Genomic DNA, 115,343 nt, shown 5'->3' on the forward strand with positions numbered 1-115,343 from the left:
TCGACTTTGGGCTTTGGGCTTTGGGCTTTGGGCTTTGGGCTTTGGGCTTTGGGCTTTGGGCTTTGGGCTTTGGGCTTTGGGCAGAATATCGAACGCTTGTCGCCCCCATCACAACGGCGGCGCGCGATGAGTGCGGTCGCCGTTGTGTCTCGACGTGAGCACTTACCGCTCGATCAGGGCGATATCGGTGCCGAGAAAGTAGGAGCGCTGCACCCGCATATTTTCATCAAATTCATAAACCAAAGGGATGCCGGTGGGGATCTGTGCACGAATGATCTCCTCGTCTGAGAGGTGGTTCAACTGCTTGACCAGCGCCCGAATCGAATTGCGATGGGCGATCACCAGCAGGCGTTCGCCCGCCCGGACTCGGGGAACCAGCGATGTCTGCCAGTAGTGCATCACCCGATCACCAGTCATGCGCAGGCTCTCCCCTAGCGGAAACGCTCCCGGCTCCAGATGCGCGTAGCGGCGGTCGTAGCCGGAGAAACGATCGTGGATCGACGTGAGCGGCGGCGGCGGAACGTCATAACTTTTTCGCCACTGATGCACCAGCGCTTTGCCGAGCCGTTCGGCCGTTTCCGCCTTGTTCAAGCCTTGCAGCGCGCCGTAATGGCGCTCGTTCAGACGCCAGTTTTTTTCAACCGGCAGCCACTGCAAACCCAGCTCATCAAGCGCAATTTGCAGCGAATGTACGGTGCGCTTCAGCACCGAAGTACAGGCGGCGTCAAACGTAAACCCTGCCTGTCTGAGCAATTGCGCCGCCAGCCGCGCTTCTTCTCGTCCCTTGTCGGTCAGCGGCACATCAACCCACCCGGTGAATCGATTTTGATCATTCCATTCGCTTTCACCATGCCGCAATAGCACCAACTTAAACACAGCCATATTTTTTCCTTAACACGCTTTAACTTTCACATTCATCCACAGCCGATGCCATCGCTTATTTTGATTGTCGTGACGGATTTGGCATCGCCCGCAAGTTCCATCCACAGGGGGGGCTTTTTGAGACGTTACGCCGTCGTTGCAGACCTCATTGCCCGCGGCTTACCGGCCTGATTTCACGCTGTTTGCGATCAGATTATCTGGCGTCCATACATCATGCAATTATTAATTCCCCAAATGATAGGTATCGAATTAAATATTTATGCTCAAGTGATGCTCCGATAAAAATAAGCCAATCCCTCTAATTAATTCTCTTCACTTAATTAAAATCTGTGCTATTTGCCATTATTTAACATATCAAAAACACACCTTACAAATGCATTCATTTATTAACCCCTTCCCCGCTCAATTTTCACATTGTTTATTCTTTCATCAAACTAATATATTGATATAAGTACATCATATGATATTTAACTTTTCTTTAATGCCGAAAGATCCCCTCTCAGACAGTTGTTTATCCTGTTTTTTGTCTTTAGGATGCATCCCCCCCCGCAAAAGCCATTCTTGAAAATAGTGAAGAGGAGCAGAAGGAAGTTCTGCCTCAGCAATTCTTTCTCCGGCACTCTGACCTGATTTAGGCAATAAAGCCGTTACGGTTTTATTGCCAATCCGGAGAAAACTGGCAGACGAGAAATATTTTTCGCGGCAATACCGCTTTCATTAATGGCCAATTAGCGTGGCCTATAAGTAATAAGGAATTGTAACTTATGCGTAAAACATGACTCGGCGCCCTGATTGGGGCCTCTCTGCTGTCTACTGGTTTCTCGGTATTCTCAGCAACATCAGCGGCGGCGGCGCCAAAGCCGATATCACCCACTCGATCAATTCGCCCTACCTTACCTGCAACGCGAACACGGATACCCACGGCCGCATCACGGACTGCAGCAATAGCCCGCTCAAACCCAACGATCTGTCCACCGTTCTGCCCTTTACGCTTGATGATGCGGCCAGCGCCAACGTTACGATCACCGCTTATCCCGTGAGTGTTACCGGCAACAAACCGACGGAAGGCGTAGCGACCGCTTAGGCCTATCTGCAAATAGATTTTGCCTGAGAAGGAGGCACCATGATATTTCCTCATGCACAAAGTCACCCTGCTCAGCCCAGTGTAACCGCCATGCGTCGGCATGGCCGGCATCGGGCTGCTGATGGCCGAGCTGTGTAGTCTGAACGGGACGGCGCAGGCCGCGCTGGGCCTCACCAATGTCACGCCCACCACCACGATCGTCGCCAACGGCTGTAGTGTCAGTCAGGCATCGCAGGAGCAAACGGTAGACCTCGGTAACTGGGCGTCCAAGCAATTCGCGACGACCAGAGAGATCTCGACCGCGAAGCGTTTCGTGATCAATCTGGAAAACTGCGGTTCGGCCGCGACGTGCGTGCAGGTGATGTTTAGCGGGACGGCGAACCATAACGACAGTACGCTTCTGGCGCTCAACAGCGCCAGAAGCGCAACAAATAAGAGTATCGCCATGCTGGATAAAGACCGCATTCGCATCCCCTTGGGGCAAAACAGCGAACGGTATTCACTCACCAGCAGTGTCAGTAGCGCATCACGGGTGTTTTACAGTCAGTATGTGGCGATAGGATGCAGCGTGACGCCAGGGTCGGCCAACGGCACGCCACATTTACGCTCAACGACCAGTAGCGCTGTCTCTGACAACCGCTGCGCTGTGAGCGGCACAACGCAACGGTTCCTCCAAGGTAAAGGAGGTCAGCCTGCCGTGCGACATGGTGAGAGACCCCGCCTCCTGCAGCTTTTTAATCACGCGCAGGATAGTGCTCTTAGACAGGGAGGTGCGCTGACTAATGAAAGAAAGCACGGTAAAACGTTTTCTCACATCCGGAGGCAAACGTTCCAACGAGACCAACATCTTCGTGACGATAGAAACGGAATCACCGCCGTTATCGACGCAATAATTAAGCAGCGAATTAAAATGGTAATTAACAATATTGAGCACATCATCGAATCGTTGATAGGCGGTCACTACCCTTAACGCGGTATCAAACGGCAAGCAGTAAATCTTGCCATAGTCGATCCTTTCAATATAGATCTCGTTGGCGCCATAAATTGCCGTAGACCAACCGACAATACACGGCGCTAAAAGCACACAAATAACGCGGTTATCTTTGGCGCTTTTCATTAGAAACTCACCTTCTTCAATAAAATAAATCAGCCGAGTTTCTGCAACATGGAAATGATATCTGCGCTTCCCCTTAACCACCTCAGTGGGTTGGGCCAGTTGCCTATGGGGAGAAAGAATTTTTGTCAGACGAGATATGGACTGCTGCAGACTAATCATTCGAAATAACCTTTTAAATAAAAAACCAAAACACCATGACCGTCCGTCTGTCATTTTCGACGGCATGATGTTTAACTTTTGACAGGTGTAGAAAAAACAACCAGAGAAATAAGCATGTGAATTAATGTGCCAAAGCCTCAGCACTTTCCTCTCAGCGACCGCCGTTACTCTATTATCTTTATGGTCAATCACACTCAACGCGTGAATTATGCTATGCGTCGAGTCGTCGTTTCGGTACACCTAACCTAAAGGAATTCAAAAACCAACAATCTTCAGGCCACCTCCTTTACATTCTCATCCCTGACGTAAAGCGGGATATTTAGAAACTGATAATGAAGTCTTGAAAATACTTATAAATAACGTCAACAACCAGTTAGTCTAGATATAAAATAACGGGTCAAAATAACCTTTAATCGGAAAACTCATCATCATGACATGCAAATGAAACCCAGTGTTAAATTATTGTTCATTCTCTTTGTGGTCGCACGCGCACTATGTTAATTGTTTGATTTGTAATCAATTTGGTAGAATTTTCTGCGGAAAAAGGCATTTATTGATAGTGGCGCATAGAGAAATAGTGCATTTAGCTAAATATTTAGGATAATCTATCATCCATTAACATTTTTATACGCTCGCCTCTCAACCCCATTGTCTGTAAATAGTTTCAATTGATACCTTTTGTTTCTACAGGGGACAAAGAGTTGCGTGATAACAGTCATCTTCAACAATATTTCGGCCAACTTTGATCCATATGTATTTATTAGGCGGCGATGTATTATGCCATCCCGTTTAAACAACGTTAAAAATGAAGTGAAGACATACTACAGGGTAAAAATACCCTTACAGAGAATAAGTAATTATTGAAACCAAAAACTGCTATGCGGGAATATAATTTGATGGGGGTTCTATTGATAATCATTCCGTTCTTCATTTTTATTTGGCGATATTTAACCACAATAAAGCCGCAGAACCCCCTCCTAAAGCAATATAAAAACAAGCCCTATTACTCTGTGATAATAATTACAGAATCATTGAATCACAGACATTCGCTTTGCGTTTACTCAATTTATTAAAACCAACAGATCATGTTATTTTTATTGTTGCCTGTCAGGCATAAAATCGCATCACCCCACTCAGTAAAACATAAAAAATATTATTTTCATTCATCAATAAAATGATTAACAGCCCACGCAATCATTCTCTCATTATGACGTCAACAGATTCACCCAATATTAACCCAGCTGGAGGCATAAAGCCTGTTTTTTCCTTAATAGTGCAACGAAAAAAATTCACACGAAATATATCGTTCCTCTTCCCCCGAAATATTTTCTCAGTATCGACACTATTTCGGGTTTTCAACTTTCTCCAGCAAGGAATTTTATGGTCAATGTGGCGCTCCGCGGGGGAATACAAAAGCTCGCACGACCCTAAATGCAGAGATCTGAAGGTCGTGTTTGAAAGGAGCTTGAGAAAATAGGGGCGTAAGAAATCGAGACGTTCAAAGATAATCACGTTGAAAATAAGTGTGCTGAGCATGGAATTCAGCGCCCAGCATGTGGGAGATGGGGGGAAGNGTTGAGCAAGTGACAGGACAGCATCAGGCACAATCATAATAAGGTCAGCGCCACTCTTGTGTTGGCGGTGACATGTGGCCCTCACAGCTCGCCTTGGCTATTCACCGCCCGACAACTGGGCGCGGCAGTAAGCGTTCCTCATCCGGTGTCACGCTGAAGCCCCGCTGCGGTAAAGGGCAAAGGCGCGTCATTCTTGCAGGGAGTGTCCGATACGTCCTTTTGCGCGCGTATCAGGCAAAAAAAACGCGCGCAGCCGGGCAGCCACACGCGTTCAAAGAATAAAAAAACGCCGACAAAAAAAACGCTGCCGGCGGCCGACAACCGACGACTCGCGTGATGCTTCACGACATGGCACCGCCGCAGACGGCATCACCGATGAGTTTATCCATTCCGACACAGGCGGGGATTAATCCTCACGAGCCTAACTATATTTTTGAATAACCATTGCTTAGAACAATCATTCTCAAACAAGGTATTATTACCACCACTCGAAAAAACAGCGAATAAGAGACAATAAACCCTCCGGATTTCGGGGGCCTGGTTTATTCACGACTCATCTCGCGTTTTTATTATTGCTCACGGAGTTAATTAATACTTGATGACAGAACCAATACCAGCGCGGTTCAGTACGTCGGAGACATCATAAAATAAATAAAAACAAAAGTGATAGGTAAATTTTCAATTCCTGCATAAATCTTTACCCAATCGAATTTCAATATTGCCAAAGCCCCAGGAGGAGCGCCCCGAAAATCAATAATTTTCATATGGTTAAAAACAACAGGTATTCACCCACAGATTGATATATTTATAAATGTAGTTCGCTAATATATAAAATATAAGTTTTAACCGAAATTTGTTAATTACCAATAATGTATTTTTTCGAACATAGTCATTATTACTTATTCGCAGGATTTGACGAATAATACACCGGATAAATACGAAATAAGCATTTCGTTTAGCATTTGTTTAAATGCCATTAAATAACCAGCAAGCGGGGAGAAGATGCGGTGACCATCGCAAAACACATTAAAACAAGAGTGACTTCATTAAGCATTCATCATTCGCGTGGAGCCAGTTTCAAATAGTTCCGTCATGTCATATCCCTCCTCCACGCACACCATTTTCGGCTTCCCTCAGCGAAGAGCGAGTACGCGTTCAGACGGCCTTCCCACGTTCAACATCAACGCCTGCTGTTTGCTGCTGGTTATCATTCGAATACGAAGCGCTGAAAGCAGCAATCTCAATGGCACCCTGCTAAATCGTGTCTAAACTTTAAGTAAAAAAGACACCGGTTATAGTAGAAGAGAGGGGTTTTTGACTCAGATATTGAAGTTGTTGAATGCGCTGGTGCCGCAGGTCGCGGATCTCTCGCGAGAGATGCCGTGTGAAGTGCGCTATCAACGCTTGCTCGATTCGCTGAATCGGCTGATTCCGGCAGACGCGAGCGCGCTGCTGCAGTTGGAAGGCGAAGAGTTAACCCCGGTGGCGATCCAAGGCCTGCATGAGGACGCATTGAAACGCCGCTTCATTTTAGACGAAAACCCGCGCTTCGCCGCCATGCTCGCCACCGCCAACGTGATGCGCTTTCCGCCGGATACCGGGGTGCCCGATCCTTTCGTCGGCCTGTTCGAAACCGAAGAGTGTTCCGCGGGCAAGACCGACGTTCTCGGCTGCGCTTTGCGTCTGGATCAGCACATCTGGGGATTGCTGACGCTGCATGCGTTTGATGGACATGAATTCTCCGCCGATGCGCTTAAAACCCTGGAGATATTCGGCGAGATTGCCTCTGCGACCTTGTCGGCCAGCACCCAGGTCGATCGGCTCAAATCTACGCTGCAAAGCGAAAACCTGCGCGCCGAAGCCTTTCGCCTGACGGCGGTAAATGGACACGACGAACTCATCGGCAGCAGCGAACCCTTTGAGCTGCTGATGGATGATATTGAATTGGTCGCCTCCAGCGATATGACGGTGCTTATCACCGGCGAAACCGGGGTGGGTAAAGATTTGGTCGCTCGTCGGCTGCATGCGCGATCTCGTCGCGCCAATGCGCCGTTCATCGTCATCAACTGCGCCGCCCTGCCCCCCCCTCTGCTGGAGAGCGTCCTTTTCGGCCACGTGCGCGGCGCGTTTTCGGGAGACTCGTCAGACCGCCGCGGCAAGTTTCAACTCGCCAGCGGCGGCACACTGTTTCTCGACGAAATCGGCGAGCTTTCGCAGGAAACGCAGGCCAAACTGCTCAGCGTATTGCAGGACGGAAAATCGCAGCGCATCGGCTCTTCCAACCCACATAACGTGAATATCCGACTCATCGCCGCCACGAATCGCAACCTGTTCGCGGAAGTGCAGTCCGGCGAATTTCGCGCCGATCTGTATCATCGACTGTGCGCGTTCCCCATTCATGTTCCGGCGCTGCGAGAACGTCAACAGGACATTCAGCTGCTGGCGAACACCTTTGTCGCACAAAACCGCAACCGGATGGGACTGAAAGGGCTACGCTTGTCACCCTCGGCGCAAACGGCGCTGTCACGCTACGCGTGGCCGGGCAACGTGCGCGAGTTAGAACAAACCATCAGCCGCGCCACGCTGCGGGCGACCGGACGACTCACGTCGTCTCCGGCTAAACGCACGATGTCAGTCACTATCAGCGACCAAGATTTAGGGCTGGATATGCATGAGAAGCTGCAGCATGACGTTGCCGCCAATGAGCCGCAACAGTTCGCCCCGAAAGAAGCGCCTCAGCAGGATCTGCGCTCGGCGGTCAACGCATTCCAAAAGCAGCTCATCGAGCGTACGCTCCATAACCATCATGGCAATATTTCGGCGGCGGCCCAGGAACTGGGTATCGACCCAGACAATCTGGCGCATCTGGCCTATCGGTTAGGCGTCGTCACCCAGCCCGAAAAAGCCGTTCGAACCAGCAATTCCGACCGCTAATCTTCGGTTTTTCCGCCCCGGTTATCCGGGGCGGCAGCGTCATCCGTAACGCCTGATTAATTTGCCCCCGGTAACGCATACGCAATGATGTAATCACCCAGTTTGGTTCCGAACGACCCATGTCCCCCGGCGGCAATCACCACATACTGCTTGCCGTCGACGGCATAGGTCATTGGCGTCGCTTGTCCGCCGGCAGGCAGACGCGCTTCCCAGAGCGCCTCCCCGTTAGTGATGTTAAACGCCCGCAGATAGTTGTCCGCCGTCGCGGCGATAAACAGCACATTCCCCGCGGTGGAGATCGGCGCGCCCAACATCGGCATGCCGACTTTGAACGGCAGCGGCAACGGCGAGCTGTCGCGCACGGTCCCAATACGTTTTTTCCAAACGATGACATTGGTTTTCAGATCAACGGCGGAGACGAAGCCCCACGACGGCTGCTTGCACGGAATACCCAGCGGCGATAAAAACGCGTTGAGCGTCACGCCGTAAGGAACCCCGTACTGCGGCTGTACGCCGGATTCCGTTCCAGTTCCCTCTTTAGCCGCCGGGTTCGGCTCTATCGGATTGTGAGGACCGCGTGGGATCAGCCTTGAGACGAACGGCAGCGCCATCGGATTGGCAATCGCAATTTGACGATCCGTATCGACGGAAATGCCCCCCCACTCAAACATGCCGAGATTACCGGGAAAGACCAGCGTGCCCTGCTCTGACGGGGGCGTAAACGGCCCTTCATAGCGGAGCTGATGAAACATAACGCGGCAGACCAGTTGGTCGTACATCGTCGCGCCCCACATATCCTTGCCGGCCAGATTCTCACGCGGGCGGAAGCTCAGCTGCGAGAACGGCTGCGTCAACGAAACGCGATCGCCCTTCGCCGCGCCTTGCGGCACCGGCGTTTCCGGCGCAGGCACGACGGTTTTGCCGTCGCGACGATCCAGCACGAAGATATTGCCGGTTTTCGCCGGCACATAAACCACCGGCACCGTTTTGCCATCCTGATTGGTGATATCCGCCAGCGTCGGCTGGGCAGGCACATCCATATCCCACAGGNCGTGATGCACCGTCTGATAGAACCAGACCCGCTTGCCGGTGGTCGCGTTCAGCGCCAGCAAGCCGCTGGCGAACCGTTCCATCTCCGGCGTGCGATGCCCGCCCCAGATATCCGGCGTGGCGACGCCGGTAGGCAGATAAACGATGTCCAGCTTCGCATCGTAGGCGGCTGGCGCCCAGGAGTTGGGAGAGTTCGGGGTATAGAACTCCTTGCCCTCGGGGATCTTGTTCGGGTCTTTGCTGCCGGTATCGAATGCCCACAGCAGTTTGCCGGTGTTGACGTCGAAACCACGGATCACCCCAGACGGCTCCCGCGTCGAGGCGTTATCAGTCACCGCGCCGGCCATCACGATGGTCTTGTCGGTGACGACAGGCGGCGACGTCGGCTCATACGCCCCCGACAGCGGATACGGCATATTGCTTTGCAGATTCAGCTTGCCGCGATCGGCGAAATCCGGACACCGCTGGCCGTTCTCTGCATCCAACGCATACAGCGAACCGTCGTTCACCGGCAGCAGAATGCGACGCGCGCACAGGGCTGGCGGTGAGCTCTGGGCTGTAGAAGGTGTCACCGTCGACGTTTCGTGGTAGGACACTCCCCGGCAGGTCACGTGCTGAAACGTGGGATTGGTCTTGAGATGCGGATCGAACCGCCACTTCTCCTTGCCTGTCGCCGCATCCAGTGCGAACAGCTGCTGGTGCGGCGTACAGAGGTAGAGCGTATCGCGGATTTTGATCGGCGTGACTTCGTTGGTGATTTCCACCGGATCGTTCGGCCCTTTCACATCGCCGGTACGAAAGCGCCAGACTTCCTTAAGGCTGCCGACGTTTTTATCGGTAATCTGGTTCAGGGGGGAGTAACGCGTACCTTCCTGAGTTCGGCCATAAGCGGGCCAGTCGGCGTCCGGGATCGCGCTTTCAGGCCGCGGCGGAGCGGAGGTTCCCGCAGCGCGCAGCGTCCCGTTGATTTCTTGAGGATCGTTGAAAACAGCGTAACCTAGCACCCCCACGGCAACCCCCAACGACAGGATCTGCGCCACCCACGGCAGCTTGGTGCGAAACGTCAGCTGGTTATAGATAAACGGCAACACCAGCCAGAGCCCGAAGAAAAAGACAACGTCCAGACGCGGCGCCAGCGCCCAGAAATCTGTTCCGACTTCCCATAGCGCCCATAGCGTCGTCCCCAGCAAAAAGAGCCCATGCAGCAGGACCGCCGCCGCCCGACGACGGTACAGCAGCCACGCCGTCGCCAGCATGATCGCCCCCGCGATGAGGTAGTACCAGGAACCGTTAAGACGAACCAGCCAGATACCGCCGATCAACAGATAAAGACCGCTCAGTACGGCGAATAGGACCGTCAGGAGAAGTAGGACACGAGCGGTCCCCGCGCTGTTTTGCATTGTGTTGCCCCTGTAAAAATATTGCCCCAGTGAAATAGGCGAGTTTCCCGAGCTGAACGAAGGCCGCACAGCACATGGACGTCCGGCACTCCATCCAGGGTTTGGCAAGGCCATCCCCTCGCGGTTAGGGTTGTCATCGACTGGCTGGCGGACCGCATGTTGCGCTGGCGATGGGGAGAGATATCTCATCCAGCATCCCCATTCCCTCCTTCACTAAAGATAGGTCATCCCTCACGATATTGACGGTTCCGCTGAGGTTTTAAGCACGTTCTGTGGCTGCTTGCGTCATACGCGGCAGCACGAATCCCGGCGTGCACGACAGCGCAACGACAAGGATCTTGGCGTTCTCGACAACCTTTCGCTTAACGACGTCAATCGCTCGACACATTGACCGCTCCGCGTTCCATGCAGGGCATCATTGCCGGGGAAAAAAGGATGTGGCAGCCGATTGCCGGACAGAAATAGTCAGCGGGATATTGCGCGGGAACCGAGCGAAGAAAATGGACCGGCTACTGAAGGCGTGGAAACACCGTGCGGCTCTGGGGACGACGGCCGGCAGGATACCGGCCGTCTGGGGGAGATTACTCTTTCACCGTATCTTCGAGGAAGAAGCGGCCCAGCGGGTTCTGATAGAAGCCCTTGATGTTTTTACGGCTGACGTTACGGTACGGGCTGTAGTACAGATCGATCCAGTTCACGTCGGCTTTTGCGATTTTCTGCAGATCGATGTACATCTGCTCACGTTTTTTAGGATCGACTTCCAGGCGTGCCGCCGCGACCAGCGCTTTCACTTTCTCATTGTGGTAGCGGGTCATGTAGTTCATGTTCGCGTCGTGACCCAGCACGAAGGTGGTTTTCTGATCCGGGTCGAGCACATCGTTGGTCCAGTACATCACGGAAATATCATAGTCGCCGGAGACCAGCATGCCCCAGCTCTGACTCGGGTCCACTTTCTGCAACGTGACGGTCACACCGGCTTTAGCCAACTGTTGCTGCAGCAGGATAGCGATTTGTTCGTCCACTTCATCACCCGCGTTCACCACGTAGTTGAGCTTCAGATTAGACGCGCCCGCCTCTGCCAGCATTTTCTTGGCTTTTTCCACGTCATAAGGACGCTTCAGGTTGTTGGCATAGTGGTAAACCGCGCCGGCCGGGATGTAGGAGTTCGCCACCTGGCCATAGCCGAAGGTCACGGTTTTCACGATGGCATCTTTGTCGATTGCGTAGTCCAGCGCCTGACGCACTTCCACTTTCGACAGCAGGCCGTGTTCGTGGTTGATCAGCAGATGATCTTCACGCGTTGACGGGTCCAGATGGATGGCCAGATTCGGATCTTTTTGCAGGGAGACGATACGCGAGAACGGAACGTTGATCGCCGCATCCAGTTCGCCCGCCTGCACTTTCAGCATACGCGTGTTGTCGTCCGGAATGGTCTGCCACTCGACGCCATCCAGAGAAACCTTGTCCGCACGCCAGTAATGCGGGTTTTTGACCAGCACCACACGGTCGCCGCGCAGCCACTCTTTCACGCTGAATGCGCCGGAGCCGACCGGTTTTTCCGCAAACGCTTCTTCGCCCATCGCTTTCATCGCTTTTTCAGAGATGATGGACGCATTCGGTAAAGCCAGCTGAGACAGGAAAGGAACGGACGGCGCTTTCAGGGTGATCACCAGCGTACGCGGATCCGGTGCTTCCACTTTATCCATCACCATGAACGGGTCGCGCCACAGCGAGTTTTCATTGTCGCGCAGGCGCAGCAGGCTAAATGCGGCGTCGCTGGCCGTCACCGGCGTACCATCGGAGAATACCGTGTCGCGGATTTTCAGCGTGTAGACTTTACCGTCCGGAGAGATCGTCCAGCTTTCAGCCAGCGCGGGCTCCAGTTTGGTGCCGGTCTTGTCCACCCAGATCAGGCGGTCAAGCACGTTGGAAAACACCCAGTTGTCTTCATTCTGCGTGGTTCTAATCGGGTCGAAACTGGTGCTGTCCTCACGTCGTCCAATCGTCAGCACGCCTGCCGCTTGCGCCATCTCACTTGCCACACAAGCCGCCAGCAAAAGCCCGGCGGCCGCAACCTTTAAGTATTTACGCTTCATCAAACATTCCCTCATTTAACGGATTAATGGCTTGTTCGCCTTTGTCGTCCAGCACGCAGGCGAAGGTATGACCGACAATGTGTCGGGTCTCTGGCGGCGCGCCATGTTGGCAGCGCGACAACGCATAAGGACACCGCGGGTGAAACGCGCAGCCTTCCGGCAAAGCCAGCGGGCTGGGCGGTTCGCCCGAAAGCGGATGGGCGGGCAGCGGCCGGTCGGGATCGATTTCCGGAATGGCGGTAATCAGCGCCGCGGTGTAAGGATGGCGCGGATGAGTAAACACCGCCTCGACCGGACCCGACTCCACAATGCGCCCCAAATACATGACGGCGACGCGGTCGCACAGGCGCCGCACTATCGCCAAATCGTGGGCGATGAACAGGATAGCGAGGCCCATTTTGTCCCGCAGGTCCATCAGCAGGTTGATGATCTGCCCTTGAATCGAGACATCCAGCGCCGCCACGCACTCATCGGCAACGATCAGCCGCGGCTCCAATGCCAGCGCACGGGCAATGCCGGCGCGCTGACACTGTCCCCCGCTTAGGGCGTCGGGCCGACGCAGGCCGTGCTCTGGGTTCAGTCCCACCAGAATCAATAGTTCTCTCACGCGTTCCTTGATCGCGGATTTCGGCACCTTGTGATGCACGCGCAGCACCTCGGCGATGCTGTCGCCGATGGTCTGACGCGGATTCAGGGAGGAGAAAGGGTCTTGGAAGATCATCGCCGTCTGCTGCCGCAACCGAGCGATTTCCTGTTTGCTGCCCGGCGTGATCGGCTCTCCGTCAAAGTACACGCGGCCGCCGACGGTGGGCTCCAGCTGGAGCAGCGCTCGTCCCAAGGTGCTTTTGCCGCTGCCGGACTCGCCGACCAAACCGAGCACTTCCCCAGCCTGAATGTGTAAGCTGACGCCGTTAACCGCGTGCAGACTCCGTTTATTAAAGAGAAAGCCGCCGACCGGGAAACTGACCTGCAGATTGTCCGCTGCCAGCAGCGGCGCCGTGGATTCAACCGGACTCACTATAGACTCTCCTCGTGGTTCAGCGTGGCGAACGGGTGGTGGCAGGCGGCGCCGTGCGCGTGATTCTGCATTTCACTGTACATATCGGGTCGTACCGCTTTGCAAATCTCGGTGGCGTAACGACAGCGAGGATGGAATCGACAACCGCCGGGAAAATGTTCTGCCACCGGCGGTTGACCCTTGATAGTCGCCATCTGTCCACTTCCGCCGGCGCTGGCCGGCTGGCAGTCGATCAGCCCCTGCGTATAAGGATGCAAAGCATCGCCCAGCACCTCGCGTTTGCCGCCCAGTTCACACAGCCGCCCGGCATACATCACCGCGATACGATCGCAGGTCTGCGCCACGACGCCGAGGTCGTGCGTAATCAGAATAATCGCCACGCCGAGCCGGTCGCGCAAATCGCTGAGCAGCCGCAGGATTTGCATCTGCACCGTAACGTCCAACGCCGTCGTCGGCTCGTCGGCAATCAGAATTTTGGGCTCGGACGCGAGCGCCACGGCGATCATCGCCCGCTGACGCATCCCACCGGAGAATTCATGGGGATAGTTGTGTATCCGCCGTTCAGGGTCGGGGATCCCCACCTGCCGCAACAGCGCCACCGCGTGCGCTTTCGCCTCGCGGCGGCTGGCGCCGAAGTGCAGACGCCGGCTTTCGGCAATCTGCGCGCCGACGGTCATGACCGGATTTAGGTGACTGGTCGGATTCTGGAAAATCATGCCAACCTGCCGACCACGTACGCCGGAGAGTTCCCGTTCCGACAACGAGAGAATATCGCGTCCGTTAAGGTTAATTTCGCCAGAGACAACGCGCAGCGCTTCGCCGGGAAGCAGCCGCATCATCGCGCGGCAGGTCACGGTCTTGCCGGAGCCGCTCTCGCCCACTAGCCCGAGGATCTCGCCCTCGCGCAGTTCGAGTGAAACATCATCCACCAGCGCAATGCCCTGGCGGTTGACGACCGTCAGATGTGATAACGCCAGTAACGTCATGGCCGTTCTCCCAAGAGGTCGCCCAGACCGTCCGCCAACAGGCTGAAGCCCATCGCCAACAGCACAATCGCCAGCCCGGGAAACGTGGTAATCCACCAAGCGGTGGTAATAAAACTTTGTCCTTCGGCCACCATCACGCCCCATTCGGCCGTGGGCGGCTGTACGCCCAGCCCCAAGTAACTGATCGCGGCACCATTAAGCAGCACCAGCACGCAGTCGGACATGGCGAAGACGACAGAGCCGGTCAGCGCGTTGGGCAACAAATGGACGAAGAGAATACGCGGGTGGCTAAAACCCAGACTGCGCACCGCCAGCATGAAATCGCGGTGTTTTAACGACAGCACCTGAGCTCGCACCAGTCGGGCGTAGGTCACCCAGCCCACCATCGCCATCGCAATATAGAAGCTGGCCAATCCCGGCCCCAAGACCGCGATAATCGACAGCATCAGCACCAAAAACGGAAACGCCAGAATGATGTCGATACACCGCATCAGCAGCGTATCAACGACGCCGCCGACGTAGCCGGAGAGCGCGCCAATCGAGGTGCCGATCATAAACGGAAAGATCACGCCCAGCAGACAGATCTGCAGGTCCACGCGCGCGCCCCAGATGACGCGGGAGAAAATATCTCGGCCGAAGTTATCGGTGCCGAACAGATGGCTGAGGCCCGGCGGCATCAAGCTGGCAGTGGGGTCCTGCGCAATCGGATCGAACGGCGCGNCCCACGGCGCGAACACGGCTAACAACGTCCAAAGCCCGACGATGGTCAGGCCGCCGCGCAATGCCAGATGGCGGGGAAACGCCAGCCACGGCAGCCGCCGCATCACAGGTGTCTGACTCATAGTTTGATCCTCGGGTCCAACGCGACCGTGAGCAGGTCGGCGACCAGGTTAACCGTGACGGTTCCCAGCGCAAAAACCAGCACGACGCCCTGCACCACCATATAATCACGGCTGAAAATCGCCTTGATTAACAGCTGCCCCATGCCGGGGATAGCGAATACGCTTTCAATCACCACGGTGCTGCCAATCAACCAGCCGATATTGACCGCCAGCAGATTGATGGTCGGCACCAGCGAATTTGGCAAAATATGCCGCCAGAAAATACGCGACTCGGGTTGCCCGCGCGCGCGCGCGGCCGTCACATAGTCGCTTTTCATTTCCATCAGCAGGCTGGCGCGCAAGTTGCGGGTTAACACCGCAGACAGCGCCAACGCAACCGTCAGGCAGGGCAGCACCATGTGATGCAGGCGATCCAGCAGATCGCGGCCATAACCGGATACAGGGAACCAGCCCAGTTCAATGCTGAACAATAAGATCATCATGATGCCGAGCCAAAAAGCGGGAAAACCCAAACCGGCGGTGGAGAAAAGTCGAATCACCTGATCGGCCAATTTGCCGCGCCGCCGGGCCGCCCAGGACGCCAGCGGAATGGTGAGCAGCAGCGCTAAAACCACGCTACCCGCAATCAACCAAATCGTCGGCTCAATACGCGAACCGATGACTTTCAGGGTATCGACTTTATAAACGATGGATTTGCCCAGCTCGCCGTGAAACAGATTACGAAGAAAGTAGAAGTACTGTAACCACACCGGCTGGTCTAGCCCGTACTGTTCGCGCACTCGGGCCAGCGCGCCCGGGGTGGNCCGTACGCCGAGAAGGATTCGGGCCGGGTCGCCGGGGATTGCGCGCACCATAGCGAAGGTAATGACACTGATGCCGAAAAGCACCGGCAGCAGTTGCAGTGGTCGAAATAATATAAACCGATAACGATGCATACTAATTCCCTGTGGTTATGCTGGCGTATCTATTAATGACACCGCTAATAACGGTTTGGCACAAACGGGTTGAGCCAGAAATCAAGCATCGCGCAGCGTGACCGGAAATGAAAAAACCGGCCGCAATAACGCGATTGCTAGGGAGCCTACCAGGTCGTTTTTATTGAATAACGACTTACCAGAATGAAGGTCTGGACGGTGAAAAGCATCATTTTTCAAATAGACGTGTATCCGTACCCAAAAATGACCATTCACTTCAATAGTATGCCTTTTTTGTCTTTGCATTTCATTCAACATAAGGGTTACTAATGAAAGAAAAACACAAAACATCACAAAAACCCCTGACAGGCGGGAATCTACACAATCATACCGGCAGTGAATAGTTAGCAAAAATGCTAGTTTTGCCTTAGTAAAAATGCTAGGTTACGCTTGGTTATTGACCGGATTGAGGCCGAACATGCGCTCTGGCACCTGTACCGACCATCGTCCCCTTTTTAACGGGCTACATTTTGCGGAGGGTAATCATGGATAAGACTACTCAGCTTACCTCGTTGAAATGTTCAGCGACTTCGCTGGACGACGCTTTTGATCACATGTTCGCGCAAACGTTACACCTCGGATTCGACCGGGTGATTTATGACTACGCTCCGGTTCCCCGGACCATGGAAGGGAAATTGATCAACCCTTCTCTGCTGCGTGTCAATAACGTGCCGGAAGACATGCCGTTGCAATGGTTCGAGAATGGTTTCTTTCAGATGGATGTCGTACAGCATCACGCTCTGGAAACCTGTGCGCCATTTGTGTGGTCATATCAACGTCCTGAACGGACGCCGCTTCGCTCACGTATTGGCGAAGAACATGAGTGCGTCACGCATTACATGCGTGAAAACGGCATGCCATGCGGCGCGACCGTACCGTTACACCTGCCTCGCGGAGGCTTCGCCACCGTGACCGCGATTTTGAACAGCTCTCATGAAGAGCAGGATATCAGCAGTACCCTATCCGATCTGACCTTTATTGCTCACCGTTTCCAGGAATCGGCGTTTCCCCTGTTCAGCGAAGATCTGATGACCTGTCAGTATGTCCACCTGACCAAGCGCGAACGCGAATGTTTGGCGTGGTCGGCGGAAGGTCTGACGGCGAAAGAGATCGCCCGCAAACTGAACCGTTCGGTCGCGACCGTCACGCTGCATCTGAACAACGCCACCAAGAAGCTAGGGGCGAATAATCGGGTGCAGGCCGTCGTTCGCGCCATGTACTACCACCTCCTCGATAGCTAAAACTATCTATTTTACTAGCTTTCCGCTTTCGCTGACGCGCCTTACTCTTAAGCCAGACTTAACAGACATAAGGGTGACCGTCATTTATGAACACTGTCAGCGAAGGCTTTGCCCCTTTTCTCCAGTATCAAACCTGGTACCGAATCACCGGTGATTTACATAATGGTATGACACCGTTGGTCGTTGTCCACGGCGGTCCCGGCTGCACCCACGATTACGTTGATTCATTTAAAGATATCGCCAACACAGGGCGTCCTGTCGTTCATTACGATCAGTTAGGTAATGGCCGTTCGACGCACTTACGGGAAAAACCAGCCGATTTTTGGCAGATCGCTTTGTTCCTTGATGAGCTGGATAACCTGTTAAAACATCTTAACATTCAGGACGACTATGCGCTGCTGGGTCAGTCTTGGGGCGGCATCTTGATTTCAGAACACGCCGTAAGATGTCCAACCGGTTTGAAAGCTATCGTTATCGCCAACTCGCCGGCGTCTATCCCGTTATGGCTACAGGCCGCCGCGAACCTGCGCGCCGAATTGCCAGAAGCGGTCCAGGCCACGCTGCTGGAACATGAAACGGCGGGCACGGTGAATAGCGACCCTTATCGCGAAGCATCACAGGTGTTTTATCAACGTCATGTCTGCCGCTTAAATCCGTGGCCGGCTGAAGTAACACGCACCTTTGAGGCTATCGATGAAGATCCTACGGTTTATCACGCCATGAATGGACCGACTGAGTTCCATGTCATCGGCAGCTTGAAAGACTGGAGCATCATCGATCGCGTTAAAGCCATCAACGTCCCCACCCTTTTGATTTCGGGGCGTTACGACGAAGCATCGCCGGAAACCATCCAACCTTTTGCAGACGGCATCGCTGATGTTGAGTGGGTCATTTTTGAACACTCAAGCCATATGCCGCATGTGGAAGAGCGCGAAGAATGCATGAAAACCGTCGGTAGTTTTCTGCAAAAAAAGATGAGTTAACATAAGAAGAAAGGCCAATACCAGGGAAGGCGACATTTTGTCGCCATTGTAAAACGCGCCGGCGAAACGGCCGGCGCGTTTCTTTTTTAGAGCGCTATAAAGCGCCGGGCTGACCCTATGGCCCCGAGGTTAACCGCCTGCTGCTTAGGCCGCGAGTTTAGGCCAGAGAGCGGTTCCTCATTAACTCCTAACAAGATCGCCAAGGAATGGCGCGATCTTATTCACAGTCACATTCCTGTTTTCTCACACACGCCCGGTTGATTTTACCCTGCGCCTGTCGCTACGACGGTGGGGTATCCGCGCCTCTCGCAAATGCCCAGCAGCGCCATTACTCCTCTTTTCCCATCATCGTGAGGGGAATAGTCAGGACCGCTCCCCCATTCGACAACGGTAAAAAGCGACACACGGCATCAGCGTCGCATCACGTTCAGGTCGATGATCCTGAAACGACTTGGCGACTAGAATGGCGATACCGGAAAGCCACGCCAAACACGACCCCCAGCACCAGCGTATAGCCGGCGAAGGTCAGCCAGATAGCCTGCCAGTCCTTGACCCCGGCCGTCGTGAACATATCCACCACCATCCCGCTGACCAACGCACCGAGATAGGCGCCGAGTCCATTCACCATGCTCATGAACATGCCCTGCGCGCTGGCTCTGAAACGGGAGTCCACCTCCGTATCCACAAAAATCGCGCCGGAGATATTGAAAAAGTCGAACGCGCAGCCATAAATGATCATCGACAGCACCAGCAGCAGGAATCCCGTGCCCAGCGGATCGCCGTAGGCGAAAAACAGGAAGCGCAGCGTCCAGGCGAACATGCTGATCAACATCACGCGTTTGATGCCATAGCGGCGCAGAAAGAACGGAATAGTGAGAATGAAAAACACCTCCGATATCTGCGAGAGCGATAACAGCACCGACGGATAGGTGACAGCCAGACTCGACTGATAAAGCGGATTACGCGCGAAGTCGTGCAGAAATGGATTGCTGAAGGTATTAGATACCTGCAACGCTGCGCCCAACAGCATGGCGAAAATGAAGAAAACCGCCATACGCGGCGTTTTAAACAGGGATAACGCGCCCAGCCCCAGCGCGTTGAACAACGTGGTGCGCCCCCCTTCTCGATACAGCGAGCAGCGCGGCAACGTCAGGGAGTACAACGCCAACAGCAGCGAAGCGAAGGAAGCCAGATACAGCTGCTTATTACTCAGCTCGATCTGTCCAAANCTCACCGTCCACATCGCCAGAATAAATCCGACCGTGCCGTACACCCGCGCGGAAGGGAAATCCTTCACCCTGTCCAGCCCGAAGCGCTCCAGCGCAAAATAAGCGATGCTGTTGGACAGTGACATACTGGGCATATAGGCGACCGCATTCAGCAACATGGCCCAGAACATCATCATGGGGTCCGTCGCCTGCGCCGTGAGATAAAGGGCCGCTGCCCCCAGCAAATGACACCAACCGTAAAGGCGATTTGCTCGAATCCAGCGGTCGGCAATGATCCCCGCCAGACCGGGAACGACCAGTGAGGCCAGCCCTTTGGCGCTATAAGCCATCCCGACCTGCACCCCGGTAAAATGCAGCGTGTTGATCATGTAAGAGCCGAGCGTGACCAGCCAGCAGCCCCAGATAAAGTACTGTAAAAAGAACATCGTTTTGAGACGCAGCGTAATCGAAAATACGTTCGACATGATGACTCTTCCTTTTTTTCCTTGTGGCGTTGGTATGAAAACCCCGCCCCGACAGCGGGCTACCCCGCCCTATCGCCCGCCACCCCAACGCCGCGTGACGTTAGGCGACGCGCGCTTTGAAAAATGCGCGGATCAACCGGATGAAGTCCCCAGAGGCCAGCGCCGCGCATCGCAACGTTTGCTCGTGCGACAGCACTGTGTCGGACATCCCTTCGGCATAATTCGTCATCGCAGATACCGCGAGCACCTTCAAACCGCAGTGGCGCGCGGCCAAAACCTCGGGCACCACCGACATCCCCACCACATCGCATCCCACCATTTTCATCATGCGAATTTCAGCTGGCGTTTCAAAGTTAGGACCGGTGTACCCGGCGAACACGCCCTCGGCGAGATCGATCCCCAAGTGGGTGGCGACCTGATGCAGATCGCCGCGCAGCTCGCTGTCATAAGCATTGGCCAGACTGAAGAAACGCGGCCCGAAGCGTTCGTCATTCTCACCCACCAGCGGCGATTCCGGCATGAAGTTGATATGGTCGGTCAACGCGACTAACCGGCCGGGAGCCACCGACTGACGCAGCGATCCCGCCGCGCTCGTCACCAGTAGGAACTCACAGCCCAACAGCCGGAACGTCCGCACGGCGGTCGTCATCACCGTCATGCCCCGGCCTTCGTAGTAATGACCACGGCCTTTCATGCACAAGACCGGAACGCCTTCCAGATAACCCGCCACCAGCTTGCCTGCGTGGCCTTCCACGCTACTGACCGGGAAACCGGGCAGTTCGGCGTAGTCGAATTCAGTGGTGTCGGTCATGGCGTCAGCCAGCTCGCCGAGGCCGGAGCCGAGAATCAACGCCGCCTCCGGCTTAAAGTCAGGCCGTTTTCGACGAATTAGTGTTGCGCAGGTGATGGCATCTTCGGAGTTGAACATAGCAGTTCCTTGTCTAGAGAGAGGCCGTGGGAACGGCCTGACGTTGAAGATCCGTTCGCGCCCGTCAACACCTGCGGGCCATCCGGCTAAACGTCAAAAAGAGGTTTTCATATTAAGAACTTTTTCTGCGGACACTAATAGCAAAAGCTTATTAATATACGCGGGGGTGATCCCCCGAAATTCACGCCAGACTGGCGAGCGCCGGCACGGCATCTTATGATGGCCCGCAGTTTGCCCAAGACGTGTTCCCGCCTCGCTAACCCGGGGGAGGTCGTGTTGGACGCTCAAGGTGATACCTGTCGCCATCTGAATCAATCCGCATAACGCATTTATCGTGATAAGGAAGACACAACATGCACTCCCCCAGCACCCCATTGGACGCCGCCGCCGGCGCGCACCCCGGTTTCGATCTCACCTCGCGGATTAACCGACTGCGCTCTTCCGCAGGGCTTTGGCGCTTTATCGCCCTGCTTTCGCTCGGGGGATTTTTCGAGCTGTATGACCTCTTTCAAACCGCGTACATCAGCAGCGGACTGGTGGCCGAGCACATTTTTCACATGGGCAAAGAGGGTCTGTTCCACATTACCGATCAGGCCAGCTTTGCATCGGCCACGTTTCTGGGCCTGTTTGTCGGCGCCAGCCTGCTGGCGCCGTGGGCCGACAGGTTGGGCCGCAAGATGACCTTCATGTATGCGCTGGCCTGGTACGGTGCGCTATCTTTCCTGATGGCGATGCAAAGCAGCGCAGAAGGCGTCATCTTGTGCCGCTTTCTGGTCGGCATTGGGCTTGGGATTGAACTGGTCACCATCGACGCCTATCTCAGCGAATGGATGCCGACCTCTTTGCGCAGCAAGGCGTTCGCCTTTGCGTTCTTTATTCAATTTCTTTCGGTGCCGACGGTGGCGCTGATGTCCTGGTGGCTGGTGCCTCACACCTTTTTCGAGATCAGCGGCTGGCGCTGGGTCGTTATCGCGGGCGCCGCCAGCTCGGTCTTAATCTGGGTGCTGCGCAAAAACCTGCCCGAGTCCGCCCGCTGGCTGGCGCAGCAAGGACGACATGACGAGGCCCATCAGGTGCTATGCGATATGGAGCAACGTTGCGGCATGACGCCACAGAGCCATTATGTCCAGGCTGAGAATACGTCGCAGGAACCGGCTCCGCGCGGCAGATTCCGCGATATCTGGGCACCGGAATATCGCCAGCGCACGCTGATGCTGGTCGCCATGAACTTCTTCCAATCCATCGGGTTCTTTGGCTTCGGCAACTGGCTACCGTCGCTGCTGTCCGGACAGGGCGCGGGGATTACCCAGAGCCTGTTTTACGCCTTTTTCATCACGCTGGCCTATCCCATCGGCTGCCTGTTGTGCAGCCTGTATGTAGGACGCTTCGAGCACAAATGGCAGATTGTCGGTTCGTGTCTGATGACCGTGGTGTTCGGCTTGCTGTTCACCCAGCAGGCGCATCCGCTGCTGCTGATCGCCTGCGGCTTCCTCATCACCTACTCCAACGCCTGGCTGACAATTAGCTACCACGCCTATCAGGCCGAGATATTCCCCACGCGGATTCGCGCGCGGGCCGTCGGCTTTTGTTACTCGTTTAGCCGGCTGTCAACGGCGTTCACCAGCATCCTGATTGGGCTGTTATTACAGCATGTGGGTAGCGTCAGCGTCGTGATCTTCATCGTATTCAGTATGTTGATGGTGATGCTGTCGGTGGGCGTGTGGGGGCCGAAAACGCGCGGCATTAATCTGGATAATGTCTGACAAACATTGGCGGGCGTCCCGGGTGGGCGCCCGCCCTTCTGTCAGTGTTTAATCATGATGTGTCGTACGACCGTATAATCCTCCAACCCATACATCGACATATCTTTGCCGTAACCGGACTGTTTCTGGCCCCCGTGCGGCATTTCGCTGACCAGCATGAAGTGCGTATTCACCCAGGTGCAGCCGTATTGCAGTCGTGCGCTCAGACGATGCGCCCGGCCTAAATCCCGCGTCCAGACGGAAGAAGCCAACCCGTACGTCGAGTTATTGGCCCACGCCAACACCTCGGCTTCGTCCTCGAATACCGTCACGCTGACCACCGGCCCGAACACCTCCTTCTGGACGATCTCATCCTCCTGCAACGCCCCGGCCAGCAGCGTTGGCTGGAAGTAATACCCCGGGCCCGCGACTTTCTCCCCGCCGGTCACCACCGAAATATGCGGCAACGCCTTCGCCCGTTCGACGAATCCAGCGACGCGGTCGCGATGCGCGGCGGTGATCAACGGCCCCAGCTCCGTGGTTTCATCCTCCGGAGACCCCACCTTGAGTGATGCAATCGCCTCGCCTAACGCCGCCACCAGCCGATCGTAAATCCCCTTCTGGGCATAGACGCGACAGGCGGCGGTACAGTCCTGTCCGGCGTTGTAGAAGCCGAAGTTGCGGATCGCCTCTACCGCCGCCGGGATATCCGCGTCGTCAAAGACGATAACCGGCGCTTTGCCGCCCAGTTCCATATGCGTACGTTTTACGGTGGACGACGTATGGCGAATGATGTGCTGCCCGGTCGGAATAGAGCCGGTTAACGACACCATCCGCACTTTGTCATGCTGGGTCAGGACATCGCCGACGGTAGGCCCGTCGCCGAATACCACGTTCAGCACCCCATCGGGCAGAATGCTCATCGCCAGTTCGGCCAGCTTCAGCGTCGTCAGCGGCGTCTGCTCTGAGGGTTTAATGACGGCGCAGTTGCCAGCCGCCAGCGCCGGGCCCAGCTTCCAGGCCGCCATCATCAGCGGATAGTTCCAAGGCGCGATAGAAGCGACGACGCCGAGCGGATCGCGGCGGATCATCGACGTGTGTTCCTCCAGATATTCTCCGCTGGCCATCCCGTTCATACAGCGACAGGCGCCCGCGAAGTAGCGGAAGACATCCGCTATCGCCGGGATCTCATCGTTCAGTACGGCGTGATACGGCTTGCCGCAGTTGAGCGACTCCAGGCGAGAGAACGTCTCCGCATTCTGCTCAATGCAGTCCGCAATCTGCAGCAGGCACTCCGCACGCGTTTTCGGGGTGGTCTGACCCCACGATGCGAAAGCCCGATCGGCGCTTTCCACCGCCAGCGCGATCTGCTCCGGGGACGCCTGAGCAATGTGCGCGATTTCCTCTCCAGTGGCCGGGTTATAGACAGGCAGGGCACTGCCTTCGCCGGCGACTAAATGTCCGTTGATCACCATGTTTGTCTGCATCATTTTGTCCTCAGTCATTGTTTCGCATCACAGCACGCACGCTATGACGTTCCTTTTCAGCGGCCCGCGGGCTATTTGCCATCGCCGGACACCTCTGTGGTTTCTTTTGTGAGATACCAGGCCCCAAGGATCGGGATCATGGTCAAGACCATCAGGCATAGCGCCACCACGTTGGTCACCGGCACGTCGCGCGGCCGCCCCAGCTGATTCAACAGCCAAATAGGCAAGGTGCGCTCATGGCCTGCGGTAAACGTCGTGACGATAATTTCATCAAAGGACAGCGCGAAGGCCAGCATCCCGCCTGCCAGCAGCGCCGTCGCCAGATTGGGAAGCATGATGTATCGGAAGGTCTGCCAGCCGTCGGCGCCCAGATCCATCGATGCCTCGATCAGAGAGTGAGAAATGCGCCGGAACCGGGCGATGGCATTGTTGAACACAATCACAATGCAAAACGTGGCGTGTCCGATGACGATCGTCATCATGCCGGGCTCGATGTCCGCCGCGTGGAAAGCGGCCAGCAGCGCCAGACCGGTGATAATGCCCGGCAGCGCCAGCGGCAGCATCAACATCAGCGTGATGCTGTTCCTACCGAAAAAGTCCCGACGATACAGCGCGGCGGCGGCCAGCGTGCCAAGCACCAGCGCAATCAGCGTGGAAAGACAGGCGATCTGCAACGACAGGCTGACGGACTCGAAAATATCTTGCCGCTCCGCCGCGAGTTGGAACCAACGGAGTGTGAAGCCTTTGGGCGGGAAACTGAACGCCGCCTCTTCGGTATTGAACGCGTAAACGGCGATGACCAGCAGCGGAACATGCAGAAACAGCAGTCCGCCCCAGGCCGCCAGCCGGAGCGGTAACGGCGCGCGTTTAGAGTGCATCGAAAGCCCCCAGTCGTTTTACCAGCGAGAGATAGATTGCAATCAGGACAATCGGCACCAGCGTGAACGCGGCCGCCATCGGCAGGTTGCCGATGGCCCCCTGCTGGGAATAAACCATGTTGCCGATGAAATAGCCCGGCGGCCCGACCAGCTGCGGAACGATGAAGTCGCCTAGCGTGAGTGAGAAGGTAAAGATGGAGCCCGCGGCGATGCCCGGCACCGCCAGCGGCAGGATGACATAGCGAAAGGTCTGTTGCGGCTGCGCGCCCAAATCCTCCGACGCCTGAATCAGCGATACCGGCAGACGTTCCAGCGCCGCCTGGATCGGCAGGATCATAAACGGCAGCCAGATATAGACGAACACCAGAAAGCGCCCCAGCCCGGAAGTCGACAGCGTATTCCCGCCAATACCCGGCAGCAGCAGCAGGCTGTTCAAGCCCCCTTCCAGCCCGAGGTGACGCAGAAACCACAGAATGACGCCATCCCGTGATAACAAGAGCGTCCAGGCGTAGGCCTTGACGATATAGCTGGCCCACATGGGCATCATCACCGCGACATAGAAAAAGGCTTTCTGCTTACCCCGCGTATAGCGCGCCATGTAATAGGCGATGGGAAACGCTATCACGGCGCTGAACAGCGTGACGCACACCGCCATCACCACCGTGCGCGCAATAATGTCGTAATTTGTCGGGCTGAACAGCGCCGCGATGTTCGCCAACGTCAGCGTCGGCGACACCGTCATCGTGAAATCGTCAAAGGTATAAAACCCCTGCCACAGCAGCGTCAGAAGCGAGCCCAGATAGACGGCGCCGAACCACAGCAGCGGCGGCGCCAGCAGCAGCGCCAGATAAAAGCCTGGACGCCGATAGAAGAAGTCGAGCAGTCGATGCAACGCACCTCGACGGACGGCGGGAAGCAAGATGTCTGCGGTCGTCATCTCAGCTCACCTCCTGCAACGCGACCATAGCGCTACGCGCCCAACAGGCGATAAGCGGTTGGCCGATCGTCCAGGCGGGCTGAGCGGCGACGCGCTGATGGTTGGTTTCGCTCGCCAGTAGGCGCTCGCCGGTCTCCAGCACCAGCTCGTAGCGGGTCGCGGCGCCCTGATAATGAATATCTTTAATCTGCGCCGAGACGCAAATATCCTCCGTGTCCCCGCCCGGCGCGGGTTCCAGCAGGCGAATGTGTTCCGGGCGAACGGCGAACCGCTCCGCCGCGCCGGTCAGCCGCAACGCCTGCGCTGCCGACAACACGTTGGATGTGCCGACAAACTCCGCCACAAACGGCGTCCTGGGGTTCATGTACAGCTCGCGCGGCGTATCCACCTGCTCGATGCGGCCGTTATTGAATACCGCAACCCGGTCGGACATCGACAAGGCTTCGCCCTGATCGTGCGTCACGAAGATAAAGGTGATGCCGAGCTGGCGCTGGAGCGTTTTAAGTTCGCCCTGCATCTGCTCGCGCAGTTTGAGGTCCAGCGCGCCGAGCGGCTCATCGAGCAACAGCACGCTGGGCTGATTGACCAACGCGCGCGCCAGCGCCACGCGCTGACGTTGCCCACCGGACAGCTGAGCCGGTTTTCGCGCCGCAACAAACCCGAGCGCCACACGTTCCAGCGCCTCCTGCGCTCGGGCGCGACGTTCGCGTTTACCCACGCCTTTTACACGCAGCCCGTAGGCCACGTTGTCCAGCACGGTCATATGTGGAAACAGCGCGTAATCCTGAAAGACGGTGTTCACATCACGCTGATAAGGCGCCAGCCCGGCGGCTTCGCGTCCGTGAATACGGATGGAACCCGAGGAAATGTGTTCGAAGCCGGCGATCAGTCTCAGACAGGTCGTTTTTCCTGAGCCGGACGGGCCGAGCATGGAAAAGAATTCACCCTCTTTGATGTCGATGGAAACATGATCCACAGCGCGGACGTCCCCAAAAAATCGGCATACGTCAATAAATTCCACAGCGTTGGGCATAATGAACTCCTGGCAGACCGGATTATTCTTTCCGAGAATGAAAACCCAATCGAAAATAAAACAAAAAGGGAAAAAATAACGAATGCGATTTGAATTAAAAAAAGCTTAACGATTACCCCCTCAGCCGAGAAATAATAGATTTGATTTCGTCGGCTGAAAGTTACCTGTTATTTTCTCTCCATTCTTTGAATTTAACGGCCGCCCATAATGGCAATATAATCCTGAGTCCAGCGGCTGTAAGGGACGTATTTCCCGCCTTCTGACTGCGGCGTTTTCCAGAATGCGATTTTATCGAACTGCGCTGCGCCGTTATTTTTACACCCTTCGGCTCCCAGCAGCGCATTGTCTTTACAGGCGGCCGGCACAGCCGGTACGGAGCCGAACCAGGCGGCGACATCGCCCTGCACTTTGGGCTGTAGCGACCAGTTCATCCATTTGTAAGCGCACACCGGATGTTTGGCGTCCGATGCCAGCATGGTGGTGTCCGCCCACCCAGTCACGCCCTCTTTCGGCAATACGGTTCCGATCGGCTGCCCTTCGTTCTTGAGCGCATTCGCCTGATACGGCCAAGCNCTCGATGCCGCCACGCCCTCATTTTTGAAGTCGCTCATCTGAACGGAGGTGTCATGCCAATAGCGATGTATCAGCGCGTGCTGGCTGCGTAACAGCGTCAGAGCCGCCTGATACTGAGGCTCCGTTAGTTGATAAGGGTCGGAAATACCCAGCTCAGGCTGGGTGTTTTTCAGGTACAACGCCGCATCGGCAATGTAAATCGGACCATCGTAAGCCTGCACCCGACCCTGATTCGTCTTACCGTCGGGCAACGTCTGCGCAGCAAACACCACCGACCAGCTTTCCGGCGGAGACGGGAAAACCTTCGTGTTATACATCAGCAGGTTAGGCCCCCACTGATATGGAGTGCCATAGATTTTGCCGCCGACCGTGTACCACGGCGCATTCATCAGCCGGGGGTCGATGCTTTTCCAGTTAGGGATGGCGGCGGGCTCAATCGGCTGAACACGCTTGCCATAGATCAGTCTCAGCGATGCATCGCCGGAGGCCGTCACCAGATCGTATCCGCCTTTCGCCATCAGGCTGACCATTTCATCCGAGGTCGCCGCGGTTTTGACATTGACCTGGCAACGGGTTTCCTGTTCGAACTGCGTGACCCAGTCGTAGTTTTTATCGCTTTGACCCCGTTCGATATATCCGGGCCAGGCAACGATATCGAGACGCCCTTCCCCTTGAGCGGATAATTCCGGCGCGGTCGCGTGGGCCATATTCAATGCACACAAGACGCCCATACCAATAGCGGACAATGACTTCCTGGCATAATATTTTTCCATACTGTTCCCCCGTCAAGCATTGGCTTATTTGTGGCACAATAACGCCACTCATTTTTTATTATCTGTGTGTGCGTTTTATAATAAGAAAATACTATCGCCGGAATTCGGCATTAAAATTGTCGTTTGAATTTGGCCATAATATGCCGAACCACGCTGTAACTTTGTAATGAATAACTTGAAAGATCATTGCCATATCCAGAACGTTTTAATCCCCCATGCGGCATTTCGCTAATAAGCGAGAAATGGCTATTGATCCACGTCGTCCCGTATTGCAAACTGGCTGCCATCTGCATGGCGGTATCAATATTCTGCGTCCAGACCGAAGACGCCAGCCCATACTCCGATTCGTTCGACCACAACAGCGCTTGTTCGAGCGATGTAAAACGGGTGACGCTGACCACCGGGCCGAAGACCTCGCGCTGCACAATTTCGTCGCTTTGCAGGCAACCGGCTAACAGTGTCGGCGGGTAGTAAAAGCCGGGGCCGTCCACTGCGCCCGCGCTCGCAACTCGTTCTATGTGTGGTTGACTCAGCGCGCGTTCGACGAAACTGGAAACCCGGTCGCGCTGGCGGGCGCTGATCAACGGTCCCAGATGGTTGTCTTCATCTCGCGGCTGCGCCAGACGCAGACGGGACACCGCGGCCCCGAGCGCGTCAACCAGCTGCGCGTAGATGCCCGCCTGCGCGTACACCCGACAGGCGGAGGTACAGTCCTGTCCCGCGTTGTAATAGCCCCAGGTGGCGATCGCATTGACGGCATCATCGATATCCGCGTCGTCACAGACGATAACCGGGGCTTTGCCGCCCAGTTCCAGATGGGTGCGCTTCACGTTGCTGACGGCAGCGTTCAAAATTCGCTGACCGGTCACAATATCGCCGGTCACGGACACCATCCGAACCTTCTGATGATTGACCAGCGCGCTGCCGGCGCTCTCGCCGCTGCCGGTGATGATATTCAGCACCCCCGGCGGCAACAGCGCCTGGAAGGTTGGCGCCAGCGCCAATACGGTCAGCGGCGTGTGTTCGGAAGGCTTGAATACGACGGTGTTGCCCGCCGCCAGCGCCGGAGCGATTTTCCAGGCCGCCATCATCAGCGGGTAATTCCACGGCGCAATGGAGGCCACGACGCCGACGGGGTCCCGGCGAATCATAGACGTATGCCCGTCCAGATACTCTCCCGCCAACTGCCCCTGCTGGCAACGCACCGCGCCGGCGAAAAAGCGAAAGACATCAACGGCGGCGGGAAGATCGTCTTTGATCGCCTGATATAAGGGCTTGCCGCAGTTAATGGCTTCCAGCCGCGCCAGCGACGCGGCCTGTTGCTCAATCGCCTCCGCAATACGCAACAGTGCAATGGCGCGCTGCGCCGGTGTGGTCCTGGCCCACGCGGGGAACGCTCGCTGAGCCGCCTCCACCGCCTCGTCAACCTGCCCGGCGGTTGTTTCTCCCAGCCTGGCGACGATCTCCCCATTGGCGGGGTTAACGATGTCCTGCAACGTTCCTTCGCCGTCAATCAACTGACCATCAATAAGCTGCTTGCTGGAAAAGTGGCCAATAAATTCCTTATCCGACATCGCGTTTCCCTGTTTCTACTTTCGCGCCCCGGAAGGAGATATCTGCATAAAACCAACGCCAACGTGGTGTCAGATAGCGCGTTTAAAAACACAATAAGGAAACTCAGCGGTCATCAACCACTATTAATTATTGAATGCAGCATTCGAATAAATCGAATGCTGTTCGATTTCCATGCAGGCGGGATTAGGAACTCTTGCGCAGCCCGCTATTTTCGCGGGCAACGGTGAGAAAGGGGGAAACCAATTTGGGCCGAGTACTCCCTTTGCGCCAAGCCATACCGATTTCTAATGGTTCGATAGGATCGGTCAATTTGCTCGCTTCTATCATATTTCCTTCCAGCGACCAGGCGCGATACGCCATGTCCGGGAGGACGGAAAGCCCCATCCCAGCCGCGACGAGGCTTCGCACGGCTTCGGTCGAAGTGGTCTTCATGGCGATCTCCGGTTTCAGACTGGCTTTACGCCATATCCGCCGGGCGTGGATATCCATTTCATCCACATTGAGCTGAATCAGCGGCTCCGTCACCACATCGGCCAAGCTGATACTCTCGCGCTCTAACAGGGGATGCAGCGGCGGCAGCCACAGGCGGTACGGCGAATGGCACAGCACTTCGGTCTGCAAGGCATCGCGATCTTCGAGATTGGAGAGGATGAGCACGCCGATGTCGATCTCGCCGCTCACCAGCAGATGTTCGATGTAGCGGCGCTCATCCTCCACCACCTGCACCACCACATTGGGATAGGCGTCTTTAAAATGTTTGAGCAGGTCGACGAGGAAATAGCCCGCCACCAGGCTCGTCACGCCCACGGTCAAGGAGCCCGTGGTGCTTTCACTCCCGCTCTTCAGGCTACGGGTGGCATTTTCCACCGTCGCCAGAATCAGGTAGGACTGACGTAAAAACTGATGCCCCTGATGCGTGAGCGTCATGCCTTTGGCGTGACGTTCGAACAAACGCACCCCGGTTTCGGTTTCCAACTGTTGAATTGCCAGCGTGAGGGACGACTGTGAAACAAAGGCCGTTTGTGCGGCGGCCGAGATGGAGCCGGTTTCAGCAACCGCAATAAAATGCCGAATTTGACGTAGCGTTAACATCCTCGTCAGGCGCCTCTTCAAAATGAGTCGATACCCCATAGATATCACGCCATTAGTTTTATCGAAAGCGCTATGATTTTATGAATGCCCAGCGATAGCATTAATTTTATCTATATTAATCAAATAATTAACCAGAACCAGGCGTCACTGGCGTACGGAAAACCGCCGTCAAAGACGCTATCCATCGTGCGTGAGGGCCTCAGGTAAAACCCAACCCGGCAGCTCTAAGGCGGTAAGCGGCTAGGCATCGGCGAAAAACCCTGCGCCGTTTCCCTCCGACGTCACGACGTTCCGAGCAGTGGATCCGCCACCGGTGAGTTATCTCTTTTTGAAGTAATGCATTGCCAGATTCGTGCTTTTGATTCGCGAGCCGGCGTTGCTATAAGTGGGCTATTTCTATCACCGCCAGCGAGACTCTGCATATGATGGCTATCCAGGCACCGCAAACCTACCTCAACCGCGACGGGTTAATCAGCGAAGTGGGCGACTTTATCGAGCCGCTGGCCTCACGCATTTTGATTATCACGGGCCCGCAAGCCTGGCAGGCGACGTCTCAGGCTATTGAGTCCAGCCTGCGCCAACACAACATCCTGTACGAAGTGGCCTTCCAGCAAGGTCCGTGTACTCATCAGGCCATCGACCAACTGGCGACGGCGGCCAGAACGTGGAACGCCGAGCTGATTCTGGGCGTCGGCGGCGGCCGCGCGCTGGACTGTGCGAAGGCCGTCGGCGACCTCCTCGGACAGCTGCCGGTGGTCGCCGTCCCGACCATTGCCGCCACCTGTGCCGCCTGGTCGCCAATCAGCGTGATCTATGACGGCAGAGGCGCGCATGTTGCCCCCTTGCCGTTGAAACGACTGCCGGTGTGGGTCCTGGTCGACAGTGCGGTAATCGCACGCAGTCCCGCACGCTATCTCAAAGCCGGCATCGTGGATGCGCTCGCGAAGTGGTACGAATTCCAACCCTATTTGCAGGCGGATACCACATCGCTGGCGCTGATGTTGAAGGCGCAGGCCGCAGGTCTGGCGCTGGAAACGTTTAACCGTCACGGCGACCAGGCGCTGAAGGATATTGAAGCGCAACGCGTCACGAGCGCACTGCGGCAGGTCATCGACGCCAATATTGCGCTGGCGGGATTAGCGAATAGCATGAAGGACGATGTGGCCCGCGTCGGCGTCGCACACGCCATTCATAACAGCATGACTCGCCTGCCCGAGCTGCATCACTGGCTGCATGGCGAGAAGGTCGGTTTCGGGTTGGTGGTGCAGGCGCTGCTCAACACCGAGCGGGAAGAGGAGCGGCAGCCGCTGCTGGCACTGCTGTCCCGCTTCGGCAGTCCGTTGACGTTGACCCAGCTGGGGCTGGCGGAGAAACCGGAGCAAGTCGAAAGCATAGCGCGCCATGTGCGCATTCGTTCCGCCGCGCTCCTGCCTTTCGCCGTGGATAGCGATGCGATACTGAAAGCGCTGTGGAAGACCGAGCACCTGACGACCGTCGCCGCCTGACGGAAGATCGCCCCCTTTTTCTGGACCTCGGCGGTGGCGGCAGAGCGCCACTCGGCCGCGGACTCTGACGCCCCCCGAAACAAACCGAAGATGTGCGCGTCAAAATTCCGTAAACAACGTCAAACCGGCTAAGCGCGAGCCCTTACCCACGACTCTACTGCCCGCATTTTTCAGACCGCGTGATCCCCGCCAACGCCCTCTCGCCCTTCTCAACGGGGACGGTCTGCGCGCAGGCCGCGTCATTGACCGTTTCTAAGTCGCCCTGCGTCGGGCATTTCGTCAGGCGCACACGCTGGAAGCGATGTGTATTAACGCGCGATCGTAACAATTTATCCTAGCGCAGATACCGGATACCTCATGTTTTCGCTCTGTAACTCCGCTATATTATCTGTGGTTCCGGACCCGACAACGTGTAAAACTTCGATGCAGAATCAAGTTCTATCCACTATGTAACCGTTATCACCCGTGGCGGCGAGAAGGGGATACAACCTGGTTTTTATCTGGAACCCATCATTCAATTATGCAGGAGGCGTAATACATGCAGAGGAAAAAGAAGATAGGGTACACGATAGCGGCCGTCATCGTGTTGCTGGTGCTGATCGGGGTCCTCCTGTTCAGAGACAGCAGCGATGCGCTGTGGAACACGGTCGCTGAGCAGTGCGTTCCCAATCAGCAGCAGGGCTCTCCCGCGCCTTGTCTTGCGGTCAATAGCCGAACTCAATCCGCGCTACTTAAAGACAGAAATGGTCCCCATCACGACCTGTTAATCCCAACGGAAAAAATCTCCGGGATCGAAAGCCCCGCGTTGCAAGCGCACAACGTTCCGCCTTTTTTCGCCGCCGCCTGGGAATCCCGTCAGCACCTGTCCAACGAAGCGGGCAAAACGCTGCCGGATGACATCCTTGTGCTGGCCGTCAACTCACGCTATGCGCGCTCGCAGGAACAGCTGCACATCCATATCTCCTGCCTGAGGCCCGAGGCCTACCAGACGCTGCGCGAACAGGGAAATGCCCTATCGACCGACTGGCAGCCGCTGGGCGAAGAGCTGCGTGGACATCGCTATCTGGCGAAGAAGCTGACCACGCAAGATCTGACGCGAGACGATCCGTTTAAAGAGCTCTACGCCTATGTACAGCGTCAGGGGGATAGCATAGACAACTACGGACTGGCGCTAACCGTCACGCCCGATGGTGAGAAACTGCTGCTGGCTAACCGGGGCGTCCGCTTCGGCTTTAACCGCGGCTCGACCTCTGAGCTGATCGACACCCAGTGCTCACTGGCGCGTTAATCGATGACGGGACCCGTTATCGGGTCCCGTATTTTTGTTCAGGCCATCGCCTGCGACATGAGCGCGAACGCCCGAGGCCCCTTGGCATCGTTCTTCCACGGTTCGCCCCGCACCATCACCACCGGCGCATCCACCTGCGTCAATCCGAAACGAGATAACCCTCCGCCCAGCCCTTGAGCCGCATCCGTATCGATACGCACAAAATCGCCCACGCTGTCCTGCATGAGCTGTGCGACGATCCGCTGCGCATCCGGCAAGCGCCAGGCGATGACCGGACCGAGTGCCCAGCCGCGTCCGAAACGACGGCTGGCGCCCCAGCCGACGATGCGATCGCCCTCTTCTAACACCCAAAGTTCGGCATGATGGAAAAGATAGGATACGAGCGTCGACCGCATCAGACCGTTGGCCTGCCTATCCTGTTCAATCAATACGGGGAGATCCCCCTCACGGGCGAGGCGAAGCCGCTGTCCGGCCGAAACCTCCACGCGCGGGGCCGCCTGCAGACAAGGGGTCTGAAACTGCTGGGTTTCACCGATCGCCTTAAAGCCCAACGACTGATACAGGGGAAGTCCCGCGACAGTGGCATGCAGCCTGAGCTGTCGGTCGCCCAGCGCCGCTATTTGTTGTTCCAGCAGAAGTCGGCCAATGCCCTGCCCCTGAAATTTATCCTCGACCACAATCAAACCGAGGGTGGCCCACTCCGCGCCCCAACGCCAGCTCAGCGCCGTGCCTACTACCTGCCCCTCACACTCGGCGACCCTTCCCTCGCCGAGCCGCAACGCTTCTTGCCAGTCCTCCACCCGATGCGGCCAGTGCAGCTGCTGAGTCAGCCGATGCCCGGCCGAAGAGTCGGCCTGCGTCATCGGCCGCAACATGATGTCCATTATCCTCATCCTTTCATTGGGCTGACGTCGCGGCGGTGTCGTTTCCCCCACAACGAGCCGAGTCAAAACCGATTCGACGGCGCCGCCCCAGGCATCCGCCCGTCGATGAAACACGTTGCGAACCTATCCCAAGCCTGGTCCTGACGCAATGACGCGATGTCCGCGGCCAGCGCGTCTATAGATGCCGCTCGCCCCTTGCCAAGCATATCCGAACTGGCATAACGTGATTTTGCCATCGTCCCCATCGGGGGTGCGATGTCTGCGACCGCGCTTATAGCAAACCAATGGGGAATATCATGGCCGAAAAACAGCATACTTACCGGATAAACGTTCGTTGGACGGGCAATCAGGGCAGCGGAACCGACAGCTACCGCGGTTATAGCCGCAGCCATGTAATCAGCGCGCCGGGTAAAGCCGCCGCCATTTTGGGATCGTCGGACCCCAGCTTTCGTGGCGATGCGGCGCTTTGGAATCCGGAAGAACTGCTGCTGGCCTCTCTCTCCGCCTGCCATAAGCTGTGGTATCTGGGCCTTTGCGCCGGAGCAGGCGTGAATGTGATGGAGTACGAGGACGCCGCAGAAGGCGTTATGCTCGAGGAAAAGAGCGGCGCGGGACAATTTCTGTCGGTCACGCTGCGGCCGCGGCTGGTGGTGACGGCGGCGTCGAATCTGCAAACGGCTCATGCATTGCATGCATCAGGCTCACGAGATGTGTTTCATCGCCCGCTCGGTGAATTTTGAGGTGCGCTGCGAACCCGTCATCAGTTCCTCCGTCGCATAACCCCTTATCGTGTTTAGCGTCACGGCAATCCTCTCCTTGTCCGCCAGATCCACTTGCCGGAGACGACTTGCGCCCTGCATTGCCTGAGTCCTAGGCGTTCAGGTGACGTATCGGCCTCATCGCCTGATCTTGGGGCCGATATCACGTCCTTAAGCTCCCTTAAGGAAGGTCGCAACATCGTGGCCATCCGGTCGAATGTTCCCTCTCGGGGCCGAATGAACGATCTCGATGAAGACGTCCGCTCCGCCTGTCATTAGATCAACAAAAATTAAGCAATAACTGGCTAATTTTCATCACTTGCTACTGATTTTTTCTTAATAGCCTTATTTTACCTCACCGGCCATAACTTTCCCTTTTTAATAAAAAAGGATATTATTGTGGGAATTGAATCGCCGTGTGATTAAGTATTTAATGACATAAGCATCAATCAAAATCGAATTATATCCAAGCCTAATGCTACAAGGAGTGTAATATCGTGGCTGACCAAACGGTAGTGGATTACCCTTATTTCAAGATGATATACAAGATCTTGAAAATAGTCCCCGCTGGTGATCTTTTTCTCGCACAGGGAACCCGAAAACAGCAGAGAAAACCCGATAGAGGCCGAAAATACCAGAAAAGCCTCACGTGGCTACCAAGCAAAAAAACGGTTTTCCGTCAGATACTTCCCATCAAATGCTCTTACCCCAGCGCCAATACCCCCGCACACAGTCCCCCTGTAAACGATTCCACCACTGACTTCCTGTTTATTTTATTACCAATAATAGTTATGTGTTTTTTTTACTATCTTTTGCTATTTAGGCGTTATTTTAGGGAAAAAGTCACCATCGGACACCTCCCTTTATTTTCACTTTAACGATGTGACTCTTATGAAAAAGAATTATTTTTTACACAATATGGTTAAGCATCATTATACACTATCGCCTTACCCTATTTGGCTGGCGATAATTAAACCGTTCAAAATAGTCGAGGCGAAAATGAAATGGGCTTGTGACGATGACACGCTATATCGGGATAAAAAGACAGGGCACAGTGGGCCGCTAATTATGCGGTCGCGGCGCTGGAAATATTTCGCCAACGGGGAATTCTATTTGTTGTACAGCCGACGTCACGAACAGGGTGTCAACGGGTTGACGCCGGAGGGTGAAGCGGGAATGACCGATGCACGCAAAAAATGGGCTCGGGGCCACCTGCTGCCGAGCAAACTGGCGCCCAGACAAGCCGAGGGATACCATGACTGACGTTAACTGGCCTCTGTTTCTCATCGCCTCATTCATCTTCTGCGCCATCCCCGGAAAGGATGTGGAGTGCGTTACCGGTAACTTTGATCGGTTTGGCAAGAAAGCCGCGCTGAGCGGAATCGTCGGACTGGCGCTGGGTTACTATTGCTATGTCATTTTATCCTGGCTGATCGTCAGCTTCACGCTGGCGGCTTCCCCCGTCGTGCTGACCGTCCTCAAGCTGTTGGGCGCGCTGTTTTTGATCTGGGAGGGCTGCCGCATTTACCGCATGCCCCCGGCGTCGCGCTATTTATCTAAACGTACGACGATGACCACGGTACATCCGTCCTCCTTCTTTCTACAGGGGACAACCCGCAGCCTGCAGAACCTCCGGACGGGCCTCTTTTATCTCTCCTTCTTTTCCCAGTTCATATCGCCGAACAGCTCCGGCGATATGTTTATTCTGATGGGATCGCTGTTTTGCCTGGGGACCATGGCTTTCAATCTGGCGTATTGCTACTTATCTCCCTGGCTCAAGAAGCTGTCCGTCAACGACATCGACTTCTTCCTTTCCCAAGTGCCGGCAATGCTGCTGTTGGCTATCGGCAGCTGGATGACGTGTGAAATTGCCTGGGAGGTCATGCCGGAGTAGCGAGAAGAGGACAAACGCCTCGCGATGCGCCAGCCGCTGAACTGTAGGGCGCATCGCGCGGCGCTCGTTAAATAGAAGATCGACCGTTCCATCAGGGAGAACGCGCCCGGCATCAGGCGCGTTCTTTCGGTGGTTTTAGGCCTCAGGCTCGCCGGAAGACGCTACCGTCTGACGCTGGCGCCATGAGCTTAAGACAAAGGCAAGCAGCGTGATCACGACGGCATACCGCATGTTGTCGCCGATAACACAGGCGACGCCAAGACAAAACAGGCTCGCCAACAGCGCCACGACTCGTTGATGTCCGCGCAGCAGGCGACACGCCGACAGAGAAGCGGCCAGATAGATCATCACAAACACACCATTGGCACAGGCAATCAGGCTATCCAGACCAATAGAGCAACCGTACTTGAGGGCGACGGTGATGGCGACGGGCAGTACAGCGAACAGCGTCGCCACGACCGGCGTATGGAAACGGTTACGGTATGCCAAAAAACGGCTTAGCGCGCCTTCTCCCTTCATTGAAACAATCAATCGGGTGAAACTGATGATATAGAGATTGACCGCGGCAAGACAGGTCAAAAACCCCATTAGCCCCGTCACTATCGCCCCCGTTCGCCCAAACGCCTGCCCTATCAGCCGGGGCAATGATGAGATATTGTCGACTTCGTTGCCAAAGGCAGAAAACCGCAGCACGGTGTAGCTCAGCAAACAATACAGGCTGAGCGCGATTGTCAAAGAGATAACCATCGTGCGGGGAAAATCTCTTTCGGGAGAAGCGAACTCCGGCGCAAGATGAGCGACGGCCTCAATTCCCACAAAGCACCAGAAAATAATGCCCATCGCCTTGAAGAACGGTAATAGACTATCGCCGCCAGTCGGTATGACCTTGGGTGCGGCATTTGGCGCTTCCGTTAATCCCACCACGATAGCGCTGATGAGCACCAGCGCCGTCAGCACGGTAATCCCAAATTGCACATTGCCCGACAGCGTCACGTTGAAAGTATTGACGATCAGAATCAGCGACAGCATAAGCAGCGCGAAATAACCGCAGTAGACCGGTGGAAGACCCAGACAGTACACCAGATAGTTAGCGCCGGTGATCACCGCCACCGGCGGCCCGATGGGGATGACAGACAGGTACAGCCAAGAGATGCTCTGCCGCAGGCGATGTCCATAGGCCAGCTCAACAAAATGCGCGGTACCGGCGCTGTGAGGGAATTGACGCCCTAGCAGCGCGAAGGTGAAAACCACGGGCAGCACCAGCAACGTCATACTCAACCATGCTAGCCATGCCCACGGCCCGACCAGTCCGGCCACCATCGCCGGAACAATGAATACGCCTGAACCTAACAGCGTAGAAACCAGAAATCCCNCTCCCTGATGTAGACTTAACTTACCGCACTGCTCAGACACGACATCTCTCCCTTTATCGAATCCCTGACATCCAAATAACGACAATGGCACAAGTCGTAAACACGTAACGCTTTATCATCGGGACGGTCCGCATTCTATATTTCGATCAGCGAACGCTCACGAATAGTGCCGTATGAAGGTTGGCTCATAGTGAAACAAGCGTAAATATCACCAATGGAATTCAGATTCGTGCCGATGCGATGGCCATCTCCAGCCAATTCACCGCGATAATCCCGCGATCATTCTCACGCTTGATGATGTTAATCGGCCATTCGAAGCCTATATACTCATCATACTGCCGAATACGTCCAATCCCTTCAACCAAACGCGTATATTGGGGATCAGAAAATCGTCATAACGATGTTGTTTAGCACTAGCTTCATACAGCACGGTATCTATCAGCGGAAAAATAATATGACTAAGGTATTAATTCCAAATATCGTAAATTCTATCGATATTCTCAGGCAACACGGATGCTTCAATCGCCAGTCGCCTATTCCCTTTTTTCCAGACGATTGAAACCAGCGCCCATAAAATTACTCAGCCCACGGCACATTTAGAATGTGGCATTAGGAATATCACCGACAACTTTATTCTGCACATCGTCTTTGAAACTATTCATTTTTTCTATAATAAAGACATCACATGCATAAACTTTGTGTACGGCTTCACTTTTTATCGCCGTCCTATACGAAAAAAGATACCGTGTAAACTTTTATCAGCCATATCCTCAGCAGCGCTACAGAAATGACGCGCCGACAGCGGCTCGCTTCTACAATCACCCGCATATCTTTGGTATCTAACCTCAATATTTCATTCTGTTTATCTCTTCGGGAAAGCATTCTTTGTAGAATTTTCTTGATAGATGTCATAAACAATACACTCAAAATAAAATCATTCTCCGCATAGCACTCAACGTAAATATCAACATTAATCAATGAGGGCGCTTAGAACATAGCTAAACATGCCTGATAAGCAGGTACTTCCCGGCGTGAGGAAATTGAATGCATTGGATTTGTTTAGAAAATAAAAAAATCAAATACACCGCAATCATTTATATTTCAGCAAATAAAAAACTCAAAAATCATTGATGACAAACATTATTTTTACCGCAAGAGTATGCAATAGGAAACGCAATTAACGCATCAGAATAAAAAAGAAAATTCTATTTTCAGTCTTTTTATTTATGGTATAGAGGTTATGCTATTCCTTACACCAAAATGGTGTATACGTATTGGCGAAAAGGCGATCATGGTTCATGATCAGGCAAATGCCTGGAAAACTAAAAACGAATTCGGGCAACCGCTACGACATCAGCATCCCGAATAAACAGCAGTCTTTTTATCTACCGCTTATTCATCTCAACGCGGTATGACATTAAGTCAAAGTCAGCGTGATTTTACATTCCATAGCCGATAATAAGCGATGAAACAGTTGTTCCATCGTGGTGCCTGAATAGCGTGACGTGCTGAAAAAGAGTGCAATGACTTCACCATGAAATGGGGCTATTCATTCCGGTTCTCACGCGGCAAGAACGTCTTTTCCCTCGCGGCATAGGCGATAACAGCGGGAACGTGTATTATCCCGGCCGGATTATTCCGTTTAACACACTGGCGATGGCACATTATTTGCTGCCGTTAGCGCATAGCAATCATAAATTCTTGGATGAAACGGGATACTGTTATGGCGAAAGAGAGCGCAGAGAACCAAAGAAAACTGGGGTTATGGCAGGTGGTGATTATTGGTGTCGCGTACATGACGCCCATGACCGTTTTCGACACCTTCGGGATTGTCTCCGGCCTCACCGAGGGCCGTGTGCCGCTCGCCTATTTGCTGGCGCTGGTGGCCGTTCTGCTTACGGCGCACAGCTACGGCCGCATGGTGAAAGCCTTTCCCGAAGCGGGTTCGGCGTATACCTACACGCGCAAAACCTGCGGCAACCAGGCCGGATTCCTCGTCGGCTGGGCCTCGCTGCTGGACTATATGCTGCTGCCGATGATCAACGCGCTGCTCGCGGGTATCTACCTGAGATCGCTGTTTCCTCAGCTGCCGCCATGGATTTGGATTGTCGCCTTCACGTTGCTGGTCACGTGGATTAACAGTCGCAATATCAAATTATTGGCCAACCTGAACTTTCTCTTTGTCGGTGCGCCCGTCGTGCTGATGGGCGTGTTCATCTATCTGGTGATTCAGGGCGTCAGCCATCAGGGCGGTCCCGATGCCGTCTGGACGCTGCGGCCCCTGTTGAACGGCGACACCAGCATGATCCCGCTCATCGGTGGGGCGGCGGTGCTGTGCTTCTCTTTTCTGGGATTCGATGCCGTGACGACCTTGTCCAATGAGACTCGCTCGCCGAAGCACACCATCCCTCGCGCCGTCTTCCTGACCGCCTTGATCGGGGGCGCCATCTTCTTCACGGCCTCTTGGTTTATTCAGCTGTATTATCCGACCAACGCGCAGTTCAAGAATCCCTCCGAAGCGATGCCGGAAATCGTTCTGTATGTGGGCGGCGCCCTGTTTCAGTCGCTGTTTCTGGTCGCGATCCTGATTAATACCTTCGCCTCCGCGCTGGCCTCCCACGCCAGCGCGGCGCGCCTGCTGCACATCATGGGGCGCGACGGGATTTTCCCAGGTTCGTTGTTCAGCTACGTCCACCCGCGCCTTGGCAGCCCGCTGTTCTGCGTGCTGTTTATCGGCGGACTGTCGATGAGCGCCATGTTCTTCGGGCTGGATACCGCCGTGTCATTGATCAGCTTCGGCGCGCTGGTGGCGTTCACCGCGGTCAACGCGTCGGTCATCGCCCTTCATGTCATTCGAGACAAACGACTGTCCTCAGCCAAAGAGTGGCTATTCAACCTGATTCTTCCGCTGCTCGGCATCGGCACCATTGGCGTCATGTGGGCACATCTGGAAAAGGATTCCATGATTCTGGGTCTGGTCTGGTCGGCCATCGGGCTCGGCTGGATCATTTGGTTCCGGGTCACCAAACGCGAACTGGTGTTCTCCTCCTGACCTGTCGCGGTTCCCGAACCGCGCAGGGCCGCCCGACTCTTTTTTAGCCGCGACGCCGCATCAGATCGTCCCGACGTTCGGCGTCGGCGCGCGACTTCTCACTCACCGGCAGAAGCCAGTGAGCCGCGCGCTCCGCGCTCAAAATAAACACGCCGTCATCATCTGCCAGAGCCATATCGCCGGGACGAACCGTCACCCCGCTGACGACGATGGGATGGTTGACCTCGCCGCCGGTTCCCTGTGCCCGCGTGGTGATAGCGCTGATACCACGGCAGAATACCGGCCATCCCAACGCCCGCAACGCCCGCGCATCCGTTATCGCCCCTGACACGATCACGCCCGCCACGCCTTTGACCTGCGCCGCCAACGTTCGCAGTTCGCCCCAGCAGGCACGCTCGGCGTCTTCCATCGCGTCGATGACCAGCACATCGCCCGGCTGACTCAGCAACAGCGCCTCGCGCAGCGCGCCGCCGTCCGGCATCCGTAGTCTGACGGTCACCACGTTGCCCGCCAGACTAACGCCCGGAAACAACGGGCGCACGCCAGGCAGATAGCCCTCATCCGTCAGATGGCCCAGCGTGGAGGTCTCTATTTGCCGCCACTGGGCCAGTAGATCGTCGCTCACATTCTGCTGACGCGGCAATAGGTCGTAAGTCATCGGTTCGCCTTCTCTGACACTGGCCGCTCGCGGCCGAAAGGAATACACAGCGGGGTCTGGAAAAAGGGATCGGGGATAATACGGCAGTCCAGATTGAACACCGTTTTCACCATCGTTTCCGTCAGAATGTCGGCGGGCCGTCCCTGCGCAAACGCCGTGCGGTTATGCACCGCCACCATGTGATCGGCGTAGCGGCAGGCCAGATTCAGGTCGTGCAGCACCATAACAATCGTCTTACCGGCCTGACGGTTCAGATCGCGCAACAGATCCAGCACCTCAATCTGATGCGCCAGATCGAGATAGGTCGTCGGCTCATCCAGCAACAGCACCTCCGTATCCTGCGCCAGCGTCATCGCAATCCACACCCGCTGGCGCTGGCCGCCGGACAACGCATCCACCGGCCGCTCGGCCAGATCCGTGGTCCCGGTCTGCTGCAACGCCTGAATGACGCGCGCCTCATCCTCTTGCGACCACTGCTGAAACCAGTTCTGGTAGGGATAGCGCCCCAAACTCACCAGTTGCCGGACGGTGATCCCCTCCGGCGCATCCGGCCGCTGCGGCAGGATCGCCAGTTGCCGAGCCACCGCCAGCGNGGACTGGCGATGGATGTCCTCGCCGTTAAGCAGCACGGCACCGGCCTGTGGCGCCAGCAGCCGGGCGAACGACTTCAATAGCGTACTTTTCCCGCAGCCGTTGCTGCCGATGAGCACCGATATTTTGCCGCGCGGCAGCCGGATATTGAGCTGGTCAATGATGATCTGCGGCGGATAGCCGAGCGTCAGATCGCGGCTGGTGATAGCGGTCATGCTTCATTACCTCAATGGCGTTGTTTCAACAACAGATACAGGAAAAACGGCGTGCCTAACGCCGAAACGAAAATGCCCGCCGGTAAGTCCAGCGGCAGGAACAGCGTACGCCCACACAGGTCAGCCAACAGCACCAGACCCGCGCCGCAAATGGCCGTCATGGCGGCCTGTCCGGCGAAGGCGGGACCGACCAGCCGCTTGGCGATGTGAGGCGCGATAAGTCCAACAAACGCCATCGCCCCGCCCCAGGCGATGGCCGTTCCAGCCAACGCTACACTGACGGCCAGCAGCCCGAGCCGTATCCACTGCACGCGGACGCCGATCCCCTGCGCCAAATCATCGTTGAGCTGCTGCGCCGTCACATGCCGCGCAACGCCCATCCACAGCGGAACGATCGCCAACAGCCAACCGGCGAGCGTGCGGGTCTCCTGCCAGCTGGCGGCGTAGACGCTGCCGGTCAACCAGACATAAGCCGATAGCGTGGTCGTCAACGGACTGAAAACCAACAGGAAGGTCGTGACGGCCGTCAGCAGCGCCGAAACGCCCACGCCGGTGAGCACCAGTCGCTGCGGCGAGACGCCCGCCCGCCAGGCCAGCAGATACACCGCCAGCGCCGCGACGGCGGCGCCCGACATGGCGGCAAGCGGCAAATAGCCCGCACCCAGCGCCATCGTCGGGAAAGAGAGAGCGCAGACCGTGGCGGCGCTCGCCCCGCTAGTGATACCCAGAATATCGGGCGAGGCCAGCGGATTGCGGATCATCGCCTGCAACAACAGGCCGGAAAGCGCCAGCGCGCCCCCCACCAGCATCGCCAGCAGGCTGCGCGGCAGTCTCAGTTCCGTCACGATAAAGGCGATACCGTCCTGTCGCCCGTCAGCCAACGACTGTAACGCCGCCCAGGGCGACAGCGGGATCTTGCCTAGACAGAGCGACAGCAGCAGCAGGCCCAGCAACGCCACGCAGGCGATCAGCAGACGAACCGCCGTTGAGACATTGATCTGCCGGGAAAAGCCGCGGCTACGCAGAAGCAGGACCTTATCCATGCTGACCTCCCCGACGCAGTAGAGACAGGAAGCATGGCGCGCCGAGCAGCGCGGTCATCACCCCGACCGGCACTTCTTGCGGCATGATGACGACACGCGCCAGAATGTCCGCCAGCAGCAACAGCGCCGCACCCAAGAGCGCGCATCCCGGCAGCCGCCAGCGCTGGTCGACGGGAAAGAGCCGTCTAGCAATATGGGGGACGACCAGACCGATAAAACCGATATTGCCCGCCATCGCCACGGCGCTGCCCGCCAGCACCACCACCAATACGCACATCATCAGCCGTATCAAGCCGGTGCGCTGCCCCAGCCCACGGGCGATCGCCTCGCCCGCGCCCAGGACGTTTACCTGCCCCGCCAGCAGCAGCGAGGCCGCCAGCGCGATAAGACACCCCGCCAGCAGCGGGCGAACCATCGTCAGATCGCGATCTGCCACCGACCCGGCCAGCCAGAACAGGACGGTATCCAGCCCCTCTTGGCTCACCACCAGAATCGCCTGACTGAATGCCGCGAACATCGCCGAGATCGCCGCACCGGCCAGCACCATGCGCAGCGGGTTGAGCCGCCCCTGCCCCAGCGTGCCGGTCAACCACACCAGCCCGCCGGCCAGCGCAGCGCCCGCAAAGGCCGACCACTGCCCGAGCTGTAACGACGCCGAGGGCAGCAGCGCCGCGCAGACAATCAGAAAAAACATCGCCCCGGCATTCACGCCGAACAATCCCGGCGACGCCAGCGGATTTCGGGTCAAGGCCTGCATCAGCGCCCCTGCGACGGCCAGACTGCCGCCGACGACGATGGCGATCATCGTCCGCGTCAGCCGTGTCGAGGTCACGATGCTGTGACTCACGTTCATGACGTCCGGGTCCAGAAACGCCGCCGCCACCTGTGCCGGCGGGACATACACCGGCCCCACCGTCAGGCTGAACAGTGCCAGCAGGAAGACGAGCAGAACGCAGCTCGCCAGTGCGATGACACGATAACGCTCCTGTGCGTTGCCCCGCCTCATGATGCGCCGCCTTGCGTGACCCGTTCGACATCCTCCAGTATGCGCTGCGCGCCGAGAATACCGCCGGACAAACTCCAGGTGACGCCGTCTACCCGCCACACCTGCCCCCGCTGTGGAGCACGCATCTGCCGCCATAGCGGGTGCGCGATAACCCGTTCGTAATGACGCAGGGCGGAAGCGCGTTCCGTACGCAGAAACACGAAGAAGATATCGGCGTCCACGACCGGAAGACTTTCCAGATTGGTGAGTTTGAGCGAGACGCCCGGCTGCGCGCGGCTGGCCTCGCTCCAGCCAAACCCCAGCTCGGTGAGCACCGACCCTGGGAAGCTGGCGGGCAGATAGCTGCGAATGTGATCCTCGCGAATATCCAGCACCGCGACGGTCGGCGGCCACCGACGGCCAAACTGTGGTTGCAGCCGTCCTTGCAACTGCGCCACCCGACGTTGCCAGTCCGCCAGCAATGCCTCTGCGGCCGCCTGCCGTTGCAGCGCCTGCCCCATCGCCAGCACCGTTTGCTTGAACTGATAGATCTCATCCAGCATCGTCACCGGTGCGATACGCGACAGCAGCGCGGAGATCCGCTGGTGCCGAAATCGGGATGCGACAATCGCCTGCGGGCGCAGCATCACGATGTCTTCCAGGCTAGGCTGCGTCTCCAGCCCGACGATCGGCACCCCCGACAACGCCGGGCGCAAATAGCGGTAGGTCGGCTTCTCACTCCAGGACTCCACCACGCCGACGGGCGTAATACCCAGCGCCACGGCGGTGTCCGTCGCCCCCTGAAACAGAGTCACCACCCGAGGTTCAACCGTTTCGGCCCGCGCCAGACGCGGCCAGTTCAGCCCCAGCGGCAGCAAACCCAACGACAGCCGCAGTACGCTGCGGCGAGAAAATTGTCGGCGATGCACGTTAGCGGAAACCTCTTTCTAGCTGAACAAACGGGTTCACCACCTCGCCTTTGCCAAATGGCATGCTGCCCGGTCCGCCAGCGCGGGCGATGGTCGGGGTGATCAGCAGCTTCTGCGGCCAGGTTTCGCGCTCGAACAGCGCATCGTGCAGCATCTCCCGCATCTCCGCTTCCACGATCACCTCCGCGATAGCCTGCTCGATCTCGACGCGCAGGGTACGCCACAACGTGGCGGGAGCGATGGCGTAGACGGCGGCCAGCGTGTCGATGATGGCGCGCAGGTTGACCTGTATCCCCAGCGTTTGCAGCCAGAACAGCAGGTCCTGCAATCGTTCGTGATAGAGCGTGTTGGCGGTGTTGCCGGGCTTGAGGCGGTAGAGCGGGTCCTGCATGCCCTGCTTATTTAGCGTCGGGACGTGGATACGCAGCGAGTCATGGTCGCGCAGCAGTAGGCCATGCGCCCGCCCCGCCTTCCAGACCAGCACCGCGTTTTGACCGTGAATCTCCCCCAGCATCCCCAGCCGGAACAGGCGGAAATTCAGCGTGAAGAAGCAGCGGCACAGCTCGGCGAACAGCGTCAATACGTTCTCTTCGGAGACAGGCAGCGCACGGTAAGCCAACCAGTCGTCGAAAAAGTGGCGACGGCTGTCGGGCAATAACGTGCCCAACGCCGCCATCGGCAGCAGTCGGCNCTCCGCATCCTGCAACAGCTGAGGCGGATAGCGGCGCACCATCGCGGACAGGTGGCGCGGCGCCTCGTCGAACAGCGTCGCCTGCGGCGGCATGAAGGCCCACCAGCGTCGTTCATCGCAGAGGAACAACCGTGCTTTTAGCTCCTCGTCACGCGCCAGCGCCTCATGCAACAGCGCCTCGCTCAAGTTGCCATTAATCATTTTGACGGCGGGTAAATAGCGCGACGCGCCCAGCGAATAGATCGCCATCGGCAGCTTCAGGTAATCCGCGCTGGCGAAACCGGGCGTCATGGAGCGCAACGACGAGGTCGGCAACGCCCCGTCGGATCGAAACGCCAGCCGACGGCAGCGCCCATCGTGCAACGCATCGCCCAAAAGTTGATCCAACACGTGCGCGTCCTGCCAGGGATGAACCGGCAGCGCCACGTGACTTTCGTCCAGTCCGCGATCCACCAATTCGTGGGCCAGCCGGAGGCGATCGTCCGCCGTCAACAGATAGTCCGCCGGGGTTTGCCGAGGAAGCTCCTCAATCCCTTCGCCGCACAGCAGGCAGTTGCGGGCGACGGCCACCCAACACAACGTCACTGGCCGGGCGAACTCCGCCACATAGTGCTGATAGTCCTGTGAATTCAGCCCCTGCTTCGCCTTGGCGGTCGGGTGATACGGCCGGTCGCGCAGCGAGGCCCACTGCTCCATGATATGAAAGAAGTCCGCATTATCGCGCGTCAGCAATTCATCGGTCTCGATACGGTGTGATTGCGACAGCGCCGTTTGCTGCACGCTGGTTTCCAGCGCTTCGAGGAACAGCCGCTGTCCCTGCGCGTTTTGCTCCGACGCGCCCTGAGCGGCGAAGACCCAGCGCATGAAGTCTTCCGGTGACAGCGCCTGCCACTCCGCCGTTTCAGGATCACCGACATAGACCGCCGATAGCGGCGCTTTCTCCCACGCCTGAGTGATTCCCGGCCTGAGCGCCACCAGCAGCGTCATCGCCTCCGGCGGTTGACCGCGCCACAGCCACAGGCGCGCATGCTCCGACGAAGACAGGCAAGCGCTCAATGGACTGGGGTGACCGTACTTCTGTCGCCACGCGGTTTCCGACAACAGCGTGAGCGCCTCCGCCCCGAAAAACTGCTCCGCCAGCAGGCAGTCGATCAGATCCTGCATGACGATCTGTTCCGCCCGCAGACGATGAAAGGACAGTGACGTTTCCATACTTAGACTCCCTTATCCGACGAAAATGTGGTGGCCAATCTGGCCTGTAGTGCGCGAAAGGCGATGCCACGTTCATCTCCCAGAACAAATGTGCCGACGCCGCGCTCGCGCCAGCGTTCGAGGTCGCCCGACTGGCGTGGAATAGCGCAATAGGGCACGCCCTGCTGTTGCGCCGCCCGCCATACCGTCGTCAGCGCGTTCTGGACCGCCGATTCGTCGATGCGCCACGGCATCCCGAGCGACTGAGAGAGATCCGCCGCGCCCTCCAGAATCATGTCCAGCCCCTCGACGGCGGCGATAGCCTCCGCCTGCGCCACGCCCGCCCCGCTTTCAATCATCGCGACCAGCAGGATTTCCTGGTTAGCACGGCGTACATACTCCGCCAGGCTCTCCTTGCCGAATGCGCCGGGACGGCCTGCGTTCAAACTCCGAACGCCCCTGGGGTGATAGAAGCAGGCGGCCACAGCCTCCCGCACCTGCTCCGCCTGCTCCACCATCGGCAGCNCGATCCCCTGAGCGCCGCCATCCAGCAGGCGCAGCATGGTTTTCGGGTCGCCATCGGCGACGCGCACCAGCGGCGTCAGGTCATAAGATTCCGCAGTGCGGATCATATTCTCCACCGTTTCCGGGTTTATCAGCACATGTTCGGTGTCGATAATCACAAAGTCGAAGCCCGCCTCCGCGATCAGCTCTATCGACGCGGGCGAAGGAATAGAGGCAAACAGCCCGTAGGCTGGCGTTCTCGCCGCCAGCTTGCGTTTCAACGCGTTGACTCTCAGCATGAGGACGGCCTAAAGGGATAGAGCGGATTCGGCACCGCTTTGAAGCGGCGTTCGCCGTCGCCGAACAGACGGCGCTGGGTGAGCGCTTCCACCTCGTAAGTGGGCGCGAACACGTCAAATAGGGCATAGCGCGAGCGGTGCTGCGGATGCGCGGCCTGATAGTCAAGAATGACGTCGGCGGTCATTCGCCAGAAGCGCGACTCATCCAGGCCATAGTGCTGACGTAGGAAGATCGCCATTTCCGCCAGACAAATAAAGAAAAAGGCGTCGCAGGTGAAGTCGCGCACCGCGTCGACATCGTCCGTCAGAATGAACGAATTGCGGTTGATTTTGGCATGACTGGGGGGCAATGGCGCCAGTTCCGGACAGCGATCCGGCCGCGCCAGATGCTGCGGCGAGTAGCGTACGCCGTCGTGAAAGTCTTTGAGTGCGATACGCTGCGGCCAGCCGTCGCGGGCGATGAGCACAATGTTCTGACCATGCGACTCCATACCGATCCCCTCAGCGAACAGCATATGCACGATCGGCAAAACCGTGACGTTGAGCAGCTGCCGCGTCCAGTTCTCCAGCCCGTGCTGCCGTATCCAGGTGTCGATAAACGGAACCGGCTCCCCTTCGCTATAGCGATTTTCGACATGGCTTAACCCGTTGAACGGGATCGCCTGCTCCCCCGGCTGCAAATAAGGGTGAATGCTTTCGCGCCACAGCGCGCCGAGCACGCCATAGGTCTGCGCGCTGCGGCTGGCGGGGTGCTGACGGGTATCCAGACTCACCCCGGCGATTTCTCCGAGGATGACGAATTTCATGTCACGCGCGGTCTGATCGCTTTCGATCAGCTGCTGCAACCAGTCGGTGATAATCGGCCCGTTCATGACCGTGTGGCGGGCCAGAATTCGGGTGCTGGAGGTGTTGGTCATACTCAGCGACAGCTTGACGTAAGGCCGGGTGCGGACCGACCGGTTCGCCAACGTGCGGATCGATTGCTGCGCCTGCCAGCGGTCTGAAGTCGTCCCCAGACAGATCAACTCGCCGCTGACCAGCTCGGTATGACAGGCTGGCAGGATCACATTGCGCCACTGCCAGGGATGCGCCGGGATCAGCCAATAATCCTCCAACCGTTTTCCCTGCTGTTCCAGCCGCTCCGCCCAGGCTCGCCGACAGACCTCGCCAACTTCTTCGTCCAGAAAAGTGACCAAATCCAGACGTGAGGAATGATTGACGGACGCCAGCCCCTTTGCCACGGCCAGCCAGACCAGCGAAATCGGTTCTGCGAATTCCGGTCCCCACTGCGCGTTGTCATCCAGCGTGAAACCGATGCGGGATTTGTAGCAGGGGTGGTAGCTGTGGGCGTCCATGAAGTGGCGCTCCAGCGCGTCAAAATCCAGCCGATGCGGCTCCGCGACGGGCGGGTAGGACTGTGCGCGGGACTGCAAATCTTTCAGCTGCGTCTGTTCCAGCTCCTGGACGAAGCGAGCCAGACAGGCCGGATCTTCGCTCTCGCTCAACAGTTCGGACAGCAGCTGATGCAGCGACGGGATCGCGACCTCACCGTCACTGTCGAACCGGCGAAGGCTGGCGTAGTCCAGTCGAATCAGGTCGAAGCTGTCGCTGAACAGACCGGTGCAACGATATTCCACCGGGCGGTTTTCCGCGTCGCGGCCCTGAATCACGAACAGCGACTGCCCGTCATCACGCGGCGTCCGCCGAAAGGTCAGCACCTCTTCATACAACAGCGTTTGCAGCAGTTGCCCGACCACGCGCTGCACCACCTGCTGGTAACGCGTCTTATCCATCTGCAACAGCCACTGACAGTCGGCGGCGTACGCACGCTGTCCGGTGGGTAACGATGTCTCCATGAGTTTTACCTTTATCCGTTGACGGTTAACAAAATCCTTCGCTTCAGTGCGGCTCCCTGTGCGGGGCCAGCAACGCCGCCGCCTCGTCCGCCGACGCCTCCGCGCGGGGGAAACGTAAAGCGCACGGCAGCGCCAGAAAAATTAACAGGCCGGTGGCGATAAATGTTTCGCCGATGGCCGACGACCGCAAGGACGCCAACGCCGCCCCGCCGCCGTTCATTCGCCATTCGAGGTAGAGCGCGGCCACCACCATCGCCAGCGAGGCCGCCAGCCTGCGCGCGATGTTGTTCATCGCCGCGCCCTGCGTCACCAGCGCATCCGGCAGCACGTTCAATCCGGCGGTGGTCACCGGCATATAAGACAGGCCCAGCCCCGCGCCGCGCAGCACCATCAGGACGAAGACCACCCAGAGCGAACTCTGCGGCCCCAGCAGGCCCAGCCCGCAGGTCGCGAGACCGGTCAGCAACAGACCCGTCGCGACCACGCGTGACGGCCCGTGGCGATCCAGCAGACCGCCGCCGATCCGCCCGAACAGGCTGGCGCTCAGCGCGGTACACAGCAACGCCAGACCGGTGTCGATAGCGCTGTGGCCCAGCACCAGCTGCACCAGCAGCGGCAACAACACCAAACACTCAAACATGCCGACGGACTGAATCACGGTGATCGCCACGCTCAGGCGATAGCCGCGCAGCCGGAACATGCGCACATTCAGCAGCGGCTCGGCTTTCCTCCAGGCGCGGCGCGTGAACAACGTCAGGCTGAGCGCCGCCAGCGCGAGCAGCGCGATATTCAGCGGTTCAGACAGCGCGGAGATCTGATGCAGACGGCTGGTCGCCAGCAGCAACAGACCGATACCCACGGCGATCAGCGTGTAGCCCTTGGCGTCAAACGCCGCCTTCGCATTAGGGGGCATCGTGGGTAATACCCGCCCCCCCATCAGCAGCGCCAGCAGCCCGAACGGCAGATTGACGGCGAACAGCGCGCGCCAGCTGAACACCTCCAGCAGCAGCCCGCCGCACAGCGGCCCCACCGCCGGCGCCAGCATCACCACGGCGCTCCATATCCCCGTGATGCCCCCTCGCTGCTCCCGCGGATACACCGCAAAAATCAGCGTCAGCGACAGGGGGATCATCAGGCCGCTGGCGATACCCTGAGCCACGCGCGCGCCGATCACCCCGAACATTGACGTCGCCATCGCGCCGGCGAGCGACCCCGCAATAAACAGCGTCACGCCAATGAGATAGAGCCTTTTATGTCCCCAGCGCGCACCGAGATATCCGGTCAGCGGCATGGTCATCGTCATGCTGACCATGAACCCGGCGACGATCCACGTCGCCAGCAGCGGCCCGACGCTGAACGCGCTCATAAACGCGGGCAGTGCCGGGTTGAGCGCGCTGTTGCTGAGGCTGACCGTGATCGTGCCGAACAGGACGTTGGTCACCACCAGCGCACGAGAGCGGGCGCTAGCGCTCATGACGCGCCTCGCCCTCTTCGGGGGCGGACACAAACCACTGCGGCGGACGCGGATGGCACAGGAAGTCGGCGTGAGAGATGTTGTAGCCGTAGGCCCCCGCCATCGGCAGCACCAGAAGATCGCCGATGCGGACATCGGCCAGTCGACGGTCTCGGCTCAGGACGTCTTTGGGCGTACACAGCTGTCCGACCACCGTCCACGACTGCCAGCGCGTCGGCGCCCGCACCTCCTCCGTCAGATGAATCACCGGATGATCGTGCCCCTGAGCGACCGGCAAACGAAACTGGTGCGTGCCGCCGCGGCAGACCAAGAATCCCTTGCCGTGGCTGACTTTCGCATCCAGCACCTCGACGACGTAATAGCCGCAGTAGGCGCTGATGAACCGCCCCGGTTCGAAGCGCACCACCGGCGCATCCTTCAGCGCGGCCAACCGCTGCGCCAGAAAACGGCACAGCGACGGCCAGTCAAACTGTTCCGCGTTGAGGTAGTCCACGCCGATCCCGCCGCCCACGTTGAGATGCGAGATCGTCTCCGGCTGCCGCGACAGCGCTTTCCAGCGCGGCCAGCGGCTGAGATAGAAGTCCAGCAGTTGGTGGTGTCGCTCCGCCTGAAGCTGATGCGACATGGCATGGACGTGGAACCCTTGCAGCCGCAGATGGCTGGCGTCGTCAACCGCCGTGACCGCCGCCGCCAGTTCAGACTCGTCGATGCCGAACGGCGTCGGCTTCCCCGCCATCGCCAGCTTGGTGGTCAGCCCGTCGGACAGCTGAGGGTTGATGCGAATGAACACCGGTTGCATCCGCCCATGCCGCTGCGCGCAGCATTGCAGGCGGCGGATTTCGTGCAGGCTCTCCACATGCACCGCCGCCACCTCGCGCTGCAACGCCGCATCGAAGTCGGCATCGAGCTTGCCCGGACCGGAAAAGACGAAGGGCCGCGGCGTAGCGCAGCCCGCCACCCGCTCGATTTCGCCGCCCGAGGAGATCTCAAACCCATCAACCCACGGCGCGATCGTGTCCAGAATCGGCTTCTCGCTGTTGGCCTTGATGGCGTAGTAAAGCTCGACGCCGGGCGGCAGCGCGGCCGTGACGGCCATCACATGGCGTCTTAGCGCGGTCAAATCGTAAACGAAGGCCGCCAGCGGGTCGGACTCCTGCTGTTGCAGGCGGCGGATAGCCGCGACGACGTGGGACGGAAGCTCAGTCATAGCGCCCCTCCTCGTGCCAGGGCGTAGGCAAGTTAACGTAGCCCGCCGCCCGGTCGGCATCGGCGGAAAGCCGCACTTTGAGATTAGTTTTACAGGCGATCGGATGGCCCTTAATCAAGGCTTCCAGCTCGGGCGCAGGCGCCTGAAACTCGCTCAGGATTGCCTTCAGCTGGTCACGCACCCGCTGCCACATTTGCGGCGCCAGCGCCGGGCGTTCGTCGCTTAGCGCCAAGACGGCTTCCGACAGATGATTCACCAGCAGGCAGTACTGAATGCGATTCCAGCCCTGCTGGCGCGAATAGCGTAGCGAAGCCCGGACGCGGGGATGCACCTCGTCGCCAATAACCCGCATGCCGTACTCGTCGGTTAACTTCACGCCCTCGAAGTCCCGCAACAACACCTGATGCGGCCGTCCCTGCCGGTGCACCAAGACGCTATTTTGCAAGTGCGGCTCCATCACCACGCCGTGGTTGAAGAACAGCGCCAGCACCGGTCGCAGCAGCAGCGACTGGTAGTAGTCGAACCAGCGCAGCAGGCTGTGATCGTCAAGCGGATGCCCATAGTGCGCATGCAGGAAGGGGTGGATCAGCGGGCGCAGATCCGTGCCGCGAGCGAACAACGTTCCCGCCATCAGGCTGTTTTGCGCGCCGGTACGGCGGCAGAAATTCTCTCGCAGAATGGCGCCGGTCTGCTCTCTAAACCAGTGGTGATCGCTTTCGCTGGCCGTCGCGGGGCTCCAGCTCAGCACGCCCGGCTCTCTGGCCGCCACCAGACCGCCCAACGAGTCTGGCTGTCGCGCCATCAGGTCGGCGAACAGGCGGTCAATCAGCACCGTGCTTTCCAGCTCATACCAGGCATTTTTGCGGACACAATTGGTGATACGAACGTTCAGCGAACCTTTGATGAAATAGTCGTGATCGTCGAGGTACCAGGTGCGGATCGAGGCGGTTGGACTGGCGACCCGGCCGCTGGCGCCCAGATCGCGGATTTCGCCGTCGCGCAGCCGCTGCTGCACCCGTTCGTCCTGCATAAACAGCCTTGCCTGCACCGGATGCATACAAATGATGGCCCGGTCGGCACCTGCGTGGCGCTGGTCGGCGAACCCGTCCAGCACCTGCTCAGACGTGAGGCCGTTAGCGCCAATGTGCAACCCGTCCTTCGGCACCTCGAACTGGTGCAGCGCCGCACGGGCCTGAAACTCGGGCGCCCACGGCGTTTGCCCCAATTCGCTCGGCCACAGCCGCGCCTTGGGCGCAGGATGGCTGGGATGGCCGAACCACAGCCCCTGTTCACTGAGCAGATAGTGGCTGAGAGGCGAAGCCGCCGGGCGACGACCATTGTGCGCAACAATCGCTTGCACCAGCTGTTGGCTCTGCGCGATTTGAGCCTGCAGCTCGGGATTGCAGCGGCCGCCCCAGGTTTCGCAGGCGGTGAGCAGGTCCGCGACAAAGCGGTCGAACACCGGACAGTGCCAACATTCGCCCGGCAGTTTTAGGTAAACGTCCGAAAGATAATGCTGACTTCCGAGGCTATCCCGGCGGTCAACCATGACAAACAGTTCCCGTTCCGCCGGGAGCCGGATCGTCAGCGGGATCCCCCGCCAATCGGCGCCGTCGAAGTAAGCGCCGGGCGGGATACCGCGCATATCATCGGGCCAGGTATAACGAACATGGCCCTCCGGAATGGCGAACTCTTTAAGCAGGCAGTTCAGCAGGCCGTGTACGGCCGCTTTTTCGCCCGTCATTCTGGATAAGACGGCGTGATCGAGGTTATTCATCTCTGCTCCATAAGTGGTGCGATCGTCCGGGTGCCTCTACCGTGGCGAGCGTTTTTTCATCCTGAAAAGCGAGTTAGAAATCGACGCTGTACCCCAGCGTGAGGGTCCTCCCCCGCCCGGAAAAGTAACGATCGGAATTCACAATCGCGCTTTGCGAGTAGTAGGTGATGTACTCTTTGTTAAACAGGTTGGCCACGGCCAGCTTGAGCTTGCCGCGCGGCAGCGCATAGCCCACCGCGGCATCGACCAGCAGGTAACCGTTGAAGTCTTTCTCCGCGTCGTCCATCGTGCGGTCGAACGCATAGTTGGCCTGGATGAAGGACGTCCATTTCGGCGACCAGGTGGCGGCCCAGCTGGCGGTCAGGCGATCCGGCGGCACATTCAGACCATCAAGTTTGCCATCAAGACTGCCGTTGCCGTCGCTGTCGTAGCGGCCGCGGATGTGGGAATAGCCCACTTTCAGGCGATGATCGTCGTTGACCTTGTAGCCCAGCGTCGCTTCGATGCCGTCAATGCGGGTTTTCTGGCGTTCGCTCTGGTAGGTACCGTTCACGTCCACCACGCGCTCGCCCAGTTTGGAGGAGGATTCGTAGTAGCTGACTTCAAGGTCGAACGGATCTTGCTGCACGCGGAACCCGGCTTCGATGTTGTCGGTGACGATAGGCTCCAGCGGCACCTGGGACACCGACTGTCCGGCGGTGCGGATACCGCGCAGCGTACGCCCTACGTCCGGAATACCGAATCCTTGTGAATAGTTGGCGAACAGGCTCAGCGGCTGGTAAGGCGTGGTCCAGACCGCGCCGACGTTATAGAGCGTTTTATCGAAGTCCAGCTTGCCGCCTTCAACATCGACGCCGTTGTTGGCCGCGACGGTGCGGAAACTGTCGATATCCAACTTGGCGTATTCGTAACGCACCCCGGCGGTGAGCTTGAGCGAGTCAATCGGCTGGATATCCAGCTGGAAGAACGGCGACAGATCGGTGTATTTCATTTCCGGCGCATAGGTACGCTGGGTCAGCCAGAGATCTTGTTTACCCTGATCGAACAGGGTGTCGAAGCCCAGCGTGGCCTTAAGGTAATCGTCCCAAATATCGTCTTTGGTCAGCGCCAGCTTGCTGCCATAGCGGCTGGAGACGACGCGCGACTGGTCGTAGAGCTGGCCATTCGGCGCCAGCGCAGGATCCTGGAAGGAGGCCGACCGGTCCGCGCCAAACAGGGATTCGTAGTTCTGGTAATAGACCAGCGCGTTGAATTTCATGCCGCTCAGATTGTAATTGTCATACGTCGCGGAGGTGGTCCAGACGCTGTTCTGCGGCGCATCACCGACCGGACGCCCTTTTTCCGAGGTGGTTGCGATACCGTTGTCGCGATCGCCGGTCACGCTCAGGTAGTTCATTTTTCCTTTGATCTGATAGCGGTTAAAGCTGAGCTGGACGCGCTGGTCGTTATCCAGCCAGTAGCCGACCTTGGCGAGGATGTCGTAGGCGCGTGAGTCCATCAGATCGCCCTGCGTGTTATCGACCCCAATCGCCCGATCGTCGCCGTCCAGAAACAGTCCCTGATCTTCGTAGCTGAGCGAGAACAGGTAATCCAGATACTCCTGACGACCGCTGAAACCATAGGTCGTTTTGTAGTTCATGGTGTCGCCTTCCAGCTGCGACGTCGGCGTCGTGGCTTCCACGCTGAAATGCTGGCTGAAGGAGTCCGGCGCGGGGCGTCGGGTGATGATATTGATGACCCCGCCGGTCGCGCCGATGCCGTTGCTGGCGCTGGCGCCGTGGATCACTTCGATACGGTCGACCATGGAAAAGTCGATGGTGTGCATTTCACGCCCCGTGGGACGCAGCGGGTTCGACTGGGGGATGCCATCCACCAGAATTAACGGCGCGCGACCGCGGAAGGTTTCGCCGCTGCCGCTCATTTTCTGGCGGCTCGGCGCCATCGACGGCAGCAAATTGCTCAAGATTTGCGACGAGTCGGAGGTCAACTGACGCTGCTGTTCAATCTGTTCTTTCGAAATAATCGTGACGACCTGCGGCGAGTCCTTCTTTTCCGTGTCCGTTCGCGTGGCCGTCACCACCAGTTCGTTATCATTGTTGGCGACGCTGTCCGCCGCATTGGCCTGCGACCACAGCAATAACGGCGTTAACGCATAAAATGCCCGAGCCTTCATTCAGTTGACCTCGTGATGTTTTCCCAGAAATACGGCCCGACCTTGGGACGGTGCCGGAAATGTCGCGTCGGCCTGCATTGCCGCCCGCGTATAAATCGTTATGGGCGGGCGATCGCCAACGCCTCGCCAAGCGCCCGCTCAAAGCGCGCAACAGCGATTTCACACTCCGTCGGTGAAATCGTCAGAGGCGGCAGCAGCCGTACCACGTTGCCGTGGCGGCCGCCCCGCTCCAGCAGCAGACCTTGCTGGAAGCAGCACTGTTGGATCGCCGCCGCCAACGGCGCATCGATGGGGTAACTGCCGTCGGAGGACGGCGGCAGGCGCTCGTCCACGATTTCAATCCCTAACATCAGACCGCGGCCACGGACCTGTCCCAGGCAGGGGAAGCGTTGCTTCAGAAAAATTAGCGCCTGCGTCAGCCATTGACCGCGCGCAGCGGCCTGTTCGGGAAGCCGGTCGCGGGCCAGGATCTCCAGCGTGGTTTTCCCGGTCGCCATCGCCATCTGATTTCCGCGGAACGTGCCGCTGTGCGCGCCCGGCTGCCAGGCGTCGAACGCACGACGGATCCCCAGCACCGCGAGGGGCAGCCCGCCGCCGACGGCCTTGGACATGACGATGATGTCTGGCTCGATACCAGCCTGCTCGAACGCGAACAGAGTGCCGGTGCGACCGAAACCCGCCTGAACTTCGTCCACGATCAGGACGATGCCGTACTGCTGAGTCACGTCTCGCAGCGTCCGTAGCCAGCTGTCCGGCGCAGGATTGACGCCGCCTTCGCCCTGTACGGCTTCCACGATCACGGCGGCGGGCAACGGCATTCCGCGCTCCACGTCGGCGATAAAATCAGTGAGGTAGTGATTCAGTGCCTTCACGCCCGCTTCACCGCCAATCCCCAGCGGGCAGCGGTAAAGGTGTGGGAAAGGCAGGAACTGCACGCCGGGCATCAGGTTCTGTAACGGATCTTTCGGGCTGGTATTGCCGGTGACCGCCAGCGCCCCGTGCGTCATTCCGTGATAACCGCCCGAGAAGCTGATAACGCCGCCGCGTCCGGTGAAGGTTTTAGCCAGTTTGAGGGCCGCTTCAACGGCATCGGCGCCGGAAGGACCGCAAAACTGCAGACAGTAGCTATCCGCGCCGCCGGGCAGCAGCGCCAAAAGCGTTTGGCTGAATTCGTCTTTAAGCGGCGTGGTGAGGTCAAGCGTATGCATGGGTAAACCGGAGAGCAGGAAATCCTGAATGCTGGCGACCACCTCGGGATGATTGTGACCCAACGCCAACGTGCCCGCGCCGGCCAGACAGTCGAGATAGTCTTTGCCCTCCACGTCCGTCACCCATGCGCCGCGCGCTTTGGCGATCGCCAGCGGCAACTTTCTGGGGTAACTGCGCACGTTGGATTCCATCCAGGACTGACGCGTCAGGAAGTCTGAATTTTTTTGATTAAGATGCCGACTCGTTGCCAACTGCTGCTGTGCCATCCTTCACCACCTCCTGTGATTATTTTGGATGACAACGATTATCATTAACAATTAGAAGACACAAGTGTTATTTTCTTGATGTAAAACTGATTAAATCCTTACAAAAGGCAGACTTAAACCATCAATATGTTGATGATGAAGTAACTTTTTATCGAAAAAGTGCGAAGTCAGAGGGGAGAGTGAGAAGTGTAAATATCGTTTTTTGTGGCGGCGGTCCCAAAAATCATGTTTAAAAAAATTGATTAAGATACGCGAAAAACAGATAAGCTAGTGAAAATAGCATGATCTTTTATGTAAAAAGCCAGCCTGTATACAGGCTGGCTTGGGTCCCGGTGCAGCCCTAGGCCGACCTTATGCTACAGGGATAATCACATGGCGAATTCCGTGTTCGCGGAATCCGTTTCAGCTTCCTTTTCGCAGGCCGCTCGCACGTTTTCCAGCGCGCGTTCCGCTTCCGCCAGAATCTGGCAGCATTGCTGATGCGTAATCGTCAACGGCGGCTCAATGCGCACCGATTTCGCATTGTTTAACGTGCCCGCAACCAGTACGTGACGTTGGAACAACTCGCTAGCGAACGCGTAACCAATCTCGTTTTCCTGGAATTCAAAGGCCAGCAGCAGCCCCTTTCCTCGCGCCGCCAGAATCAGGTCTGGATATTTAGCCGCGAGTTTTTGCAGCCCGTCCAGCAGGAACTTGCCCTCTTTGGCAGCCTGACCCGGCAGATCGTCTCGCAGCAGCACATTGATCGTCGCCAACGCCGCCGAACAGGCCAACGGGTTGCCGCCAAATGTCGTGGTGTGTAGGAATGGATTTTCAAATAAGACGGAGAACACTTCTTCCGTGGCGACCGTCGCACCGATCGGCATCACACCGCCGCCCAGCGCCTTCGCCAAACACAGAATATCCGGCTGTACGCCATAGTGCTGGCAGGCGAACATCTTACCCGTGCGCCCCATCCCGGTTTGCACTTCATCCAAAATCAATAACGCGCCGATTTCATCACAGAGCGCCCGAACGGCGGGCAGATACTCTTCCGGCGGCAAAATCACCCCGCCTTCGCCCTGGATAGGTTCCAGGATCACGGCGGCAATACCTTCACCGTCCTGCTGGCATTGTTGGACCTGCTGTTTCATCGCGTCAATATCGCCGAACGGAACATGGTGGAAACCAGGCACCAGCGGCATGAACGGTTCGCGGAACATTGGTTTCGCGGTAGCCGAAAGCGACCCTAGCGATTTTCCGTGGAATGCGCCGTTCGCGGCGATAAAGCTGAATTTACCGTGGGGAGCCTGATAGGCTTTCGCCAGCTTCAGGGCGGCTTCCACAGACTCCGTACCACTATTGCTGAAGAAACTGTATTTCAGTTTACCAGGAGTGATGGCGGCCAGCGTTTTCGCCAGCATGCCACGCAGCGGGTCTAACAATTCCTGACTGTGCAACGGCTGTTTTGATAGCTGTTTTTCGACTGCGGCCAGAACGGTGGGGTTACGATGCCCGACGTTGAAAATACCGTAACCGCCCAGACAATCCAGATATTCGTTCCCCTGCGTGTCGAGCAAAGTGTTGGCGCTGTTGGAGCGCCATTCGACAACGCCGTAACCTCCGTCTGAGGTGACTGATTTTCGATACTCAAGGAAGCCCGGATTAACGTAATCGCGGAAAGCGTTGAGAGTTTCTTTATTTAGCGTTTCCATGTCTTGCTGACTAAGGGTATCGCTCATGATCCATTCTAATGCCTGCTGAGAACACTCTAGCGGGTTAAGTTGAGAAAAGGGTCTGGACAAAATGCGCTCCTTATTAAACGGGTATCACGTGATACCATTATTAGTAATGCACAAAACAAGCCAACTAGCCACCCCTTTATTTTCTGAACTTTATGCTGGATAAAGGCTATTTTTCGATAACAAATGTAAGACCACTGCCAATTCAAAAAATAAAATTCCTATAAAATACATAAAGTTATATTTAGGTAAAACACAATGGGTTTAATTGCACGCTTTGAGTGCAAAATAATTTTTCTCGCCCTAACAAAGGGCAAAATGAGATCTCAATACCATTTTTTAATGACCCGACATTCATTTAATTTCAATAGTTATATTTACAAGATAAATAATGATGATCGCGCGGAATAATAATGGCCATTTCGCTATATCAGAATATTTCTCCGGACAACATCATAAAATTCATTGCGATAAGAACTAAAAAATATCATCTGGAACGTCATGTTATTTTTATAACCCCAGGCGGCCAGGAGGGGAGTGAGATGTGCTCGCGCGGCACATCATGGAGACTGTTTTTTCCTGTTTAGCGGAGAAAGCGAGGGCTCCGCTTAAAATCACAAGGAAGAGTCGAAGTGTGGAGGAGTGCCATTCGGTTCCCCCCATCCCCGCGTTATTTCCCATGTCACGATAATCCGTTTTGCGTCCGCCCTTTGTCGGTCATAGGCCAGCATTCCCCCCCCCCTTTGGCACGCCCATCGCCACCGAAAAAACGCCACCGCTCGTGTCGGGGACAATGAGAGAGTCAGGACACCCCAATGAGACGCGATGCAAAGACGAAGTGACAGGATGCCCTCCTCCATAGACGTTAAAATAAGGAGATCGTGTAGTTGGCCGCTGATAAAGGAATGCCCCTTCTTCACTCATAAAGCCTAACGGGGGACATTGCCCGATAAAGTGCACATCGCGAGATTGAAGAAACGCGTTTTTTTGTTTTGACCTTTCCCGTAATCCTAATAAAGGACAATGATGAATAAACGCGTCAATACCGAATGACTATTCCTTAAGTGCTCTCCTGCAACGCTATTGATGGGGTTATCTGATCCGCCTCCATAACCTGAATAATGGAAATCTCATTCATTTTATCACTAAAAAAACTTAACCCGTGCAGGCCGACACTACCACCTGACATGTTCTTCTCTTTCATCCTCACGCGGATTCCTTTCATTCTTCCTTTCTCTTACGGGCAGCCCTCATGACGCGCGCTTAATGGAATTGACTTTCCACAAAACACACAAATAACCAACAAAAACAGAAACATATGAAATATTGGCGATATCGACTTCTGTTTTGATAAATATGGCTTATGAATAAAACTTCATTCGATACAAAACAAAAACATCATTTAAACAAAATAAAAACAAGAAAACTCACTGATACCTTTGAATAGCAAAAGAATGAAACATGCGAACTCACTCTTATAAATCGCGCGAATACAGATAGGTTAATTTACTTAATTAAGTAAATTAATCAAGAGGCGCTTATTATTGAGAGCCACATCCCTTATTTAACGCAAAGATTGAGAAATTTTAAAATTGGAGAGATAGATCAAAAAATCAGACGGGATGCGATATCTATAGTACCCGCGACAAAAGTAAGTCAATTTTAATTAACGCACTCGTTTCTGTGAGTAATGAGGATTCTATGGACTTTATCATTCAACTGGTCATTGTCCTGATCTGTCTATTTTACGGCGCAAGAAAAGGTGGGATCGCGCTAGGATTACTAGGCGGTATCGGGCTGGTCATACTGGTCTTCTTTTTTAAACTCGAACCGGGGAAACCTCCCGTCGACGTTATGCTGGTTATTATCTCCGTCGTCGCGGCATCGGCCACGCTACAAGCTTCCGGCGGGCTTGACGTCATGCTGCAAATGGCGGAGAAAATGCTGCGGCGCAACCCCAAGTATGTCTCCATCATCGCGCCTTTCGTGACCTGTATTCTGACTATTCTCTGCGGCACCGGTCACGTGGTTTACACCATTTTGCCGATTATCTACGACGTTGCGATCAAAAATAATATCCGTCCGGAACGGCCAATGGCCGCCAGCTCCATCGGCGCTCAGATGGGCATTATCGCCAGCCCGGTTTCCGTCGCCGTTGTCTCGCTGGTAGCGATGCTGGCCAACTTTACGTTCCACGGCAAACATCTGGAATTTCTCGACCTGCTGGCCATCACCATCCCCTCCACCCTAATGGGCATCCTGGCTATTGGTATCTTCAGCTGGTTTCGCGGGAAGGACCTCGATAAAGATCCGGAGTTCCAAAAATTCATTTCCGTACCGGAAAATCGGGAGTACGTCTACGGCGACACGGCCACGCTGCTGGACCGAAAACTGCCGCGCAGCAACTGGATCGCAATGTGGATTTTTCTGACCACCATTGCCGCTGTGGCGCTGCTGGGGGCGGTGGAAGAGCTTCGCCCGGCCTTCGACGGTAAAGCGCTGTCGATGGTGCTGGTCATTCAGATGTTTATGCTGGTGTCCGGCGCCTTGATTATCATCATCACCAAAACCAATCCGGCCTCTATTTCCAAAAACGAGGTCTTCCGTTCGGGCATGATCGCCATCGTCGCCGTGTACGGTATTGCCTGGATGGCGGAAACAATGTTCGGCGCGCACCTGGAGCAGATTAAAACCACCCTCGGCACGCTGGTGGTGGAGTATCCCTGGGCCTATGCGCTGATCCTGCTGTTGGTGTCTAAGTTCGTCAATTCGCAGGCCGCCGCGCTCGCCGCGATTGTGCCCGTCGCATTAGCCATTGGCGTCAACCCTGCCTATATCGTGGCTTCCGCGCCTGCCTGCTACGGCTATTATATTCTTCCGACCTATCCGAGCGACCTGGCGGCCATTCAGTTTGACCGTTCAGGAACGACGCATATCGGTCGTTTTGTGATTAACCACAGCTTCATTCTTCCCGGCCTAATTGGCGTATTCACCTCCTGTGCCTTTGGATGGGTTTTCGCCGCCATGTACGGCTACTACTGAGTCACACCGTCACGCCGACACGCTCTGAGGTCGGAGCCCCTCCCGTCAACATAAAAAAACCGCCCGGCGTCATCCTGACCGGGCGGTTTTCCATTGCCACAATTGCCACAATACGTGTTATCGAGATGACGCGCGGGACTGCTGCCAGAGTTCAACGCATGCCTGCGCTAATGCCTGCGTTGTATCAATGCTGCGCGTCTGCCACCGTGAATTGACGGCGGCCAGCGCGGGAGCAACCTCCGTGCAGGCCAGGATCAGCCTGGTTGCGCCTCGATCCGCCAGCCTTTCGGCCAGCTGCTCCAGCAAGACACCGCCTTCGACGAGTTCACCACGCTTGACTGCGTAGCATCCCGGCACAAACAGTTCTTCCATCTCCTGCGGCGTGGGCTCCAGCACGTCGTTGCCCGTAGCAGCCAGACGTTGCTGATACCAACCCGCGCGCAGCGTACCCTGTGTGGCAATCAGTCCCGTCACCTCCGGCGGCACGGTGACGTGCTCACGCATCGCTGCCAGCGTGGCGTCCGCGATATGCAGCATAGGCGCACGGCTGGCCGCCGCGAGGGCGTCGAACCAGTGGTGCGCCGTGTTACAGGGGATCACGATATGGCTGAGCGGCAACTGATTGAGCGCTCGTATGGCCTTCAACAACACCGGTAGCGGCGATGGTCCAGTTCCCGCCAGCGCTTTTTGCCGATCCGGGATTTGCGGCACATTCCAGACGACCAGCGGGACATGATCCTGATCGCGGTCGGCTGGCGTCGATACAATAATTTTCTGCACCAGATCGGCCGTCGCCAGCGGGCCCATGCCGCCTAATACGCCGATCAGACAGTCGGTCACGTTCAGCGCCCCTGCTGTTCGAAGAACTCACGGTAGCCAAACAGCCCGGCCGAACCGCCCGTATGAATAAAGACGACCTGCTCGCCTTTCTTGAAATGCCCTTTCCTGATGAGATCGATCAGTCCCGCCATCCCTTTGCCGGAGTAGACCGGATCGAGCAGGATCCCTTCCAGGCGCGCCAGCAGTTGGAGTGCCTCCCGCGTCCCCTCGTTAGGGATGCCATACCCTTTGCCGACATAGTCGCTGTTAGCCTGTACGGCGGCGCGGGGCAGCGCCTCATCAATCCCCAGACGCTGCCAGATCTGCTGCGCCAGACGATAGACATTCTCTTCCTGCTTCTCTTTCGGCGCACGTACGCTGATACCCAACACCGGTATGCCGCTGCGAACCGCCGTCAGTCCGGCGACCAGCCCCGCCTGCGTGCCGCTGCTGCCAGAGGCATGAACGATATGATCGATGCGCAGACGCTGCTGGCTGGACTGAAACAGCAGCTCTTCCGCGCAGGCGACATAGCCCAAGGCGCCCGTCACATTAGAGCCTCCGCCGGGAATGACATAAGGGCGGTGACCTTCTCGACGCAGCTCGTCCGCCAGCGACTCCAGCGCTTGCTGCATGTCGGTGCCCGCGGGCAGATGGTCGACGATCTCTCCGCCTAACAAATTATCCAGCAGGATGTTGCCCGACCGCTGATAAGGCTCGCCGTAGTCCTCAACCCGTTTTTCCAGCAGCACTTTGGTTTTCAGCCCGAGCTTCGCCGCCGCGGCGATGGTCTGGCGCACGTGGTTTGACTGCGTGGCGCCCTGCGTCAGGATGATATCGGCTTCCTGCTGCAACGCCTCCGCCAACAGGAACTCCAGTTTGCGTGTTTTGTTGCCGCCCGTCGCCAGACCGGTCGCGTCATCGCGCTTGATATAAATCGTCGGTCCGTTGAGATAGGCCGTCAGGGCCGGCAAGGGTTCGAGCGGGGTGGGGAAATGCCCCAGTGATAAACGTGGGAAACGAGCAAGATGCATCTTATTCTCCTCAAGAAAATCGATATCACGTTCTATTTAGAAGTGGTGTGTGTCGTCTGCGTCATGGCGCCAGGCAACCTGATGAATAAATGCAATAAACTTTAATGCGTCGCTCAATCAGAAAATAACGGGATGCGCCTGCTATTACGCGCCAATGCCGGTCTTCATCGTTTGTCAGGCGTCATTCGACATAAAAGCGAGAGTTCCGACTCAAACCGCGCTGCGACGCACGCCATCGTCATTAATCATCAGGCGACCTGTGTTTGTAGCTGGCTCAATTGGCCCCAGCTGGTGTCATCCACATAAATCCCCTCTTCCACCCGCTGGCGATAAGCGATCTGTTCCGGTTCGCCCGGCAGCAACAGTTCGCCATCTTCGCGGGATTGCCGGATCCACTCCAGCAGTAAGGGGATTTCCTGCTGATAGAGCGCGTTTCCACCCAGCCGATCGGGGTCGATCAGAATGGAGAGCATGCTGTTGATGATCTGGTTCCCTTTCCCGGTGGCCGTGCGCTCATTGCTGCCGCCGGTTAATACCGCGCCCAGCAGCGAGCAGATGATGGCCAGGCCGGAGCCTTTATGCTGCCCGAACGCCAGCAGCGCGCCGGTGGGCTGCTCCATCAGCCAGCGAGGGTCCACCGCGGGGTGGCCCTGATTGTCCACGATGCAGCCCGGCGGCAGGAGTTTGCCCTCATTCCATGCGATGCGGGCCTTATTACCGGCAATCACGCTGGTGGCAAAGTCCAGAATCACCGGCGCTTTACCGTCAACGGGAATGCCCGCGCAGAATGGATTCGTGCCCAACCGGGGCTGGACGCCCTGCCACGGCATCACCACCGGGCGGTTGTAGACGTTGGCGAAATGTAGGGACACCAGTCCGGCGTCCGACGCTTGCTCCGCCCAAGCGCCGATGCGCCCAAGATGATGCGCATCCGCCAGCCCAACCACGGCGACGCCGTGTTCTTGCGCGCGCTCAATCCCCTCAGCGATAACCTGCCGGGCGACCACCTGACCGAAGCCATGCTGACCAGCAAAAGAGATCAGCGGCCCCGCATCCAGCGTTTTCTCCGCCACGGCGTGGGGGCGCAGCCCACCATCACGAATAGCGGCGATATAGCGAGGCAGCATGCTGACGCCGTGCGAATCATGCCCTTTTAAACTCGACTCCACGAGGTTATCCGCAACCAGACCGGCGACTTCTTCCGTCACCTCAACCGCCAGCAAACATTCGCGCAGATAACCGCGTAAATAATGATGAGAAAAAACGGGCATGACATTTCATTCCAGGTCAATAGACAGAGATGAATATCATGCACCGTATTTTTTATTCGATAAGTCAAAAATAGTGCTTTGAATAGAAGCAAATTCGCTAAGCAATATTCAGGCTTTCTTTTACCGAGATTCATACAAATAAAATACCGATAAATTATTCCAAAATAACATTTATAAAATTCACTCACCTGCTCATAGCATACGCAGACTTTCTTTTCGTCCGGCGGACGCTGCTTCGTTTTTCTTTATTTTTTTATTTAATATAAGTGAGAAAAATATGAATTCATCAGGCAATCAAAAAAAGACGGGATTTACCGGACGACTGGCGGCGTTGACCTTATTAGCAGGCCTCGGGCTAAGTTTCGTCCCCCTATCCGCAAAGGCGGAAGGCAACCTCCGCATCGCTCAGCAGTTTGGCATCGGTTATCTAATTCTTGACGTGGTACGAGACCGGCAGCTCATTGAAAAACACGGCAAGCAGCAAGGCGTGGATATCAACGTGGAATGGCGTACTCTCTCCGGCGCCACCATTATTAATGAAGCGTTACTTTCCGGTTCGCTCGACGTGGCTTCCGCCGGGGTACCGCCCGCGCTGACCCTGTGGGACCGAACCCGCGGTCGGCAGAACGTAAAAGCCATTGCTTCGCTGGGCTCCATGCCCAACTTTCTCCTCAGCAACAATCCTGCGGTAAAAACAGTGCGAGACCTGAGTGACAAAGACCGCATCGCCACTCCCGCCGCGGGCGTCGGCTTCCAGTCTCGCACCTTGCAGATTGAGACCGCCAAGCTGTTCGGTGATGAAAATTTCAAGCGTTTCGACACCATCACCGTCAGCTTGCCCCATCCGGATGCCAGCGCCGCGCTGACCGCGGGCGGTTCTGAGATAACGGCCCACTTTTCCAGCCCGCCGTTCCAGTATCAGGCGCTAGAGAACCCGAAAGTCCACAAGATTCTGAGCTCTTACGACGTGCTTGGCGGTCCCGGCTCCTTTAACCTGTTGTACACCACCCAGAAGTTCCATGATGAAAATCCCAAAACTTACCGGGCGTTTTACGATGCGCTAAAAGAGGCCGCAGACATCATCAAGGCGGACAAAGCGGCCGCGGCGGAAACCTACCTCCGCGTGGAGAAATCGCGCCTGCCGCTGGAGCTGGTGAAGCGGATTGTCGAAGACCCTGAAATCGACTTCACCGTGACGCCGCAGCGAACCTATGTGTACGCCGAGAAGCTGTATGAACTGGGTATCCTGAAGAATAAAGCCGCGTCGTGGAAAGATTACTTCTTCGAAGAAATTCACGATCAGCCGGGCAGTTAACCGCCCCATCGCGGAAAAAACGAGGCTTTAGCGTGTTCTCGGTTCACACGTCTCTTACCCAAGCCGGGCGTGGGATGATAGTGGCGAGGCAGTAGAGCCAGTGGCGCATGTCTAAGGCATAAAAAAACGCAGCGGGACTGAGTCACGCTGCGTTTTGAACGGGACCCCACCGGCTTCGGCGCAATCCCGCGATGAGGAGCAAGAATATCAGTGGGCGGCTTTGGAACTCAGTCCGCGAATTTCACGCTCGTAGGAACGCGCTTTTTCCGCATCGAACTGTCCTTCCCACTTGGCGATAACCAGCACGGCCAGGGCGTTACCGACCACGTTCAACGCGGTACGCGCCATATCCAGAATACGGTCGACACCCGCGATAAAGGCCAGACCTTCCAGCGGAATACCCACGCTGCCTAGCGTCGCCAGCAGTACGACAAAGGAGACGCCCGGGACACCGGCGATCCCTTTAGAGGTCAGCATCAGCGTCAATACCAGCACCACTTCCTGGCTAATGGTCAGGTCAATTCCGTACAGCTGCGCGATAAAGATAGCCGCAATACTCTGGTACAGCGTGGAGCCATCCAGGTTGAAGGAGTAGCCCGTCGGCACCACGAAGCTGGTGATGGCTTTTGGCGCACCATAAGCTTCCATTTTTTCGATAATGCGCGGCAGAACTGTTTCGGAGCTCGCCGTGGAGTACGCCAGAATCAGCTCGTCTTTTAGAATACGGATAAGCATGCTGACTCGCAGCCCGCAAATGCGCGCCACCAGACCCAACACCACCAGCGCAAAGAAGACGATCGCGCCGTAAACCATGACTACCAGCTTTGCCAGCGGCCAGAGCGAAGCGAAACCGAAGTTGGCGACGGTCACGGCAATCAGCGCGAAGACCCCAACCGGCGCATAGCGCATGATCATATGGGTCACTTTAAACATCGTTTCCGATGCGCTGCGGAAGACGTTCAGCAGCGGATCACGCTGTTCGCGCGGCAGAGAAGACAGGCCCAGACCAAACAGCACGGAGAAGAAGATCAGCGGCAGCATGTCCCCTTTCGCCATAGAGTCGAAGATGTTAGGCGGAATGAGCGACAGAATCGTCCCGACCAGGCTATGCGCGCCGCTCTGTACCTGTTCGGTGGTTTTCTCATACTGTGAAATATCGACGCTGGTCAATGTCGACATATCGATGCCGTGTCCCGGCTGGAAAATATTCGCCAGCGTAATGCCGAGAATGATCGCCACCGTCGTCACGACTTCAAAGTAGAGAATGGTTTTCAGACCGATACGGCCCAGCTTCTTGGCGTCTCCCACACCAGCGATCCCGACCACCAGCGTGGTGATCACAATCGGGACCACAATCATTTTGATCAACCGAATGAAGATATCCCCGGCCGGGCTGAGAACATTGACGATCAGCCAATGTTTTTCGGTCGGATGTTCATGTAAAAAGGCCCCAAGGGCAATACCAATAACCAGGGCGATGAGAATTTGCCACGCCAGGCTAATTTTTTGTTTTTTCATATCACTTTCCATTTCCTGTGCTCCGATCCTCGCAGGCAACGGTTCTACCGGCGCCTCACTCCATCAGCGGATGCTGAATATGTTCAGACGAGGGGGAGGTTACAAAGATGAGGTGGTTTTTATTATCGCAGCGGCCGAATGAGGCAAGCTGTCTATTTATTATGCAAATAGTTATTCACTTAAACCGAACAACTATTTGTATTTAAAAACAAAATCGCTGTTTTTATCAACAACGCATCTTGTCTAAGTTATTGTTAAAGCGGGGATGCTACTATCCCAGGTGGGTGAGATCAAGCCAATCATAGATAAGCGTTTTCATAATTATGCTGTTAAGCAATACGATTTTTCCTGCTTTGGCTACAGAAAATTCAGGAATATCAGTGCTATTTTTTAGCGCCATTAAGAATATAAAATCACTCTGCCTCGCTGTAAAAAAGTTGAAAAAAGGCCGTGATAGGGCCGCCAAAAGACCTCCAAGGCTTTTTCGCGCGGATGAGGATGATGTCAAAGTCGCCGGTCGAACAGGAAGGACAGGGGTGATATTCGGATTGTCGAGCAACCCGTGTCAGGAATAGAACGCGGATAACGACATCACTGAAGATAAGACGACGCGAGCGGACAAAGGTCTCATTCGCCGGCGTCGTCCGTCAGACGTCAGATCTGATAATCGATGACGCTTTCGTTATCGCTCTCGGAGAAGACCCGTTGTTTGATCTCTTCCAGCGTCAGTTCCGGGTTGCAGAGTTGGATGAACTGCCAGGTATAGTTGCGCTGCAGCTGACCGCGTTTGAGTCCTAACCAGACGGTATTCGCCTCGAACAGGTGCTCCGCTTCAATGCGCACCAACCCGGCATCGCGTACGGGGTCGTAAGATCTGTCCGCCAAAATCCCCACGCCTAGGCCTAATTCGACATAGGTTTTGATGACGTCGGAGTCCTGCGCGCTGATGGCGATATGCGGGGAGAGTCCCGCGGCGATAAACGCCCGGTCGATGCGCGAGCGGCCGGTGATGCCCTGCCGATAGGTGATCAGCGGCACCGTGTTGAGTTTATCCAGCGTGATGGGGCTGCCGTCCGCCAGTGGATGTCCTGCCGGCACCAGAATCGAGTGGTGCCAGCGATAGTAGGGAAAGGCGGCCAGCGACGTCGTATTCATCAACTGCTCAGACGCGATGCCGATATCCGCTTCGCCCGAGGCCAGCATCGCCACAATCTCTTCCGGCGACCCCTGATGGAGCACCAGCTGCACCTGCGGATATTGCGCCTGAAAAGACTGGATCACCGAGGGGAGACTATAACGCGCCTGGGTGTGCGTGGTGGCAATCACCAACACGCCCGCGTCGTTGTCACTGAATACGTTAGCCAACCTGCGAATGTGGTTGGCATCGTTCAGGATGCGTTCGACCATCACCAGCAACTCTTTCCCTGGCTCTGTCATCCCCAACAGACGTTTGCCGCGCCGGATGAAAATTTCGATGCCCAGCTCGTCTTCCAGCTCACGAATATGACGGCTCACCCCTGACTGAGACGTGTAGAGCGTGTTAGCCACCTCGGTCAGGTTATAGTTGCACCGTGCCGATTCCCGAATGATTCTCAGTTGTTGAAAGTTCACACTTCGCTCCGCCTTTGTGCTACTTGTTAGCACTATTCATACGAAGTAATGTTATGCCGTACAAATAAACAAAATTTCCTACATATAACTTTTAAAGATATAGAACAGCGCGAAACGAGTATGCCCGCCCGACAGGCCGCGACGGACGGCCCGCTGCGCGCATCACCGCAACGTCATTCATCAGGATCGAGACTGTGTTATCGGGAATTTTTTTTGCGCTATCCGCCGGATTGATGTGGGGACTCATCTTTATCGGCCCTTTGATTATCCCCGACTATCCTGCGGCTCTGCAGTCTAGCGGACGCTATCTGGCTTTTGGACTGATCGCCCTGCCGCTGGCTTGGCTCGACCGCGGCCGACTGAAAAAAATGTCTCGCGGCGACTGGCTCGAGGCGCTCCGCCTGTCGGCCGTCGGCAACCTGCTCTATTACCTGTTCCTCGCCAGCGCGATCCAGCGTACCGGCGCGCCGGTTTCCTCCATGATTATCGGCACGCTGCCGGTCATCATCGCCGTCAGCGCCAATCTGTTGTACGGCCGGGAAGACGGCCAATTGTCCTGGCGGCGGCTGGCGCCGTCCCTACTGTTGATTATCATCGGGCTGGTGCTGGTCAATATTGCCGAGCGTCAGAGCGCAGCGGAATCCGTGCCGCTGCCGCGCTATCTCAGCGGTATCGTCCTCGCGCTGCTGGCCGTCGTTTGCTGGACCTGGTATCCGCTGCGCAACTCCCGTTGGTTGCGGCAACACCCCTCGCATCATCCCATGACCTGGGCTACGGCGCAGGGCATCGCTACGCTGCCGTTGGCTTTCGTGGCGTACGTCATGGTCGGCGGCTATCTGGCGCTGACTTCGCCCTCTTTTTCCCTGCCTTTGGGGCCTCAGCCCGAACGATTTATAGGGTTAATGCTGGCCATCGGCCTGTTGGGGTCCTGGCTGGGGACGATTTGCTGGAATGCCGCCAGCCAACGGCTTCCGACGGCGTTGATGGGGCCGATGCTGGTGTTCGAAACGCTCTCTGCGCTGGCCTATACGTTTATGCTGCGCCAAAGTTGGCCGCCGGGGATCACGCTGGCGGGCATCGCCTGTCTGGTCTGCGGCGTTATCAGCGCCATGCGCATCAAGCCGCAGCCCATCGTCAGCGCCGACGTCATTCACTAACAACCTCCCCCCACTTCCTACTCCGACCGAAATCAACGAGTTCGAGCGCTCGCCATCCTTTGAGGAAACACCGCGCGTCAATCGCGCCTTCCCTATGTTGCCGCCCCGTCTTCACCTGACCGCGCGCCGCTATGACGACGATCAGTAAACCTGTCGCCCGCATCGGTCATCATCTGACATCAGGACACCGTATCAGGACTGTGCCGCGACGTGTCCTTTCAGAGCAGCCCGGCTTAAAAAACCGTTTCGCCTCGGCCAGATCAACAACAGACAGACTAGGCTTTAACGCAGGACACGATTCGCGGCCACGGCAAGCCACGCTGCCGATACGCCATTGGGAGCGCTCTCCAGCGAGGAGCGCCGAAGGAGATACCCTCATGAAGAAAGTGATTACCGTCTGCCCTTACTGCGGGTCAGGCTGCAAAATCAATCTACTGGTTGAAAACAATAAAGTCGTCGGCGCGGAAGGCGCTCAAGGCGTGACCAACGAAGGCGAGCTTTGCCTGAAAGGCTACTATGGCTGGGACTTTCTCAACGATACCAAGCTGCTGACNCCGCGACTGAAAGCGCCCATGATCCGCCGCCAAAAAGGCGCGCCGTTCGAGGTGGTCTCGTGGGATGAAGCCATCGCGTTCGCCAGTTCTCGACTGTTAGCCATTCGCGAAAAATACGGCCCCGATGCCATCATGCATACCGGATCGTCCCGCGGTCCCGGCAACGAAACCAACTACGTGATGCAGAAATTCGCCCGGGCGGTCACCGGCACCAATAACGTCGACTGCTGCGCACGCGTGTGCCACGGCCCTTCCGTCTCCGGCCTCGACGTCACGCTGGGCAATGGTGCGATGAGCAACTCGATTTGCGAAATCGAACATACCGAGTGCGTTCTGGTCTTTGGCTATAACGCCGCCGACTCACACCCTATCGTCGCCCGCCGCATCCTCAAAGCGCGTGCGCGCGGCGCCAAGATCATCGTCTGCGATCCGCGCCACATTGAAACCGCCCGCATCGCCGATTTATGGCTGCCGTTGAAAAATGGCTCCAATATGGCGCTGGTCAACGCTTTCGCCAACGTGCTGATAAATGAAGACCTCTACGATAAGCGCTTTGTCGAACAGCATACCGAGGGCTTTGAGGAATATCGCGCCATCGTCGAGAAATACACGCCCGAATCTGTCGCCGAGATCACCGGGCTGGAACCCTCGCTGATACGCGAGNCAATCCGCATGTATGCCGCCGCCCCTTCCGCCACCATCCTGTGGGGCATGGGCGTGACACAGTGGACGCAAGGGGTGGACGTCGTCAAAGGGCTGTCAGGTCTGGCGCTGCTGACCGGTAATCTGGGCCGCCCCAACGTCGGCGTGGGCCCGGTGCGCGGCCAAAACAACGTTCAGGGCGCCTGCGACATGGGCGCGCTGCCTAATCTGTTTCCGGGTTATCAAGACGTCACCGATCCGGCGATTCGCGCCAAGTTTGCCAAAGCCTGGGGCGTTCCTTCGCTCCCCGCACACAAAGGTTTTACGCTGACCGACGTGCCACACAAGATTAAGGCTGGAAAAATCAAAGCCAACTACCTGATGGGCGAAGATCCATTGCAAACCGAACCGGACCTTTCGTTGGTGCGCCAGACATTCGATGAGCTGGAATTGCTGATCGTTCAGGATATTTTCATGACGAAAACGGCGTCCGTCGCCGACGTCATCTTTCCGGCCACCTCATGGGGAGAGCACGAGGGCGTTTATTCCGCCGCCGATCGCAGCTTTCAGCGCTTTTATAAAGCGGTCGAGCCTCAGGGAGACGTGAAACCCGACTGGGAAATCATTAGCTTGATGGCGAACGCCATGGGATACCCGATGCACTACCGCAATACGCAGGAGATCTGGGACGAAATGCGCGAGCTGTGTCCGCTCTATACCGGCGCCACCTACGAAAAGATGGCCGGTCTGGCCTGTATTCCGTGGCCCTGCGAAACGCCGGAGAGCCCCGGAACGCCGTGGCTTTATGCCGGCAGCAAATTTGACCGTCCCAACGGCAAGGGGCTGCTGTTCGCCACCGAATGGCATCCGCCGATGGAGCAGACCGACAGCCAGTACCCGATGATCCTCTGCACCGTTCGCGAAGTCGGCCACTATTCCTGTCGCTCCATGACCGGTAATTGCACCGCCCTGCAAACGCTGGCGGATGAACCGGGCTATGTGCAAATCAATCCGATCGACGCGGCCGAGCTTGGGTTACAGGATCAGCAGCTGACCTGGGTGGCGTCGCGACGCGGCAAAGTCATCAGCCGAGCCGCGGTCAGCGAGCGCATCAATAAAGGCGCTGTCTATATGACGTATCAATGGTGGATCGGCGCCTGCAACGAACTGACGCTCGACGAGGTGGACCCCATCGCTAAAACGCCTGAATACAAACACTGTGCGGTGAGACTCGAACCGATTGAGGATCAGAACTGGGCGGAAGAGTATGTGCAGCGGGAGTACAGCGAGTTGAAAGCCCATCTACGCGATACGGCGGAAGTGACTCACTGAAACATCGCGCCGCCAACGCGCCCTGCATAAGGGCGCGTTTAACTCATCAAGCTTTTTTGATAAGCCCGGCTTAATAAGCCTGACAGGCGAAATCAGCTCACCCTTCATCTCAGGCGCTTGTCAATAGACGCGCGTCACAAGGATGAGAAATAGTGGCATCATATTTAACGGCGACAACACCAACAAATAACATGGTAATTACATAACCGATGCGGACTTAATTGCTCCCACCATTGCCGTAATAATATCAATAATATTTGACAGATATTTCTGCTCATCTCGCGAAGTCCAAACGCGTTATTCAAATAACATTGCGGACGTAATTTCTACGCCTTATTCCATTTAATAAATGACGCGGATAATTTAAATTGCTGCTAATTTAACCTGCATCATAAGTAAATCTAATACCTAATTAAGGCGGATAATCCCCCGACAACGACGGTCACCAAACCAAATAAAAACAATAAGATAAAAACAAAAATCACACAAGCCACGGAATTTCTATTCACAGCAAATATCAAAAAAAAATCACTTTTCACTTTTTTTAGCGACTTTTGTATTTCCCCTGGCGGGAAAAAACGGTAAAACCCTTGATTCGCTGTTATTAATAAGGCAAGCACAATACGCCCAATAACAAGTCAGGGTGTCGGCTGAGTGTGTGAGGAAATACGCATGAAACGCCACGCTGCAATAACACGGTGTTGTCTGTACACATTCATCAACATGAGGTTCGTATGCAAAGGCAGAAGTTACTTTTACAGATAGTGGTCGCTATCGTCGTGGGGATCATCGTCGGATGGGCTTGTCATGAGTACCTGGATAGTGCTCGTGCTAAAGAAATCGCTTCCTATTTCAATCTGATTACCGATATTTTCCTACGCCTTATCAAGATGATTATCGCACCGCTGGTCTTCGCCACGCTGGTCTCTGGTCTTGCCAGCATGGGTGACTCTTCTGCCGTGGGACGCGTGGGTCTGAAAGCCATGATCTGGTTCGTCACCGCCTCCATTCTGTCGTTGATTATCGGTATGGCGCTGGCCAACCTTTTCCAGCCGGGCGCTGGCATGAACCTCGTCGCGACGACCACGCATGTGTCGACCGGGTTGAGCACCGATGGGTTCACGTTGAAAAGCTTCATCAGCCACATCTTCCCCAAGAGCATTGTCGAAGCGATGGCGAACAACGAAATTCTGCAGATTTTGGTCTTTTCCCTGTTCTTCGGCTCCGCGCTGGCTTATGTGAAACAACATAACAAGCATGCCACCACGATTCAGTCCTTGATCGACGAACTGGCCAAAGTGATGTTCCGTGTCACAGATTACGTCATGGGACTCGCGCCGATTGCCGTCTTCGCCGCTATCGCCTCCGCCATCACAACACAAGGTCTGGGCCTGCTGTATGACTTCGGCAAACTTATCGGGGAGTTTTACATCGGTCTGGCGCTGCTGTGGGGCGCATTGTTCCTGGTAGGCTATGCCTTCCTGGGCAAACGCATCGTCGTATTGGGTAAATTGATTCGCGAACCGACCGTACTGGCCTTCGCTACCGCCAGCAGCGAGTCAGCCTATCCCAAAACCATGGAAGCGCTGACCAAATTCGGCGTGCCGAAGAAAATCTCCAGTTTCGTGCTGCCGCTGGGTTACTCCTTCAACCTCGACGGTTCCATGATGTATCAGTCCTTCGCCATCCTGTTTATCGCGCAGGCTTACAACATTGACCTGAGCCTGACCCAGCAGATTCTGATCCTGTTGACGCTGATGATCACCAGCAAAGGCATGGCTGGCGTCGCCCGCGCTTCCGTTGTGGTCGTCGCCGCTACGCTGCCTATGTTTAGCCTGCCGGAAGCCGGTATTCTGCTCATTCTGGGCATCGACCAATTCCTGGATATGGGCCGTACCGCCACCAACGTCATCGGTAACAGCATTTCTACCGCAGTGGTCTCCAGTCTGGAAAAAAACGTCCACGACGACGAAGAAGAGGATGAAAAAACGGCAACCTCCGCGCCTCAAGCAGCTCAATCCGAGCAACAGCACGCCTGAGTATCGCGTCAAACACCAAAAACAGCGGCAATATCGCCGCTGTTTTTTTACCTCCAATGCCTGTTTTTCAGGCTAGGGTTTCTAAAAAAACAGCACTTTGCGCATTCTGCCAGCAAACGGACCTAATTTCGGGTTTCCGCCTTTGACATGCCCCCTGCCCCTCGTTATCATGCGCCCCGTTCACACGATTCCTCTGTAGTTCAGTCGGTAGAACGGCGGACTGTTAATCCGTATGTCACTGGTTCGAGTCCAGTCAGAGGAGCCAAATTAGAAAAGCCCGCTTAAGGAAACTTAAGCGGGCTTTTTGCTTTTATGCGTTCTTGATAATCCCATGTATTCACATGCTTAGCGTGAAAAAACTCCCGGTACGTGTTCGATTTTTCCTTCGTATCAACAAGCATAGTTGGCCCGATTTGGGATCAAATTAATGCTACAATAATGCGCCATCGCAGTTCGCTTTTACAACGCTCAGCTCCCCAGGTTCAAGCCAGCATCTTCCCTTGCAAAACCACTGATTCACATGGCTGAAATTTTTGGTCAATCCCTGCGATTTAAATCTCTGCTAACTCAAGTATCGTATCAATGGTGATTATCTTTAACTGTCTCTGGCGGAGGCTTGGCAACAGCGCAACGCCGACGCGCTCGTAGGTAAAGAATACGAAGACTGCGGCGCTAGAACATTATCTTGATCATCAGCGTGTCCGGTTAATACCGGAGCGAAAAGCGCATTTGGTAGAACAAATAGTGGCTGTTCAACGGCAGCCAGTCAGCTACAGGCCTGTACTCACAACCACTGGATTTATGTGTTTTATAACATGTCAGACTTAGAGAAATACGGCCGCTGGAACTGCCGTTTGACAACGTGAAACGCTTCATCGTCACTCATCCACATCTCACACCGAAAGCACGTCACCGAAATGTTATTCACATTGATATCCTCGGCGCATTGCAACGAATGAAACTGGGAGACGAGGCCCTGTCGGGATTGAAGGTTGCCGAATCTGACCGTCAGTAAAGGGGGGAAATGCAGTCCCTACATCTCCGTCGACAGAGGATCTGCTGAAGTGCCTTGTTAGAATTTTGGTGGGTAATCTGTTTATTTCGTTGATATTACTTCAGCGTCCAATGATTCAGGATCTAACCTCCGACTAGTGAGAGGCTTGACGCTGCCTCGGTCATAATCCATTTTTTGAACCGCAAACACTTTTCGTTTTGACCAATGGCTTTTGGCGATAGCAGGCAATAGCTTGACCCATCGCGGATAAAACCGTACGGAGCGTGTAGCTGTCCACTTTCCAGTTCGTCCTGCACCATCAGGAACGAAACCATCGCCATCCCCAGACCAGATGCCGCCGCCTGAATACACAGGTAAAAATGTTCATAGTCCACGCGGGTGCTGCCCTTGATGGAAACACCCGATAAGCGTTGCCAAGCGGACCATGCTTTGGGTCGGGTTCCGGAGTGCAGCAGCCGCACACCCTCAAGNCGCTCCTCGCGCTCGATCTGGTCACGGGTTACCGGCCCCATCCACTCATCGCAGATTTTCTCAGCATGAACCCCCTGATCCCAGTGAAAATCATCACGACGTAGCGCCATATCGACCCCGGNCCTGGCGAAATCAATCGGGCCGCCAGCAGCCACCAGATGCAGGTTAATATCGGGGTTAGCACGATGAAAAGCGGGCAACCGGGGAATCAGCCACTTCATGGCGATGGTTGGTTCACAGGACAGCACAATCACCTCTTCCCGTGCCGACTGCTGTAATCGGTACACCGCACCTTCGAGTTGCTCAAACACTACGGTGGTCGTTGCATGCAATGAGCGCCCTGCCGCGTTGAGGAAGATAGCCCTATTACGCCGTTCAAACAACTCGACACCCAGAGCCTCTTCCAAAAGCCGTACCTGCCGGCTGACGGCTCCATGCGTCACATGTAATTGTTCAGCCGCTTTGACAAAGCTGCCAGTTTGAGCTGCCGCTTCGAAAAAGCGGAATGAGGCCAATGATGGAAGTTTCATATACACGATGAAATTTGACAGATTACCCTCAAGATAAATCGCTTTTTTCTCCAGCACAAGCTCTTAATAATTCAATCTGAACCTCTCGTAAATTGATGAATAAATAGCCTCTGGAGTGAATATTGATGAGATTCTCGTCTGAAACAAACATTGTTGAGTCAAAGCTGAAACAAGCTGTATGTCGTGATTGCCACAACAATATGTGCAAAATCATCGTCAAAAAGGATGATACCTTAATGCCGTCCGCAAGGGTCCAGTCGCTGCTCTGCAGTCATCGTGTCGAGACCCTTGCTGAAGCCTTGCCCACCCCTGAAGGTATCCACCGTGACGGTGCCAGCTGCGTATTCATAATGCGCGTCAACCGAGTCAACGTCTCGAATGGCGAGACCGGCATCTACGACAGAGAGCGCAAGAAGCTAGCCCGCCACATGCTCTCGTCCCCTCTCGACGCGGCTATCGTCAACGTCGATCGTACCCAGCAGGGTTTTCGCGACGTCCTTATTATCACCTTCAACAAGCGCTGACACTGTTTGCGGAGCAACCCGATCGGCCCGCACTATCCACTGGAGTTTTAAAACAATGAACGAATTGATTGCAGTAGCCACCATCACCATTCTGGCAGCCATCAGTCCCGGTCCCGATTTCGCGATGGTCACCCGAAACAGCTATGCCTTCGGAGCACGCTCCGGCCTAATTTCGGCGTTTGGTATTGCCTGCGGTGTGCAGGTTCACGTGATGTATACGGTACTGGGTATCGCGGTGGTCATCGTCAACTCGCCCCTGCTGTTCCTAGCCATGAAGGTTCTGGGCGCTTCTTACTTGATCTACCTTGGGTACAAATCGCTGACCAACAAAACGCTGGTCAAGCTGGGAGAGACCTCCGGCTCCGCACCATCAGTATTGGCGGCTTTTCGAATGGGCTTTTTGACCAACGCGCTCAATCCAAAAACCATGCTTTTTGTTGTCGCAACCTATACCCAGGTTGTTCATACGAACAGTTCAATGAGCCACAACTTCGCCTACGGCTTGTTCATGTCGATATTTCACTGGATCTGGTTCAGCATCGTTGCGCTGTTCTTCGCAGCGCCAGCCATGCGCCGTCGGTTGCTCGAACATCAGCTTACCGTCGACAAGTGCATTGGCATGGCCTTGATCGCGCTGGGTGCATCCTTGGCTTTTATCAATATCAGCATCTGAGAGGAGGAACATACGATGAAAATTGCTTGTATTGATCTCGAAGGTGTTTTGATTCCGGAATTGTGGCCACAGATAGCGCAAGCCAGCGGTATCGAAGCCCTGTCCATTACAACGCGGGAAGAACCCGACTACCCGGCGCTGATGCGCTGGCGAATCGACCATCTCCGAAAAAACGGCCTGCGTCTTCGGGACGTGCAAGCGATGGTCGTGGAAACGCGGATTTATCCCGAGGCGGTAGCATTCCTTCAACAACTCACGCACCATCTAGGCTACCGAGTCCATATTGTCTCGGATTGTTTCTACGAACTGATTGATGCTTTGCTTCCAGCCCTTGGCTCACCAGAGGTATTTTGCCACTCGCTAGAGACCGATGGGGACAACTGGATTACAGGATGTGCGTGGGCCGAGCGAAGAGGTAAAGAGGAACACATATCCCACCTACTGAATCGGGGTTGTCACATTTTGGCCGTGGGTGATGCCTTCAATGATCTTGCCATGCTACGTCTGGCCCACAACGGCTTCTTGGTGCGCCCGTCGCAAGCGACAATGAGGGTCGCTAAGGATCTCACCATAGTGCAGGATCTTTCCGATATCATAGAAACTGTGGGTGGCGGGAAACCGACAACGGGCGGACATGTATTTCGGTCTGTGTGATGAGGAATAAGAATTGACGCTCCTTGCCCTATAGTTTCGGCATCAGAAAAGCGTATGGACACACCACGATTCACCTGAGTATAGAAAAGAGGCTGTCAGTTCACTTAACGCGGCTATTCCGTTGCTATGGATTCTGACAGGTCCGACCGATCGGGGCACAGCCACTGCCTTTGGCTGTGCGCCATCGAACCCTATAACCGCAAGCAGCATACTGACAACCGGCTTAAAGCCAGAAGCAAGCTCCTAAGCTCCGGTCGCTGTCGCAGTGATAGAGCGCCGAAGAATAACGCAATATCCTGAAAAAGGACGCGAGGTACTTTCGAGAGAGCCTGACTAGAGTATTGATTCCAGTCTTTGTTTCGCTTGACTGGTCAATCGTTTAATACCCAGTGACCTTGCCATTTCTGAGATCTTATTGTCTCCATCAATACTCAAAGCCAATGCTCTCAACTCTTCACTTGGGATAGCATCTACCTAACGAACATCATGATCCGAAGCAGGCAAGCGAAATAAATTCCAATCGACCCTTTGCGCTTCTGATAGCCAGACAAAATTTTTACTTTGATAATTGAACACATGAACGGGGGTTCGCATTGACTTCTCGCTACCGGGCACGGTAACGGATGCACGAATTAATATCCATCCCCTCCTCCGTTCAGCCAATGGCTTTCATCAGTTCATCGATATGGCTCTCTTTCAATAACTGATAGTGGTCTGCTTTCAAGGTGATTACGTTGGGAGGCGAAACAGAAAAGCATTCGCTGCTTTCGATAAATGAATAATCGTCACCCTGTGCTTTTATCACGGTCACTGGCGCATGTATTTTGCGTTGATTGAGTTCATGGAAGCTGTAAGTAAACTCGAATGTCTGCCCCACAATATCCGTTATACGTGCGATCTGCTCGTACACTAGCGCTTCATGGTGCCTGGCAATGAAATCAATAAAGTCATCACGTGTTGTTACCTGCAATAGGCACTGTTCCAGCAAGGGATGCTGAATGCTTCCCATAAAAACCGAGAACAAGATTGTCAGGTAAGTCGGATTGCTAAAGCTGGCCTCACGAGCATCAAGTGCAGCTGATTGCTGACGCACTGTTGGCGATCCCGGCGCGATTAGAGTCAGCTCTTTCACGGGTTCGCCTGCACATTCAAGTTGCCAGGCGGCTTCAAATGCCACACGTGCACCGAAGGAGTATCCCCACAGCACATATGGCCCCTGCGGCTGTTTTTGTTTAATAAGCTGAATATCGCGTTCCGCCATCTCTTTTATGGATGGGAAGATAGCTTCGCCAGGGTTAATACCACTGGCCTGAATGCCATAAAATGGCCGAGTTGATGCAAGCGCAACAGCCAGCGTTCTCAGGTTCATGCAATAGCCGCCTAAACCTGGCCAACAGAATACCGGGGTCTGGCGCCCCCGCGGCTGCAAAGGGATCAATCGTGAAATATTAGCCGTGTCTAATGAGTTGGCTGCAATGTGCAGAGCCAGTTTTTCGATTGTCGGCCCAATAATTAAAATGGTGACGCATGTATCATTAAATATCTTTCTCTTTTAGTTTATCCGTAAATAATAACGGCTGTGCGCTCTTTCTTGCCGATGATATTTTCGATACCCAAATACCTGAAATAATCAGCACTACCGCGATTAAATCAACCCACATGTTATTTGCTGGATGGATAATCTGATCGATCACCACACCGGAAATCATCTGACCACTGATAATCATCAATGCCGCCTGTGTCGATCCTGCCCGTGGCAATACATAGCTGTTAATCGCCACAAACAGCGCCCCCATAGCCCCCCTAAGTACGCATAAAAAGGCGCATCAAAATGAAAAGAGGAGAACCCCTTTCCCTGGACGACAATGATAAGGGTCAGGAAAACAAAACCGACAATGTGGTTCCACAACGAAGCATAGAAAGCATTACGCTCCATGCTCAGGCGGCCATTGATGGAGCGACTCAGGCTGATACATACGCCGTTAAACAGAGCAATCACGATGAAAGTTATCATAAGATTATCTATATATTATCAGCAACGCGCTACCGCTTAGGATGAGCGCGAGAGAGAGAAGATCCAGCACAGAAAAGCGGCACTTGATGACGCCAAACCATCCCCGCAGGTCCGATAACAAACCAAAAATGATCTGCCCCGTGAGCATGAGCCCCAGTGTTCCGGCAAGTTCGAGTGGGCTATTTACCGCGATGGCCGCCAACAGTACCGTGAAGGCTCCGGGGATCCCGCCGAGATAGCTCCACGTCGGAGCTTTACCTTGTCCGGGATGCGCAAAAACGTTTTTGCGTCTGCTCAATCCCAGTAGCAACAGCCAAGCGACAATAGCGCCCGAACCATGCGCAAACCAAGAGGCTATCAGCGGTGAATTCCATGTCGCAAGGTAGCTGTTGGTCGTGATCATAACCGTGAGCAACACACCCGCGCCGACAGCCAGTGAGAGAATACCGCCAGTAGTACGCATAACTTAAACACTCCTGAACAATTCAGTCATATCTTAAAAAAAATCAGATAAGGTATAAGCCAATCCGAAAGAAACACATTGTTTACGAGTGGTTGCCAATAAAATGGATAATTTCGATACAATACCGTTTTTCATTGCGGTGGTTGAAACAGGAAGCTTCTCGAGCGCAGCCCGTAAACTGGCGGTCACCAAGTCCGAAGTGAGTAAACGAATTAGCCAGTTCGAAGACGAACTCGGTATCAGATTACTGAACAGAACCACGCGAAAAATCAGCCTGACAGAAGCCGGTCTGAAATATTATGAATATGCCAGAGCCGCGAATTTGCTGGTGAAGGAGGGGCAGGATGCGATATCCAAAATGCAGGACACCGCGCAGGGTCTGTTGCGGATAACCGTTCCGATGGTGTTCGGCAGGCTGCATATCTCTCCGCTTATTCCGCGATTTTTGCAGCAAAACCCACAAATCGAACTGCATATGTCAATGGACGACCGGATGGTGGATTTAGTCGGTGAGGGGTTCGACATGGGGATACGTATTGGACAGCTCAGTGACTCTTCCCTTATCGCCCGCCCTTTATCCCCCTGTACCAGCGTTCTTTGTGCCTCACCCCATTATCTTCACCAATACGGCACACCCAACACGCCAGCTGAGTTAAATCAGCATAACTGCCTGCTCTATTCTTATTATCGTGGTGGCGCGGCCTGGACCTTTGATGGCCCGTGTGGCCAAGAGCGTGTCTTCCCCCGTGGCAACTATAAAGTAAACAATAGTGAGGTGCTGTATGAAGCCTTGCTCGCCGGGGCGGGGATCGCTCAGATGCCGACATTTATCGTTGGCCCGGCGCTGGCCGACGGTCGGCTCGTCCCCCTGCTCCCTGGTTATCTGCTGCCGCAGCATCATATTTTCGCGGTCTATCCACACCGTCGCTTTATGCCGGAAAAAATGCGTCTGTTACTAGATTTTTTCTTACGCGCTTTTGATGAGGATTCAGCGTATCGAAAACGGTATGAATATAAATCTGCTGAACATCCATAATCGTGAATTTGAGGGCAATCACTCAGACCGAATATCCTAAAATCCATCTCCCTGGACGGGCCATGTTATGAGACTCCATCAAGGTCATGCGCTGATTCGCCCGTGACTGACAAAGGCTGTCCCAGCGCGAGAATCCCGGATGAGAAAAGCCCGCTCAAGAAGACTTAAGCGGGCTTTTTGTTTCACGGTCAGGTTCGAGCGGGGGACGTGACCTCATGGTCACGATAATGCCACCTCGATTAAAGCCGTATTGGCACAGGGCTATCAGGACAGTGACAAATACCGATACCACCACTAATCTTTAAAGTTAATGACTAGATTGCCGATGATATTTTGAGCATGGGTCGACGTCGTGGTCCGTTCTTTTTTCTTATACTGAATAGGAGAACAATATGGATGTATCGCAAATTGCTTCACTGGCTACCAGCCTTGATACCCAAGAACTCAGTAGTCAGGTGAGCACCACCCTACTAAAAAAGACGTTGGATAACCAAGAGTCAACCGCAGCCAGTCTTCTCGAATCAATCCCATCGTTGCCGGCTAATCCGGCGGTAGGGCGAAATATCAACACCACTGCCTGAGTCGCGTTGTGAGCGGCTCACGTTGTAATCAATGCCGGTGAGCCCACGCGCTTTGGCAACCCATCGCTTCTTCGTTCATAGTTAACATGATGGATAATCGGTGGGTCTCCGCGCGAAAGGGGCTGCCCCTACAGGCGAATCCCCCCAGCAGTTAGGCCGTACTCATTCGCGAAATCAACACTCAAAAAGCCCGTTTTAAGAAGCTAGTGCGGGCTTTTTCTTACTGACATTGAGCGAGCTAAACCCTCATCAATTAACGCCTCGTTCACGCAGATCTTACCGAAAGATTATCGACCCCCTCCCCCTCATCGAACGCCTTTCGCGCGGCTTCAACCTGCGGCAGATAGTCTCGGGTCCATGCGCACAGCGCCTCGATAGGTTCCTTCAGCGTTCGGCCCAGCGGGGTTATTTCATATTCCACCGCAATAGGCGACGTGGTGATAATCCGCCGCGTGATGATGCCGTTGCGTTGCAGCCGCCGGAGGGTTTGCGTCAGCGACTTTTGAGTGATGCCTTTCAACTCTCGCTTTATAACATTGAAACGCAACGGCTTTTCACATAACGAATCAAGGATCAGCACTGACCATTTATCGGCTATCTGGTCGAGCAGCAGGCGATGGGGGCATGGTGTTGAAGCGCAGTCTACCGCTTGTTTCAGCATCAAGGTTTCCTCAGGGATACCAGGTAGCGTTAAGGTACCTGATTGACGAGTCGTATACGTAATATACTATGAATGACGTCACCCTAACCGGAGAGTTACTATGGCCTCATCCAAAGTCGACGTCCTGTTTCAGCCTTTCCATTTAAAGAATCTCGCACTCAAAAACCGCATCGTGATGGCGCCGATGACGCGTTCATTTGCCGTTGATGGCGTACCGGACGAGAAAATCGCCGCTTATTATCAGCGCCGCGCCGAAGGTGATGTAGGTCTGATCCTCTCTGAAGGCACGGTCGTCAACCGGCCTGCATCGCGCAATGACCCTCAAATCCCCTTCTTTCACGGTGAGAAAGCCTTGGCGGGCTGGAAACGCGTCATCGACGATGTCCACGCCGCGGGCGGGAAGATGGGGCCGCAGCTGTGGCACACGGGATCAACCGTCAGCTTTTTGACGGACTGGACGCCGGATGCCGAGGTGGAAAGTCCTTCCGCATTGGTCGCCCCCGACCAACCGCGCGGGGTGGCGATGAGCGAGGAAGATATCGCCGATACCATCGCCGCTTTCGGTCAGGCGGCGGCCGACGCCAAGCGTCTGGGCTTTGATGTCGCGGAAATCCACGGCGCGCATGGCTATCTGATCGATCAGTTTTTCTGGGCGGGCACCAACCTGCGCACAGACGGCTACGGCGGCGCAACGCTAAAACAGCGCTCCCGTTTTGCGGCCGAAATCGTTCAGGCCATGCGTAAAGCGGTCGGGCCAGACTTCCCGCTGATTTTGCGCATCAGTCAATGGAAGCAGCAGGACTATGCGGCGCGTCTCGCGCCAACGCCTGAGGAAATGGCTGACTGGCTGGTTCCGTTGGTGGACGCCGGTGTCGATATCCTTCACTGCTCACAGCGCCGGTTCTGGGAACCCGAATTTCCAGAAATCGACGGGGAGAAGGGATTAAACTTTGCCGGTTGGGCGAAGAAACTGACCGGAGCTGCGACGATCAGCGTGGGTTCCGTCGGCCTGTCGAGCGACTTCATGGGCGCGTTTGCCGGTGAAAGCGCCAAACCCGATAACCTCGACAACCTGATCGCACGTATGGAACGCGACGAGTTTGATTTGATTGCCGTGGGCCGCGCTTTGCTGAGCGATCCGAACTGGGCCACCAAAATCAGAACAGGTCAGCAGGAGGCATTAGAAGATTTCACCGCCGACGCACTGAAGACGCTGGTTTAATCCACGACTGACCGCATCAGTCGTGACGCAGATCCCCCTGTCCGGCGCGTTCGTTCATCGCCAACGTCCAGCCCCTACGGTCAGCGCTCCGCTGACCGTTTATTTCTGGGCCAACCAAACCCACTCTCACGCCAGACTCTTCCCTGCTCATTTTTAATGGCAATCAGATGGCGGCAAGGAGATGGCAGCCGGAACATCAGCGCACATCCCATAGCGATGACTCGACGGGCACGCATCGTCCGGAATACCGAGTGGTTCGTCCCCCTCGCCCACGGTGTTTCCTCTTCGTGTGATAAGCGGCTTCTTCATGAAGCGCAGCGAGGATTGCGCGATCGTCCCAACGGGGGAAGAGCGTCTATCGTGAATTCCCCCATCAACGACAGACGGAAACCTCCACGTTGCCTTTTTTTAGGCTTGTCAGCAGGTGATCGGGGGGCGTGCTGTCGGTGATAACGCGATCGATAGATGACCATGTGGCGTAGCTGGAAGGAAACGCCATGTCGAATTTGGAATGGTCCACCACAATCACGCTCTGGTTCGAACGCTGGATCATGGTGTTATAGATGATGCCGCAATCAATCAGGGCCTCGCTTGGGCCGCCAGACGTTACGCCGCTGGCCCCGAGAATCGCGTAATCGGCGCAATACTGGTGCAGGAAATTCAGCGTTTGTCCGCCCACCATGGCGCCTTCCGAAGCAATGTAGTCTCCCGGCGCCACGATAACCCGAATAGTCGGATTCATCGACAGCACGGTCGCCACCCCGAACGAGTGGGTGATGACGGTGATATCCCGAAGATCGACCGCCATCCGTCTGGCGACATGTACGGTCGTGGCGCCCGATCCCATCATGAACAACTTACCGTCGCGCAAATACTGCATCGCTTCGCGGGCGATGTGTTCGCGCTCTTCCGTATACAGGCGGTGACGCTCTGAGACAGTAGGCTCCGTATTCATCGCCCTTACCGCGCCGCCGTAGGTACGATTTAACAACCCTTTTTGGGTCAGCTCATCCAGATCGCGACGGATAGTTTCTGTTGAAACCTGATGAGCCCGCGCCAGATCGACAATGCGTAAGCTGGGAGATTCACTAAGTTCGCTCAGTATGTTTTGCTGGCGTACTGTTTTCCTTTTTGACATTGACCGTCATCTCTCCTGAAAAAACGTCACGGAAGCGCCAGTATATCCGGCGTCGTCAGGCAACAAAACGCAAAGCGCCGGTTAAGGCTCCCTGTCGCCATTTTTTTTTAATGCTATCGGCGACGGCTCAAGACGGCTGATAATTTCTCGATAAAAAAGTCGGCATGATGAATGCTGAAACACAGCGGAGGACGAATCTTCAGGCTGTTGCCATACGCGCCCGCTGCGCCGATCAAAATCCCTTCTTCTTTCAGTGCATTAATGACCCATCGCGCCAAGGCCGTGTCCGGCTCCTTACTGTCCGGGTGCCTGAATTCAACCGCATTGAACAGTCCGGCGCCACGGACATCGTCGATCGCCGGATGAATCTTCGCCAGGCTGCGCAGCCCGGCTCGCAGAGCGCGGCCGCTGTATTCGGCGTTGGCAAGCAACGCTTCTTCCTCAATCACCTGCAAGACGGACAGACCGACGGCCGCAGCCACCGGATTACCACCGAAGGTGTTGAAATACTCGGTTTCCTGACTAAAACGATCGAGCAGCTCCGGTCGTGTAATGACCGCGGCCATGGGGAAACCGTTGCCCATCGGCTTGCCGAGCGTCACGATATCCGGCACCAGCGCATGACGCTGAAAGCACCAGTAGTGCGTGCCCGTCCGGCCGAAACCGGGCTGCACCTCGTCGGCGATGAAGACGCCGCCGTTTGCCCGAACGCGATCAACCGCCAGACCGAGGAAACCGGCCGGTTCAGCGTAGACGCCATCGCTTGAGAAGATCGTGTCCACCAGCAAGGCCGCACAGCCAAAACCGGCCGCCTCCAGGGAATCTATCGCCGATTGCACCGCGTCGGCAAAAACCCGCTCCACCTGCTGACCGGGCTGCAGCGTATTCGCATCCGGTGCCGGGACCGTGCGGACATAAGGCGGCAGCTGCGGGCGTTTATGCCCTGACGGCGACACTTCCATCACCGCCGTGGTATTGCCGTGATAGGCCGTCTCGGTCACGATGATGCCCTGCTTGCCCGTCGCCATTCTGGCCATGCGCAGCGCGATATCATTACTTTCGCTGCCGGTGCAGGTAAAAATCACTTGGGTAAGCGGCGCGGGAAACGTGGCCAGCAGCGTTTCCGAATAGAGCTCCAGCACCGGAAACAAATAGCGGGTGTTGGTATTAAGCCGTCCGGCCTGAATAGACATGGCCTCTACCACGCGCGGATGGCAGTGGCCCACGCTCGGCACGTTGTTATACATATCCAGATACTTGTTGCCCGCCGCGTCGAACATCCAGACGCCCCGCGCGCTGACCATTTCAATGGGTTGTTGATAGAACAACACCGACGATGCGCCCTGCGTGCTTTGACGACGAGCGATCTGCTCGGTCAACGCCGCATCCAGCGTCACATCGTCGTTTTTCTCGAAGCGGTTCAGGCCCAGGATCTGTTTTTTCTCTTTCATCGCGAACGCTCCTGCCGCGCACTCCGCGCCACGTACTGTGCCTGTTGACGCAGATACTGCCGGGCCAATGCCACCGTTCCTGCGGGATAATCGGCGGCTAACTGCCGCGCGGTGGGCGTTTCGGCATGACTGCCGATCCACGCGCTAAGCTGAAGCCGGCGCAGCATGACCAATGTCGGTAAGATGGCCTCATCCTGTGGGTCAAGCGGACGCACGCTGCGATACCCTTCCAGCCACGCGGACTGATAAAGGCCCACTAACGGATCGTGTTCAATGAAGCTCACCGCCGTCGCAAAATCCCAACCAAACCAACAGATACCGCAATCATCGAAGTCGATGACGGTCATTTTCTCGCCGTCCACCAGCAGGTTAGCCAGGCGCATGTCGCAGTGAACCAGCCCGAAGCGTTCCGGGGAGTACCCATAGTCGTCGAGACGCGCTTTGAGCACGTTTTCGACGTCTTCCAGCATCGCGATATCATCGGGAGAAAACTGACTTAGCACACGCCAGTCCCCCCAATGCGCCTGTTCGCCAATGATGGTGTCAAACGTCCACACCTTGCGGGTGAAGGTCGGCGGCCTTGGCCAGCTGAGGCTATGCAGATGCAGGCGGGCCGCGATTTGTCCCAGATGGCGATACCAGGCGGAGAGATCGCGGGTGCTATCCGGCTCCGCGCCCGCGATAAACTCAAACGCCACCACAAAGGTCTCGGACGTCTCATCCGCCAGCCGCGCCACGTATTCGCCGTTGAGCTGTGGAAGAGGCGCCGCCACGTTGATGACGCCGCTGCTTTTCAGGGCCAGCAGCCAGTCCAGTTCCGACACGATTTCGGCGTGGTGGCAATAATGGGGGCGATGCACCCGCAAAACCCTACGGCGTCCGGTGACCGCGTCCGTCGCCAGAAAAGTGGCGTTCTCGGAAAAGGTCAACAGCACCAATTCAGCCCCTTCACTCACACCCCAGCGGGGCAATGCTGCGCGTAATAACCGGTTGATGGTCTCTAGATACCTTTCGTCATAAAGCATAGCGGACACCCAACTAATGACACGAGTACAACATTTTTATGTTGATGTCGGGGTTTATGCAAGGACAACGACAAAAATAGTTGCAGAAAAACAGTTACACCATAAAAACATCATTAATTATCAATATAATAAAATAAATGGATTTGAAAAATCAGTTCGTATGCACCGCAATAGGGCATGTTTTTAACCTCATCGGAGGATGGAGAAATAATTCAGCACCAAAAAACCCTTAAAATAACCTATTAACAATAAGATAGACTGAAATACCCCGCACCAAAACGGCTCACCATAAAGTCGCAAATTAAACATCGCATAAACCAACCAAATAATGTTGATCATTCAACATTTACGTGATTATTCTTATCGGCATTGGCCATTGTTTCCCAACGGCATCAGAGAAAAAGACGGCGATAACTCACCACAGACAGCCCTGTCTGACGTAAGCAAGGAGACACCTATGTTCGACGATATACGCGGTAAGAACGTCCTCATTACCGGTGGCAGCAGCGGCATTGGGCTAGGGCTGGCGCTGAACTTTGCTCGCCAGGGGGCCAATGTGGCGATCACCGCAAGAACGGCGGCAAAACAGGAGGCCGCCATAAAAAAGGCCAGCGCGGAAGGGTTAACCCTGCATGGCTGCCTCTGCGATGTCAGCGTGGCGCTACAGGTGAAAGAGACCGTCGCGCACTGCGCGGCGCTATTCGGCGGGCTGGACGTGCTGTGTTGCAACGCGGGCGTCTTCCCCTCAGCCACGCTGAGCGAAATGACGGAAGCGCAATGGGATGAAGTCCATGGGGTGAACAGTAAAGGCACCTTCCTGTGCGTACAGGCCGCCATTCCGTGGCTTAAAGCCGCCGGACACGGCCGCATTATCCTGACCTCCTCTATCACCGGCCCGGTCACCGGCTATCCGGGATGGGCGCACTATGCCTCAAGCAAAGCGTCTCAGCTGGGCTTCATGCGCACCGCCGCGTTAGAGCTGGCGAAAGACAACGTCACCATCAATGCTCTGCTCCCCGGCAACATTTTGACGGAAGGCTTGGCGGACATGGGAGACGACTATATCGCCGACATGGCGAAGTCCGTCCCCCTGAAACGTCTCGGCAGCGTGGACGATATCGCCGCCGCCGCGCTGTTTTTCGCCTCTCAGGCGTCCGGGTATATCACCGGGCAAACGCTGATTGTGGACGGCGGCCAAATTCTTCCCGAATCCTTATCCTGCATTTCCTGACGGAGCGGTAATCGCATGAGTAATCAAATTATGACCCACCTTGCCGGGAATGACGCCAGCGCACAGCCGATCCAGCGTCTGCGCCCTAACGCCGTGGGCTTGACCGGCGTCTTGTTCATGACCGTCGCCACGGCGGCGCCCATCACCGCGATGTTGGGAAATGTGCCCATCGCGGTAGGCAGCGGTAATGGGCAGTACGCGCCTGCGGGATTTCTGGTCGCGACCTGCATTCTGGCGCTGTTCGCCGTCGGTTACGCGCAGATGGCGAAATACATCACCGCCACCGGCGCGTTTTACGGGTTCATCTCTCATGGGTTGGGACGCATTATGGGAATGGCCGCCGGGGNCGCGGTCACGCTCACCTATATTGTGTTTGAAGCGGCGCTGGTCGGGATTTTTGCATTCTTTTGCGAAGACTTGGTCCACGGACTGTCCGGCATACAGGTCCACTGGATCATCTTCGCGCTAGCCATGCTGATAGCCAACGGCGTCCTCAGCTACTTCGATATTTCGCTGACGTCCAAGGTTCTGGGCTGCTGTCTGGTACTCGAAATCATCATCCTTACCGTGGTGGCGGGCGCCGTGCTGTTCCACGGCGGCGGACCGCAGGGATTTGTTCCCGAATCGATCAACCCGCTAAAGGCATTTACGCCAGCGCTGGGCGTATCGGGCGCGAATGCCGGTATTGGCCTGTTCTTCGCCTTCTGGTCCTGGGTCGGGTTTGAGTCTTCCGCCATGTATGGCGAAGAGTCGCGTAATCCGAAGAAAATCATCCCGCTGGCGACACTGCTCGCCGTAATTGGCATTGGTCTGTTCTATGTCTTTATTTCCTGGATGGCGATTGCCGGAACAGGACCGGAGCACGCCATCGCGCTGGCGCAGGATCCGAATAAAGCGGCCGAAATCTTCTACGGCCCGGCGCGCCAATACCTGGGCGAATGGGCGGTCTCCGTATTCAAAATTCTGGTGATTACCGGCTCCTTTGCCTGTGGTATGGCGTTCCACAACTGCGCGGCGCGCTATCTCTATGCGCTAGGCCGGGAGAACCTGTTTCCCCGTTCAGGCAACACGCTGGGGCTGACCCACCCCAAACATGGTTCGCCTCACGTCGCGTCAACGGTGCAAACGCTGATCGCCAGCGCCATCATTCTTCTCTTTCTGATCGCGGGAAAAGACCCCTATGCGGATATCTATACCCTGCTGGCGATACTCGGCACGATGGGGATCATGATCGTTCAGGCGTTGTGCGCCTTCGCCGTGATTTTCTATTTCCACGCGAAGGCGGAAAACCGTCACAACAGCCACTGGTTTAAAACCTTCCTGGCCCCGTTACTGGGTGGGATAGGCATGATTTATGTCGTCTATCTGCTTTTCGCCAATATGGATTTCGCAGCAGGTTCAGCGGCCGATTCACTGTTCTACAAGGCAATTCCTTGGATTGTGCTCTCCAGCTTTATCATCGGCGGCGCTATCGCCACCTGGTTTAAGTTTTTTGACCATCAAAAATTTCTGGTCATTGGCCGCATCGTGTTGAATGACGAGAAATAGAGGGCCGTAAGATGTCTGATAACCCAAGTCTTGTTCTGCTGAACGCCTATCAGCTGTCATCGTTAATCCGGAAGAGAGAGATTTCCTGTCGTGAAGTGATGGAGATCTATCTCGACCATATCGACGCGTTTAATCCGCTGATTAATGCCATCGTCAGCCTGCGGGGCAGGTCGCAGCTGCTCAAAGAGGCGGAAGAAAAGGATCTCGCTTTAGCCAGAGGCGATTATCAGGGCTGGCTGCATGGGTTCCCTTTTGCGGTGAAAGACCTGGCGCTCACTCGCGGCATTCCAACCACCCGAGGTTCGCAGATTTTCGCACACGACGTTCCTGATCAAGACGCCTTAGTCGTAGCAAGAATCAAACAGGCCGGCGCCGTCATTATCGGCAAAACCAATACGCCTGAGTTCGGATTGGGCTCCCAGACCTACAATTCGGTGTTCGGTGCGACGGGCAATGCCTATCACCCGGCGCTGACCGCAGGGGGTAGCAGCGGCGGCGCGGCGGCGGCGCTGGCGATGTACCTGCTGCCGGTGGCGGACGGCAGCGATATGATGGGCTCTTTGCGCAATCCCGCCGCCTTCAATAATGTCATTGGTTTTCGTCCCTCGCAGGGCTGCGTGCCTCTGACGGAAAGCAATGAGCTGTTCATTAACCAGATGGCGTACGAAGGTCCTATGGGGCGCTGCGTCAAAGACGTCGCCCTCCTCTTGTCCACGCTGGCCGGTCGGGACGATCGCGCTCCGCTGTCGCTAAACATCGATGCCGCCTCATTCGCCGCAGCGCTGGAAAGCGACTGTCATCATCTGCGAATAGGGTGGCTTGGTGATCTCCAAGGCCATCTCCCGTTCGAAGACGGCGTATTGCCGCTGTGTGAGAAAGCGCTGAACACGTTTTCCGCACTCGGCTGCGACGTCCACAACGTCGCCATCGATATGGATTTTGAAGCGGTCTGGCATGCGTGGCGCACGCTTCGGCACGCGGCCGTCATGCATAATCTTGCCCCGCTCTATTTAGATCCCGAGAAGCGGAGATGGTTGAAGCCTGAGGCCATTTGGGAAATAGAGGCGGGTTTGGCATTAAGCGCACTGCAACTCATGCAGGCGTCGGCGGTCAGAACGCAGCTTTATCGAAGGCTGCTCTCGCTTTTTGATGAGGTGGACTTCCTGATATTACCCAGCGCGCAGGTTTTTCCCTTCGACAAAAACTGCCATTGGCCGGAAAGCATATCGGGCCGGACGATGGACACCTATCACCGTTGGATGGAGATCACGATCTTGGGCAGCCTTTCCGGCTGTCCCATTGTGAATGTGCCGGCTGGATTTAACTCATCCGGACTGCCTGCGGGCATTCAAATCATCGGGCGTCCTCAATGCGATATGGCGGTGCTTCGACTGGCTCAGGCTTATGAAACCGCCACGCAATGGACCGCCAATCATAAACCGCCGGCCATCCACGACAGCGCATTAATTCACGATGGATTTCATTTATTCACCCGAGGGGGATCACAATGAGCAGCCATAAAAAAATTATCGCAGGCACCATCGGCAACATACTCGAATGGTATGACTTTCTGATTTATGGCTTTTTCGCGGCCGTGATCGCCCGACAATTTTTTCCGGCCAATGACGAATACAGTTCACTGCTTATTTCGTTAGCGACGTTCGGCGTGGGCTTTTTTACCCGCCCCATCGGCGGACTGGTGATCGGCTTTTACGCGGACAAATATGGCCGTAAAAAAGCGCTGCAGCTCATCATCTGGTTGATGTTTATCGCGGTGACCCTCTTTGTGGTAACGCCGTCCTATCACCAGATTGGCATGACCGCCCCGATATTAATCGTGATCGCGCGTCTGATTCAGGGATTTGCGACCGGTGGCGAATATGCCAGCTCCACCTCCTACCTGGTGGAAGGATCGGACGACAATAAGAAAACGTTTTATGGTTCGTGGCAGTTATTCGGGCAGTGTCTGGCTGTCGTGCTGGCCTCCATTATCTCGATGATTATTTTCAACGTCTTCACAGAAAGTCTCGACAGCTGGGGCTGGCGCATTGCGTTTGCCATCGGCCTGATTATTTGCCCGGTAGGCCTCTGGATAAGAAACAACCTTTCCGAATCCGATGAGTTCGTTCAGCAGCAAACGCAGGAAAAACCGCCGGGCGCGAAAATGGGGCTGGATGTCAGAAAAATCATCCTCGGATTCTGTCTGGTGGTCAGCGGTACGGTGGGCTTCTACGTGCTGCTGATCAATATGCCGAGCTTCGCCAGCAAACAGCTCGGAATGCCCATCACCGACGTGCTGACCCTCCAAATCGGCATCGTCAGCCTGATGGCCCTCATCATCCCTCTGTTTGGCATTCTGGCGGATAAAGTAGGGAGAAAGCGCGTCTTTCTGATCTCGACCCTCGGCTATTTTGTGATGGTGTTACCGTTGTTTACCTGGGTAATTCATTCGCCTGAAATCAGCCACATGCTGGTTATGCAATTGGCGCTGGGCATCTGTCTCGCCGCGCAATTCGCCACTATGCCCACCATGCTGACCTTACTGTTCCCCGTCGAGAACAGAGTGACCTCGTTATCGATCAGCTATAACCTCGCGACCATGACCTTTGGCGGGTTCTCGCCGTTCATTGTGGCCTGGCTGTCACATAACTGGGGCTCGCCTGCTCCGGCGTATTATATGTTTGCGGTTTCAGCCATCAGTCTGGCCGCGGCCATCCGCTTCCCTCGCGACGAAACAAAAGCGCAGCCGGTCATTGCGCGCGAGTGGACACACTAATCATTGATAGGACACTTGCCGCACCCGTTCCGGCGTGGCGGGGAGATCGAGCCGAGGATACGGCCCTTCATCTCGACGAGCGGCGGTATCCTGAAACACGCGTCAGAAGGCCATTCAGAGCATAAATGGCGGCTAGCCCCCGGTTTTGAGACGAAACACGGTTTCTGCGGCCTTGCCCGTGTGGGGCAAAAGCTGCACGCGAAATCACGCGGGATATCCGCAACCGTCGATATTTCGTCATTCGCCCCAGAGTCCGTTAGCAGTCGCCCTTGGCCATTCCACATCGCCGCTGGGCGTCGCAATATCGGATGCCGACAAACCCGCCGTTCAATGAGACCAATGGGCAGCAGATTGGTGGCGCCAATGCTGCGAAATGATCAAGCGGTGACAAGCACCGCTTAGAGCACAAATCCGTAGTGCGAGCCGTCCGGCAATTCAACATCCAGCCGCAGCTTGCCGCCGGTCGCCTCAACATAGCGTTTGAGGGTGGAGAGTTTCAGATCCCGCCCTCGCTTTTCCATCCCCGCGACGGTCGGCTGTTTCAGTCCCAGCGTCTGCGCCATCTCCACCTGCGTTTTCTGTACCTTTTCGCGCAGTTCGGCAAGGTGAATATTGAGCAGCATGTCCGTTGCTATTGCCCGCGCATCCGCGACAACTTCCGGTTTTTCATCCGCGATAAGCTGTTCCAGCGTTCTGCCCATAGCGTTACTCCTTCTTGTTTAGTCGATTGAGATAATGAGCGAACTCCCGATCGGCCAGCGGGATCATCTCATCGTAAAAGCGTTTTTCATTCCCCGCCTTATTGCCAGCACACAGCAGAATGCCGGTACGGTGCGGGTCAAAAGCGAAAAAGGCGCGTAAGGGATCCCCTCTGCTTTGCACTCTCAACTCTTTCATGTTGCTGTAGCGGGAGCGTTTGACCGTATCGGCATAAGGCCTTGGCCAACATCGGCCCCTTTTCCCGCAACACGATGAGCGCCGCAAGTACGCAGGCCCTGTCGACGTCGCATAACGAACAAAACCATGCGTCAAATGTATCCGTTGTTTCAATGACCCACACACGACCTCCTCATCACTATAGGTTAAATACTATATAGGTGTAAACCTATATTTTAATTATGTCGTGATAAAACACGTGATGCACTCACGCAGGTCGGAAAGCCAGAGAAGCATTGGAATGTTAGGTGAGCGTTGAGACGACTCGACACACGTATTGCGAACGGCGCCGCGTTTTATCAGGCCCCATAAGGCAGCGACCCACAGCGCGGTGTCCCGCAATCGAGGCTGCGACGTGAGCGATAGAGGAAACAAAAGGCAGTGACGAATAGATAAGAAACGCCTCGCTCTTTTGCGGCGAGGCGTCATTACAGCTAAGGAGGGAAGCCGTCATCCTTGACGAGACGCCCTTACCCTTTAGGGCGACGTTGATAAAGAACCGGCGGTAATACGCGGCGACGCTTCATTCAGCTTCGCCGCAGACGGCCTAGGCCCGCGTGGTATTATCGCTATCTTCACCGAATTTATGCCGCATGTGCGATTCAATTTCCTCCAGGCTTTTCCCTCGGGTCTCAGGCACCATTGCGGCGATAAACAGCAGAGAACACAAGTTAATTACCGCGAAGATGAAGAAGGTCTGACTCCCGGCAAACGCCAGCACTGGCGGGAAGCTCAGCGCAACCAGCGCATTGAAAATCCACTGAACCGAAATAGCGGTCCCCGTCAGGCGACCGCGCAGCTGCATTGGGAATAGTTCCGACATCAACAACCAATAAACCGGCGCGATAAACATCTGCATGAAGAACAGGAACACCAGAATACACAGCAGCGCGATGTAACTTTGGGTCAGATCGGCGGGCAAGAAAGTCAACACGGCGCCCAGAGAGACCTGCGCGGCGATGACGAAGACGAAGCCCGTCATTAACATCCGGCGTCTCGCGAAACGGCTGACGGCCCAAATCCCCGCCAACGAGGCAATCACCGACACCACCCCGTTCCCGATGGTAGCCGTGATGGCCGCCGTCGTGCCGAGACCGGTAGATTTCAGGATGATGGGGGTGTAGTACATGAACGCGTTGACGCCGGTGAACTGAAGCGCAAAGCCTAATCCGATGCCGATGACGAGCAGCCTCAAGACCCATTTCTCGCGCAGCAGCTCGCCGACCTCCGGTCCCCGTTCGGCTTCTTTGACCTGCTCACGCATGTCGCGCAGCTCTTTGCGGACTTCGTGCGGCGTCTCGCGAAGTTCCTGCAGCACTTCTTTCGCCTCGGCGNGACGTCCTTCAGAAACCAGCCAGTGGGGAGAAACCGGCACGAAGAACGTACCGATGAAGAGCAGCACGCCGGGCACCATTGCGATAGCCAGCATGTAGCGCCACATATGCCCCTCATTCATCAGGTAGCTGAGTGCGGCGCTGACCACATAGGCGACCAGCTGCCCTGTGACGATCATCAGCTCGTTGCGGCTAACCAGCGGCGCTCTGAGTTTCGGCCCGGCGATTTCGGCAATGAAAACCGGCACGGTCGAAGAGCCGCCCCCGACGGCCAGTCCCAGCAGGAAACGCATGACAACCATCGACGTGACGGAGGGCGCCAGCGCGGTGCCGAGCGAGCCTGCGACGAACAGCACCGCAAGGCTACGCAACGTAATACGACGGCCAAACTTATCGGAGAAAAATCCGCTGAGGAAGGAGCCCACCGCGGCGCCGAAGACCAGCGAGGACGCGACCAATCCCTCAGTAAATGACGTTAACCCCAGCCCCCCTTCGGCCGAGGGCGCCGACATATACGGCAATGCGCCTGAAATAATCCCCGTATCATAACCAAACGCCAATGCGCCCATGGTCGCCACCAGCACGACAAAAAAGATTCTCTGCCTGACGACTTCAGCACGGGTTAATTCTTTTGTTCCTGGTGAATCAGAGTTTTGGGCATTCATAGTCTTCTCTTTTAATTAGTAGCCTGATGAAACAGCGCTCCCGAAAATGCCGGGTAACTCTCGTCAACGCACAACGTTAAAAGTGTAGACGCCACTATGCTGTATAAAGGTTAAAGCGAAAAATAATATAAACCTACGACTGCGCGCCTTCCCCGGGAGTCGATTGAGCCACTGACACAACAAAACATAAAATTTCATTTACTTTTAATTAATTACACAATTCACACATTCTCTTTCCAGCGGTCACTCGCCGGGGTTTGGCATCCATAGAAAAACGTAAATTCGGAGTCATCCGGTTCGATTAGCGGGGTCGGAAGCCAAAGATCGTTCACAAAACAACCTATTGTGAGGTTAACTCAGCCCCATACCTCTCTCGCCCCTCTCACACTGACCAAGCGACTTAGGAGACACACCATGAGCAAGCACTCCACCAACACAGGTAAAACGGCGCTTGTCACCGGCGCTTCCCGCGGTATCGGACGAGATATCGCCCTGCAGCTTGCTGCCGACGGCTTCAAGGTTGTCGTCAATTACGCCGGAAATGCGGTTGATGCGCAGGACGTGGTCGATAACATCCATCGGTCCGGGGGCGAAGCCCTGGCGGTACAGGCCGATGTCTCTCGCCCCGAGGACGTCGAACGGCTGTTCCACGCTTCTCTCGAAGCCTTCGGCCCCCTGCACGTGGTCGTACACAGCGCCGGTATCATGTCTCTGGCCCCGATATCCCCAGACCATCTGCGCACTTTCGATGACATTATTCAGGTGAATTTGCGCGGGGCGTTTTTAGTGCTCGGTCAGGCCGCCCGGCAGGTGCAAACCGGGGGACGCATCATCGCCCTGACAACCAGCGTCATCGCCAAATCATTCCCCGGATACGGTCCCTATATTGCATCCAAGGCCGGGGTTGAAGGGCTGGTCAAAGTGCTGGCGAATGAATTACGCGGCCGGGAAATTACCGTGAATGCCGTCGCGCCCGGCCCTGTCGCCACCGAACTGTTTTTTAAGGGAAAGAGCGACGATCAGATCGAACAGCTGGCGAAAAGCACGCCGCTGGAGCGGCTGGGCCGGACGGAAGACATCGCCCGCGTGGTGGCGTTTTTGGCCGGGGAAGACGGTGGTTGGATTAATGCTCAGGTCGTTCGCGCCAACGGAGGCTTCGCCTGATCATGGCCTGTGCGTCGCGCCAGCAGCCCGCCTCCCCGCGGTCACAGCGCGTCGTCATTGTGCCGCGGCGAAAAAAAGAAACCATGCTAAGGTTCTCTCAAGACAATTCACTGGAAAGGTCAATCATGTCTCGAGTCGTCAAACGTCTGTTCCTCACGCTGGCGGTGTCGTTCTGTGGTGGGCAAACCGTCCTCGCCGCACCGGTCTATGGCCCGCAGCTCGAAGGCTTTACCTACCCCTATCCGCTGCACCACTTTGCCTTTACGTCACAGGGCGTTCCGCTGGAGATGGGCTACATGGATGTCGCGCCGCAAGGTCCGGCCAATGGCAAAACCGCCGTATTCCTGCATGGGAAAAATTTCTGCGCCGCAACCTGGGAAGACGCGATCAAGGCATTGAGTCAACAGGGCTACCGGGTGATCGCCCCCGACCAGATTGGCTTTTGCACCTCCACCAAACCCGAACGCTATCAATACAGCTTTCAGCAGCTGGCCGCCAACACCCACGCGCTGTTGCTGAGTCTCGGCGTCGATAAAGCGATGGTGGTCGGCCACTCTACCGGCGGGATGCTGGCAACAAGATATGCCCTGATGTATCCCGACGCGGTGCAAAAGCTGGTGCTGGTGAACCCCATCGGTCTGGAGGACTGGAAAGCGCTCGGCGTCCCCTACCGTACGCCCGATCAGTGGTATGAGCGCGAGCTGAAAACCTCGGCCGCCAGTATTCGCAACTACGAGCTAAACACTTACTACGTCGGACGCTGGAAACCCGCCTACGACCGTTGGGTCGACATGCTGGCCGGTTTGAATCAGGGGCCGGGACATCAGCGCGTCGCCTGGAACTCGGCGCTGATCTACGACATGATTTTCACCCAGCCGGTCGTCTACGAATTCAGCGAGCTGCAAATGCCTACCACGCTGATCATCGGCACGGCGGACACCACCGCCATCGGCAGCGATATCGCCCCCGCGTCGGTCAAAGCGACGTTAGGTCATTACGATCAGCTTGGCAAAGCCACGGTAAAACGCATCCCGAAAGGCGAATTGGTGGAATTCACGGGACTGGGACACGCGCCGCAGATGGAAGAGCCTGAACGTTTTAACCGCGTCCTACTGCAGGTCCTGAACCGCTAACCGGCAAAGGCTGGCGGTAAACTGAAAACGCCGCCAGCCCTGTCTGGCATTGCCGCGGCCGTGCCGACGCGCCGCGTTCAGGTATTCAAGTCATGGTACTCACGTAAAATGACAGGCGCATCGTTCTCTCCCATAGAGGCGTCCACGTTGCGGCGAATCGCTGAAAGGAGTGTTGAGCATGTTAAAAATAGCCATTATTGATGATTATCAGGGCGTTGCACTCGCCAGCGCGGACTGGTCCGCCGTGCAGGCGCGGGCTGAGATCGACGTATTCTGCGATCACCTGAGCGACGAGTCAGCGCTGGTCGCCCGGCTGCGCCCCTTCGACGCCCTCTGCGTCATGCGCGAAAGAACGCCGCTCACAGCCAGCCTGCTAGCGCAACTGCCCAATCTCAAATTCATTGCCTCAACGTCCGCTCGTAATGCCTCTATCGATATCGCGGCGGCGCGCGCTCAGGGCATCACGGTCAGCGCCACGCAGGGCCGCGGCAATGGCGCGCCGGAGTTGACCTGGGCGTTGCTTCTGGCGGCCGCTCGCCATCTTCCCGCCGAATGCGCTTCACTGCGCGCCGGAGGCTGGCAAGTGAACGTTGGGGCGGATTTGGCAGGCAGTACGCTCGGTATTCTCGGGCTGGGGAAAATTGGAGCTCGGGTCGCGGCGATAGGGAGAGCCTTCGACATGAACGTGATTGCGTGGAGCCAGAACCTGACCCCGGAAACCGCACGGGCCGCGGGGGCGACATGGGTCGATAAAAAGACGCTGCTGCGTGAATCCGACTGGCTCTCGCTGCACCTGGTGCTGTCGGATCGCACACGCGGTATTGTCGACGCCGCCGATCTGGCGTTAATGAAACCCACAGCGTGGATGATCAACACCTCGCGTGGACCGCTGGTCGATGAAGCCGCGCTGATCGACGCGCTGTCGAGACGAACACTCGCCGGGGCCGCGCTCGACGTCTTCGCCACCGAACCGCTGCCGGCCGCTCACCCGTTTCGCACGCTGGACAACGTCATTGCGACGCCCCACATCGGCTTCGTCACCCGCGATACCTACCGTGTCTTCTACGAAGAGACGGTGCAAAACCTGCTGGCGTGGCTGGACGGCTCACCGACGCGCGTCATGGAGTAACCTGCCGCACCGCCGCTTTCGTCTCATCATCGACGACATATCTTCAGGCAAGACGGTTCAGGGCGCGCCGTTATTGCCATAGAGAACAAAGCCGGGGCGTTGGCAAAGCGCCTGATAAAAACGCGCGACGGCAGGCAACTCGGGTTTAGGAAAAGGCGTCGAGTACCAGCGGTGCGTGGAAAGGCCCAGAACGATATCCGCCAGCGTCAAGGTGGGTCCGCAAACGAACGCGCCGGTTTTCTCCAGCGCGCCCTCCAGCAGCGTCATGCGTTGATTCCATAGCTGAATACTGGCTTCGATCGCCTGCTCGTCGGTATGCGCAGCGCTGTTACGCACCCGCGCCATAAAGGCATAGACCCAGGCGTTATTCAACTCCGTCGCCTGCCAGTCCATCCACATTTCGACCTGCGCCCGCGCCTCGGGGGCGGTGGGCAGAAGCGCCTCTCCGCCATAGGCGTTGGCCAGATAGCGGCAAAGCGTATTCGACTGCCCCAGCGCACGACCTTCGTCCACCAGCACCGGGATCATCCCGTTGGGGTTAATGGCGAGAAATTCAGGGGAGGATAAAGATAATGCGCCTTGCCCCCAGGGTTCGAGTTTAAAAGGCAGCCCGAGCTCATGGCATGTCCACAATACCTTACGCACGTTGATGGAGGTTTCACGTCCGAGAATGGAAATCATAAGGAGACACCAACTTCAGAATGAGTGGGATCTCGGTTTATAGCATGAACAATAAGTCGACGGCCACACAAGGCGGCCGCCGGAAGATGTCATGACGAGTTCTCGCGGCGCTGGGTTATTTCTCGACCAGCTTGCCCTCTTTCACTTCATACGTTTTCTGATTATCGGGACCGATATAGGTACGGGCCGGATTCACGAATGCCACGCGGAAAAACGGCTCTGACAACACCGGCCGATAATGGCTGGCGTCGTTAGGATCGCCCTGCCCGGTGTAACGGGCGATGTAGGGATAAGGGTAGACCGGGCGGGTCGCCTTAAGCTCAACGGCAGGCGGCGCTATCGGTGAGCTTTTCTTCTGCACGCCGTGGAACTGCACTTCTGCCGAGGACGCCCCTTTCGCCGACGCGGCCGCCGGGGGCATCTGGCTTTTCGGGTTGGCGGCTTTACCGGTCACAATCCATTTCGGCGCGTCGCCCTCTTCCGTCCAGGCCATCAACGGCGTCAGCAGATCCATCTGGTCATAGCCTTCGCCATTCCCGCAATGACCGACGCCGGGCAGCAGGAACAGACGCATGAACTTATCGACCGAGGCTTTGCCGAGCGTGGTGTTGACGCCGCGATAGTAGGCCAGAGAGAACGCCGGACTCACCGAATCATCCGCCAGACCATGCCACATAATCAGTTTGCCGCCGTGTTGCATGAAAGGGCGCAAATTGGTGTTGGCCGCGTTATACAGCGGCGCCAGCTGCGCTACCGCATCGAAATTTCGCCGATTCAGCGGAAAATCACTCATCTTGGTGATGGGCTGTTTCCCGCCGGGCAGCAGCACCGACTGCAGGGCCGGCAGCACCATCGATTCCGACATGGAGCGCTCCGTCGCTTTGGCCGGCGCGGGCCAGCGCATTTCGGAGCCCAGCGGCAGACCGCCGAGCACGAAACGGTTACCCGAGACATCGCCCGCTCCCGCATACAGTTTTCGGGCGACGTCGATCTCTTCCTGCGTCAAACAGTCCGACTTGTCGCTCTGCTTTTCAGCGCAGCGCTTAACCCAGTTGGCAGAAAACGAGCAGGCATACGGATTTTGCAGCAGGCCGTCATTGACGCCAGACAGCGTCGGACAGTGTTTCAGCACCGCCTTATGCAGAATGGCCAGGCGATCCTGAAGCAGGATCGCCGTGCCGTCCTTGCGCTGATTCGCCNCGCTATTCCAGCCGTGGAAGAACGAGTTTTGGAACTGGAAGAAAGCGGCCGGCGCGCCCGCCGAAATGCCGTTGAAGTCTTCCGGATAGCGCTGCGCTTCCATCAGCGCTTCGCGCCCGCCGTCGGAACATCCCATGAAGTAGGCATAACGCTGCGGCTGGCCGTAGTAGGCGGCAATCAGCGCTTTGGAGAGCACCGCCGTCAGGTGGTTGGCGCGGTAGGCGAAGTCGATACGTTTTTGCGGATCTTCCGCCCACGTGGCGTCCATCATGCTGCCCTGATGACCCATATCGGTCGCGGCGACCGCGAACTCCCCGTTCATGGCGGGAACGCAGCCGTTGGCGTTGGATAGACTCAGGTTGATGCTGCCGCAAAGACCGCCGCAGCCGACCTGCAGAAAACGCTGAGTCCACTGTTCGGCCGGAAGGGCAATCTCAACGCCGATGGACGGCGCGATCGTCGCTGAAATTTGGCAGAAGTTTCCCTTTTCGGTTTTCGTCAGGGTGGCCGAATGAAGGGTGACCTTTTCCCCGACCGCATTGGAAAACGCCATCGCTCCCAGTTGCTCGCAGGAGACGACCGGCTGGACGGCCGGTAGCTCGGCGGCAGACGCGTTCGACGCCGTCACAGCGACAAAAAGGCAGGCGCCCAGCAGTTGCCATAGCCCGGTGAGATATTTCATCTTAGTCCTCATGGTTCTATTCCTGTCATTCGGGCGCCGTGCCGCAGCCCAGCTCGCTATCGTGTCCGTGACTACGCGGAAGGACGCCGATGTTGCGCCATCCGACACGGCCCCTGGCGCGCGTTATCCACCTAGAAATGATAGACGTTTGCGTCTTGACGCGGGTGCGGATTTTCACAACCTTTTCAGTCGGCTAAGAGGCGTTTATCGCCCGGACCTTTCTTTACGTCTCAGTCTGAAGATCGCAGACCGCTCAGCGCCCCTCGTTTTAGCGTCCTCAGGCCGAGCGGCGGCGCGACCCTCCGCCCACGATCACGCCGGATCGCCAAGGCGTACCACCACCTTGCCGAAGTTTTTGCCCGCCAGCAGATTGAGAAAGGCCTGCGGCGCCTGTTCCAGTCCATCGACAACCTCTTCGCGGATTTTTACCTTCCCCGCGTCCACCCAGCCCGTCATCTCATCCAGGAAGGCCGTCCAGCCGTCGGCATAGTGATCTGAAATGATGAAACCCTGAATTCGCCAGCGTCGGGTCAGTACATTCATTATCAGCTGCGGCAACCGGTCCAGTCCGGTCGAGGGGGTCATGCCGTTGTAGTGTGAAATCAAACCGCAGACCGGCACGCGAGCGCCGACGTTAAGACGGGGCATTACGGCGTCAAACACCTTGCCGCCGACATTTTCGTAATAGACGTCGATCCCCTCCGGCGTCGCCGCCGCCAACCGGTCGCTAAAATCGGCGGCGTGGTGATCCAAACAAACATCAAAGCCAAGCGACTCGACCGCATAGCGACACTTGTCCGTCCCACCGGCAATCCCGACCGCCCGCGCCCCTTTCAACCGGGCTATTTGCCCGACGACGGAACCGACAGCCCCCGTCGCCGCCGCGACGACCACGGTCTCGCCCGCCTTGGGTTCGCCGATCTTCAGCAGACCGTGATACGCGGTAAATCCGGTCATCCCCAGCACGCTCAGGGCCAGCGACGGACTTCGTATACGGGAATCGATGAGGCTGATATCGCTGCCGTCCGACAGCGCATAGGTCTGCCAGCCGCCCATCCCCACGACGAGGTCGCCCTCGTTGAAGGCCGGATGACGCGAGGCCGCTACCCGGCTGACGGTTGCGCCGACCATCACCGTATCCAGCGCCACCGGCGGCGCATAAGACGGCGTATCGCTCATCCGTCCACGCATATAAGGGTCGAGCGAAAGATATTGGTTTTTCAGCAATACCTGTCCGTCGGCAGGCTGTGGTATCGGCGCGTGTTCCAGCCGGAAATTGTCGAGTGCCGGCGCGCCGTCGGGACGGCGTTGCAGCACGATACGGCGATATGTCGTTGTCATGATCACTCCCTGTTTATGAGGTTAGTTTCGTTCACTGACAGAACGAATGACGGCCAGGCGGCGTTCGGACACGGTCTCAATGAGCCGAACCGAAAAGACTCGGGGCGGCCGTCGTCATGCTCGCCCCTGGGCGTCAAAACACACCGTGCGGGACGGTGCCTGTTCCTCCGCTAACGCGTGACCCCAGACTGATGGCGGTCCGGTGTTAAGCGCGCGCGCAAACGCTATGATGACAGTTTGCCCGCGCCGTGATAGCTCTCCAGCCAATGGGCATAAGGCGCGGGCAGTACCCCATCTGGGCGGTCGATTTTCAGCGCCTGCGCCAGCACATACGGATAGTGCGGATTCGCCAGCATCGCCCTGCCGATCATCACCAAATCCACCTGTTTCTCCGCCACGACGCGCTCTGCCAGCATAGGCTCATCAACCCCCCAGCCGACCGCGACGGGAACCCCGGCGCCGCGGCTCACCTGTTCGGCGAGCGGCGCCAGCAGGGCGGGCGTTCCCCACGGGATTTGCGTATCGGGAATGACGAAGTTGATGCTGACGTTCAGCAGATCCAGCCCTCCGGCCCGCATCCGCCGTACCCCTTCAATAGACTCCGCCAGCGTGCGTTCGTCGTTTCCGTCGTATTCGATCACGCCAAAACGCGCGGTTAGCGGCAGATGTTCAGGCCAGGCATCGCGCACCGCCGCCAGCGTTTCCAGCGGGAACCGGCTACGGTTTTCCAGATTCCCGCCATACCGATCGTGACGCTGATTACTGTGGGGAGAGAAGAAACTTTGCGCCAGATAGCCGTGAGCGAAATGCAGCTCTAGCCATTCGAAACCGGCATCGCGGGCGCGACGCGCGGCGGCGGCGAAATCCCCCGTCACCCGGGCGATATCCTCGAATGTCATCTCACGGGGGACCCGCGGCAGATTCTCCCCATAGGCGACAGGCGAAGGCGCGAGCGTCTCCCAGGCGCGGGGATCGTCCTCGGGAAGATGGTCATCGCCGTCCCACGGCCGGTTGGCGCTGGCCTTGCGCCCTGCATGTGCGATCTGGATGCCGGGAACCGCGCCCGCCGCTTTGATCGACGCCGCGATGCGCGCCAGCCCTTCCGTCTGCGCCTCATTCCACAGCCCAAGACAGTGGGGCGTGATGCGACCTTCCGGCGACACCGCCGTCGCTTCGACAATCACCAGACCGGCCCCGCCCCGCGCCAGTCCCGCATAGTGAACCTGATGCCAATCGTTGGTGAACCCCTCAGTGGCGCTGTACTGGCACATCGGCGGCACCGCGATGCGGTTACGCAGGGTAACGTCCTTCAGTTTGAATGGCGTGAACAATACCGACATATCGAACCTCGCTTTCTGTGAATGGAGTCGGCGGACACACTCGCCGCACAGGGGCAGCGCTGGAGGCTGCACGACGGAAGCCGACGCGTTGGGAGGTCAACGTGTGGGCAACGCCGGACTAGCCGCAGATCAAGCATGGTTGATTTGTTGATCTTTTGCCCGATTAACTATTCATCACGCCAATCATTTATCAGGCAATCACTGTCCGGAAGACGCTTTCTGGATCATCAGAGAATCTGTCATGGCCGGGCTGGCCGCGGGATCGGGCGATGTCCGTCCTCGGTCATCGCCCGTATTCAGCAGGATGGGAAAAATGAGCAGCTTCTCTCGCCAAGAGGGACTCGGCGCCGACGATACGGTGTGACCAGAACATATCGACTCGCGCCCGTCAGGCATGTGCGCCTTAGCGATGCTGGCGGAACAGCCACTCGCGAATGGGTTCAATGGTGTAGGCGATGCGCCAGGTATTGCGATGGCCGCTCGCCCCGGCACTCGACTGGTTGGGGGGAATGACCGTACCTTTGGCAAACGACACGTAGTTAATGGGGCACTCCTCAGACTCGATAGTCTGACTGGCCTTGCGGAACTGGTCGGCCGACCACGTGCCGTCCCAGACGGCGGTCGCTATCTTCGCGCCCTCTTTTTTCAATACCTCGGTGATCGCGTTCTGTCCCGGAAAAGCCTTGTCGTCATCCTGCGACACCAGAATCCACAGTTTTTGCCGGGCAAGCGGTTTGACCAGCGCCGGGTCCCACTGCCCCGCCACGAGAAACGAAGCGGCGAAAAAGGTCGGGTATTTGATGTTCATCGCTATCGACATCATGCAGCCGCCAGACTGCCCGGTCGCGTAGCATCGGTTGCGATCAATGTTGTACTGCTCCGACAGCGACGTGATGAGATTGAGGGTGGCATCCAGCGCATCAGACGTTTTCGAGTCGTCATCCGCGATAATCTCTGCGTATTGCGGCGCCAGCACAAACGCCGGGCGTTGAGCCTGATCGGCCGGGCTGGCCCACGCAATCGCCCCCAACCCCTGATAGAGCGTGGTGCGAGTCACGTCGCTGGTGGCCCCGGCATCGTGCATGAACAAGACCAGCGGATACGTCTGTTTCGGGTCGTAGTGCTTGGGCACAAACAGGTTGTAGCGCAGTGTTTTACCTGTTTTTGCATCGGTAAACGTCAGCGACTCGAAGTCATCGACGATAAGATTTTCAGCCTTGGTCGTCGTCAGCGGCGCGGGCATTGCGGCAATACGGTCACCTTGCACGCTCTTGATGTCGCCGGTTTGATGCACATTGGCGACGGGGAGCGCATACGTCGTGTCGTATGCCGGAATATCCCCTGCTTTGCCGGGGCCGCCCTTACCGCCGGACGACGGCGGCTGTGTACCCTTTTTGGCGTCTTTGGCGTCCATTTTTTCCACCAGCGGCGCATTCGCATCATCCGGCGAGAGTGTAACGATGACGAAATGACCTTCGGCCGCTTTGTCGGCGGGGTTGGCGGAAGCACTGGCGAACACGCCGGTGACCGTTCGACCTTCCACGCTGAAATCGGCCTTGCTAAGAGACTCGCCGCTGACGGCTTCGTCATACTCCACGGCAACGGCGGTCAACCGAATGCCATCGCCAAAGACCTGCGTAATCGCGCTGGCGCCTTTGACGTTAGCGCGTACGCCCTGTTTAGCCAGCGCGGAGGCGTTGATGGCAATCATGGCTCCGGAAAGCAGACTCATCATCAGAAAATCACGACGTGTGGGCATGGTTCATCCTTTCATTGCAAAGTCGTTAGTCTCGTTGGTCATATACCGCTCCGGCGCTTTTCTCCCACCTTGCCAACCGCGTGGGGCCAGGCCGTGGGACAAACGCCGTCGACACACTATTTATCCTAGACCGTTGCCAGCCTGATTCGTTGCAATCCACTGATGTCATTACGAAATTTTTACACTCAGCGCTTTCGGGAGCCAGATGGCAGACAGCGGGAAATACAAAAAAGCCGGGAACGCCAGTGTTCGACAATGGGACAGGAACGGTTTCACCGCGGGCGCAAAGCGTGAACGTCCCGGCGCCCTCTTCTACGGCGACGTTAGCGCCAGCCCAACCCCGGCGCAACCTGCGTCAGTATCGATTCGATCACATGCGCGTTGTAGTCAACGCCCAGTTGATTGGGCACGGTTAATAGTAGCGTATCCGCTTCGGCAATCGCCTCATCCTGCGCAAGCTGCTTGATGAGCTGGTCTGGCTCAGCGGCATAGCTGCGGCCGAAAATCGCCCGCGTTTTGTCATCGAGGAACCCCACCTGATCGGTATCCTGACCCCCGCCACCAAAGTAGGCGCGATCCCGATCGTCCACCAGCGCGAAGATGCTCCGGCTTACCGACACGCGAGGTTCGCGCGGGTGTCCAGCCGCTTTCCATGCGTCGCGGTAGGCGCGGATCTGTTTAGCCTGCTGGATGTGGAACGGCTCACCGGTTTCATCGTCCTTTAGCGTGGAACTTTGCAGATTCAGGCCAAGTTTGGCCGCCCACTCCGCCGTGGCGTTTGAGCCAGCCCCCCACCACATGCGTTCACGCAGTCCTTCCGAAAAAGGCTCGAGGCGCAGCAGGCCCGGCGGATTGGGAAACATTGGCTGCGGATGCGGCTCGGCAAAGCCTTCGCCACGCAGCGCGTCGAGCAGGACCTCGGTGTGGCGACGCGCCATGTCCGAGTCAGTCTCACCCTCCGCAGGCTGGTAGCCGAAATAGCTCCAACCGTCGATCACCTGCTCGGGCGAACCCCGGCTAATGCCGAGCTGAAGGCGCCCCCCGGAGATCAAATCGGCTGCGCTGGCATTCTCGGCCATATATAGCGGATTTTCATAGCGCATGTCGATGACCCCGGTGCCGATCTCGATACGGCGGGTTTTCGCTCCCACCGCCGCCAGCAGCGGGAAAGGTGAACTAAGCTGACGCGCGAAATGATGCACCCGAAAATAGGCGCCGTCCGCCCCCAGCTCTTCCGCAGCGACGGCCAAATCAATGGATTGCAGCAGCGTATCCGCCGCTGAACGCGTTGCCGACTGTGACGAGGGCGTCCAGTGGCCAAACGACAAAAATCCTATTTTTTTCACGGAGCTTGGGTCCTTATGGTGAGGATGGCGAGCCGACGAGTCACGCGACGGTGACAATGTCTCACCGAGGCATAAATTTTAGATAAGACTACGCAGAAAGACCAAAACTGACCAGTTCCGCCGCACAACAGGCCAACCTGGCCCCGCAGGGTTCACGTCGCCTTCACTGCCGCCTCTCTCCCCCCATCCCCTGCCATTGGGGCAAAACGTGGCGCTGACTCGCCGTCCGCGCCACCCGGCATGCGCTTATTATTGTCTTTGCAGCGCGTTGCCTATCATCGTGGTGAAATTATTGACGATGGCGTCTTCCGCACAGCCAGCCTTCAACGGGCTCGCCTTCACTTCAAAGACCTGATTAGGGTATGAGGCGTCGTCCGGGATATAGCCGATACGATCGTTGACGATCGAGGTCAGGATGGTTTTGCGGAGCGGCGAACTTTGCGCGAGTCGATAGCCGATGCGGGTCATTACTTCGCCCGAGACGCCGGCAATCGCCGTGTCGTTCAGCATCACCAGACCAAGACGAAGATCCACATTATCAACCTGCGCTTGATTCATGTTCTCGGTTGTCTCCGTGCCCTGCTGCGTCGGGCAGCTGACCACCTTTTCCTCTGCACGAATGTCCACCCGGCGCGTCATCTCGCTGGGCTTCATCGCGCGGGCGACGCGCACAATCGCCTCCCCCGCCGCCCGCCCCTGCGTCGTGGCTGCATTCCAGGCGAACGCCGCGTCTTTCTCGTCGGTGTCCGACAGACCCGTGCGGAAGATCCTCGGATTCTGGTCCGCGACCGTTCCTGCCGACCACAGGGACACCACATTTCCTCCCAGCGTTTTCTCCACATAGTCGGCGGCGACCCCGGTCAGGTCCCCGGTAATCTGCTTAATGCCCAGCGTCGCCATGGAGTGAACCGCATAATTCGTCAGCAGCGCGATGGGCTGACCATCCAGCGCATCGAACTTCATCACCCACAGGCCTTTATCGGACGGCCCGGTGGGGTTGACGCCCATAATCCAGCCGTCGGCGGTATATTCATCGCGATTGACGTTGATGTTGACCGTCCCTTTCCCCACGCCGAAGCGTGCGGGTTTGGCCTGCTGGTCAGACTGACGAAGCGCCTCGACCATTTGGGTGTAGAGTGCTTCGCTCCAGGCCAAAGACGTGATTGTGCCCTCATGCGCCATCGCGCCCGGAGACACATTGCCTACCCGCGGCGCGCTGTGATCGTGCGTGGCGAAGATCAGGATGTTGGCGAACGGTATCTGCAACTCTTTTTCGATCCGCTGACGCACCGCCGTCGTGTCGCCGNCTTCCATGGCGTCGACCGAAACCAGCGCGACCTTGTTGCCGCCGCTATGAATGAGCAGCGTGCGCATATAAATGGGATCGTGTACCCCGTTAAAATCCCCGCCCATCGGGTTCATGTCTTTCAGGGTGGTGGGCGTGATATCCACTTTGGCGGCACCGACGCGCAGCAGGTCATGATCCGCCGCCATGGCAGGCGAAAGCAGGCTGCTGGCGCACAGCATCGCGCCTAGCGCGACGGCGGTCGGATGTAAAAGGGGAAGAGAAAAACGCTTAGACATATGTTGTTTCCTTTCAACAAGTTGGCATAGCCGAGAGGGGAAAGCCGGAGCCCGACAGGCTGCGCGGGACGGCACGAGTTACCGCTGCCGAGAGCGCTCATCTCACCGCAGCGCGTGATCCGCATTCCTGCCAGCGCAGGACGACGGCACATAACGCCTTTTCCATGGTACTCTTGGGTACCAAGTATTCATTCATGACGGTGCCCTGTCAACGGCATGACAATCAGGAAGCCTTACGATGAAAAAGAGGACACTCACCTCGCCTGATGGCGCAGCGGATGCGACGTCCAAACGGCGCACCCACATTATCGATGCCGCCGACAGCCTGTTTCGTCAGCATGGCTTCACGCGCACGACCACCAGCATGATTGCTGCGCAGGCGGCCGTGTCGAAGCGCGATCTGTACGCGCTCTTCCAGAACAAAAACGAAATTTATTATTCAGTCGTCGAAAAAAATCAGCGCCTGTTTCTGGATCTTCCGCGCCCGGAAGCAGAGGACCTGCCTATGTTGGCGTCGCTGATAAAAATTTTTCGTCTGGATATGGACGATGCGGCGGGGCGACGTCGGCTGGAGTTCATCCGCGTTTTTATGAAGGCCGCCGTAGAGGCGCCGGAGGCATCATCCGCCCCCCTTTATGCCAGCGGACGATTCCATCCCCGCGAGGCGCTCATGGCCTGGCTGCTGACGCAGGCCCGACGCGGCAAGTTGCCGCTACAGGACGAAGAGGATGTAAAAGTCTATTCCGGCATGCTGATGAACATCGTCTTCGGCGCTCTGCTCCCCGTGCGACACGACGGCGAGGAGATGGGCGAGCGCACCGCGCATGTCATTAAAGCGCTGACCATTTTCCTCAAAGGCGTAGGCTGCGACATAAGCTAATCTGTTTTTTATCTATAAAAAACATACACCTGACTAATAAGGTTATCCGGAATTCATCTATAAGACCCGGCGGTGCGATTGCTAGGATGAAGGCCACGGCGCCGTTGCGCCTTCGCCTTCAAGGAGAAATGCTCATGTCCACCATCGAAGTGACCGCCACTCGGCCCGAAGTCCGGGTTAATTCTGCCGAACCGTTTACGCCGCTCCCCCGCCCGACGTCGCCTGCGCATATCATCGCCAGCGACGAAGAGGCCATCGCCGTCGCCGAACGGCTGGCCGCGCAGTTTGCGCCGGGAGCCGCGCGCCGCGATCGTGAAGGCATTTTGCCGATTGACGAGCTGGAGGCGTTTTCGCAAAGCGGGCTATGGGGCATCACCGTACCGCGCGCCTACGGCGGGGCTGGCGTTTCCTACGCCACGGTGGCGCAGGTGATCGCGATTATCTCCGCGGCGGATTCGGCCCTGGGACAGATCCCGCAGAACCATCTGGCGGGCGTGGCGCATCTGCTGACCGACGGCACTGAGAGTCAGAAAAAAACGCTGCTGGCCGGGATTCTCCAGGGCATACGCTGGGGCAACGCCTTCTCGGAAAAGGGCGGCGCCACCGTGTCCGACTTCAAAACCACGCTGCGCCGCGAGGGCAAAGAGGTCGTCGTCACCGGAGAGAAGTTCTACGCCACCGGCGCGCTGCTGGCGCATGTCGTGCATACGGTCGCCCTCGACGAGGAAGGGCTGCCGCATCTGGTCGTGTTCGATCGCGACGCGCCGGGACTGACGGTTGTCAACAACTGGTCGAGCTTCGGCCAGCGCACCACCGCCTCCGGCACCGTCATCCTGGACCATGTTCGGGCCCCCGTAGAACGCGTGATTCCCGCCTGGCGCGCCTTCGATCGACCGACCCCTTCCGGGCCGATATCGCAGATCATTCAGTCCGCCGTGGATGTCGGGATCGCTCGCGGCACGATCGCCGATACGATCTCGTTCGTACGGGAAAAAACGCGCCCTTGGATCGACAGCGATAAAGAGACTGCCTCGGAAGATGTTTTCACCATCGCCGCCGTAGGCGATTTGTCTATTCGCCTGCACGCCGCCGAAGCGCTGCTGGCGCGCGCCGGGCGCCTGATTGACGTTGCCGTAGCGACGCCAAATGAAGAAACGGTCGCCGCCGCCGCTATCGCCACCGCCGAGTCGAAAGTGCTTTCCACCGAGATTGCCCTCCTGGCCGGGAACAAACTGTTCGAACTGGCCGGAACACGCTCCACGCTGGCCGAATACAATCTCGACCGCCACTGGCGCAACGCCCGGACGCACACGCTGCACGACCCGGTGCGCTGGAAGTATTTCCACGTCGGCAACTACTATCTGAATCGGGTGAATCCTCCGCGTCACGCCTGGAACTGACCGCGCAAGCCGCAACGAAGGAACGAGTGAAGAGAGGCTGTAGACGAAAGCGTTGAGCAGGAAAGTGGAGCGATGAAACCGTCTCGCCACCGATGTCGCACGCCGCCCAGACTTTGTCTGGGCTGATTCACGACTCAAACGTCGTCGTCATGATGAGCGGATGAGAATTTAACCAATTGAAAATAGAGATGAAATGTCGGATTCACGCCGTTCGATAATCTGTCCGCCGCTCACCACGCGGCACAAAAACGCGGGGTTCAATAGGACGAGATCAACTCCATCACCCCGTTGATGATGAACTGTACCCCCATGCAGACCAGCAGAAAGCCCATCAGCCGCGAAACGGCGTCGATACCGCTTTTACCAATCAAACGCATGATGAAACCAGCGCTTTTCAGGCACACCAGCAGGATAAGCGCCACCGCAATAAACGTCATCACCGGACTCACGACCAGCACCCAAGGCTCGAACCCGAGCGAGTTGGCTTTCAGCGTCGATACCGAGCTGATAATCATCGCTATCGTCCCCGGTCCTGCGCTTCCGGGCATCGCCAGCGGTACAAACGCGATATTCTCCGAATCCTTTTTGGTCACGTCCGGCACTTTTTGATCCGCCGATGCCGTCTCGATATGCGACTTCTGGGGAAACAGCATGCGAAAACCAATAAAGGCGACAATCAGTCCGCCGGCGATACGTAACCCCGGTATCGAAATGCCGAAGGTATTCATGACCAGCTGACCCGCATAAAAAGCCACCATCATGATCAAAAAGACGTAAAACGCCGCCATGGTGGACTGCTGACTGATGTCCTTGCGGGTCATATTGCCT

The 115,343-nt window shown here is 56.6% G+C and carries 86 protein-coding genes, 1 tRNA gene and 4 pseudogenes (1 of these 91 running past the window's edge); 33 read left to right on the plus strand and 58 right to left on the minus strand.

All coding sequences use genetic code 11. The annotated features are described in order from the left end of the window. Positions 1-162: 162 nt before the first annotated feature. A complete protein-coding gene (gene gpmA, locus SB13_RS07810) occupies positions 163-882 on the minus strand; it encodes a 2,3-diphosphoglycerate-dependent phosphoglycerate mutase (RefSeq protein WP_026739809.1) in 720 nt (239 codons plus the stop codon). 775 nt (positions 883-1,657) lie between these two features. Here gpmA and SB13_RS18015 point away from each other — a divergent pair. Together SB13_RS18015 and SB13_RS17260 are read left to right on the plus strand one after the other, a co-directional pair. Continuing rightward, complete coding sequence (locus SB13_RS18015; RefSeq protein WP_026739810.1) at positions 1,658-1,966, plus strand: hypothetical protein; 309 nt, start codon at positions 1,658-1,660, stop codon at positions 1,964-1,966. 121 nt (positions 1,967-2,087) lie between these two features. Then, positions 2,088-2,501, plus strand: a pseudogene (locus tag SB13_RS17260) (fimbrial protein); the annotation flags it as partial. Positions 2,502-2,573: 72 nt separating this feature from the next. Here the strand turns inward: SB13_RS17260 and SB13_RS07825 are convergent. Then, complete coding sequence (locus SB13_RS07825; protein ID WP_081821841.1) at positions 2,574-3,242, minus strand: helix-turn-helix domain-containing protein; 669 nt, start codon at positions 3,240-3,242, stop codon at positions 2,574-2,576. 2,888 nt (positions 3,243-6,130) lie between these two features. On the opposite strand from SB13_RS07825, the gene norR reads away from it, so the two are divergent. Beyond that, complete coding sequence (norR, locus tag SB13_RS07835; RefSeq protein ID WP_072000227.1) at positions 6,131-7,750, plus strand: nitric oxide reductase transcriptional regulator NorR; 1,620 nt, start codon at positions 6,131-6,133, stop codon at positions 7,748-7,750. A 56-nt stretch (positions 7,751-7,806) separates the two neighbouring features. On the opposite strand, the gene SB13_RS07840 is transcribed toward norR, so the two are convergent. From SB13_RS07840 to SB13_RS07865, 6 genes are all read right to left on the minus strand, one after another. After that, positions 7,807-10,200 (minus strand): glucose/quinate/shikimate family membrane-bound PQQ-dependent dehydrogenase, encoded by a 2,394-nt coding sequence (locus tag SB13_RS07840; RefSeq protein WP_026739813.1) that lies wholly within the window; start codon positions 10,198-10,200, stop codon positions 7,807-7,809. A 581-nt stretch (positions 10,201-10,781) separates the two neighbouring features. Then, positions 10,782-12,296, minus strand: coding sequence for an ABC transporter substrate-binding protein (locus tag SB13_RS07845; RefSeq protein WP_026739814.1), 1,515 nt, complete (start codon positions 12,294-12,296; stop codon positions 10,782-10,784). Next, positions 12,286-13,314, minus strand: a complete 1,029-nt coding sequence (locus tag SB13_RS07850; protein ID WP_036150580.1) for an ABC transporter ATP-binding protein — start codon at positions 13,312-13,314, stop codon at positions 12,286-12,288. The genes SB13_RS07845 and SB13_RS07850 overlap by 11 nt, the downstream gene beginning before the upstream one ends. Further along, complete coding sequence (locus tag SB13_RS07855) at positions 13,314-14,300, minus strand: ABC transporter ATP-binding protein (RefSeq protein WP_026739816.1); 987 nt, start codon at positions 14,298-14,300, stop codon at positions 13,314-13,316. Before SB13_RS07855 ends, SB13_RS07850 begins: the two co-directional genes overlap by 1 nt. Continuing rightward, positions 14,297-15,142 carry an ABC transporter permease gene (locus SB13_RS07860; RefSeq protein WP_036151562.1) on the minus strand — a complete coding sequence of 282 codons (846 nt, stop codon included), beginning with the start codon at positions 15,140-15,142 and terminating at the stop codon, positions 14,297-14,299. The genes SB13_RS07855 and SB13_RS07860 overlap by 4 nt, the downstream gene beginning before the upstream one ends. Continuing rightward, the gene (locus SB13_RS07865) at positions 15,139-16,077 is read right to left on the minus strand and encodes an ABC transporter permease (protein ID WP_036151565.1); all 939 of its coding nucleotides are present in this window, start codon (positions 16,075-16,077) and stop codon (positions 15,139-15,141) included. The genes SB13_RS07860 and SB13_RS07865 overlap by 4 nt, the downstream gene beginning before the upstream one ends. A gap of 524 nt (positions 16,078-16,601) precedes the next feature. Here SB13_RS07865 and SB13_RS07870 point away from each other — a divergent pair. Both SB13_RS07870 and SB13_RS07875 read left to right on the plus strand, forming a co-directional pair. Continuing rightward, complete coding sequence (locus tag SB13_RS07870) at positions 16,602-17,357, plus strand: LuxR family transcriptional regulator (protein ID WP_051616520.1); 756 nt, start codon at positions 16,602-16,604, stop codon at positions 17,355-17,357. Positions 17,358-17,443: 86 nt separating this feature from the next. Then, a complete protein-coding gene (locus SB13_RS07875; RefSeq protein WP_026739820.1) occupies positions 17,444-18,340 on the plus strand; it encodes a proline iminopeptidase-family hydrolase in 897 nt (298 codons plus the stop codon). Between the two features lie 427 nt (positions 18,341-18,767). On the opposite strand, the gene SB13_RS07880 is transcribed toward SB13_RS07875, so the two are convergent. Both SB13_RS07880 and xapA read right to left on the minus strand, forming a co-directional pair. Then, a complete protein-coding gene (locus tag SB13_RS07880; protein WP_072000228.1) occupies positions 18,768-20,033 on the minus strand; it encodes a nucleoside permease in 1,266 nt (421 codons plus the stop codon). A gap of 100 nt (positions 20,034-20,133) precedes the next feature. After that, a complete protein-coding gene (gene xapA, locus SB13_RS07885) occupies positions 20,134-20,961 on the minus strand; it encodes a xanthosine phosphorylase (protein WP_026739822.1) in 828 nt (275 codons plus the stop codon). A gap of 353 nt (positions 20,962-21,314) precedes the next feature. On the opposite strand from xapA, the gene SB13_RS07890 reads away from it, so the two are divergent. Further along, on the plus strand, positions 21,315-22,724 hold the full coding sequence (locus SB13_RS07890; protein ID WP_026739823.1) for an MFS transporter: 1,410 nt from the start codon (positions 21,315-21,317) through the stop codon (positions 22,722-22,724). Positions 22,725-22,765: 41 nt separating this feature from the next. On the opposite strand, the gene patD is transcribed toward SB13_RS07890, so the two are convergent. From patD to SB13_RS07925, 7 genes are all read right to left on the minus strand, one after another. Then, the gene (gene patD, locus SB13_RS07895) at positions 22,766-24,190 is read right to left on the minus strand and encodes an aminobutyraldehyde dehydrogenase (RefSeq protein ID WP_026739824.1); all 1,425 of its coding nucleotides are present in this window, start codon (positions 24,188-24,190) and stop codon (positions 22,766-22,768) included. A gap of 71 nt (positions 24,191-24,261) precedes the next feature. Next, positions 24,262-25,068 carry an ABC transporter permease gene (locus SB13_RS07900; RefSeq protein WP_026739825.1) on the minus strand — a complete coding sequence of 269 codons (807 nt, stop codon included), beginning with the start codon at positions 25,066-25,068 and terminating at the stop codon, positions 24,262-24,264. After that, positions 25,058-26,005 (minus strand): ABC transporter permease, encoded by a 948-nt coding sequence (locus tag SB13_RS07905; RefSeq protein ID WP_026739826.1) that lies wholly within the window; start codon positions 26,003-26,005, stop codon positions 25,058-25,060. The genes SB13_RS07900 and SB13_RS07905 overlap by 11 nt, the downstream gene beginning before the upstream one ends. 1 nt (position 26,006) lies before the next feature. Next, a complete protein-coding gene (locus SB13_RS07910; RefSeq protein ID WP_026739827.1) occupies positions 26,007-27,038 on the minus strand; it encodes an ABC transporter ATP-binding protein in 1,032 nt (343 codons plus the stop codon). A gap of 191 nt (positions 27,039-27,229) precedes the next feature. Further along, positions 27,230-28,342, minus strand: a complete 1,113-nt coding sequence (gene ydcS / locus SB13_RS07915; protein WP_394296369.1) for a putative ABC transporter substrate-binding protein YdcS — start codon at positions 28,340-28,342, stop codon at positions 27,230-27,232. A 152-nt stretch (positions 28,343-28,494) separates the two neighbouring features. After that, on the minus strand, positions 28,495-29,958 hold the full coding sequence (locus SB13_RS07920) for a gamma-aminobutyraldehyde dehydrogenase (RefSeq protein ID WP_026739829.1): 1,464 nt from the start codon (positions 29,956-29,958) through the stop codon (positions 28,495-28,497). A 184-nt stretch (positions 29,959-30,142) separates the two neighbouring features. Beyond that, positions 30,143-31,051: a LysR substrate-binding domain-containing protein gene (locus SB13_RS07925; protein ID WP_026739830.1), complete on the minus strand. Its 909-nt coding sequence runs from the start codon at positions 31,049-31,051 to the stop codon at positions 30,143-30,145. Positions 31,052-31,473: 422 nt separating this feature from the next. On the opposite strand from SB13_RS07925, the gene SB13_RS07930 reads away from it, so the two are divergent. Beyond that, positions 31,474-32,556 (plus strand): iron-containing alcohol dehydrogenase family protein, encoded by a 1,083-nt coding sequence (locus tag SB13_RS07930; protein ID WP_026739831.1) that lies wholly within the window; start codon positions 31,474-31,476, stop codon positions 32,554-32,556. A 538-nt stretch (positions 32,557-33,094) separates the two neighbouring features. After that, on the plus strand, positions 33,095-33,844 hold the full coding sequence (locus tag SB13_RS07935) for a CDP-diacylglycerol diphosphatase (RefSeq protein ID WP_026739832.1): 750 nt from the start codon (positions 33,095-33,097) through the stop codon (positions 33,842-33,844). A 38-nt stretch (positions 33,845-33,882) separates the two neighbouring features. Here SB13_RS07935 and SB13_RS07940 read toward each other — a convergent pair whose 3' ends face one another. Then, positions 33,883-34,728: a GNAT family N-acetyltransferase gene (locus SB13_RS07940; protein ID WP_026739833.1), complete on the minus strand. Its 846-nt coding sequence runs from the start codon at positions 34,726-34,728 to the stop codon at positions 33,883-33,885. 296 nt (positions 34,729-35,024) lie between these two features. Here SB13_RS07940 and SB13_RS07950 point away from each other — a divergent pair. The 3 genes and pseudogenes from SB13_RS07950 (at position 35,025) to SB13_RS07965 (ending at position 37,380) form a co-directional block, all read left to right on the plus strand. Continuing rightward, positions 35,025-35,508, plus strand: a pseudogene (locus SB13_RS07950) (OsmC family protein). 869 nt (positions 35,509-36,377) lie between these two features. Beyond that, the gene (locus SB13_RS17860; protein ID WP_026739836.1) at positions 36,378-36,749 is read left to right on the plus strand and encodes a hypothetical protein; all 372 of its coding nucleotides are present in this window, start codon (positions 36,378-36,380) and stop codon (positions 36,747-36,749) included. Continuing rightward, a complete protein-coding gene (locus SB13_RS07965) occupies positions 36,742-37,380 on the plus strand; it encodes a LysE family translocator (RefSeq protein WP_026739837.1) in 639 nt (212 codons plus the stop codon). The genes SB13_RS17860 and SB13_RS07965 overlap by 8 nt, the downstream gene beginning before the upstream one ends. A gap of 135 nt (positions 37,381-37,515) precedes the next feature. On the opposite strand, the gene yjeH is transcribed toward SB13_RS07965, so the two are convergent. Continuing rightward, positions 37,516-38,844 (minus strand): L-methionine/branched-chain amino acid transporter, encoded by a 1,329-nt coding sequence (gene yjeH, locus SB13_RS07970; protein ID WP_081821836.1) that lies wholly within the window; start codon positions 38,842-38,844, stop codon positions 37,516-37,518. A gap of 1,632 nt (positions 38,845-40,476) precedes the next feature. Between yjeH and SB13_RS07975 the strand changes: the two genes are divergently transcribed. Then, entirely contained in the window at positions 40,477-41,805 is a 1,329-nt protein-coding gene (locus SB13_RS07975) for an APC family permease (RefSeq protein ID WP_152545825.1), read from the plus strand. A gap of 43 nt (positions 41,806-41,848) precedes the next feature. On the opposite strand, the gene SB13_RS07980 is transcribed toward SB13_RS07975, so the two are convergent. The 15 genes from SB13_RS07980 to SB13_RS17865 all read right to left on the minus strand — a co-directional run bounded on the left by SB13_RS07980 (position 41,849) and on the right by SB13_RS17865 (position 61,798). Next, entirely contained in the window at positions 41,849-42,463 is a 615-nt protein-coding gene (locus SB13_RS07980; protein ID WP_026739839.1) for an RraA family protein, read from the minus strand. Further along, positions 42,460-43,269, minus strand: a complete 810-nt coding sequence (locus tag SB13_RS07985) for an ABC transporter ATP-binding protein (protein WP_026739840.1) — start codon at positions 43,267-43,269, stop codon at positions 42,460-42,462. The genes SB13_RS07980 and SB13_RS07985 overlap by 4 nt, the downstream gene beginning before the upstream one ends. A gap of 11 nt (positions 43,270-43,280) precedes the next feature. Beyond that, entirely contained in the window at positions 43,281-44,312 is a 1,032-nt protein-coding gene (locus SB13_RS07990) for a FecCD family ABC transporter permease (RefSeq protein ID WP_026739841.1), read from the minus strand. Next, the gene (locus SB13_RS07995) at positions 44,305-45,318 is read right to left on the minus strand and encodes a FecCD family ABC transporter permease (protein WP_051619079.1); all 1,014 of its coding nucleotides are present in this window, start codon (positions 45,316-45,318) and stop codon (positions 44,305-44,307) included. The genes SB13_RS07990 and SB13_RS07995 overlap by 8 nt, the downstream gene beginning before the upstream one ends. After that, entirely contained in the window at positions 45,315-46,226 is a 912-nt protein-coding gene (locus tag SB13_RS08000; RefSeq protein WP_026739843.1) for an ABC transporter substrate-binding protein, read from the minus strand. Before SB13_RS08000 ends, SB13_RS07995 begins: the two co-directional genes overlap by 4 nt. A 1-nt stretch (position 46,227) precedes the next feature. Beyond that, positions 46,228-48,129, minus strand: coding sequence for an IucA/IucC family protein (locus tag SB13_RS08005; protein ID WP_200873532.1), 1,902 nt, complete (start codon positions 48,127-48,129; stop codon positions 46,228-46,230). Positions 48,130-48,131: 2 nt separating this feature from the next. After that, positions 48,132-48,911: an HpcH/HpaI aldolase family protein gene (locus SB13_RS08010; RefSeq protein WP_026739845.1), complete on the minus strand. Its 780-nt coding sequence runs from the start codon at positions 48,909-48,911 to the stop codon at positions 48,132-48,134. Next, positions 48,905-50,767, minus strand: a complete 1,863-nt coding sequence (locus SB13_RS08015; RefSeq protein WP_026739846.1) for an IucA/IucC family protein — start codon at positions 50,765-50,767, stop codon at positions 48,905-48,907. Before SB13_RS08015 ends, SB13_RS08010 begins: the two co-directional genes overlap by 7 nt. Before the next feature lie 43 nt (positions 50,768-50,810). Beyond that, a complete protein-coding gene (locus SB13_RS08020) occupies positions 50,811-52,241 on the minus strand; it encodes a DHA2 family efflux MFS transporter permease subunit (RefSeq protein WP_026739847.1) in 1,431 nt (476 codons plus the stop codon). Next, entirely contained in the window at positions 52,231-53,448 is a 1,218-nt protein-coding gene (locus SB13_RS08025) for a type III PLP-dependent enzyme (protein WP_036151570.1), read from the minus strand. The genes SB13_RS08020 and SB13_RS08025 overlap by 11 nt, the downstream gene beginning before the upstream one ends. Next, positions 53,441-55,225 carry an IucA/IucC family protein gene (locus tag SB13_RS08030; protein WP_026739848.1) on the minus strand — a complete coding sequence of 595 codons (1,785 nt, stop codon included), beginning with the start codon at positions 55,223-55,225 and terminating at the stop codon, positions 53,441-53,443. Before SB13_RS08030 ends, SB13_RS08025 begins: the two co-directional genes overlap by 8 nt. A gap of 73 nt (positions 55,226-55,298) precedes the next feature. Continuing rightward, on the minus strand, positions 55,299-57,398 hold the full coding sequence (locus SB13_RS08035; protein WP_026739849.1) for a TonB-dependent receptor: 2,100 nt from the start codon (positions 57,396-57,398) through the stop codon (positions 55,299-55,301). Between the two features lie 98 nt (positions 57,399-57,496). Beyond that, a complete protein-coding gene (locus SB13_RS08040; protein ID WP_051616517.1) occupies positions 57,497-58,873 on the minus strand; it encodes a diaminobutyrate--2-oxoglutarate transaminase in 1,377 nt (458 codons plus the stop codon). Between the two features lie 368 nt (positions 58,874-59,241). Next, positions 59,242-60,657: a putrescine aminotransferase gene (gene ygjG / locus SB13_RS08045; protein WP_026739851.1), complete on the minus strand. Its 1,416-nt coding sequence runs from the start codon at positions 60,655-60,657 to the stop codon at positions 59,242-59,244. A gap of 997 nt (positions 60,658-61,654) precedes the next feature. After that, complete coding sequence (locus SB13_RS17865) at positions 61,655-61,798, minus strand: hypothetical protein (RefSeq protein ID WP_160168633.1); 144 nt, start codon at positions 61,796-61,798, stop codon at positions 61,655-61,657. Between the two features lie 497 nt (positions 61,799-62,295). Here SB13_RS17865 and SB13_RS08050 point away from each other — a divergent pair, with 497 nt between their 5' ends. Then, entirely contained in the window at positions 62,296-63,636 is a 1,341-nt protein-coding gene (locus tag SB13_RS08050; RefSeq protein ID WP_026739852.1) for an anaerobic C4-dicarboxylate transporter, read from the plus strand. A 117-nt stretch (positions 63,637-63,753) separates the two neighbouring features. On the opposite strand, the gene cuyB is transcribed toward SB13_RS08050, so the two are convergent. The 3 genes from cuyB to SB13_RS08065 all read right to left on the minus strand — a co-directional run bounded on the left by cuyB (position 63,754) and on the right by SB13_RS08065 (position 66,760). Further along, on the minus strand, positions 63,754-64,476 hold the full coding sequence (gene cuyB / locus SB13_RS08055) for a cysteate racemase (RefSeq protein ID WP_026739853.1): 723 nt from the start codon (positions 64,474-64,476) through the stop codon (positions 63,754-63,756). 2 nt (positions 64,477-64,478) lie between these two features. Further along, complete coding sequence (cuyA, locus tag SB13_RS08060) at positions 64,479-65,489, minus strand: D-cysteate sulfo-lyase (protein ID WP_026739854.1); 1,011 nt, start codon at positions 65,487-65,489, stop codon at positions 64,479-64,481. A 248-nt stretch (positions 65,490-65,737) separates the two neighbouring features. Continuing rightward, the gene (locus SB13_RS08065) at positions 65,738-66,760 is read right to left on the minus strand and encodes a malate/lactate/ureidoglycolate dehydrogenase (RefSeq protein WP_026739855.1); all 1,023 of its coding nucleotides are present in this window, start codon (positions 66,758-66,760) and stop codon (positions 65,738-65,740) included. A 277-nt stretch (positions 66,761-67,037) separates the two neighbouring features. Here SB13_RS08065 and SB13_RS08070 point away from each other — a divergent pair, with 277 nt between their 5' ends. Further along, positions 67,038-68,075 (plus strand): ABC transporter substrate-binding protein, encoded by a 1,038-nt coding sequence (locus tag SB13_RS08070; protein ID WP_026739856.1) that lies wholly within the window; start codon positions 67,038-67,040, stop codon positions 68,073-68,075. A 207-nt stretch (positions 68,076-68,282) separates the two neighbouring features. Here the strand turns inward: SB13_RS08070 and gltP are convergent, their stop codons facing one another. Next, a complete protein-coding gene (gltP, locus tag SB13_RS08075; RefSeq protein WP_026739857.1) occupies positions 68,283-69,593 on the minus strand; it encodes a glutamate/aspartate:proton symporter GltP in 1,311 nt (436 codons plus the stop codon). A gap of 654 nt (positions 69,594-70,247) precedes the next feature. After that, a complete protein-coding gene (gene cbl / locus SB13_RS08080; protein WP_026739858.1) occupies positions 70,248-71,204 on the minus strand; it encodes an HTH-type transcriptional regulator Cbl in 957 nt (318 codons plus the stop codon). A 194-nt stretch (positions 71,205-71,398) separates the two neighbouring features. Between cbl and SB13_RS08085 the strand changes: the two genes are divergently transcribed. The 4 genes from SB13_RS08085 to SB13_RS08100 all read left to right on the plus strand — a co-directional run bounded on the left by SB13_RS08085 (position 71,399) and on the right by SB13_RS08100 (position 77,193). Further along, entirely contained in the window at positions 71,399-72,361 is a 963-nt protein-coding gene (locus tag SB13_RS08085) for a DMT family transporter (RefSeq protein WP_026739859.1), read from the plus strand. Between the two features lie 377 nt (positions 72,362-72,738). Further along, entirely contained in the window at positions 72,739-74,889 is a 2,151-nt protein-coding gene (fdhF, locus tag SB13_RS08090) for a formate dehydrogenase subunit alpha (protein WP_026739860.1), read from the plus strand. Positions 74,890-75,623: 734 nt separating this feature from the next. Then, positions 75,624-76,928: a dicarboxylate/amino acid:cation symporter gene (locus SB13_RS08095; protein ID WP_026739861.1), complete on the plus strand. Its 1,305-nt coding sequence runs from the start codon at positions 75,624-75,626 to the stop codon at positions 76,926-76,928. Between the two features lie 189 nt (positions 76,929-77,117). Continuing rightward, positions 77,118-77,193: transfer RNA gene (locus SB13_RS08100), tRNA-Asn, on the plus strand. 872 nt (positions 77,194-78,065) lie between these two features. On the opposite strand, the gene SB13_RS08105 is transcribed toward SB13_RS08100, so the two are convergent. Further along, complete coding sequence (locus SB13_RS08105; RefSeq protein ID WP_026739862.1) at positions 78,066-78,944, minus strand: LysR substrate-binding domain-containing protein; 879 nt, start codon at positions 78,942-78,944, stop codon at positions 78,066-78,068. 125 nt (positions 78,945-79,069) lie between these two features. On the opposite strand from SB13_RS08105, the gene SB13_RS17020 reads away from it, so the two are divergent. From SB13_RS17020 to thrH, 3 genes are read left to right on the plus strand one after another with little or no spacing between them, the layout of a single operon-like run. Continuing rightward, positions 79,070-79,468, plus strand: a complete 399-nt coding sequence (locus SB13_RS17020; protein ID WP_026739863.1) for a 2OG-Fe dioxygenase family protein — start codon at positions 79,070-79,072, stop codon at positions 79,466-79,468. Positions 79,469-79,523: 55 nt separating this feature from the next. Further along, entirely contained in the window at positions 79,524-80,141 is a 618-nt protein-coding gene (locus tag SB13_RS08115; RefSeq protein WP_026739864.1) for a LysE family translocator, read from the plus strand. Between the two features lie 15 nt (positions 80,142-80,156). Then, entirely contained in the window at positions 80,157-80,795 is a 639-nt protein-coding gene (gene thrH / locus SB13_RS08120) for a bifunctional phosphoserine phosphatase/homoserine phosphotransferase ThrH (protein ID WP_027064073.1), read from the plus strand. A gap of 655 nt (positions 80,796-81,450) precedes the next feature. On the opposite strand, the gene SB13_RS08125 is transcribed toward thrH, so the two are convergent. The 3 genes and pseudogenes from SB13_RS08125 to SB13_RS08135 form a co-directional block, all read right to left on the minus strand. Continuing rightward, positions 81,451-82,233, minus strand: a complete 783-nt coding sequence (locus SB13_RS08125) for a thioesterase domain-containing protein (protein WP_327062258.1) — start codon at positions 82,231-82,233, stop codon at positions 81,451-81,453. Between the two features lie 97 nt (positions 82,234-82,330). Beyond that, positions 82,331-82,809: pseudogene (locus tag SB13_RS18160) on the minus strand (DMT family transporter). 4 nt (positions 82,810-82,813) lie between these two features. Next, a complete protein-coding gene (locus SB13_RS08135) occupies positions 82,814-83,272 on the minus strand; it encodes a DMT family transporter (RefSeq protein ID WP_026739866.1) in 459 nt (152 codons plus the stop codon). Positions 83,273-83,375: 103 nt separating this feature from the next. On the opposite strand from SB13_RS08135, the gene SB13_RS08140 reads away from it, so the two are divergent. Together SB13_RS08140 and SB13_RS17265 are read left to right on the plus strand one after the other, a co-directional pair. Beyond that, positions 83,376-84,308, plus strand: coding sequence for a LysR family transcriptional regulator (locus tag SB13_RS08140; protein ID WP_026739867.1), 933 nt, complete (start codon positions 83,376-83,378; stop codon positions 84,306-84,308). A gap of 392 nt (positions 84,309-84,700) precedes the next feature. After that, positions 84,701-84,889 (plus strand): YjfB family protein, encoded by a 189-nt coding sequence (locus SB13_RS17265; protein WP_036150565.1) that lies wholly within the window; start codon positions 84,701-84,703, stop codon positions 84,887-84,889. Between the two features lie 265 nt (positions 84,890-85,154). On the opposite strand, the gene SB13_RS08145 is transcribed toward SB13_RS17265, so the two are convergent. Continuing rightward, a complete protein-coding gene (locus SB13_RS08145; protein ID WP_036150564.1) occupies positions 85,155-85,550 on the minus strand; it encodes a winged helix-turn-helix transcriptional regulator in 396 nt (131 codons plus the stop codon). Between the two features lie 100 nt (positions 85,551-85,650). Between SB13_RS08145 and SB13_RS08150 the strand changes: the two genes are divergently transcribed. Further along, a complete protein-coding gene (locus tag SB13_RS08150; protein ID WP_026739869.1) occupies positions 85,651-86,772 on the plus strand; it encodes an NADH:flavin oxidoreductase in 1,122 nt (373 codons plus the stop codon). Between the two features lie 373 nt (positions 86,773-87,145). On the opposite strand, the gene SB13_RS08155 is transcribed toward SB13_RS08150, so the two are convergent. From SB13_RS08155 to SB13_RS08165, 3 genes are all read right to left on the minus strand, one after another. Continuing rightward, entirely contained in the window at positions 87,146-87,910 is a 765-nt protein-coding gene (locus SB13_RS08155) for a DeoR/GlpR family DNA-binding transcription regulator (RefSeq protein WP_026739870.1), read from the minus strand. Between the two features lie 113 nt (positions 87,911-88,023). Then, positions 88,024-89,361 (minus strand): aspartate aminotransferase family protein, encoded by a 1,338-nt coding sequence (locus tag SB13_RS08160; RefSeq protein WP_026739871.1) that lies wholly within the window; start codon positions 89,359-89,361, stop codon positions 88,024-88,026. Further along, the gene (locus tag SB13_RS08165; RefSeq protein WP_051616515.1) at positions 89,358-90,386 is read right to left on the minus strand and encodes a phosphotransferase enzyme family protein; all 1,029 of its coding nucleotides are present in this window, start codon (positions 90,384-90,386) and stop codon (positions 89,358-89,360) included. Before SB13_RS08165 ends, SB13_RS08160 begins: the two co-directional genes overlap by 4 nt. Before the next feature lie 457 nt (positions 90,387-90,843). Here SB13_RS08165 and fabG point away from each other — a divergent pair, with 457 nt between their 5' ends. The 4 genes from fabG (at position 90,844) to SB13_RS08185 (ending at position 95,941) form a co-directional block, all read left to right on the plus strand. Beyond that, positions 90,844-91,617: a 3-oxoacyl-ACP reductase FabG gene (fabG, locus tag SB13_RS08170; RefSeq protein ID WP_026739873.1), complete on the plus strand. Its 774-nt coding sequence runs from the start codon at positions 90,844-90,846 to the stop codon at positions 91,615-91,617. A gap of 117 nt (positions 91,618-91,734) precedes the next feature. Further along, the gene (locus SB13_RS08175) at positions 91,735-93,165 is read left to right on the plus strand and encodes an APC family permease (RefSeq protein WP_463605551.1); all 1,431 of its coding nucleotides are present in this window, start codon (positions 91,735-91,737) and stop codon (positions 93,163-93,165) included. An 11-nt stretch (positions 93,166-93,176) separates the two neighbouring features. Next, positions 93,177-94,676: an amidase gene (locus SB13_RS08180; protein ID WP_072000229.1), complete on the plus strand. Its 1,500-nt coding sequence runs from the start codon at positions 93,177-93,179 to the stop codon at positions 94,674-94,676. Next, positions 94,673-95,941 (plus strand): MFS transporter, encoded by a 1,269-nt coding sequence (locus tag SB13_RS08185; RefSeq protein ID WP_036150563.1) that lies wholly within the window; start codon positions 94,673-94,675, stop codon positions 95,939-95,941. The genes SB13_RS08180 and SB13_RS08185 overlap by 4 nt, the downstream gene beginning before the upstream one ends. Before the next feature lie 398 nt (positions 95,942-96,339). Here the strand turns inward: SB13_RS08185 and SB13_RS08190 are convergent, their stop codons facing one another. The 3 genes and pseudogenes from SB13_RS08190 to SB13_RS08195 all read right to left on the minus strand — a co-directional run bounded on the left by SB13_RS08190 (position 96,340) and on the right by SB13_RS08195 (position 98,876). After that, the gene (locus SB13_RS08190; RefSeq protein ID WP_026739876.1) at positions 96,340-96,642 is read right to left on the minus strand and encodes a helix-turn-helix domain-containing protein; all 303 of its coding nucleotides are present in this window, start codon (positions 96,640-96,642) and stop codon (positions 96,340-96,342) included. Positions 96,643-96,646: 4 nt separating this feature from the next. Beyond that, a pseudogene (locus SB13_RS17270) lies at positions 96,647-97,001 on the minus strand (type II toxin-antitoxin system RelE/ParE family toxin). Between the two features lie 423 nt (positions 97,002-97,424). Further along, the gene (locus tag SB13_RS08195; protein ID WP_026739877.1) at positions 97,425-98,876 is read right to left on the minus strand and encodes a sugar porter family MFS transporter; all 1,452 of its coding nucleotides are present in this window, start codon (positions 98,874-98,876) and stop codon (positions 97,425-97,427) included. Positions 98,877-99,290: 414 nt separating this feature from the next. On the opposite strand from SB13_RS08195, the gene SB13_RS08200 reads away from it, so the two are divergent. The 3 genes from SB13_RS08200 to SB13_RS08210 all read left to right on the plus strand — a co-directional run bounded on the left by SB13_RS08200 (position 99,291) and on the right by SB13_RS08210 (position 102,302). Next, entirely contained in the window at positions 99,291-100,040 is a 750-nt protein-coding gene (locus SB13_RS08200) for an SDR family oxidoreductase (protein WP_026739878.1), read from the plus strand. A gap of 125 nt (positions 100,041-100,165) precedes the next feature. Then, complete coding sequence (locus SB13_RS08205; RefSeq protein WP_026739879.1) at positions 100,166-101,173, plus strand: alpha/beta fold hydrolase; 1,008 nt, start codon at positions 100,166-100,168, stop codon at positions 101,171-101,173. A 178-nt stretch (positions 101,174-101,351) separates the two neighbouring features. Beyond that, positions 101,352-102,302: a D-2-hydroxyacid dehydrogenase family protein gene (locus tag SB13_RS08210; protein WP_081821838.1), complete on the plus strand. Its 951-nt coding sequence runs from the start codon at positions 101,352-101,354 to the stop codon at positions 102,300-102,302. A 57-nt stretch (positions 102,303-102,359) separates the two neighbouring features. Here SB13_RS08210 and SB13_RS08215 read toward each other — a convergent pair whose 3' ends face one another. The 7 genes from SB13_RS08215 to SB13_RS08245 all read right to left on the minus strand — a co-directional run bounded on the left by SB13_RS08215 (position 102,360) and on the right by SB13_RS08245 (position 112,235). Then, on the minus strand, positions 102,360-102,983 hold the full coding sequence (locus tag SB13_RS08215; RefSeq protein WP_026739881.1) for a glutathione S-transferase family protein: 624 nt from the start codon (positions 102,981-102,983) through the stop codon (positions 102,360-102,362). Positions 102,984-103,098: 115 nt separating this feature from the next. Next, entirely contained in the window at positions 103,099-104,736 is a 1,638-nt protein-coding gene (locus tag SB13_RS08220; protein WP_235202392.1) for a tannase/feruloyl esterase family alpha/beta hydrolase, read from the minus strand. Positions 104,737-105,177: 441 nt separating this feature from the next. Continuing rightward, a complete protein-coding gene (locus tag SB13_RS08225; protein WP_026739883.1) occupies positions 105,178-106,206 on the minus strand; it encodes an NADP-dependent oxidoreductase in 1,029 nt (342 codons plus the stop codon). A gap of 224 nt (positions 106,207-106,430) precedes the next feature. Beyond that, positions 106,431-107,546 carry an NADH:flavin oxidoreductase/NADH oxidase gene (locus SB13_RS08230; RefSeq protein ID WP_026739884.1) on the minus strand — a complete coding sequence of 372 codons (1,116 nt, stop codon included), beginning with the start codon at positions 107,544-107,546 and terminating at the stop codon, positions 106,431-106,433. A 403-nt stretch (positions 107,547-107,949) separates the two neighbouring features. Then, entirely contained in the window at positions 107,950-109,305 is a 1,356-nt protein-coding gene (locus tag SB13_RS08235) for a carboxylesterase family protein (RefSeq protein ID WP_026739885.1), read from the minus strand. A 323-nt stretch (positions 109,306-109,628) separates the two neighbouring features. Beyond that, positions 109,629-110,651: an LLM class flavin-dependent oxidoreductase gene (locus tag SB13_RS08240; protein WP_026739886.1), complete on the minus strand. Its 1,023-nt coding sequence runs from the start codon at positions 110,649-110,651 to the stop codon at positions 109,629-109,631. Positions 110,652-110,900: 249 nt separating this feature from the next. Continuing rightward, the gene (locus SB13_RS08245; RefSeq protein ID WP_026739887.1) at positions 110,901-112,235 is read right to left on the minus strand and encodes a neutral/alkaline non-lysosomal ceramidase N-terminal domain-containing protein; all 1,335 of its coding nucleotides are present in this window, start codon (positions 112,233-112,235) and stop codon (positions 110,901-110,903) included. Positions 112,236-112,473: 238 nt separating this feature from the next. Here SB13_RS08245 and SB13_RS08250 point away from each other — a divergent pair, with 238 nt between their 5' ends. Together SB13_RS08250 and SB13_RS08255 are read left to right on the plus strand one after the other, a co-directional pair. Then, positions 112,474-113,115 (plus strand): TetR/AcrR family transcriptional regulator, encoded by a 642-nt coding sequence (locus tag SB13_RS08250; protein ID WP_051616514.1) that lies wholly within the window; start codon positions 112,474-112,476, stop codon positions 113,113-113,115. Positions 113,116-113,249: 134 nt separating this feature from the next. Beyond that, positions 113,250-114,515: an SfnB family sulfur acquisition oxidoreductase gene (locus tag SB13_RS08255; RefSeq protein WP_026739888.1), complete on the plus strand. Its 1,266-nt coding sequence runs from the start codon at positions 113,250-113,252 to the stop codon at positions 114,513-114,515. 257 nt (positions 114,516-114,772) lie between these two features. Here SB13_RS08255 and SB13_RS08260 read toward each other — a convergent pair whose 3' ends face one another. After that, on the minus strand, positions 114,773-115,343 hold the 3' portion of the coding sequence (locus SB13_RS08260) for a MarC family NAAT transporter (RefSeq protein ID WP_026739889.1). 104 nt of this gene lie beyond the right edge of the window; 571 of the gene's 675 nt are visible here — the last part of the coding sequence; the start codon falls outside the window, past its right edge; its stop codon occupies positions 114,773-114,775.

Source organism: Lonsdalea quercina subsp. quercina (genome assembly GCF_000688695.1).
Taxonomy (GTDB): domain Bacteria; phylum Pseudomonadota; class Gammaproteobacteria; order Enterobacterales; family Enterobacteriaceae; genus Lonsdalea; species Lonsdalea quercina_D.

Coding starts and splice junctions, on each gene's coding strand:
- SB13_RS08155 (WP_026739870.1), bottom strand. CDS start 87,910: ATGTCAAAAAGGAAAACAGTACGCCAGCAAAACATACTGAGCGAACTT.
- SB13_RS07890 (WP_026739823.1), top strand. CDS start 21,315: ATGCACTCCCCCAGCACCCCATTGGACGCCGCCGCCGGCGCGCACCCC.
- cuyA (WP_026739854.1), bottom strand. CDS start 65,489: ATGCATCTTGCTCGTTTCCCACGTTTATCACTGGGGCATTTCCCCACC.
- SB13_RS07905 (WP_026739826.1), bottom strand. CDS start 26,005: ATGACGACCGCAGACATCTTGCTTCCCGCCGTCCGTCGAGGTGCGTTG.
- SB13_RS08135 (WP_026739866.1), bottom strand. CDS start 83,272: ATGCGTACTACTGGCGGTATTCTCTCACTGGCTGTCGGCGCGGGTGTG.
- SB13_RS08190 (WP_026739876.1), bottom strand. CDS start 96,642: ATGGGCAGAACGCTGGAACAGCTTATCGCGGATGAAAAACCGGAAGTT.
- xapA (WP_026739822.1), bottom strand. CDS start 20,961: ATGTTCAACTCCGAAGATGCCATCACCTGCGCAACACTAATTCGTCGA.
- gpmA (WP_026739809.1), bottom strand. CDS start 882: ATGGCTGTGTTTAAGTTGGTGCTATTGCGGCATGGTGAAAGCGAATGG.
- SB13_RS07990 (WP_026739841.1), bottom strand. CDS start 44,312: ATGGATAAGGTCCTGCTTCTGCGTAGCCGCGGCTTTTCCCGGCAGATC.
- SB13_RS17860 (WP_026739836.1), top strand. CDS start 36,378: ATGAAAAAGAATTATTTTTTACACAATATGGTTAAGCATCATTATACA.
- gltP (WP_026739857.1), bottom strand. CDS start 69,593: ATGAAAAAACAAAAAATTAGCCTGGCGTGGCAAATTCTCATCGCCCTG.
- thrH (WP_027064073.1), top strand. CDS start 80,157: ATGAAAATTGCTTGTATTGATCTCGAAGGTGTTTTGATTCCGGAATTG.
- SB13_RS07825 (WP_081821841.1), bottom strand. CDS start 3,242: ATGATTAGTCTGCAGCAGTCCATATCTCGTCTGACAAAAATTCTTTCT.
- SB13_RS08205 (WP_026739879.1), top strand. CDS start 100,166: ATGTCTCGAGTCGTCAAACGTCTGTTCCTCACGCTGGCGGTGTCGTTC.
- SB13_RS07920 (WP_026739829.1), bottom strand. CDS start 29,958: ATGTCGGATAAGGAATTTATTGGCCACTTTTCCAGCAAGCAGCTTATT.
- SB13_RS08255 (WP_026739888.1), top strand. CDS start 113,250: ATGTCCACCATCGAAGTGACCGCCACTCGGCCCGAAGTCCGGGTTAAT.
- SB13_RS07910 (WP_026739827.1), bottom strand. CDS start 27,038: ATGCCCAACGCTGTGGAATTTATTGACGTATGCCGATTTTTTGGGGAC.
- SB13_RS08095 (WP_026739861.1), top strand. CDS start 75,624: ATGCAAAGGCAGAAGTTACTTTTACAGATAGTGGTCGCTATCGTCGTG.
- SB13_RS08185 (WP_036150563.1), top strand. CDS start 94,673: ATGAGCAGCCATAAAAAAATTATCGCAGGCACCATCGGCAACATACTC.
- SB13_RS17865 (WP_160168633.1), bottom strand. CDS start 61,798: ATGAAAGAGAAGAACATGTCAGGTGGTAGTGTCGGCCTGCACGGGTTA.
- SB13_RS08025 (WP_036151570.1), bottom strand. CDS start 53,448: ATGACTGAGCTTCCGTCCCACGTCGTCGCGGCTATCCGCCGCCTGCAA.
- SB13_RS08070 (WP_026739856.1), top strand. CDS start 67,038: ATGAATTCATCAGGCAATCAAAAAAAGACGGGATTTACCGGACGACTG.
- SB13_RS08230 (WP_026739884.1), bottom strand. CDS start 107,546: ATGTCGGTATTGTTCACGCCATTCAAACTGAAGGACGTTACCCTGCGT.
- SB13_RS07870 (WP_051616520.1), top strand. CDS start 16,602: ATGGATAAGACTACTCAGCTTACCTCGTTGAAATGTTCAGCGACTTCG.
- SB13_RS08115 (WP_026739864.1), top strand. CDS start 79,524: ATGAACGAATTGATTGCAGTAGCCACCATCACCATTCTGGCAGCCATC.
- SB13_RS08140 (WP_026739867.1), top strand. CDS start 83,376: ATGGATAATTTCGATACAATACCGTTTTTCATTGCGGTGGTTGAAACA.
- SB13_RS17265 (WP_036150565.1), top strand. CDS start 84,701: ATGGATGTATCGCAAATTGCTTCACTGGCTACCAGCCTTGATACCCAA.
- SB13_RS07935 (WP_026739832.1), top strand. CDS start 33,095: ATGCAGAGGAAAAAGAAGATAGGGTACACGATAGCGGCCGTCATCGTG.
- SB13_RS08145 (WP_036150564.1), bottom strand. CDS start 85,550: ATGCTGAAACAAGCGGTAGACTGCGCTTCAACACCATGCCCCCATCGC.
- SB13_RS07980 (WP_026739839.1), bottom strand. CDS start 42,463: ATGACTTACGACCTATTGCCGCGTCAGCAGAATGTGAGCGACGATCTA.
- fabG (WP_026739873.1), top strand. CDS start 90,844: ATGTTCGACGATATACGCGGTAAGAACGTCCTCATTACCGGTGGCAGC.
- SB13_RS08215 (WP_026739881.1), bottom strand. CDS start 102,983: ATGATTTCCATTCTCGGACGTGAAACCTCCATCAACGTGCGTAAGGTA.
- SB13_RS08200 (WP_026739878.1), top strand. CDS start 99,291: ATGAGCAAGCACTCCACCAACACAGGTAAAACGGCGCTTGTCACCGGC.
- patD (WP_026739824.1), bottom strand. CDS start 24,190: ATGCAGACAAACATGGTGATCAACGGACATTTAGTCGCCGGCGAAGGC.
- SB13_RS18015 (WP_026739810.1), top strand. CDS start 1,658: ATGACTCGGCGCCCTGATTGGGGCCTCTCTGCTGTCTACTGGTTTCTC.
- SB13_RS07930 (WP_026739831.1), top strand. CDS start 31,474: ATGATGGCTATCCAGGCACCGCAAACCTACCTCAACCGCGACGGGTTA.
- SB13_RS08015 (WP_026739846.1), bottom strand. CDS start 50,767: ATGGAGACATCGTTACCCACCGGACAGCGTGCGTACGCCGCCGACTGT.
- SB13_RS07995 (WP_051619079.1), bottom strand. CDS start 45,318: ATGAGGCGGGGCAACGCACAGGAGCGTTATCGTGTCATCGCACTGGCG.
- SB13_RS07875 (WP_026739820.1), top strand. CDS start 17,444: ATGAACACTGTCAGCGAAGGCTTTGCCCCTTTTCTCCAGTATCAAACC.
- SB13_RS08040 (WP_051616517.1), bottom strand. CDS start 58,873: ATGGCACAGCAGCAGTTGGCAACGAGTCGGCATCTTAATCAAAAAAAT.
- SB13_RS08225 (WP_026739883.1), bottom strand. CDS start 106,206: ATGACAACGACATATCGCCGTATCGTGCTGCAACGCCGTCCCGACGGC.
- SB13_RS08235 (WP_026739885.1), bottom strand. CDS start 109,305: ATGCCCACACGTCGTGATTTTCTGATGATGAGTCTGCTTTCCGGAGCC.
- SB13_RS08160 (WP_026739871.1), bottom strand. CDS start 89,361: ATGAAAGAGAAAAAACAGATCCTGGGCCTGAACCGCTTCGAGAAAAAC.
- SB13_RS07975 (WP_152545825.1), top strand. CDS start 40,477: ATGGCGAAAGAGAGCGCAGAGAACCAAAGAAAACTGGGGTTATGGCAG.
- SB13_RS08150 (WP_026739869.1), top strand. CDS start 85,651: ATGGCCTCATCCAAAGTCGACGTCCTGTTTCAGCCTTTCCATTTAAAG.
- SB13_RS08180 (WP_072000229.1), top strand. CDS start 93,177: ATGTCTGATAACCCAAGTCTTGTTCTGCTGAACGCCTATCAGCTGTCA.
- SB13_RS08020 (WP_026739847.1), bottom strand. CDS start 52,241: ATGAGCGCTAGCGCCCGCTCTCGTGCGCTGGTGGTGACCAACGTCCTG.
- SB13_RS07845 (WP_026739814.1), bottom strand. CDS start 12,296: ATGAAGCGTAAATACTTAAAGGTTGCGGCCGCCGGGCTTTTGCTGGCG.
- SB13_RS08065 (WP_026739855.1), bottom strand. CDS start 66,760: ATGCCCGTTTTTTCTCATCATTATTTACGCGGTTATCTGCGCGAATGT.
- SB13_RS07900 (WP_026739825.1), bottom strand. CDS start 25,068: ATGCACTCTAAACGCGCGCCGTTACCGCTCCGGCTGGCGGCCTGGGGC.
- SB13_RS07925 (WP_026739830.1), bottom strand. CDS start 31,051: ATGTTAACGCTACGTCAAATTCGGCATTTTATTGCGGTTGCTGAAACC.
- SB13_RS08165 (WP_051616515.1), bottom strand. CDS start 90,386: ATGCTTTATGACGAAAGGTATCTAGAGACCATCAACCGGTTATTACGC.
- SB13_RS08035 (WP_026739849.1), bottom strand. CDS start 57,398: ATGAAGGCTCGGGCATTTTATGCGTTAACGCCGTTATTGCTGTGGTCG.
- SB13_RS08030 (WP_026739848.1), bottom strand. CDS start 55,225: ATGAATAACCTCGATCACGCCGTCTTATCCAGAATGACGGGCGAAAAA.
- SB13_RS08250 (WP_051616514.1), top strand. CDS start 112,474: ATGAAAAAGAGGACACTCACCTCGCCTGATGGCGCAGCGGATGCGACG.
- SB13_RS08210 (WP_081821838.1), top strand. CDS start 101,352: ATGTTAAAAATAGCCATTATTGATGATTATCAGGGCGTTGCACTCGCC.
- SB13_RS17020 (WP_026739863.1), top strand. CDS start 79,070: ATGAGATTCTCGTCTGAAACAAACATTGTTGAGTCAAAGCTGAAACAA.
- SB13_RS08050 (WP_026739852.1), top strand. CDS start 62,296: ATGGACTTTATCATTCAACTGGTCATTGTCCTGATCTGTCTATTTTAC.
- SB13_RS07940 (WP_026739833.1), bottom strand. CDS start 34,728: ATGGACATCATGTTGCGGCCGATGACGCAGGCCGACTCTTCGGCCGGG.
- SB13_RS07855 (WP_026739816.1), bottom strand. CDS start 14,300: ATGACGTTACTGGCGTTATCACATCTGACGGTCGTCAACCGCCAGGGC.
- SB13_RS07965 (WP_026739837.1), top strand. CDS start 36,742: ATGACTGACGTTAACTGGCCTCTGTTTCTCATCGCCTCATTCATCTTC.